104 protein-coding genes, 3 tRNA genes, 2 rRNA genes, 3 pseudogenes and 1 riboswitch (2 of these 113 only partly in view) are annotated in these 111423 nt (G+C 64.9%); of the genes and pseudogenes, 62 read left to right on the top strand and 50 right to left on the bottom strand.

The features are described 5' to 3' along the window. The 3 genes in view from ispH to rnhA are tightly spaced (at most 6 nt apart) and all read left to right on the top strand, a layout consistent with a single transcriptional unit that may run on beyond the window. Positions 1–686: the 3' portion of a 4-hydroxy-3-methylbut-2-enyl diphosphate reductase gene (gene ispH / locus ACVJ5M_RS00565; RefSeq protein WP_063985850.1), read on the top strand. 283 nt of this gene lie to the left of the window's left edge; the window shows 686 of its 969 coding nt (coding positions 284–969); its start codon lies off the left edge, out of view; it ends in the stop codon at positions 684–686. A gap of 6 nt (positions 687–692) precedes the next feature. Next, positions 693–1676 (top strand): homoserine kinase, encoded by a 984-nt coding sequence (locus tag ACVJ5M_RS00560; protein WP_063985849.1) that lies wholly within the window; start codon positions 693–695, stop codon positions 1674–1676. Continuing rightward, positions 1673–2137 carry a ribonuclease HI gene (gene rnhA, locus ACVJ5M_RS00555; protein ID WP_063985848.1) on the top strand — a complete coding sequence of 155 codons (465 nt, stop codon included), beginning with the start codon at positions 1673–1675 and terminating at the stop codon, positions 2135–2137. Before ACVJ5M_RS00560 ends, rnhA begins: the two co-directional genes overlap by 4 nt. Positions 2138–2317: 180 nt before the next feature. Here rnhA and ACVJ5M_RS00550 read toward each other — a convergent pair whose 3' ends face one another. The 6 genes from ACVJ5M_RS00550 to ACVJ5M_RS00525 all read right to left on the bottom strand — a co-directional run bounded on the left by ACVJ5M_RS00550 (position 2318) and on the right by ACVJ5M_RS00525 (position 9945). Beyond that, entirely contained in the window at positions 2318–2803 is a 486-nt protein-coding gene (locus ACVJ5M_RS00550) for a peroxiredoxin (RefSeq protein WP_007597501.1), read from the bottom strand. Positions 2804–2899: 96 nt separating this feature from the next. Then, positions 2900–3454 (bottom strand): DUF924 family protein, encoded by a 555-nt coding sequence (locus ACVJ5M_RS00545; RefSeq protein WP_063985847.1) that lies wholly within the window; start codon positions 3452–3454, stop codon positions 2900–2902. A 30-nt stretch (positions 3455–3484) separates the two neighbouring features. Then, complete coding sequence (locus ACVJ5M_RS00540) at positions 3485–5170, bottom strand: long-chain fatty acid--CoA ligase (RefSeq protein ID WP_063985846.1); 1686 nt, start codon at positions 5168–5170, stop codon at positions 3485–3487. A 191-nt stretch (positions 5171–5361) separates the two neighbouring features. After that, complete coding sequence (locus tag ACVJ5M_RS00535) at positions 5362–6831, bottom strand: D-alanyl-D-alanine carboxypeptidase family protein (protein WP_063985845.1); 1470 nt, start codon at positions 6829–6831, stop codon at positions 5362–5364. 176 nt (positions 6832–7007) lie between these two features. Next, positions 7008–8804 (bottom strand): glucan ABC transporter ATP-binding protein/ permease, encoded by a 1797-nt coding sequence (locus tag ACVJ5M_RS00530; protein ID WP_063985844.1) that lies wholly within the window; start codon positions 8802–8804, stop codon positions 7008–7010. Positions 8805–8895: 91 nt separating this feature from the next. Next, positions 8896–9945 carry an ABC transporter substrate-binding protein gene (locus ACVJ5M_RS00525; protein WP_063985843.1) on the bottom strand — a complete coding sequence of 350 codons (1050 nt, stop codon included), beginning with the start codon at positions 9943–9945 and terminating at the stop codon, positions 8896–8898. Positions 9946–10172: 227 nt separating this feature from the next. Here ACVJ5M_RS00525 and ACVJ5M_RS00520 point away from each other — a divergent pair, with 227 nt between their 5' ends. The 7 genes from ACVJ5M_RS00520 to ACVJ5M_RS00490 all read left to right on the top strand — a co-directional run bounded on the left by ACVJ5M_RS00520 (position 10173) and on the right by ACVJ5M_RS00490 (position 15977). Beyond that, the gene (locus ACVJ5M_RS00520) at positions 10173–10550 is read left to right on the top strand and encodes a hypothetical protein (protein ID WP_063985842.1); all 378 of its coding nucleotides are present in this window, start codon (positions 10173–10175) and stop codon (positions 10548–10550) included. A gap of 148 nt (positions 10551–10698) precedes the next feature. Then, positions 10699–11103, top strand: coding sequence for a phosphoribosyl-ATP diphosphatase (gene hisE, locus ACVJ5M_RS00515; protein ID WP_028147364.1), 405 nt, complete (start codon positions 10699–10701; stop codon positions 11101–11103). Between the two features lie 134 nt (positions 11104–11237). Beyond that, positions 11238–11840, top strand: a complete 603-nt coding sequence (locus ACVJ5M_RS00510) for a YqaA family protein (RefSeq protein ID WP_081369120.1) — start codon at positions 11238–11240, stop codon at positions 11838–11840. A gap of 122 nt (positions 11841–11962) precedes the next feature. After that, positions 11963–12502 (top strand): hypothetical protein, encoded by a 540-nt coding sequence (locus tag ACVJ5M_RS00505; protein ID WP_063985840.1) that lies wholly within the window; start codon positions 11963–11965, stop codon positions 12500–12502. Positions 12503–12529: 27 nt separating this feature from the next. Next, positions 12530–13930, top strand: coding sequence for an aspartate ammonia-lyase (locus tag ACVJ5M_RS00500; protein ID WP_014491544.1), 1401 nt, complete (start codon positions 12530–12532; stop codon positions 13928–13930). A 155-nt stretch (positions 13931–14085) separates the two neighbouring features. After that, complete coding sequence (locus ACVJ5M_RS00495) at positions 14086–15054, top strand: NAD(P)H-dependent flavin oxidoreductase (RefSeq protein ID WP_014491545.1); 969 nt, start codon at positions 14086–14088, stop codon at positions 15052–15054. Positions 15055–15203: 149 nt separating this feature from the next. Beyond that, entirely contained in the window at positions 15204–15977 is a 774-nt protein-coding gene (locus ACVJ5M_RS00490; protein ID WP_063985839.1) for a thioesterase family protein, read from the top strand. A 421-nt stretch (positions 15978–16398) separates the two neighbouring features. Here the strand turns inward: ACVJ5M_RS00490 and ACVJ5M_RS00485 are convergent, their stop codons facing one another. Then, positions 16399–17961 (bottom strand): AMP-binding protein, encoded by a 1563-nt coding sequence (locus ACVJ5M_RS00485; RefSeq protein WP_231143672.1) that lies wholly within the window; start codon positions 17959–17961, stop codon positions 16399–16401. Positions 17962–18069: 108 nt separating this feature from the next. On the opposite strand from ACVJ5M_RS00485, the gene ACVJ5M_RS00480 reads away from it, so the two are divergent. From ACVJ5M_RS00480 to ACVJ5M_RS00450, 7 genes are all read left to right on the top strand, one after another. Beyond that, positions 18070–19035 (top strand): NAD(P)H-dependent flavin oxidoreductase, encoded by a 966-nt coding sequence (locus tag ACVJ5M_RS00480; protein WP_063985837.1) that lies wholly within the window; start codon positions 18070–18072, stop codon positions 19033–19035. Positions 19036–19203: 168 nt separating this feature from the next. Further along, entirely contained in the window at positions 19204–19452 is a 249-nt protein-coding gene (locus ACVJ5M_RS00475; protein ID WP_028147356.1) for a hypothetical protein, read from the top strand. A gap of 130 nt (positions 19453–19582) precedes the next feature. Next, on the top strand, positions 19583–20290 hold the full coding sequence (locus ACVJ5M_RS00470; RefSeq protein WP_063986734.1) for a hypothetical protein: 708 nt from the start codon (positions 19583–19585) through the stop codon (positions 20288–20290). Positions 20291–20377: 87 nt separating this feature from the next. Further along, entirely contained in the window at positions 20378–21061 is a 684-nt protein-coding gene (locus ACVJ5M_RS00465; protein ID WP_231143671.1) for a hypothetical protein, read from the top strand. A gap of 130 nt (positions 21062–21191) precedes the next feature. Further along, complete coding sequence (locus tag ACVJ5M_RS00460) at positions 21192–21413, top strand: hypothetical protein (RefSeq protein WP_063985836.1); 222 nt, start codon at positions 21192–21194, stop codon at positions 21411–21413. An 8-nt stretch (positions 21414–21421) separates the two neighbouring features. After that, positions 21422–21889 carry a hypothetical protein gene (locus ACVJ5M_RS00455; protein WP_063985835.1) on the top strand — a complete coding sequence of 156 codons (468 nt, stop codon included), beginning with the start codon at positions 21422–21424 and terminating at the stop codon, positions 21887–21889. 2 nt (positions 21890–21891) lie between these two features. Continuing rightward, positions 21892–23781, top strand: coding sequence for a PQQ-binding-like beta-propeller repeat protein (locus ACVJ5M_RS00450; RefSeq protein ID WP_063985834.1), 1890 nt, complete (start codon positions 21892–21894; stop codon positions 23779–23781). A 128-nt stretch (positions 23782–23909) separates the two neighbouring features. Here the strand turns inward: ACVJ5M_RS00450 and ACVJ5M_RS00445 are convergent, their stop codons facing one another. Further along, positions 23910–24134 carry a cysteine rich repeat-containing protein gene (locus ACVJ5M_RS00445; protein ID WP_063985833.1) on the bottom strand — a complete coding sequence of 75 codons (225 nt, stop codon included), beginning with the start codon at positions 24132–24134 and terminating at the stop codon, positions 23910–23912. Between the two features lie 225 nt (positions 24135–24359). Between ACVJ5M_RS00445 and ACVJ5M_RS00440 the strand changes: the two genes are divergently transcribed. Further along, positions 24360–24641, top strand: coding sequence for a hypothetical protein (locus tag ACVJ5M_RS00440; protein WP_014491556.1), 282 nt, complete (start codon positions 24360–24362; stop codon positions 24639–24641). A 137-nt stretch (positions 24642–24778) separates the two neighbouring features. Here ACVJ5M_RS00440 and ACVJ5M_RS00435 read toward each other — a convergent pair whose 3' ends face one another. The 5 genes from ACVJ5M_RS00435 to ACVJ5M_RS00415 form a co-directional block, all read right to left on the bottom strand. Further along, complete coding sequence (locus ACVJ5M_RS00435; RefSeq protein WP_063985832.1) at positions 24779–26716, bottom strand: sensor histidine kinase; 1938 nt, start codon at positions 26714–26716, stop codon at positions 24779–24781. Then, positions 26713–27396, bottom strand: a complete 684-nt coding sequence (locus tag ACVJ5M_RS00430; protein WP_063986733.1) for a response regulator — start codon at positions 27394–27396, stop codon at positions 26713–26715. The genes ACVJ5M_RS00435 and ACVJ5M_RS00430 overlap by 4 nt, the downstream gene beginning before the upstream one ends. Before the next feature lie 121 nt (positions 27397–27517). Further along, complete coding sequence (locus tag ACVJ5M_RS00425) at positions 27518–30265, bottom strand: DUF2235 domain-containing protein (protein WP_283017753.1); 2748 nt, start codon at positions 30263–30265, stop codon at positions 27518–27520. Positions 30266–30537: 272 nt separating this feature from the next. Next, on the bottom strand, positions 30538–30789 hold the full coding sequence (locus ACVJ5M_RS00420; protein ID WP_063985830.1) for a GCG_CRPN prefix-to-repeats domain-containing protein: 252 nt from the start codon (positions 30787–30789) through the stop codon (positions 30538–30540). Positions 30790–30813: 24 nt separating this feature from the next. Continuing rightward, positions 30814–31056 carry a hypothetical protein gene (locus ACVJ5M_RS00415; RefSeq protein WP_063985829.1) on the bottom strand — a complete coding sequence of 81 codons (243 nt, stop codon included), beginning with the start codon at positions 31054–31056 and terminating at the stop codon, positions 30814–30816. 302 nt (positions 31057–31358) lie between these two features. On the opposite strand from ACVJ5M_RS00415, the gene ACVJ5M_RS00410 reads away from it, so the two are divergent. Next, entirely contained in the window at positions 31359–32318 is a 960-nt protein-coding gene (locus tag ACVJ5M_RS00410; protein ID WP_063985828.1) for an AraC family transcriptional regulator, read from the top strand. 7 nt (positions 32319–32325) lie between these two features. On the opposite strand, the gene ACVJ5M_RS00405 is transcribed toward ACVJ5M_RS00410, so the two are convergent. After that, positions 32326–32556: a hypothetical protein gene (locus ACVJ5M_RS00405; protein WP_063985827.1), complete on the bottom strand. Its 231-nt coding sequence runs from the start codon at positions 32554–32556 to the stop codon at positions 32326–32328. A 136-nt stretch (positions 32557–32692) separates the two neighbouring features. On the opposite strand from ACVJ5M_RS00405, the gene ACVJ5M_RS00400 reads away from it, so the two are divergent. Beyond that, a complete protein-coding gene (locus ACVJ5M_RS00400) occupies positions 32693–33142 on the top strand; it encodes a DUF6314 family protein (RefSeq protein WP_231143670.1) in 450 nt (149 codons plus the stop codon). A gap of 35 nt (positions 33143–33177) precedes the next feature. Here ACVJ5M_RS00400 and ACVJ5M_RS00395 read toward each other — a convergent pair whose 3' ends face one another. Together ACVJ5M_RS00395 and ACVJ5M_RS00390 are read right to left on the bottom strand one after the other, a co-directional pair. After that, the gene (locus ACVJ5M_RS00395; RefSeq protein ID WP_028147344.1) at positions 33178–33480 is read right to left on the bottom strand and encodes a hypothetical protein; all 303 of its coding nucleotides are present in this window, start codon (positions 33478–33480) and stop codon (positions 33178–33180) included. A 192-nt stretch (positions 33481–33672) separates the two neighbouring features. Beyond that, a tRNA-Leu gene (locus ACVJ5M_RS00390) sits at positions 33673–33757 on the bottom strand. A 156-nt stretch (positions 33758–33913) separates the two neighbouring features. On the opposite strand from ACVJ5M_RS00390, the gene ACVJ5M_RS00385 reads away from it, so the two are divergent. Beyond that, positions 33914–34495, top strand: a complete 582-nt coding sequence (locus tag ACVJ5M_RS00385; RefSeq protein ID WP_456679230.1) for a disulfide bond formation protein B — start codon at positions 33914–33916, stop codon at positions 34493–34495. Between the two features lie 127 nt (positions 34496–34622). Here the strand turns inward: ACVJ5M_RS00385 and ACVJ5M_RS00380 are convergent, their stop codons facing one another. Continuing rightward, positions 34623–35708, bottom strand: a complete 1086-nt coding sequence (locus ACVJ5M_RS00380) for an AbrB family transcriptional regulator (RefSeq protein ID WP_063985824.1) — start codon at positions 35706–35708, stop codon at positions 34623–34625. A 101-nt stretch (positions 35709–35809) separates the two neighbouring features. Continuing rightward, positions 35810–36106: a PsiF family protein gene (locus ACVJ5M_RS00375; protein WP_354098059.1), complete on the bottom strand. Its 297-nt coding sequence runs from the start codon at positions 36104–36106 to the stop codon at positions 35810–35812. A 198-nt stretch (positions 36107–36304) separates the two neighbouring features. Between ACVJ5M_RS00375 and ACVJ5M_RS00370 the strand changes: the two genes are divergently transcribed. Next, positions 36305–36796, top strand: coding sequence for a hypothetical protein (locus ACVJ5M_RS00370; RefSeq protein ID WP_063985822.1), 492 nt, complete (start codon positions 36305–36307; stop codon positions 36794–36796). Between the two features lie 45 nt (positions 36797–36841). Here ACVJ5M_RS00370 and ACVJ5M_RS00365 read toward each other — a convergent pair whose 3' ends face one another. Continuing rightward, positions 36842–37390: a TetR/AcrR family transcriptional regulator gene (locus tag ACVJ5M_RS00365; protein WP_028159202.1), complete on the bottom strand. Its 549-nt coding sequence runs from the start codon at positions 37388–37390 to the stop codon at positions 36842–36844. Positions 37391–37501: 111 nt separating this feature from the next. Here ACVJ5M_RS00365 and ACVJ5M_RS00360 point away from each other — a divergent pair, with 111 nt between their 5' ends. From ACVJ5M_RS00360 to ACVJ5M_RS00350, 3 genes are all read left to right on the top strand, one after another. After that, a complete protein-coding gene (locus tag ACVJ5M_RS00360; protein WP_014491606.1) occupies positions 37502–37927 on the top strand; it encodes an acyl-CoA thioesterase in 426 nt (141 codons plus the stop codon). A 3-nt stretch (positions 37928–37930) separates the two neighbouring features. Then, positions 37931–38407: a PaaI family thioesterase gene (locus tag ACVJ5M_RS00355; protein WP_063985821.1), complete on the top strand. Its 477-nt coding sequence runs from the start codon at positions 37931–37933 to the stop codon at positions 38405–38407. A 98-nt stretch (positions 38408–38505) separates the two neighbouring features. After that, a complete protein-coding gene (locus tag ACVJ5M_RS00350; protein WP_063985820.1) occupies positions 38506–39165 on the top strand; it encodes a DsbA family protein in 660 nt (219 codons plus the stop codon). A gap of 78 nt (positions 39166–39243) precedes the next feature. Here the strand turns inward: ACVJ5M_RS00350 and ACVJ5M_RS00345 are convergent, their stop codons facing one another. The 3 genes from ACVJ5M_RS00345 to ACVJ5M_RS00335 all read right to left on the bottom strand — a co-directional run bounded on the left by ACVJ5M_RS00345 (position 39244) and on the right by ACVJ5M_RS00335 (position 41609). Beyond that, complete coding sequence (locus tag ACVJ5M_RS00345; protein ID WP_028159206.1) at positions 39244–39450, bottom strand: hypothetical protein; 207 nt, start codon at positions 39448–39450, stop codon at positions 39244–39246. A gap of 82 nt (positions 39451–39532) precedes the next feature. After that, the gene (locus ACVJ5M_RS00340) at positions 39533–40603 is read right to left on the bottom strand and encodes a carboxylesterase family protein (protein ID WP_063985819.1); all 1071 of its coding nucleotides are present in this window, start codon (positions 40601–40603) and stop codon (positions 39533–39535) included. Between the two features lie 34 nt (positions 40604–40637). Continuing rightward, complete coding sequence (locus tag ACVJ5M_RS00335; protein WP_063985818.1) at positions 40638–41609, bottom strand: S1C family serine protease; 972 nt, start codon at positions 41607–41609, stop codon at positions 40638–40640. Between the two features lie 284 nt (positions 41610–41893). On the opposite strand from ACVJ5M_RS00335, the gene ACVJ5M_RS00330 reads away from it, so the two are divergent. From ACVJ5M_RS00330 to ACVJ5M_RS00305, 6 genes are all read left to right on the top strand, one after another. Then, positions 41894–43312, top strand: coding sequence for a M20 family metallopeptidase (locus ACVJ5M_RS00330; protein WP_063986732.1), 1419 nt, complete (start codon positions 41894–41896; stop codon positions 43310–43312). Positions 43313–43572: 260 nt separating this feature from the next. Then, positions 43573–45363: a peptide ABC transporter substrate-binding protein gene (locus ACVJ5M_RS00325; protein WP_063985817.1), complete on the top strand. Its 1791-nt coding sequence runs from the start codon at positions 43573–43575 to the stop codon at positions 45361–45363. A gap of 29 nt (positions 45364–45392) precedes the next feature. Further along, on the top strand, positions 45393–46352 hold the full coding sequence (locus ACVJ5M_RS00320; protein ID WP_063985816.1) for an ABC transporter permease: 960 nt from the start codon (positions 45393–45395) through the stop codon (positions 46350–46352). Then, positions 46318–47235, top strand: coding sequence for an ABC transporter permease (locus tag ACVJ5M_RS00315; RefSeq protein ID WP_014491615.1), 918 nt, complete (start codon positions 46318–46320; stop codon positions 47233–47235). The genes ACVJ5M_RS00320 and ACVJ5M_RS00315 overlap by 35 nt, the downstream gene beginning before the upstream one ends. Next, complete coding sequence (locus ACVJ5M_RS00310) at positions 47235–48230, top strand: ABC transporter ATP-binding protein (RefSeq protein WP_014491616.1); 996 nt, start codon at positions 47235–47237, stop codon at positions 48228–48230. Before ACVJ5M_RS00315 ends, ACVJ5M_RS00310 begins: the two co-directional genes overlap by 1 nt. Next, on the top strand, positions 48227–49195 hold the full coding sequence (locus tag ACVJ5M_RS00305; RefSeq protein WP_063985815.1) for an ABC transporter ATP-binding protein: 969 nt from the start codon (positions 48227–48229) through the stop codon (positions 49193–49195). The genes ACVJ5M_RS00310 and ACVJ5M_RS00305 overlap by 4 nt, the downstream gene beginning before the upstream one ends. A 24-nt stretch (positions 49196–49219) precedes the next feature. Here the strand turns inward: ACVJ5M_RS00305 and ACVJ5M_RS00300 are convergent. The 4 genes and pseudogenes from ACVJ5M_RS00300 to ACVJ5M_RS00285 all read right to left on the bottom strand — a co-directional run bounded on the left by ACVJ5M_RS00300 (position 49220) and on the right by ACVJ5M_RS00285 (position 53534). Beyond that, positions 49220–49872: pseudogene (locus ACVJ5M_RS00300) on the bottom strand (HAD family hydrolase). 101 nt (positions 49873–49973) lie between these two features. Further along, a complete protein-coding gene (locus ACVJ5M_RS00295; RefSeq protein ID WP_063985813.1) occupies positions 49974–50999 on the bottom strand; it encodes a helix-turn-helix domain-containing protein in 1026 nt (341 codons plus the stop codon). 229 nt (positions 51000–51228) lie between these two features. After that, complete coding sequence (locus ACVJ5M_RS00290; protein ID WP_354096121.1) at positions 51229–53133, bottom strand: sensor domain-containing diguanylate cyclase; 1905 nt, start codon at positions 53131–53133, stop codon at positions 51229–51231. A gap of 179 nt (positions 53134–53312) precedes the next feature. Further along, complete coding sequence (locus ACVJ5M_RS00285; RefSeq protein WP_063985811.1) at positions 53313–53534, bottom strand: dodecin; 222 nt, start codon at positions 53532–53534, stop codon at positions 53313–53315. 146 nt (positions 53535–53680) lie between these two features. Here ACVJ5M_RS00285 and ACVJ5M_RS00280 point away from each other — a divergent pair, with 146 nt between their 5' ends. Continuing rightward, complete coding sequence (locus ACVJ5M_RS00280) at positions 53681–54562, top strand: DMT family transporter (protein WP_063985810.1); 882 nt, start codon at positions 53681–53683, stop codon at positions 54560–54562. A gap of 5 nt (positions 54563–54567) precedes the next feature. On the opposite strand, the gene ACVJ5M_RS00275 is transcribed toward ACVJ5M_RS00280, so the two are convergent. Then, positions 54568–55815, bottom strand: coding sequence for a glycosyltransferase family 87 protein (locus ACVJ5M_RS00275; RefSeq protein WP_063985809.1), 1248 nt, complete (start codon positions 55813–55815; stop codon positions 54568–54570). A 334-nt stretch (positions 55816–56149) separates the two neighbouring features. On the opposite strand from ACVJ5M_RS00275, the gene ACVJ5M_RS00270 reads away from it, so the two are divergent. The 3 genes and pseudogenes from ACVJ5M_RS00270 (at position 56150) to ACVJ5M_RS00260 (ending at position 60179) form a co-directional block, all read left to right on the top strand. Next, positions 56150–57151 (top strand): glycoside hydrolase family 16 protein, encoded by a 1002-nt coding sequence (locus tag ACVJ5M_RS00270; RefSeq protein ID WP_063985808.1) that lies wholly within the window; start codon positions 56150–56152, stop codon positions 57149–57151. Positions 57152–57153: 2 nt separating this feature from the next. Continuing rightward, positions 57154–58648, top strand: a pseudogene (locus tag ACVJ5M_RS00265) (GH1 family beta-glucosidase). Positions 58649–58835: 187 nt separating this feature from the next. Then, complete coding sequence (locus tag ACVJ5M_RS00260) at positions 58836–60179, top strand: FAD-dependent oxidoreductase (protein WP_084795311.1); 1344 nt, start codon at positions 58836–58838, stop codon at positions 60177–60179. A gap of 90 nt (positions 60180–60269) precedes the next feature. Here ACVJ5M_RS00260 and ACVJ5M_RS00255 read toward each other — a convergent pair whose 3' ends face one another. The 7 genes from ACVJ5M_RS00255 to ACVJ5M_RS00225 all read right to left on the bottom strand — a co-directional run bounded on the left by ACVJ5M_RS00255 (position 60270) and on the right by ACVJ5M_RS00225 (position 68931). Next, complete coding sequence (locus ACVJ5M_RS00255; RefSeq protein ID WP_063985805.1) at positions 60270–60827, bottom strand: HNH endonuclease; 558 nt, start codon at positions 60825–60827, stop codon at positions 60270–60272. 221 nt (positions 60828–61048) lie between these two features. After that, entirely contained in the window at positions 61049–62026 is a 978-nt protein-coding gene (locus ACVJ5M_RS00250) for a peptidyl-alpha-hydroxyglycine alpha-amidating lyase family protein (protein WP_354099409.1), read from the bottom strand. A 129-nt stretch (positions 62027–62155) separates the two neighbouring features. Beyond that, positions 62156–63931 (bottom strand): flavin-containing monooxygenase, encoded by a 1776-nt coding sequence (locus ACVJ5M_RS00245; RefSeq protein WP_063985803.1) that lies wholly within the window; start codon positions 63929–63931, stop codon positions 62156–62158. Positions 63932–64008: 77 nt separating this feature from the next. Then, positions 64009–65094 (bottom strand): DUF2855 family protein, encoded by a 1086-nt coding sequence (locus ACVJ5M_RS00240; protein ID WP_231143668.1) that lies wholly within the window; start codon positions 65092–65094, stop codon positions 64009–64011. A 98-nt stretch (positions 65095–65192) separates the two neighbouring features. Next, complete coding sequence (locus ACVJ5M_RS00235) at positions 65193–66719, bottom strand: acyl-CoA synthetase (protein ID WP_063985801.1); 1527 nt, start codon at positions 66717–66719, stop codon at positions 65193–65195. A 10-nt stretch (positions 66720–66729) separates the two neighbouring features. Continuing rightward, the gene (locus ACVJ5M_RS00230; RefSeq protein ID WP_231143667.1) at positions 66730–67905 is read right to left on the bottom strand and encodes an ABC transporter substrate-binding protein; all 1176 of its coding nucleotides are present in this window, start codon (positions 67903–67905) and stop codon (positions 66730–66732) included. Positions 67906–67956: 51 nt separating this feature from the next. Continuing rightward, the gene (locus ACVJ5M_RS00225; protein WP_063985799.1) at positions 67957–68931 is read right to left on the bottom strand and encodes an NAD(P)H-dependent flavin oxidoreductase; all 975 of its coding nucleotides are present in this window, start codon (positions 68929–68931) and stop codon (positions 67957–67959) included. A gap of 178 nt (positions 68932–69109) precedes the next feature. Here ACVJ5M_RS00225 and ACVJ5M_RS00220 point away from each other — a divergent pair, with 178 nt between their 5' ends. Next, positions 69110–69997: a LysR family transcriptional regulator gene (locus ACVJ5M_RS00220; protein WP_063985798.1), complete on the top strand. Its 888-nt coding sequence runs from the start codon at positions 69110–69112 to the stop codon at positions 69995–69997. Here ACVJ5M_RS00220 and ACVJ5M_RS00215 read toward each other — a convergent pair. After that, entirely contained in the window at positions 69994–70647 is a 654-nt protein-coding gene (locus tag ACVJ5M_RS00215) for a DNA-3-methyladenine glycosylase family protein (RefSeq protein WP_063985797.1), read from the bottom strand. The genes ACVJ5M_RS00220 and ACVJ5M_RS00215 overlap by 4 nt on opposite strands. 224 nt (positions 70648–70871) lie before the next feature. On the opposite strand from ACVJ5M_RS00215, the gene gluQRS reads away from it, so the two are divergent. Together gluQRS and ACVJ5M_RS00205 are read left to right on the top strand one after the other, a co-directional pair. After that, positions 70872–71744 (top strand): tRNA glutamyl-Q(34) synthetase GluQRS, encoded by an 873-nt coding sequence (gene gluQRS, locus ACVJ5M_RS00210; RefSeq protein WP_063986731.1) that lies wholly within the window; start codon positions 70872–70874, stop codon positions 71742–71744. 103 nt (positions 71745–71847) lie between these two features. Next, entirely contained in the window at positions 71848–73122 is a 1275-nt protein-coding gene (locus ACVJ5M_RS00205; RefSeq protein WP_063985796.1) for an ATP-binding protein, read from the top strand. On the opposite strand, the gene ACVJ5M_RS00200 is transcribed toward ACVJ5M_RS00205, so the two are convergent. Further along, complete coding sequence (locus tag ACVJ5M_RS00200; protein ID WP_063985795.1) at positions 73049–73942, bottom strand: YihY/virulence factor BrkB family protein; 894 nt, start codon at positions 73940–73942, stop codon at positions 73049–73051. The genes ACVJ5M_RS00205 and ACVJ5M_RS00200 overlap by 74 nt on opposite strands. Positions 73943–74183: 241 nt before the next feature. Here ACVJ5M_RS00200 and ACVJ5M_RS00195 point away from each other — a divergent pair, with 241 nt between their 5' ends. The 6 genes from ACVJ5M_RS00195 (at position 74184) to ACVJ5M_RS00170 (ending at position 78296) form a co-directional block, all read left to right on the top strand. After that, positions 74184–74378, top strand: coding sequence for a twin transmembrane helix small protein (locus ACVJ5M_RS00195; protein ID WP_028147306.1), 195 nt, complete (start codon positions 74184–74186; stop codon positions 74376–74378). A 2-nt stretch (positions 74379–74380) separates the two neighbouring features. Beyond that, on the top strand, positions 74381–74953 hold the full coding sequence (locus tag ACVJ5M_RS00190) for a cob(I)yrinic acid a,c-diamide adenosyltransferase (RefSeq protein ID WP_063985794.1): 573 nt from the start codon (positions 74381–74383) through the stop codon (positions 74951–74953). Between the two features lie 125 nt (positions 74954–75078). After that, the gene (locus ACVJ5M_RS00185) at positions 75079–75828 is read left to right on the top strand and encodes an electron transfer flavoprotein subunit beta/FixA family protein (RefSeq protein ID WP_038942669.1); all 750 of its coding nucleotides are present in this window, start codon (positions 75079–75081) and stop codon (positions 75826–75828) included. Further along, the gene (locus ACVJ5M_RS00180) at positions 75828–76772 is read left to right on the top strand and encodes an electron transfer flavoprotein subunit alpha/FixB family protein (protein ID WP_063985793.1); all 945 of its coding nucleotides are present in this window, start codon (positions 75828–75830) and stop codon (positions 76770–76772) included. The genes ACVJ5M_RS00185 and ACVJ5M_RS00180 overlap by 1 nt, the downstream gene beginning before the upstream one ends. A 210-nt stretch (positions 76773–76982) precedes the next feature. Further along, entirely contained in the window at positions 76983–77864 is an 882-nt protein-coding gene (locus ACVJ5M_RS00175; RefSeq protein ID WP_063985792.1) for a 3-hydroxybutyryl-CoA dehydrogenase, read from the top strand. A 237-nt stretch (positions 77865–78101) separates the two neighbouring features. Then, positions 78102–78296, top strand: coding sequence for a hypothetical protein (locus ACVJ5M_RS00170; protein WP_015688853.1), 195 nt, complete (start codon positions 78102–78104; stop codon positions 78294–78296). A 10-nt stretch (positions 78297–78306) separates the two neighbouring features. On the opposite strand, the gene tlpA is transcribed toward ACVJ5M_RS00170, so the two are convergent. After that, positions 78307–78972 (bottom strand): thiol:disulfide interchange protein TlpA, encoded by a 666-nt coding sequence (tlpA, locus tag ACVJ5M_RS00165; RefSeq protein ID WP_283017751.1) that lies wholly within the window; start codon positions 78970–78972, stop codon positions 78307–78309. Positions 78973–79081: 109 nt separating this feature from the next. Here tlpA and argH point away from each other — a divergent pair, with 109 nt between their 5' ends. From argH to lysA, 3 genes are all read left to right on the top strand, one after another. Continuing rightward, positions 79082–80479: an argininosuccinate lyase gene (gene argH, locus ACVJ5M_RS00160; RefSeq protein WP_063985790.1), complete on the top strand. Its 1398-nt coding sequence runs from the start codon at positions 79082–79084 to the stop codon at positions 80477–80479. A 93-nt stretch (positions 80480–80572) separates the two neighbouring features. Beyond that, the gene (lptM, locus tag ACVJ5M_RS00155; protein ID WP_063985789.1) at positions 80573–80866 is read left to right on the top strand and encodes an LPS translocon maturation chaperone LptM; all 294 of its coding nucleotides are present in this window, start codon (positions 80573–80575) and stop codon (positions 80864–80866) included. 23 nt (positions 80867–80889) lie between these two features. Further along, on the top strand, positions 80890–82155 hold the full coding sequence (gene lysA / locus ACVJ5M_RS00150; RefSeq protein WP_063985788.1) for a diaminopimelate decarboxylase: 1266 nt from the start codon (positions 80890–80892) through the stop codon (positions 82153–82155). Positions 82156–82362: 207 nt separating this feature from the next. On the opposite strand, the gene ACVJ5M_RS00145 is transcribed toward lysA, so the two are convergent. Beyond that, positions 82363–83271: an NAD(P)-dependent oxidoreductase gene (locus ACVJ5M_RS00145; protein WP_354099408.1), complete on the bottom strand. Its 909-nt coding sequence runs from the start codon at positions 83269–83271 to the stop codon at positions 82363–82365. Positions 83272–83331: 60 nt separating this feature from the next. After that, entirely contained in the window at positions 83332–83715 is a 384-nt protein-coding gene (locus tag ACVJ5M_RS00140; protein ID WP_063985786.1) for a carboxymuconolactone decarboxylase family protein, read from the bottom strand. A 176-nt stretch (positions 83716–83891) separates the two neighbouring features. On the opposite strand from ACVJ5M_RS00140, the gene ACVJ5M_RS00135 reads away from it, so the two are divergent. Beyond that, positions 83892–86009, top strand: coding sequence for a TIGR02302 family protein (locus tag ACVJ5M_RS00135; protein WP_063985785.1), 2118 nt, complete (start codon positions 83892–83894; stop codon positions 86007–86009). 3 nt (positions 86010–86012) lie between these two features. Continuing rightward, positions 86013–86918, top strand: coding sequence for a DUF4175 family protein (locus tag ACVJ5M_RS00130; RefSeq protein ID WP_063985784.1), 906 nt, complete (start codon positions 86013–86015; stop codon positions 86916–86918). A 135-nt stretch (positions 86919–87053) separates the two neighbouring features. Here ACVJ5M_RS00130 and ACVJ5M_RS00125 read toward each other — a convergent pair whose 3' ends face one another. Both ACVJ5M_RS00125 and ACVJ5M_RS00120 read right to left on the bottom strand, forming a co-directional pair. After that, complete coding sequence (locus ACVJ5M_RS00125) at positions 87054–87428, bottom strand: response regulator (RefSeq protein ID WP_028147294.1); 375 nt, start codon at positions 87426–87428, stop codon at positions 87054–87056. Between the two features lie 47 nt (positions 87429–87475). Beyond that, on the bottom strand, positions 87476–88354 hold the full coding sequence (locus ACVJ5M_RS00120) for an MJ0042-type zinc finger domain-containing protein (RefSeq protein ID WP_456679229.1): 879 nt from the start codon (positions 88352–88354) through the stop codon (positions 87476–87478). Positions 88355–88535: 181 nt separating this feature from the next. On the opposite strand from ACVJ5M_RS00120, the gene ftsE reads away from it, so the two are divergent. The 4 genes from ftsE to ACVJ5M_RS00100 all read left to right on the top strand — a co-directional run bounded on the left by ftsE (position 88536) and on the right by ACVJ5M_RS00100 (position 91718). Then, positions 88536–89195, top strand: a complete 660-nt coding sequence (gene ftsE, locus ACVJ5M_RS00115; protein WP_014491659.1) for a cell division ATP-binding protein FtsE — start codon at positions 88536–88538, stop codon at positions 89193–89195. Then, on the top strand, positions 89188–90156 hold the full coding sequence (locus ACVJ5M_RS00110; RefSeq protein ID WP_063985782.1) for a cell division protein FtsX: 969 nt from the start codon (positions 89188–89190) through the stop codon (positions 90154–90156). The genes ftsE and ACVJ5M_RS00110 overlap by 8 nt, the downstream gene beginning before the upstream one ends. Positions 90157–90228: 72 nt before the next feature. Beyond that, positions 90229–90933, top strand: coding sequence for a YdcF family protein (locus ACVJ5M_RS00105; RefSeq protein WP_063985781.1), 705 nt, complete (start codon positions 90229–90231; stop codon positions 90931–90933). Between the two features lie 11 nt (positions 90934–90944). Beyond that, the gene (locus ACVJ5M_RS00100; RefSeq protein WP_063985780.1) at positions 90945–91718 is read left to right on the top strand and encodes a lysophospholipid acyltransferase family protein; all 774 of its coding nucleotides are present in this window, start codon (positions 90945–90947) and stop codon (positions 91716–91718) included. Here ACVJ5M_RS00100 and ACVJ5M_RS00095 read toward each other — a convergent pair. Further along, on the bottom strand, positions 91715–92326 hold the full coding sequence (locus ACVJ5M_RS00095; RefSeq protein WP_063985779.1) for a gamma-glutamylcyclotransferase: 612 nt from the start codon (positions 92324–92326) through the stop codon (positions 91715–91717). The genes ACVJ5M_RS00100 and ACVJ5M_RS00095 overlap by 4 nt on opposite strands. A 110-nt stretch (positions 92327–92436) precedes the next feature. Between ACVJ5M_RS00095 and ACVJ5M_RS00090 the strand changes: the two genes are divergently transcribed. Continuing rightward, positions 92437–93621, top strand: a complete 1185-nt coding sequence (locus ACVJ5M_RS00090; protein WP_063985778.1) for a DUF2125 domain-containing protein — start codon at positions 92437–92439, stop codon at positions 93619–93621. A gap of 105 nt (positions 93622–93726) precedes the next feature. Here the strand turns inward: ACVJ5M_RS00090 and ACVJ5M_RS00085 are convergent, their stop codons facing one another. The 3 genes from ACVJ5M_RS00085 to ACVJ5M_RS00075 are packed head-to-tail and all read right to left on the bottom strand — an operon-like array spanning position 93727 to position 96641. Next, on the bottom strand, positions 93727–94665 hold the full coding sequence (locus ACVJ5M_RS00085) for a prephenate/arogenate dehydrogenase family protein (RefSeq protein WP_354099407.1): 939 nt from the start codon (positions 94663–94665) through the stop codon (positions 93727–93729). Further along, positions 94662–95756 (bottom strand): pyridoxal phosphate-dependent aminotransferase, encoded by a 1095-nt coding sequence (locus ACVJ5M_RS00080; protein ID WP_063986730.1) that lies wholly within the window; start codon positions 95754–95756, stop codon positions 94662–94664. Before ACVJ5M_RS00080 ends, ACVJ5M_RS00085 begins: the two co-directional genes overlap by 4 nt. 36 nt (positions 95757–95792) lie before the next feature. Further along, the gene (locus ACVJ5M_RS00075; RefSeq protein ID WP_063985777.1) at positions 95793–96641 is read right to left on the bottom strand and encodes a chorismate mutase; all 849 of its coding nucleotides are present in this window, start codon (positions 96639–96641) and stop codon (positions 95793–95795) included. Between the two features lie 217 nt (positions 96642–96858). Beyond that, positions 96859–96938: riboswitch (SAM riboswitch) on the top strand. Positions 96939–97023: 85 nt separating this feature from the next. Between ACVJ5M_RS00075 and metX the strand changes: the two genes are divergently transcribed. After that, entirely contained in the window at positions 97024–98226 is a 1203-nt protein-coding gene (metX, locus tag ACVJ5M_RS00070; protein ID WP_063986729.1) for a homoserine O-acetyltransferase MetX, read from the top strand. Positions 98227–98241: 15 nt separating this feature from the next. Next, on the top strand, positions 98242–98904 hold the full coding sequence (metW, locus tag ACVJ5M_RS00065) for a methionine biosynthesis protein MetW (RefSeq protein ID WP_063985776.1): 663 nt from the start codon (positions 98242–98244) through the stop codon (positions 98902–98904). Positions 98905–98963: 59 nt separating this feature from the next. Here metW and ACVJ5M_RS00060 read toward each other — a convergent pair whose 3' ends face one another. After that, complete coding sequence (locus ACVJ5M_RS00060) at positions 98964–99827, bottom strand: alpha/beta fold hydrolase (protein WP_063985775.1); 864 nt, start codon at positions 99825–99827, stop codon at positions 98964–98966. 215 nt (positions 99828–100042) lie between these two features. Between ACVJ5M_RS00060 and ACVJ5M_RS00055 the strand changes: the two genes are divergently transcribed. Next, positions 100043–100729 (top strand): NlpC/P60 family protein, encoded by a 687-nt coding sequence (locus ACVJ5M_RS00055; protein WP_063985774.1) that lies wholly within the window; start codon positions 100043–100045, stop codon positions 100727–100729. Between the two features lie 125 nt (positions 100730–100854). Here the strand turns inward: ACVJ5M_RS00055 and ACVJ5M_RS00050 are convergent, their stop codons facing one another. Then, positions 100855–101643, bottom strand: a complete 789-nt coding sequence (locus ACVJ5M_RS00050) for an MOSC domain-containing protein (protein ID WP_063985773.1) — start codon at positions 101641–101643, stop codon at positions 100855–100857. Positions 101644–101884: 241 nt separating this feature from the next. Here ACVJ5M_RS00050 and clpB point away from each other — a divergent pair, with 241 nt between their 5' ends. Beyond that, positions 101885–104524, top strand: a complete 2640-nt coding sequence (gene clpB, locus ACVJ5M_RS00045) for an ATP-dependent chaperone ClpB (RefSeq protein ID WP_063985772.1) — start codon at positions 101885–101887, stop codon at positions 104522–104524. Positions 104525–104603: 79 nt separating this feature from the next. Here the strand turns inward: clpB and ACVJ5M_RS00040 are convergent, their stop codons facing one another. From ACVJ5M_RS00040 to ACVJ5M_RS00030, 3 genes and pseudogenes are all read right to left on the bottom strand, one after another. After that, complete coding sequence (locus ACVJ5M_RS00040; RefSeq protein WP_063985771.1) at positions 104604–104870, bottom strand: hypothetical protein; 267 nt, start codon at positions 104868–104870, stop codon at positions 104604–104606. 83 nt (positions 104871–104953) lie between these two features. After that, positions 104954–105208, bottom strand: a pseudogene (locus ACVJ5M_RS00035) (hypothetical protein); the annotation flags it as partial. Between the two features lie 110 nt (positions 105209–105318). After that, positions 105319–107382, bottom strand: coding sequence for a M23 family metallopeptidase (locus tag ACVJ5M_RS00030; RefSeq protein ID WP_354098063.1), 2064 nt, complete (start codon positions 107380–107382; stop codon positions 105319–105321). Between the two features lie 1077 nt (positions 107383–108459). Between ACVJ5M_RS00030 and ACVJ5M_RS00025 the strand changes: the two genes are divergently transcribed. From ACVJ5M_RS00025 to ACVJ5M_RS00010, 4 genes are all read left to right on the top strand, one after another. Further along, positions 108460–109948 (top strand): 16S ribosomal RNA (locus ACVJ5M_RS00025). A gap of 188 nt (positions 109949–110136) precedes the next feature. After that, positions 110137–110213, top strand: a tRNA-Ile gene (locus ACVJ5M_RS00020). 33 nt (positions 110214–110246) lie between these two features. Further along, a tRNA-Ala gene (locus ACVJ5M_RS00015) sits at positions 110247–110322 on the top strand. 411 nt (positions 110323–110733) lie between these two features. Then, positions 110734–111423, top strand: a 23S ribosomal RNA gene (locus ACVJ5M_RS00010) (it continues 2184 nt past the right edge of the window). The 16S and 23S rRNA genes sit together here with 2 tRNA genes alongside, the layout of an rRNA operon.

Raw genomic sequence — 111423 nt, 5'->3', positions numbered from 1 at the left:
GCAATCTGTTCTCGCTGGATGCGACCTGCCCGCTGGTGACCAAGGTGCACCGCGAGGCCGCGATCCACTTCAAGCGCGGCCGCGAGATCTTCCTGATCGGCCACTCCCACCACCCCGAAGTGGTCGGCACGCTCGGCCAGCTTCCGGTCGGCGCCGTAACCCTGATCGAGACCGCCGAGGACGCCAAGACCATCGTCCCGAAGAACCCCGACAACATCGCCTTCGTGACGCAGACCACGCTGTCGATCGATGACACCGCGGAGATCGTGGCGCTGCTCAAGGAGCGTTTCCCGAACATCAACGGCCCGCACAAGGAAGACATCTGCTACGCCACCACCAACCGCCAGCTCGCGGTGAAGAAGGTGGCGCCGGTCGTCGACGCCCTGATCGTGGTCGGTGCGCCGAACTCGTCGAATTCGCAGCGCCTGCGTGAGGTCGCTGAGCGCGAAGGCTGCGGGATCGCGGTGCTGGCGCAGCGCGCCACCGACATCGACTGGACCAGGTTCGGCAACATCAAGAGCCTCGGCATCACCGCGGGCGCGTCCGCGCCGGAAGTGATCGTCGAGGAGATCATGGATGCCTTCGCCGAGCGCTACACGCTGCATGTGGAGACGGTCTCGGCCGCGGAAGAGAACGAGTTCTTCCCGTTGCCGCGCCAGGTGCGTCCCGAAGCCGCCGCCGAGTAGACTTTTATGGCGGTCTACACCGACGTTGCCGCCGACGAGCTTGCGGATTTCCTGAAGCCATACGATCTCGGCGAATTGCTCTCCTACAAGGGCATCGCCGAGGGCGTCGAAAACACCAACTTCCTGCTGCACACGAGCAAAGGCTCGTTCATCCTCACGCTCTATGAGAAGCGCGTGGCGAAGAACGACCTGCCGTTCTTCCTCGCGCTGATGACGCATCTCGCCGAGCACGGCGTCACCTGCCCGCTGCCGGTGAAGGCCGGGGACGGCGAGGCGCTGCGCGAGCTGTCGGGCCGGCCGGCCGCGATCATCACCTTTCTCGAAGGCGTCTGGCCGCGCAAGCCGAATGTGGCCCATTGCGCCGGCGTCGGCGAGGGGCTGGCCAGGATGCATCTGGCCGGCGCCAATTTTGCGATCAAGCGTGGCAATGCGCTGTCGGTCTCCGGCTGGCGGCCGCTGTTCGACGCGGCGGCAAGCCGCGCCGATGAGGTCCAGCCGGGCCTGCATGCGTTTCTCGCGGCCGAGCTCGACTATCTCTCGAGCGGGGTCTGGCCGAGCAATCTGCCGGGGGGCGTGATCCACGCCGATCTCTTCAACGACAACGTCTTCTTCCTCGGCGACAAGCTCTCCGGCATCATCGACTTCACCTTCGCCTGCAACGACATGCTGGCCTATGACGTCGCGATCTGCCTGAATGCCTGGTGTTTCGAGCCGGACCATTCGTTCAACGTCACCAAGGCGCGCGCCTTCCTCAATGCCTATGGCCGGGTGCGAAAACTCTCCGAGGCGGAAGAAGCCGCGCTGCCGCTGCTCGCGCGCGGCGCCGCGATCCGCTTCCTGCTGACGCGGCTGGTCGACTGGCTCAACGTGCCTCCAGGAGCGCTGGTCAAGCCCAAGGATCCGCTGGAATATTTTCGCAAGCTGCGCTTCCACCAGAGCGTTTCCAGCGTGCGCGACTACGGGCTGATGCCGTCAGGACTGGTCGCGTGAGCGAGCTTCCCATTGTCACGATCTATACCGACGGCGCCTGCTCGGGAAATCCCGGGCCGGGCGGCTGGGGCGCGATCCTGAAGTTCGGCGACAAGGAAAAAGAGCTGAACGGTGGCGAGCGCCACACCACCAACAACCAGATGGAATTGATGGCCGCGATCTCCGCGCTCGAAGCGCTGAAGAAGCCGTGCAGCGTCGATCTCTATACCGACAGCCAGTATGTGCGGCAGGGCATCACCGGCTGGATCCACGGCTGGAAGCGCAACGGCTGGCGCACTGCCGACAAGAAGCCGGTGAAGAATGTCGAGCTATGGCAGCGCCTCGATGCGGCGCTGAAGCAGCACGAGGTCCGCTGGCACTGGGTCAAGGGTCACGCCGGGCATCCCGAGAACGAGCGCGCGGACCAGCTGGCGCGGGACGGGATTGTGAAGGCGCGGTTGCAGCAGCGGGTGGCGGAGTAGAGCGCGGCCGCGGCCACTCTACCGTCATTGCCGCCTCATTCTCAGCTGTCATCGCCCGGCTTGACCGGGCGATCCAGTACTCCGAGACGGTTGTGATTGAGCCGAGAAGCCTCGGCGTACTGGATGCCCCGCCTTCGCGGGGCATGACAGTGTCATTTGTGGTTGAGAGCGTTGGCCGCCTTACAGCTGCCCCAGCAGCGTATCGCCGCCGGAAACCTCGACTTTGCCGGGCATCGCTTCGAGGTTCAGCTTCTTCACCACGCCGTCCTCGACCAGCATCGAATAGCGCTTGGAGCGGATGCCGAGGCCGTTGCCGGAGGCGTCCAGCTCCATGCCGATCGCCTTGGCGAAGTCGGCGTTGCCGTCGGCGAGGAAGATGGCCTCGTCGCGCTGGTCGGTATCGCGCTTCCAGGCGTTCATGACGAAAGCGTCGTTGACGGAGACGATGGCGATGGTGTCGACGCCCTTGTCCTTCATGGCATAGGCGTTGAGGAAGATGCTCGGCAGATGCATCTTGTGGCAGGTGCCGGTGTAGGCGCCGGGCACCGCGAACAGCGCCACTTTCTTGCCCTTGAAGATGTCGTCGGTGGTCTTCACCTGCGGACCTTCGGCCGTCATCACGCGGAATTTCGCCTCGGGCAGCTTGTCGCCAGTCTGGATCGCCATCGTCAGTCTCCCTGAAAATCGATCCCGCTTTTTAGACCGTGCGGCGGCGCTGCACAACATTGGCGGCGAGGGTCGCGGTCCTTCACCGTTCTGTCATCAGCCGGCAAAGCCGCCGCCGTCGAGGAAGGCCTGTTCTTCCTCGGTGGTGGCGCGGTCGAGGAGGCGGTTGCGGTGGGGAAAACGGCCGAACCGCTGGATGATGTCGGCGTGCTCCCGCGCGTATTTCAGGTTCTCGGCATTGTCGGTGTTCTGAAACAGCGCGACGCAATGTAACTGGTCGGGCAGGTGCTCGGAATGCATGAAGGGCAAATAGAGGAATTCGAGCAGGATGGGGTCGATCCTGCCGTCGACGCCCCGATCGATTGCGCGGCGGGCGACGTCGCGCGCCAGCGCGTCGCTGGCAAAGGCTTCCGGCGTGCCGCGAAACATGTTGCGGGGAAACTGGTCGAGCGCGATGACGAGCGCGAGCGCGCCGTCGTCGCTTTCTTCCCAGGAGGCCAGCTCGCCGGCGGTCGCCCGCTTCCATAGCGGAAGAAAGCGACGCCCGACCTCCGCGTCGAAAGCGTCGCTGCGCTTGTACCAGCGCTCGCGGCCGGCCTCGCGCCAGAAGGCGAGAATGCCTGATGGCGTGATGTCGCCGACGTCAGTCATGAACCCAAGAGTCATGAACCAAGGCGCGGCCTACGCCGCCTCCGCCTTCTTCTCGTCGCGGAGCTGCCGGCGCAGGATCTTGCCGACATTGGTCTTCGGCAGGTCGGTGCGGAATTCGATGTGCTTGGGCACCTTGTAGCCGGTGAGCTGGCCCTGGCAGAACTTGATCACGGCTTCCGCGGTGAGGTTGGGATCCTTCTTCACCACGAACGCCTTCACCGCCTCGCCCGACTTGGAATCGGGGATGCCGATCACGGCGCATTCGAGCACGCCCGGATTGCTCGCGATCACTTCCTCGATCTCGTTCGGATAGACGTTGAAGCCCGAGACCAGGATCATGTCCTTCTTGCGGTCGACGATCTTGGTGTAGCCCTTCTCGTCCATCACGCCGATGTCGCCGGTGCGGAAATAGCCGTCGGCGGTCATCACCTTGTCGGTCTCTTCCGGCCTGTTCCAGTAGCCCGACATCACCTGCGGGCCCTTGGCGCAGATCTCGCCGGGCTGGCCGAGCGGGACTTCGTTGCCGTCGTCGTCGCGGATCGAGATCCAGGTCGAAGGCACGGGGATGCCGATCGATCCCGAGAACTCGGTCGTGGTCGCGGGATTGCAGGTCAGCGTCGGCGAGGTCTCCGACAGGCCGTAGCCTTCGGCGATGAAGCAGCCGGTCACCGCCTTCCACTGCTCGGCGACGGGGCGCTGCACCGCCATGCCGCCGCCGTTCGAGATCTTCAGCTTGGAGAAGTCGAGCTTCTTGAAGTCGGGATGGTGCATCAAGCCGTTGTAGAGCGTGTTCACGGCCGGGAAGCTGTTGACCTGGTACTTCGCCAGCTCCTTGACGAAGCCCGCGATGTCGCGCGGATTGGGGATCAGCAGATTGCAGCCGCCGGCACGCACCGCGAGCAGGTAGCAGGCCGTCAGCGCGAAGATGTGATAGAGCGGCAGCGCGCAGACGATCATGAGCTGATCGACATGCGGAGGTGCAGCGAGCGCCGGCTGGAGCCAGGCGTCGTTCTGCAGCACGTTGGCGACGATGTTGCGGTGGAGCAGGGTGGCACCCTTGGAGACGCCGGTGGTGCCGCCGGTATATTGCAGGAAGGCGACGTCGCCCGGCGACAGCTTCGGCTTGTTGAACGTCAGGCCGCGGCCGGCCGATATCGCGTCGTTGAAGGACACCGCGCCCGGCAGCGACCAGGCCGGCACCATCTTCTTGACGCGGCGGACGACGAGGTTGACGATCACGCCCTTGAAGCCGAGCAGGTCGCCCATGCTGCCGACGATGACATGCTTGACTTGCGTCTTCGCGATCACCTGCTCGACCGTGTGGGCAAAATTCTCCAGCACGATGATGGCTTCGGCGCCGGAATCCTTGAGCTGATGCTCGAGCTCGCGCGGCGTGTAGAGCGGGTTGACGTTGACCACCGCGAAACCGGCGCGCAGCACGGCAGCGGTCGCGACCGGATATTGCAGCACGTTCGGCATCATGATCGCGACGCGGGCGCCACGTTGCAGGCCACGGCCCTGTAAATAGGAGGCGAGCGCCAACGACATCTGGTCGAGGTCGCGATAGCTGATCGCCTTGTCCATGCAAATGAATGCCTTGCGGTCGGCGAACTTGGCGAAGCTCTCCTCCAGAAGGTCGACCAGCGATGCGTATTGGGTCGGCTCGATATCAGCAGGCACGCCGGGCGGATATTGCTTGAGCCAGATGCGCTCCATGGAAAACTCCCCTCAATTTACCAGAGCCCGTTGTGTCTCGGGCTTGCCTCATTGCGGCCAGTATCGAGCCTGCCGGAACGGGTGGCAAGCCGGTCGAGGCTTAGGACAAAGGTCAGGGAGTGGCTACTGGAATTGTCGCAAGCCGCTCTGCCGCAGGTGCGAAGCGCGGGCGCGGCTTGCGGTGGGTGCCGTTAGCTGTTGTTGGCCGGCTTGGCGGCGGGCTTGGTCGCCGCCTTGGGCTTGGCGGGCTTGGCCGCCTGATCGCCGCTTGCCGCAGGCTTCTCGGCGGGTTTCGCCGCCGCACCGTGCTTGGCCGCGGCATGCTTGGTCCCGGCCGGCTTCGCCGCGGACTTGGTATCGCTTTTGGCGTCAGGCTTGGCGGCATCCGGCTTTGCCGCCGCCGTCTTGGCATCCTTCGGCTTGTCGGCTGGCTTGTCGGCCGCATCAGGCTTCCTGGCGACGCGCGACTTCTTGCCACGCGGCTTTGGCGTGGCCTGCTGGTCGGCATCGGCCGCGACCGCCGCGATCAGGGCGCTGCCGGTGCGGGTCGGGCCGGTATAGACCAGCACGGGCTCGGCCGCAGCGGGGGCGGAGGCCATCAGCTCGGAGGCCTTCATCAGGGGCGGCTGAAGGCCCGCGGTGAAGAAGGTGACCTGGGCTTCGCCGCCGGTGGCGGAGGCCGATCCGGACGTGCCGCCATTGGCGGCGATCAGTGCGTCGTCATCATCGCTGGCCGGCCGCTTGCGATGACCGCCGCACATGTCCTCGCGCAGGTTCGGCGGCGAAGCGTCGACCGGCACGAGCTTGTCGACGGTGCCGAGCGAGGGGCGGAGCCAGGTGAGATTGTCCTGGCTGAAGCCGCGTTCGAGCAGCTGCGCGGCCTTCACCGCACGCGCAGTGCCGGAGTTGGCGCCGAGCACGACGGCGATCAGCCGTCGGCCGTTGCGCGTGGCCGACGCCACGAGATTGTAGCCGGAGGCGCAGATGAAGCCGGTCTTGAAACCGTCGGCCCCGGGGTAGCGGCCGATCAGCTTGTTGAAATTGCCGGTGACGCGCTTGCCGAAGCGGATTGCCGGGATGTGCACGAAATATTCGTATTCCGGCAGGTCGCGCAGGAACGAGCGCGCGAGAATGCCGAGGTCGCGCGCGGACGTGATCTGGCCGTCGGCGGGCAGGCCGTTCGGATTGACGTAGCTCGTCTGCGTCATGCCGAGCTTCTGCGCGGTGTCGTTCATCATCGCCGAGAAGCCGTCGATTGAGCCGCCGACGCCTTCGGCAAGCACCACGGCCATGTCGTTCGCTGACTTCACCATCATCATCTTCAGCGCGTTGTCGACGGTGAGCTGCGTTCCCGGACGGAACCCCATCTTCGACGGCGATTGCGAAGCCGCCGTCGGCGACACCGTGATCAGCGTGTCGAGCGTGAGCCTGCCGTCCTTCACCGCCTTCAGCGTCACGTAGGCCGTCATGATTTTGGTGACGGAGGCCGGATACCACGGGATGGTCGCGTTCTCGGCCTGCAGCACCTTGCCGCTGTCGGCTTCGATCAGCAGCAGTGCTTCGGCGCTGGCCGTGCGCGGCGCAAGCAGCACCGCGGATGCGAGGGCCGCAGCGAACAGGTTGAACAGGGACTTGCGAAGCAGCGGGCGAAGGGCGTGCACTATCCGATTCCGGTCCTTGGAGACCCGCCGGTTCCGGTCGGCTCTCGTGATCTGATGTTCGGTTCTGAAATCCGGCGCCGCCGCTTGCGGCGTCGCAAACCTATACCGGCTCGTGCGTCGAGAATAGGGGTTTCGGCCGGGTATTCCGTGATGAAATAGGCCGAATTTCGACGATGCTATGGGGACTTGACCGCAGTCGCCGCAGCCTCAGCGGCCGTCACGCTGGCCCGTGCATTTTCCTGAACCATGAATTGGGCCCTGGCGAGTTCGGCAAAATGGCCGCCTTTGGCCACGAGTTCATCGAAAGTTCCGCTTTCGATCACGCGGCCGTTCTCGAACACCAGGATCCGCGTGGCATTGCGGATGGTGGAGAGACGGTGGGCGATCACGAACGTGGTGCGTCCCTTCATCACTTCGTCGAGAGCGGCGTTCACCTTGGCCTCGGTGACGGCGTCGAGCGCGGAGGTCGCCTCGTCCAGGATCAGGATCGGCGGATCCTTCAGCAGCGCGCGGGCGATCGACAGCCGCTGGCGCTCGCCGCCGGAGAGCATGCGGCCGCGCTCGCCGGCATTGGTCTCGAAGCCGCCGCTGCGCTCGATGAATTCGAGCGCCTGCGCGCGCTCCGCTGCCTTGCGCATCTCGGCTTCGGTCGCATCCGGCTTGCCGACGTGCAAATTCTCCGCGATCGAGCGGTTGAACAGCAGCGCCTCCTGGAACACCACGCCGATGTTCCGGCGCAGCGAGGTCAGCGTCACGCCGCGGACGTCCATGCCGTCGATCCTGATGAAGCCCGACTGCGGATCGAAGGCGCGATGCAGAAGCGCGATCGCAGTCGACTTGCCGGCGCCGGTCGCGCCGACCAGCGCGATGGTCTGGCCCGGCAGCGCGGTGAAGGAGAGGTCCTCGACCGCCGGCCGCTTGCCATCATAGGAGAAGGTGACGTCGTTGAATTCGACGAGGCCGGAGAGCCGCCCGGCATCGATCGCGTCGGGCCGGTCGTGCACCGTGGGCACGGCGTCGAGCACGTTGAAGAACTCGCGCAGCCGCGGGGCTTCCATGAACACGTTGTTGATGAAGCTCACGACCTGCTCGAGCTTCTGGATCAGCAGCGTCGCGAAGCTCACGAACATCACGATCTCGCCGACGGAGGTGAGCCCCTGGTCGTGTAGCGCGATGCCGAGCGCGAAGATCGCGAGCACCGTGATCGTCGTGGAGGCGCGCGTGATGACGGTGACGAGCGCCCACCACGACAGCACCGGCATCTGCGCGGCCAGCAGCTCGTCGGCGACGGAGCGCAGTCCCTTCACCTCGGATTCGACGCGCACGAAGCTCTGCACCAGCGCGACGTTGCCGAGCGCGTCGGAGGCGCGCGCGGAGAGCTCGCTATATTGCTCCTCGACCGCCATCTGCATGCCGAAGGTCTTGCGCACGACGAAGGTGGTCAGCACGGTGAAGACGATGCAGAGCACGAACAGCAGGATCGCGAGCCGCCAGTTCAGGTAGAGCGACAGCGGCAGCAGCACCACGACCGACAGGATCGCGGCAAAGTGCTCGCGAAAGAAGCCGAGCCACAATCGCCACAGCGCATCGGTGCCGTTGAGCATCACCTTCATCAGCCGGCCCGAATGGGTGCCTGAGTGGAAGGTCAGCGGCAGTTGCAAAATGTGCTCGAAATAGTCGGTCAGCACCGCCTGGCGCTGGCGGTGCGAGAGCCGGTCGGCCTGCAGCGCCACGATCGCGCTGCAGCCGATGGTGAACAGCCCGAACGCCACCCAGGCCAGCAGGAACGGCCAAGCCGAGTTTGATCCGGCGACCGCCTTGCCGGAGAGCACGTCGACGATCCGGCCGAACAGCACGGGTTCCGCGAACTGCGAGGCGGCGAGCAGCAGATTGGCGAACGCCAGCAGCCAGCCCAGCCGCGCCTCCTTGCCGAGCAGCTCGAGAACGCGGGTGTAGAGGCTGAAAATGGACATGCGGGCGAGGAACTCAGGCGGATCGAACGAGGTGAGCCCATATTCTAATCAGGGATCGCCCGCGAGATACAGCGGAAGCTGCTGGTTTTGCTCAGTTGATCAGCCGTCCCGCGACCGGCGGCAGGAACCGGTCGTCGAAGATATCGCCGGCCGCCGGCCGTTTGCGGAATTTGAAATCCTGCGCGATCTGGTCGATCGAGCGGTCCAGGCGCGCCGGGTCGATGCCGCCGAGGCCGTTGCGCTTGACCTCGTCGGTCAGGATGTTGTCGATGAGCACGCTGCGAAGGCGTTCCCGCTCGAGGTCGCGGTCGCCGTCGTCGATCCGGCTCGTGGCTTCGTCCGCCGCACGGGCCGGCTCTTTGATGGTCGCGTTGACGCCGGCGATCAATGCGCGGACGAATCCCTTCACGGCGTCGGGCTTCGCGGCGGCGAAAGCGGGGTTGGCCACCACGGCGAAGCCGTAGGCCTCGCAGCCATAGTCGGCATAGCGGAGTACCACGAGATCGCCACCGGGCACGCCGCGGTCGCGCAGGTTCACCGCCGAGAGATAGCTGAAGCCGGCGACGGCATCGACCTGGCCCGCGGAGAGGAGCGGCTCGCGGACCGCGGCGCTGATCTTGTGGAATTTCACTTGCGACGCGTTGATGCCGTTCTGCTGCGCCAGCGCCGGCCACAGCCGCATCGACAGATCGCCGTCGGCGACGCCGACGGTCTTGCCGTCGAGGTCGGGTAGCAAGTGAATGCCGCGGCTCCTGCGCGCGACGATCGCGTAAGGCGCGCGATTGAACAACACGAACACGGCTTTGATCGGCGCGGCATCGTCCTTGTCGCGAAAGCGGATCAGCTCGTTGATGTCGACGAGCGCGAGCTCGCTGTCGCCCTTGGCGACGCGCGCGAGCGCCTCCGGCGATCCGGCTGAGCTCTTGAAGGACACGTTGAGACGCTCGGTGCCGAAATTGCCGTCCTTCGCGGCGAGGAAGAACGGCGCCATGCTCGCATCGACGGGACGATCGAATGTGAAGTGGATCGCAGTGGACGGCGCAGCAGTCTCGGCCGCGCTGACGTCGCGCGCAGCCAGCGCGGCAAGCGAGATTGCAATGGCCAGCAGGCCGCGAAGGGCGATCGTCTTGAATGCAAACATCAGGCGCGCCGGTCCCGCATTGTTGTGGTTTCGTGACGCTCGCAGCGCCGGCCAGTGACGAGCCTGCGCGCGCCAACATGAACGGCGGATGAGCGGGGGTTGCGTGATCATGACGCAACCCCGTTCAGCTTCTGTTGGGGTTCGGGAACCCAACATGGGCTGCGGGTGTTTGAAGGACATGAGCCTGTCGTCAGGCACCATTCGAGGTCCCAAGGAGGGTCCAGGACATGTTTGACCGATTTTCGAGATTTGCCGGCCGCAAGGCCGTCTTTGCCACCGCCGCGGTGCTGGCGCTGACCGCGGTCGCCCCGACCGCCTCATACGCAGGCGGCCGCCACTGGCATGGCGGTGGTGGCGGCGTAGCGGCTGCTGCGGCCATCGCCGGCATCGTCGGCACCGGCCTTGCGATCGCTGCGACCCGTGACGCCTACGCTTATGATTACGGTCCGGGTCCGGGTTATGGCTATTACGGCGGCCCTGCCTATTACAGTGGCCCCGCCTACGGTCCCTACTACGGCCCGGGCCCGAACTACCAATATCAGCGCTATGGCGGCACGGCTCCGTCGGAGCTCTGTGGCCAGGGCTACATGCAGAACTGCTACTAGCCTTGGCTACCAAGTCCTTGGCTACCAAGTCCCTGGCTACCAAGTCTTGACCACAACGGGCCGTCGCGCTTGCCGCGGCGGCCTGTTTTTCGCTTTTAACCCTGCGCGTTAACGCGCTCGCCATTGGTTTAGGGTAGTTTTGAGTACCATGAGTGATTCGCTTGAGCGGCTATATCTGGCTGTGCTCGCGGCCAAGGATCTTGATCCGGCAACATCGCGTACCGCCCGGCTGTTTCAGCGTGGGCCATCCAAAATGGCGAAGAAACTGGCCGAAGAAGCCATTGAGGTCGTCATCGACGCGGTCAATGGCGATAGCGAGGCCGTGATCCGGGAAAGCGCCGACCTGCTCTACAATCTCACGGTGCTCTGGGCCTCGGCCGGCGTGCGCCCGGAGGATGTTTGGCGCGAGATGGCGCGGCGGGAAGACATGCTCGGCATTGCCGAGAAGCTGCCGAAGTCGCCGATGAAGCTGCCCAAAGTCGCGTCACCGCGCGTTGCCGCCAGGCGGCCAATTGTCGCGCTGGAAGGGCGCGTCTCGCGCAAGCGCCACTAAAGGCGCGGTGAAACCGGCGCCAAGCGTCATCGCGCTTTAGGTTGTTGTTTGGGCGCGATCTTTCGGAAAACCGCGACACACTGTTCCAGATCACGCCAAATCGTCACAAAACTCGCGATGGACAAATCCGTCCCATGGTGCTTCATCGCGGCGCCATGCTGAAACGTATCTACGACTGGTGCATCGACGCCGCCCACAAGCCCTACGCGCTCTGGATCATGGGAGCCGTGGCTTTCGCAGAAAGCTCCTTCTTTCCGGTCCCGCCGGATGTGATGCTGATCCCGATGTCGCTGGCGCGCCCGCAGCGCGCCTGGCTCTATGCCGCGGTCTGCACCGCGACCTCGGTGGTGGGCGGTCTTCTGGGCTACGCCATCGGTGCGCTGCTGTTTGACTCGGTCGGCCATTGGCTGATCCAGGTCTATGGCCTCGGCGATAAGGTCGATGCCTTCCGCGCCTCCTATGCGGAGTGGGGCGCGGTGATCATCCTGCTCAAGGGCCTGACGCCGATCCCCTACAAGCTCGTCACCATCACCTCGGGCTTTGCCGGTTACAATATCGGCCTGTTCATCCTGTGCTCGATCGTCGCGCGCGGCGGCCGTTTCTTCATCGTCGCGATCCTGCTCAACCGCTATGGCGACTGGATCCGCGTCAGGATCGAGAAGCATCTCGGTCTCTGGGTGGCGCTCGGCGCCGCCGTGCTGGTGCTCGGCTTCGTCGTTGCGGTCAAGCTGATCTAGGGAATGATCCGGACCCGAAGGGCCGCCTCAGCGCAACGTGTGAAGCCGTTCTCCGCAAAGATCATGTTCGCTCAATAACCCCGCGCTTTGCCGCCTCGCCGGGTTCGGCTACGGTTGCCGTCATGATGGTTCGATCCGGCAATCCGGTCCTCCGACCGGGGACGCTGATATTTGCAGTGCTTTCGCTCCTGCTCGGTGCCGGCGGCACCGGCTGGCCGCAATCCGCGCCGCCGGCGCTCGGCTTGCAGGAGCAGGGACCGCAGACCGCGCCGCCGCCCTCGACATCAGCTCCTTCGTCGCCGCCGGCGCGCGAGGAAAATCCCGGGCTGATCAACGAAATGGGCAAGCTGTTCGACAAGCTGCCCTCGATCCTGCCGCCGATCAAAAGCCCGAGCGAGACCATGAACGACCTGTCGCGGCTGGCGACGCCGTCGGCCATGGTGTCGGGGCGCATGGCCTGCCCCGCCTCGTCGAATGGCGCGCCCGACTGCAAGCAGGCCGCCGACCAGCTCTGCCAGAGCAAGGGCTACAAGGAAGGCAAGAGCCTGAACGCCGATTCCGCGGAAAAATGCTCGGCCAAGGTTCTGATCCCGGGCCGGCAACGCAAACCGGATGACTGCCGCACCGATACCTTCGTCACCAGCGCGCTGTGCCAGAACTGAGGACGTAGCGCCAGCAAAGGAGCGCCCATGAGCCGCACGGAGCAGGACTTCCTCGGACAGCGCGAGATCGCCGACGACATCTACTACGGCGTCCAGACCATCCGCGGGAAGGAGAACTTCCACATCACCGGCATTCCGATGAACCAGGAGCCTTACTTCGTGAAGGCGCTCGGTTACGTCAAGAAGGCTGCCGCGATGGCCAACCGCGACCTCGGTGCGGTCGACGCGAAAGTTGCGGACGCGATCATCCAGGGCTGCGACCGCGTCATCGCCGGCGACATGATGGATCAATTCGTTACCGATTTCATCCAGGGCGGCGCCGGCACCTCCACCAACATGAACGCCAACGAGGTGATCGCCAATCTCGCGCTGGAATCGCTCGGCTTCAGCAAGGGCGACTACCAGCACGTCAGCCCGAACGACCATGTCAATTACGGCCAGTCGACCAACGACACCTATCCGACCGCGTTCCGGCTGGCACTGATCCTGCGGCTCGAGAGCTACATGACGGCGCTGCGCCAGCTCCAGGAGGCCTTCTTCACCAAGGGCCGCGAGTTCGAGCGCGTGCTGAAGATGGGGCGCACGCATCTTCAGGACGCCGTGCCGATGTCGCTCGGCGCCGAATTCCGCGGTTGGGGCACCACGATCGGCGAGGAGGTCGACCGCATCTCCGAGGCGCGCGCGCTGCTGCGCGAGATCAATCTCGGCGCCACCGCGATCGGCACCTCCGTCACCGCGGCTGTCGGCTATCCAAAACTTGCGGTCCGGCATTTGAGTGCGCTGACCGGCGTCGACTTCATCCTTGCCGGCGATCTCGTCGAGGCGACCTCGGACACCGGCGCCTATGTGCAGCTCTCCGGCGTGCTCAAGCGCACGGCGAGCAAGCTGACGAAAATCTGCAACGACATCCGCCTGCTGGCCTCGGGCCCGCGCGCCGGCTTCAACGAGATCAACCTGCCGCAGCTCCAGCCGGGCTCCTCGATCATGCCGGGCAAGGTCAACCCTGTCATCCCCGAGGTGGTCAACCAGACCAGCTTCCTCGTCATCGGCCTCGATACCACGGTGACGCTCGCCGCTTCCGCCGGCCAGCTTCAGCTCAACGTGATGGAGCCGGTGATCTCGTTCGCGCTGTTCTTCTCGATCCGCACCATGGAGCGCGCGGTCAACAGCCTGCGCGAGAATTGCGTTGTCGGCATCACCGCCAACGAAGAGCACACCCGCAACATGGTGCTGAACTCGTTGGGTATCGTTACGGTGCTGAAACCGCTGCTCGGCTACAAGCAATGCGCGGAGATCGCGCGCGAGGGCTACAAGAGCGGCAAGTCGCTGCACCAGATCGTGGTGGTCGAGCGCAAGCTGCTGACGCAGGAGAAATGGGACGAGATGTTCTCGTTCGAGCGGCTGATCAATCCGGATCTGATTGGGTGATGCCGCCCGCATTTGCGTAGCGAATTCCGCATGTTGGAATTGCGGTAACGGCATCCGCCACGGCGTCAAAGCGCAATACTTGACAGTGGAAAGATTGCCTTGTTGGTATGGCCTCCAGCTTTCGATTTGCTCGCCACCAAAGGATCGTTTCGCCTATGTCCATGCCTGCCTTGTTCAAGGGGCGCCTGTCGATCCCCGTGATCGGTTCGCCGCTCTTCATCATCTCGGTGCCCGATCTCGTAATCGCGCAGTGCAAGGCCGGCGTGGTCGGCTCGTTTCCGTCGCTGAACGCGCGGCCGCCGGAGCTGCTCGACGAATGGCTGGCGCGGATCACCGAAGAGCTCGCGGCCTATGACCGTGCCCATCCCGACAAGCCGTCGGCGCCGTTTGCGGTGAACCAGATCGTGCACAAGTCGAACAACCGGCTCGATCACGACATGCAGCTCTGCGCCAAGTACAAGGTGCCGATGATCATCTCGTCGCTCGGCGCGCGCGAGGAGCTCAATCAAGCGGTGCACGGCTGGGGCGGCATCGTCTTCCACGACGTGATCAACCAGAAGTTCGCCCACAAGGCGATCGAGAAGGGCGCCGATGGCCTGATCCTGGTTGCGGCCGGCGCCGGCGGCCACGCCGGCACCATCTCGCCGCTGGCCTTCGTTGCAGAAACGCGAAAATGGTTCGACGGCCCGATCGCACTGTCGGGTGCCATCGGCAACGGCAAGGCGATCCGCGCCGCGCGCATCCTCGGCGCAGACTTCGCCTATATCGGCTCGGCCTTCATTGCGACCAAGGAAGCCAACGCGGTCGAGAAATACAAGGAGATGATCGCGGGTTCGACGGCCGACGACATCGTCTACTCCAACCTCTTCACCGGCGTGCACGGCAACTATCTGAAACCGTCGATCCTCGCGGCCGGCATGGATCCGGAAAACCTGCCGACGTCCGATCCGTCCAAGATGAACTTCGGCACGGATGCCTCCGGCGAGCGTGCCAAGCCGAAAGCCTGGAAGGAGATCTGGGGTTCGGGCCAAGGCATCGGCAGCGTCGACGGCATCATCCCCGCCGCCGATCTGATTGCGCGCTTCAAGAAGGAATATGACGAGGCGATCGACCCGCCGCTCTAACCGCTCTCGTGTCCCGGACGCGCTGCAGCGTGCAACGCTGCTGCGCGGAGCCGGGACCCATCGCTGCAGCAGATGGACCCCGGCTCTGCAGCGCGCCGCTTACGCGCTGCACTGCGTCCGGGGAACGCCAGCCGAGATATCGTGCAAACATGACCGCCATTTACCGCGTCGACGGCAACAACGTCGTCACCAGCCCCAATGCTGCCGGTCCGTGGGACCGGCGCATGCAGCACGGCTCGGCGCCGTCTGCGCTGGTGACGTGGGCGGCGGAACGCATTCCGACGCCGGTGCCGATGAATGTTGCGCGCGTCACCATCGACTTGATGCGCCCGGTGCCGGTGGCGCCGCTCACGATCGAGAGCGAGGTTTTGCGCGAGGGGCGCAAGATCCAGCTCTGCGAGATCAAGTTGTTCGCCGACGGTGTTCAGGTCGTCGGTGCCACCGTGCTCAAGATCAAGCGGCAATCACAGCCGTTGCCGGACGACGTCAAGGAGTTGCCGGTCACGCTGCCGTCGCCCGAGGACTCGCTGGTCGAGGACGGCCATGGCGCGACCAGTCCGTTCGCAGGCATGGTCTCGATGCGCGCCGCGCGCGGCCGCTTCGGCCAGGCCGGGGCCGGCGCGATCTGGTTTCGCCTCGACCACCCGCTGGTCGAAGGCCAAGCGGTCTCGCAGGCGATGCGCGCCGTGGTCGCCGCCGACTTTTCCAACGGCACCGCCTCGACGCTCGACTTCCGTGCCTGGACCTACATCAATGCCGACCTCACCGTGAACCTATCGCGCCAGCCGGTCGGCGAGTGGATCTTGCTCGACGGCGAATCCTGGATCGGTCCCGACGGCGCCGGCCTCGCGATGTCGCGGCTCGCGGATCGTCACGGCTATTTCGGCCGGGCGGTGCAGAGTCTGGTGATCGAAAAGCGGTAAGCGTGTCGGCAAGCGCCGTGATCGCTCCTTGCGCCGATGGAACGGCAGACTTCCGCCGCCGCGGAAGGGATGCCCTGGTCGCGAACCTCTTCTTGTCCGGAGGTCTCTGTTCGACGCCAGCGTCCTGCCAGTTCAGCTGCCGTAGACGATCTTGATCTCCCACAGCAGGACGATGATAGCCGTGATCAACGTGATCGCGGCCAACGCACTTTCCAAGGAAGCGACTCTCATTTGATACTCCGCTTCCCAGCCCCGTCAGCGGTCTAGTTGATTCGTTGATTCGCCCGCAATTGCGCGGACGGCGTGCCTGAAAAGTCCCTTCCGAGCTGTTGTTCGCGGGTCACAGCGACCCGTAGAACCCCGGGGTCCGGCCGCGGGAATACGTGCGGTGCTGCCTGCTACAAGTTGCAGATCGGGATGACTACCCCACCAACCGGTCCCGTCCGCTCCAGAAGCCTGCGCGCAGCACCTTCTTGTCGACCTTGCCGACGCCGGTCATCGGCAGCTGCTTGACGAACTGGATCTGCTTCGGTGCATGTGCCGAGCCTTTTCGCGTCCTCACCAGATTGATCAGCTCGTCCGGATCGGGCTGTGCCCCCTCACGCGGCACGACGATGGCGGTGACGGCTTCGCCCCATTTCTCGTCGGGAATGCCGACGACCGCGACCATCGCGACATCCGCATGCTGCGACAGCACGTCCTCGACCTCGCGCGGGAAAATGTTGAAGCCGCCGGAGACGATCATGTCCTTCTTGCGGTCGAGGATGAACATGTAGCCGCGCTCGTCCTTGCGCGCGACGTCGCCGGTGTGGACCCAGCCATTCTTCAGCGTCTCGGCTGTGATGTCGGGCCGCTTCCAGTATTCGGCCATGGCATGCGGCGCGCGCACGCAGATCTCGCCGGCTTCGCCCGTCTTCACTTCCTGGTCGTTGTCGTCCAGGATCCTGACCTCGCAGGCCGAGATCGGGAAACCGCAGGACAGGAACAACTCCGGCGTTTTTGGATCATGATCCGCCTTGCGCAGCACCGAAATCGGATAGCATTCGGTCTGCCCGTAAAGCTGCGAGAACACCGGCCCGATGCGTTCGATGCCCTCGACCAGCCGGCTCGGCGACATCGCGGATGCGCCATAGAGCACGAGCTCCAGTGAGGACAGATCGGTCTTGCTTAAGGCGGGATGATCGAGCAGCACATAGATCATGGTCGGCACGAACAGCGTAAAATTGATGCGCTCGCGCGCGATCGTTGCCAGCACCGCCTCGGGATCGAAGCCTTTCAGCATGTGCACGGTGCCCCCGCGCATCAGCGTCGGCACGACTTTCGTGCCGGCGACATGGCTGATCGGGGCAACCGCGAGATAGTGCGGGGTGTCCGGGATCTCGAAGTCGGCGAGGATCGCGGCAGCACCCCCGGCGTTCTCGCGGTGATAGCGCAGTGCGCCCTTGGATTTTCCGGTCGTGCCACCGGTGTAATTCAGCGTTGAGAGATCGTCGGGGCCGGCGAAGCAATGCGCGCTGGCATGGCCTTCGATCTCGATCGCCTGCAGGAGGTCGACGCCATAGTCGGCCGGTCCCGTGGTGAAGACTGCCTTCAGCCGGCTCGCACTCGCGGCAAGCTCGCCGCCGCGATCGCGGAAGGTGGCGGCATCGACCACCAGCATCTCGGCCTCGGAATCCTCGAGCTGGAAGAGCTGGTCTGCCCTCGATCCCAGCGGATGCAGCCAGGTGACGCAGAGCCTGGATAATTGCGCGGCGACACCGGCGCACCAGGTGTCGGCACGGTTCGCGGTGAGGAACGCGACGCGCGCGCCGGGCTGCAAGCCCAGCCGCATGAACACGGCCTGGATGCGTCCGATCAGGTCGATGGTGCCCTGATAGCTCAGCGATCCACCGGGCCAGGCGAAAGCGGTGCGGCCGGGATAGCGCGACAGTGCCCGCAGCGTCTGCGCGCAAGTCGGGGACGATGCGTGGAGCGGATCGGACATATGTTTCCCCGTTGTTTTGTCATCGGCTTTTGACGTGCCAATGTTTGTGCGCAACGCTAGCACAGAGAATGCGGGATGGAACGACAAAGCCCGTGCAAGGAGGCGTGAGTGACATCCGATCGACTGCAACACTTCCGTGATCGTCTCGCTCTGCCTCTGATCGCGGCGCCGATGTTTCTGGTGTCGGGCGTCGAACTCATGGTCGCGGCCTGTCGCAATGGCGTGATCGGCAGCTTCCCCACCGTGAATTGCCGCGGCACGGAACAGCTCGAGGCGTGGCTCACCGAGATCGAAACGCGACTGCGGCAACACGAAGATCACACAGGTCGCAAGGCCGCGCCGCTTTGCCCGAACCTGATCGTGCATCGCTCCAACGCGCGGCTTGAGCAGGATCTCGCGGTGCTGCTGCGACACAAGCCGGAGATCGTCATCACCTCTGTTGGGTCGCCCGCGCCGGTGTTGAAGCCGCTGCACGATGCCGGCGCGCTGGTGCTGGCGGACGTGGCCTCGATCCGCCACGCCCAGCGCGCGGCGGAAGCCGGCGCCGACGGGCTGGTGCTGCTCACCGCGGGCGCCGGCGGGCAGACCGGCTGGCTCAATCCGTTCGCGTTCGTCCGCGCGGTGCGCGCATTCTTTGACGGCATCATCGTGCTCGCCGGAGGCATCAGCGACGGCCGCGCGCTGCATGCGGCTGGAGTCCTCGGCTGCGATCTCGGCTACATGGGCACGAAATTCATCGCGACGCGCGAGAGCATGGCGGACGAGCGCCACAAGGAGATGCTGGTCGACAGCAGCGCCGACGACATCTTGCTGACCACCGCGTTCACGGGGTTGCAGACCAGCATGCTGAAGCCGTCGATCGTGGCTGCGGGCCTCGATCCCGACGATCTGCCGGCGCGTGGCGCGATCGACATCGGCAAGGACATTGACGTCGACGCGCGCGAAAACCGCCCGAAACGCTGGCGCGATATCTGGAGCGGGGGGCACGCGACATCGGGCGTGACCGGCGTGATGGCGGTCGACGATCTCGTGGCGCGGACCCTCGCCGAATATCGCGATGCGGGCGGGCGGTAGGCGGCGTCCTTCCCCTCGCCCCGCTTGCGGGGGAGGGAGAGGAGGGGCCGTCGGCCCCGATCACAGTTAATCGAGCGCTCCCCCGCGGCCCCGTACTTAACGGCAGATTAACCAACGCCCGCCAAGAATCCCCTCACGGCCGCCAATCAGGACCGAGAGGGACAGGCGATGGACTTCGATTTTCTCAATAGCAAGACAGCCGCGACGCTGGACGAAATCCGGGTCCGCGTGGCCCATGCTCTGGCCCGTCATCCGCTGTGCCGCAACGTGCGCTTCGACATCCTCAGCGTCCCCCGCACCCGCCGGGGCGGCAACTGGACGGTGACGCTGCAATCGGTCGAGCCGCGCGCGGTCTGGGAGGCCTCCGAGATCGTCGCCGACATCCAGGATGCCTACGACCTGGCGCTAGCTGCCTGATTTTCTTGAGATTTCGGGCATGTCGCCGCAGTCCGCGCGATTGCCGTTACGATGGCACGGTTAAGCCTTATTTACCGCCCAGTTTCCGGGCACCCATCACGTGGACTTGAAGCTGGGCCTGGAGAGACGTTTGTCCAAAGCCATCACCATCGTCGTGCTGACCTGTTTCCTCGTCCTCGGCGCCGCCACCACCGCCATCCTTGGCCGTGACAGCGTGCCCAGCGTCAGCGCAGAGATGATCACGCAGGCTCCGCCGCCCAAGCAGCTTTCGACAAATCGCGCCGCCAAGGCCGACCGCCTGGTCCCGACGCTGGCATTGGCCTCGGCCGCGATCGATCCGGTCCAGGTCCCCGCCGACAAGCTTTCGCAGGCGCCGGTGCTGACCGAGCCGCTGCGCCAGGCGTTTGCCGCCGCAACGCCCGCCGATTTCCCGATGCCCAAGGCGAGTGTGCATGAAGCGCCTGCTGCCGCAGAGGCTCCGGTCGAAGCTCCGGCCAAGCCGAAGGTCGCCGCCAAGCCGCAGCCGCAGAAAAGCTATTCGCTGCTGTCCGACGTACAGATCGCGGGCATCAGGGATCGCCTGAAACTGTCGTCGTCGCAGGAATATTACTGGCCCTCGGTCGAGACCGCGCTGCGCAATGTCGTCCGCAAGATCTCTGCGAACAAGCTCTCCAATCCGAACGCGCCGGGCGTGCCGATCGATCCGAACTGCGACGAGGTCCAGCAGTTGAAGTCGGCCGCAATGCCGCTGCTGTTCCAGTTGCGCGAGGATCAGAAGGAAGAAGTGCGCAAGCTCGCCCGCATCATCGGGCTTGAAAAAGTCGCGCAGCAGATCTGACGCGCAAGTTCCTCCGGGAACTGCGCCCCGCATCGGGAACATCCGGCAATCGGCAAGCGTTGCCCGCTCCAAAGAGGGAGTGGATCAATGCGCGCCTCGACAGCTTATTTCGTCGGTGCCGGAACGATCGTTGCCGCCATCGCCATTGGTCTCGGTGGCGGCATCGTCGCCGGCAATATCATGAATCCGGTCGCGCCCAAGCAGGGGCCGGACACGAGCAAGATGTCGCAGCGCGCTGAAGCCGCCAAACCAGCGACGACGGACGCTCCGTCCGAGCGCTTGCAATATCTCACCGGCTCGCAAGCCTTCGGCGCCATGATCGCCGCGCCGGCACAGGCCGAAGCCAAATCCGAACCCGCAAAGCCCGACAGGCAGGCAAGTCAAGCGAACGCCGAGCCGCCAGCGCCGCAGCCTTCCCAGGCGGCCGCGGCCGAGCCGCCCAAGCCGGCACCGGCATCGCCTCCGCAAGTCGCAAAGCCTGCCGAGCAGCAGGCATCGACAGAGCAGCCATCCTCACCCGACAACGCCTATGCCAAGGCCAGGGATTCCGATGTGAAGCGCGCCGCGTCCGAACGGCGCCGCACGGAGCGCCGCGAGCGCTGGGCCGAGCGCCGGCACTACGATCCCCGCGAGCCGCGCGGCATGCGCGACCGCACCGATTGGGATGACGTCGCGCGCAACATCCGCGAAGATTCCGACGCGCGCGATGTCGCGAGCCGGCCGCGCGGCGGCTTGCCGCAGATCAGGCTGTTCGGGTCTGACGACGATTAGCGCCCATCCTCGCCGTCGTGCACGCGATCGTGAGCGACGGTTCGTTCTGCGGACGTGCTTGTCTCGAATTTCAACTTCCAGACGATCTCCGTTCAATGCATGATTGGCGTCGCTAGCCAAAGGCCGCGTCATGGGCGTAGCGCTGTTAGCTTGGGGTCGCTTCTTCGCGCCGTACCGCGAAGGCGTCACCGTGCCGACGCCGGTTGATAGAGCCGGCATTGCCTGGCTGCTCCACTTTCTCGCGCGACACGCGCGGAATCGCGGCTTCACCGCGCTGCAATGGCCCTCGAAGGCGGACGACGGGGCGGCCTTCTCGACTGACCTCACTTATTTCGCATTGCAAACCTTTTAGAGGTTTCCATGTCGATACATCTGTTGTGGACGTCCGCGGACAGTCTCATCGTGGCCTTTGCGCTCGCACTCATCGTTCCGCAACCGCATGTGCTGCCGCTCATTCTGATGTTCGGCGCTTGCGATGCGCTGGGTTCCGCGCTCGGCGTCACGATGCCGGTCGCGGGCGGGCTCGCAGCGATCCTGTTGATCGCGTGCGGCGCATCGCTGGTCGTGCGCCACCCCATCGCGCAACGTCTTTTGAATGCGCCGGGCTGGTTCTATGTGCTGCCACCGCTGCTGGCGATCGACAATCTCGTGTCGCGCACGCCTGATGCGCCGGCCGTTGCCGCACTGTCGAGCGCGATCATGGCCGGGCTCGGCTTTGCCTGCGGAGCCGCCGTGTCGAGCGGGTGGCGCGCAGGCTTGCGCGACGTACGACCGCTTGCGGCGGCTTGCCTGATTGCGGCCGGAAGCCTCCTCGCCTACGGAGCCTGACCATGGTCGCCTCCGTCACGACCCGCAGCTACGACCGTGCCCGTACCGGTGCGAACAATTCCGAGACGGTGCTGACGGCGACCGCCGTCCGCAGCAGGGGCATCGTCAAACTCTTCAGCCTTCCGATTCCCGACGATCCCAGGCTCGAGGCGCAGCCGCTGGCGGTCGGCGGCGTGCACACGGCCGACGGCAAGACCCGCGACCTGATCTTGCAGGCCAGCATGGGCAATTGGGTTTATGCATTCGACGCTGTGACCGGTGAGAAGATCTGGGCGACCAACTTGGGGCGTCCCATCGTCGGAACGAGGGTGATCGACGGCCACATGACCAACGTCCATTGGGGCATTCTCTCGACCCCGGTGATCGACGAGGGGGCGAGCATTCTCTATGCCTGCGCCTGGATCAGCGACGACGGCAGCGTCGCCAAGGGGCAGCATTTCCTCGCGGCGCTGCGGATCCGCGACGGCTCGAAGGTGCACGGGCTGCTGAACCTGGAGGGCGCGGTCTACACGCCGCCGAACGGCCTGCCGGTGCAGAAATTCGTCTCGGCCCAGCGCAAGCAGCGCAGCGCCCTGACGCTGACGCGGAACCACGTGCTGATTCCCTTCGGCACGATCGCCGAGACGTCGAAGACGGCGCGCGGCTGGCTGCTCGCGGTCGACGTCCATGCCTGGCGGCTCGCTGCGTCGTGGTGCTCCACCGTCACCGGCTCCGGCGGCGGGCTGTGGCAGAGCGGGGCCGGCCCGGCCCTCGCTCCCGACGGTTCAATCTACGTCATCACCGGCAACGGAGCGTTCTCGCCGCAGCATGGCGATTTCGGCGAGAGCATCGTGCGGCTCGCCTTGCACACCGGAAGCCATGCGCATTTCGAGGTCATGTCGTGGTGGGCGCCATGGACCGACGCCAACCGGGTCGGCGCGGCCGCGGACGCAGCAGCCGCCGACGACGACAATGACGAACTGGCGTTGCCGTCGAATGTTTCCCTGCCCTCTGTGATCGCGCATGCAAGGCGCATGGGAATGACGCTGAAGCCTCGGTATGCGCGCGAGATGCCGCATGTCGCGGTCACCTCGGGTCGCAGTGCAACCGATGCGCAGATCGCGCCGGTCGTGGCGCATCACATGGAGGCGATGAACGAGTCGATGTGGGGCGACCAGGATTTCGGTTCCGGCGGTCCGGTCTACGTCGCCTCCGCCCATGCCATTCTGGCCGCGGGCAAGGACGGCATCCTCTACACCGGCAATGCCAATGCGCTCGGCAAGACGCAGCCGGGCGAACTTGCGGCCGGCCATTTCGCGGCGAACTACAACAGGCTTCTCATGCCACCGATCCTGTACACGTATTTCGATCCCGCCGTGCCGCCGGCACCGGCGTCACCGATGGAGCTGAACGTGTTTCCCGGCGGCGCGACGCGGCATCTGCATGGCACGCCGCTGCTGTTCCAGTCCGCCACCCACGGCACCATGCATTTCGTCGGCGGCGAGAACAGCGCCTTGCGGGCCTGGTCGATTGCGGCCGACGGGAGAACGACCTATCTCGCCGGGGGCAACGAGATCGCCTCGCCGCAATCGCCGCGTCCGCCGGGCGGCATGCCTGGCTGGAGCATCACGCTTGCCGCCAACAACGGCACCGATGGCATCATCGTGGCGATGGTGCCCTATCAGGACAGCAACATGATTCTCAGTCCGGGCCGCTTCCTGGTCTACGACGCGCAGAATTTCGCCACCAATCCGGATGGCTCCAAACGGCTCCAGGTGATCTGGGACAGCGAGGACTGGGGCCCGGAGCACGCCTTCATGCATCCCAAGTTCAACCGTCCGATCGTCTGGAAAGGCCGCATCTATCGCCCGACCTATGACGGCCGCATCGACGTCTATGGCCTGACGAATTAGCTGCTGTCCCCCTCCCTTCTTCGCGGGAGAGGGTGGCTCGCGGTAGAGAGTCTCTGCTCTGGGTGCGTCGAGGCAGCTCTCATCCGCCTTGCCATTGGCAAGGCACCTTCTCCACAGGGGGAAGAAGATCACCCGCCGTGCGACTCCACCACCTTGCGGCAGGCGTCCGAGAGCTTTGTCTTGTTCTCGCGCAGGCAGGCATTCATCTGCGGCGGCTTGCCGACATGTTCGGCGCAGAATTTGCCGGCGTCGCCGCGGCAGGCCATCTGCTCCTGCGGCGTCGGACCGGATTGCGCAGCGGCGGGCAGGATGGCGGCAGCGAGCAGCAGCGCGGCAAGAACTGAAGTCTTCATGAAACACCTCTTTGGGATTGTGACGGGTCCCGCTGGGATCGGGTGAGCCGGACCATCTCGCGGAGGGCGTTGCCGGTCCATGCCATGTTCATGGCATCGGCTCGCCCGCCACACCCCCATCTTCATGGCATGTATCCGCGCGCCGTCTTTTGCCATTCAGGCTGCACGTCGGCTGCGAAACCCGGTGATTGCATCGGGGCGCCGAACGGGAAGCAGGAGAGCAAGATGTCGAAAAACGTGGGAGCGCTGAGCGCCGGCCTGACGGTCATGATGCTCGCGGGTGCGGCGATGGTGTCGCTGGGCACGAGCCCGGCGCAGGCGGTGGTCTATTGCAAGACGGTCGGCGTGCCCAAGGGCTGCGTGGTGCGGCCGACCGGGGCGGTGGTGGTTGCGCCGGCCGCCGCGGTCGCGGTGGCGACGCCCGGGGTCGGCGCGCCCGGCGTCGGCGTTCGTGCGGGAACGCCGATGAATCGCGGAGGCCCGGTCAATCGCGTCGGCGTGCGCTGACGATCTCGTTTGATTGAGTTGATTGCATCGCTTCGGGCGAAAGGATGACTTGCGGACGAACCCCCCGTCCTCCGCATGACGATAATCCGGCCCGTTCCCTCTCTCCGTGCGTCCCACACGTTCGGGGAGGGGGCTTTTCAGCCCGTGGCGGCGGCGTCGCTATCGGGAAAGATTTTCGGTAGTTGCAGCCGTACGCGCGTCCCCGAGGAATCCGAGGCCAGATCCAGCACCGCGCCGCAGCGCGCGGCGCGGCTTCGCATGTTGCGCAGACCCCGCGCGGTCTGGCCTGCACTCCCGGCTTCGCCGTTGCCGGACAGGGCAAAGCCCATGCCGTCGTCCGCAACGCTGATCACGCCACACGGCCGGTCACCATCTCCTTGGCCATCGTCGCGCGTCTCGATGGTAACAACGATATGGCGCGCCTGCGCGTGCTTGACCGCGTTGGTCACGGCCTCGTCGAGAATGCGCACGATCTGGATGACGTGCCATGGCCGCAGTTCGGGATGGAGCGGCAGGCCCTGCGGCGTCGCCACGTGCCATTCGAGTGCGACGTCGTGTGGCCGCAATTGTGCCGCCGCACGCTCGCGCCAGGAGCCGAGCGCAAGCATCAGGTCGCCGCCGATGTCGTCCATGGAATCGATGACCAGGCGCAGATCCTTCAGCGCGGCGCGCGCAGCGTCCGTGATGGTCGCGCCCTCGTGTCCACGCTCGGAGAGCGCGACGATGCTGACGAGCTGGCCGCCGAGGCCGTCATGCAGGTCGCGCATCAGCCGCGTGCGCTCGTTGGCGAGTGCGGCGGCCCGCGCCCGCTCTTCTTCGCGGGCGAAGCTTGCCTTCAGCCGCTCCTCGGCCTCGCGCACGCGTGCGATGAGCTGGCCGGCGAAGCTGTCGACCTCGTTGAGCGCGCGGGCGAAGCGCCAGGTCAGTCCGGCGCCTATCGCCACCAGCATCGCGGAATAGGACAGCCGCGTGACGAAGGTGCGATCGTCCGGCACGAATTCGAACGCCGAGAGCATGTCGTGAAACCAGCAGGTCAGCACGATGGTCACGGCGCAGCCGAAGGTAAAGCTCGCCGCGTCCTGCCGCCTGATCACCGCCCACGTCAGGATGACGACCAGCAGCATCAGGCACAGGCCCACGGTCGGCACGCCGAGGAACAGGAAGGTGATGCGCGGGATCGGCTGGCCCGCAAAGAGCCCGACCAGCAGGATGACGAGCCCCGGCGCGAACAACAGCAGCCCGTAGCGCGGCCAGCGCCAGCCGAAGAACAGCACCGCGAACGTCACGACCAGCGCGCTCTCGATCGGCGCGGACGCCAGCAGGATGGCGGCCAGCCGCGGATAAGGCGCGGGCGGCAGCGGCGCCGGCGCGAAGGCCTGCATCGCGCCGACGAGCATTCCTGCCGCCAGCACGCCATAGACCGGCTCGCGGCGTCGCATCAGCCACATGATGGCGAGGATCACCGCCAGCAACGATTGCCAGGCCGAGAACACCACGGGCAGCGTCACGAACAGCAGCGTGCGCGTCTCGTAGGCTCCCCGCAGGCTTTCGTCCGGCCCGACATAGACGGTGTCGAGGAAGCCTCGCAGCGGACCCCACACCAACAGCCGCACGGTGATCTCGTTGCTGCCGTCGCGCAGCAGCGACGACGGGATCAGTGCGATCTCCGGCGTGTTGCGGTCGGGCCGGTTGGCGGTGGGATCGCGCCGGGAGTCCAGGATCGCGACGCCGTTGACCGCGACCTCCACGCCGTTGCTGAAGCGCGGCAGAAAGACCGACCAGGCCGTGTTTGCCGCATCGGGCTTGAAGACGAACGTGCCCGAATAGAGCGGCGGGTCCTGGAGCGCGTAGCGCGACGACGTGAAATGCGGCAACGTCACCGCCCGGGTCGTGCCGTCCTCCCGCAGCGAAAATTCGCTCACGGCATAATCGTCGGGGTCGCTGGGCTGGAGCAGCCGCAGCCCCTGGATGGTGACGATCACGATCAGCGCCTGTAGCAGCAGATAGGGCACGAGGCGCGCCGCGATCAGCCGGCGCCGCGGTCGCGCAGGTGCTTTCACCGCGATCTCGCTCACAGCTTGATCAGGCCCTGCTGCACCGCCTCGAACACGGCTTCACTGCGCGTGTGCACTTCGAGCTTGCGATAGATGTTCTTGATGTGGCCGGGCACGGTCTGCCTGGAGAGGCCGAGATGGCTCGCGATCTCGGCGTAGCTGAAACCCTTTGCGATGCCCCAGAGGATATCGATCTCGCGCGGGGTGAGTCGTGCGGTGTTGAGTACGGGACCCCGCGGCGGCTCGACCGAACTCGGCGCGACGCCTTGCGTTCTGCGCACGATGAAACGGGCGATCGAGGCCGAGATCGGCGAATGGCCGGCGACCAGATCGCGCACGGTGGTGGCGATATCGGTCGGGAAGGCGTCCTTCAGGAGATAGCCGGTGGCGCCGACGGTGATCGCCGAGATCACGCTCTCCTCGTCGCCGAGCGCCGAGATCACCATGATCTCGGTGTCGGGAAAGCGCTGCCGGGTCTCGCGGATTAGCTCGATGCCATGGCCGTCGGGCAGCCGCAGATCGGTCAGCAGCACGCGCGGCGCGCCGCCGTTCAGGGCCTGGCGCGCCTCGCCGAGCGTGCCTGCGCTGCGCACCTTGTAGCCGGCCTTGACCAGCGCATCCTGGAGCCGCCAGCAGGTCGGCGCGTCGTCCTCGACGAGGAGGATGGTGATGGCCTCACCCGTCTCGCCCTGTTCGCTCATGTTCATCGTCCCGCACCGCGTGTCCCCCGCGGCGCGAGGCCAAGTTTAGCCGCGGCGCGGACGCCGCGACACCCATAATCATGGGGGCGTTGTCACTCTTCCGCTCCGTTGTGGCCGGCGCCTACTGCTTTGCCGCAGCCGATGGCGTCGGCGGCGCGGGCAGACGCTGTACCGTGATCCGCGCCGTGCCGCTGTTGTTCTTGTAGTATTGTTCGTCCGGCCCGAAATAGTCGGCGTATTTTGCCGGAGCCAGCCATCGCAGGAAGCCCGGGACGATCTGCACGGCGTCGTTGACGTAGAAGAACAGCTCGCCGGAATCAGGTGCGGTGAATTCGGCCACCATCCGGTCTGCAAGTTTCTGCGTGTCCCAGACCTTGCGTGCCGACTCGTCTGGCGGAAGCGCATCGAATGTGCCCATCTTCGCGATATCGGCCTTGAGTTTCGTCAGCTTCGCCGCATCGTCCGTGCTCGATTCCTCAGCGCTTTCGATGCGGACGGGATATCTGTTTTTTGGCTCATCCTGAGCATTTTCCTCGGGAAGGGTCGGGTCAATGCGGCGCGGCAGTTCATCTGCCGACATCACGTTCATGGCCTGCAGCGGCCGATCGTTCAGGCCCTTCTCGCCGACGCGTACGACCGGCTGGAACCAGTCCGCGCCGAACAGTCGCCGGGTCGGGAGAGCGAGGTAATGGTGGTTTTCGTAGGTCTGGAATCCGTTGACGCCGGTCATGATCGTACGGTCAAACCAGCGTTGGTCGATATCGATCCAGACCCGGTATTTGCGGCCCTTCTCCACGGCGAGCCTGCTTGCCCAGCAGAACTGGTTGACGTTGAAAAGCTCGGTCGCAGGAAGCGCGTTGTCGCCCACCGGCTTGGCTGGCGGAATGTCTATCGCGACGTTCGCTCCCTTTTTCTGCGCCTCTGCGGCTTTTGTTTCCGGGGCTTCACAAACCTGTCCGGTCGCGACGCGCCAGGTGAAGAAGCTGCTCGAGGCGATCAGCAAGGCCGCGGCGTAGATGACGACGATGGAGACGACGGGAAAGATGATCTTGGTGAACGGAAAGCTCATCCACCGCGCATTTCGCTGCATCAAACCGCCAAACCTGAACAACCAACTCATCCGGCTGAGGTTTTTTGCGCTCGCCTTCCGTTCCGGCCGGTACCAGGCGAGCCGCGCCCGCTCCTGGATGCCATCACGCAGCGAGGCGTTGATGCTCCAGACCCACCACGTGACCAGCACGACGAGTGAGGTCGCGACAGGATAATAGAGTGCGATATTGAGCCATGGCCCCGCATAGGAGGGCAACACGTTCTTGAGCAGGTTCGCGACGGAGCCGAGTATGGCGCTGAAACCCCAGTCGATGTTGCTGACAAAATCGCGCAGGCTCTTGCCGGATGTATCTATGATCTTGTGGGCGATCCACGGCCAGGCGGCAATGATGCCCGTCATGATCAGGAGCGCGAAATAGGCCACGCGTCGCCACCACACGGCGCCGCGCGCCAGATTCGCCATGTCCGCGTCTGGCGCTTTCATTCCAGTGAAGGCGTCGGATTCCTCCTTGCTTATCGGACGCCTCGCTTTCTTCGCGTAGGCGTCATGCATGGCCTGGTGCGCGCCGTCGTTGGTGAGCTCCTTGATGCTTCCGTCGGGCATCAGCACCCGCGCGTTCGCCGGCAGCATGATCGGCGCATAATCGTCGCATCCGAACAGCATTCGTTCGACCACGGCGAAGTGAACGACCGGTTTGCCGCCGTTCACATCGCCTTCGAGGATCGGCCGCGGACCGTAGCGGTAAAGCACGGCGGCGCCGCTGCGTGAATCGTGCTTTGGCCCGATCGCCGATTGATACTCGCGGAAACGCTCGATCGTGCCGTTCTGAAAGCGCAATTGGCCACCGAGCTGCTCGGTCATCCAGACCAGCGGAACGAAGGAGAGGGTGGATTCCGGGTAACCGCCGCCAATGTCGGAATGGACGCCCGCGAACCACACCTCCTTGACAGTCTGGTCATTCGCTAGACGGCTCTGGTCGATCCGCAGCGGATGAAAGGTGGTGCGCTCGTCGTCGAGCGCGAGCGCGTGACAGATGTGCTTCGCCTTGCGCGAGGGCCGGTGATTGCGGAACGAAATCGGCCAAATTGCCCAGTCGATCGCGACGCGCAGCTCCTCGATCGGTACGCCGAAAGCCTCGACCGTGTCGAACAGCCCAAGGAATTCGATCTTGACGTTCTTGCGGCCGGCCATGGCCTTGCGGACCGTGCAATAGGAGCGGTGCCCGCAGACGAAATGGTAGATGATGAGCAGCAGGTCGCGAATCCAGCGCGTAATCCAGATCGTCGGCAGGCTGCGATAGCCCACCGATTCCTTGCGGTATTCCCGCCATGCGGACATGGCGTTGCGCTCCATCTCGGCATGCGAGACCGGCTCGCCCTTGATTTCCGCCGGCACCAACCCTTGGCTCGCGATCAGCGCCGCCAGCGTGCGCGCGGTGAAGGCGCCGCGGCTGAAGCCGAAGATGTAGATCTCGTCGCCCTCGCGCCAGTTCCAGCACAGGAAGCGGTAGAGCTTGCGGACGTTGGAGGGAACGCCGATGCCGGTGGCGCCGTCGATGGCTGCGAGCGGCGCCCAGCCGGCGGTGCCGACACCCTTGATGTAGTGGGCGATCTGGTCCGGCTGGGTGTGGTCGAGCGCTTCATAGAGCCGCCAGACGCTGGATTCCTGGGCGGTGAACGCGTTGCCCGTGCCGTCGGCGAACAGCACCAGCTTGCGCTTCGACAGGGTGGTGGCGGTCGGCCCGCCGGCGCTTGCATCGTCATGCGTGTGCTTGGGTCTGGCAGAATCGCCATTCTGCGCGCCATCATGGTGGGTCATGGGGCCCCTCTGGCAATCGACGGTGAAGCACTTCAGGCCGGAGCCGTTCAGTACTCCACGATTTCAATCAATGGTTGCGTTATGAAAACAGGTGCATTCTGTGCATAGTCCCGTTGAGGTAGCAAGCGGGATCGCGCCGCCGCCCTGCCGCGGTCGGACGCCGCGGCATGACGGTTACGAAAACGTTTGGTCTTGCTGGTGCCGGTGGCGAGAGGCGCGATGTCGGCGGACGCCTCTCCCCTGCGAGCGGGGAGAGGCGGAATGTTCAGCTCCTACCTGCCATTGCCGCGGCAAGCGCCGCCGGGGCCGATATGGTAGCCGCGCGGGCAGGCATGCGCGGCGGGGTTGGCGTAGTTCCTGAGGCAGCCGCCATAGGGGCCGCGGTGCCAGCCGGGGCCGCAGCCGCCGGCGACCGCGATGACGTCGCCGTTCGCGGCTGCGTTGAGCAGGGTGAGCGGCATGGCCTGGGCAACGCCCGTGATCGCGCCGAGCGTGAGAGCCGTGGCAAACAGGGTGCGTATCATGTCTTCCTCCCGAATGCCGTTGCTTCAATGGCCGGCGGCGAACGCGATGCCGGCGCGTACTTCGGCGATCGCCTGGTCGATCATCCCGATCGCCTTCTCGCGATGACCGCCCTTGTTCGGCTCTGCCTTGCCGAGCTCGGCGCGGGCCGATTGCAGGATCGCGATGGCTTCGTCCATGTGCGGCTGCGCGCCAAGCGCGTAACCGATGCAGAGGCTGGTCGCGATGGCGCCGCCGAGCACGAGGCTGCGGGGTAGAGAGGTTCGCATGTCGTTGTCTCCTCCAGCGGGCGTCAGGCTGGGGCCGCCCGTTTGCCCGGATGCAGTCCCGTCTGTGCCGGGATGCCGCATCCGCGGCCTGAATAGGGCCCGCCTGTGCGGGGCGTCTTGGACTGACCGGCGCCAGCGCCGTCGCAGCTTGGACTGACCGGCGCAGCTTGATTCACGTTGGCGTGCTGATAGCTTGCGGTATGCTGGTCTTCTGCGGGCGTCCGTTTGGCGTGCGAGGTTCAGCGAGCGCCAAGTCTTTTTTTGAAGAACTTAGAAAAGCCATTCTCGAAAAGTCGTTCTCGATGTCCGTCATCAGGAAGTCGCTCTCGACCGAGATGCTGCCGCAGGACTTGTCCGACCGGCAGCGCTTCATCCGCTTCGCGGAGCTGTTCGAGCATTTCTCCAACACCGGCGAGCTCGATCCGGCGTCCGACGTGCCGTTTCGCGCCACGATGAACTCGATCCATATCGGCACCACCATGCTCGGCCGTTGCGACGGCAGCTTCGTCACGGTCCGGCGCGAGAAGCGCCAGGTGATCGAGACCGGCGACGACCGCTTTTGCCTCGCGCGCAACACCGGAGATCTTCCGTCTCAGGTGATCCATCGTGGCCGCGAATTCACCATGCGGCCGGGAGCGATGGTGCTGCTCAAGCTGGACGAGCCGTTCTTCGCGGCCGACGGCGCGAGCCAAAAGCGTTTCACCAACGTGCATCTGCCGGTCGATACGCTGCGCGCGATGGTCGCCGACATCGACGATCTCGTCGGCTGCGAGCTCGAGCCCGGCGGCGCGCTGTCGCTGGCGATGGATTACAGCGATCTCCTCCTCCGCAATCCCACGGCCGCCGACGAGGCCGGCATGGCGATCGCCGGCCATCTGCTCGACCTTGCCGCGATCGGTCTCGGTGCCCGCAGCGATATCGCCACTGCCGCGCGACGCGGGGGCCTGCGCGTCGTGCGGCTCAAGGCCGTGCTGTCGATTCTTGAGGCGCGCTTCCACGAGCCGGGTTTTTCCGCCCAGAAGCTTGCCGCCGCCGCCGGCCTTTCCGAGCGCTACGTCAACGAACTGCTGTTCGAGGCCGGCGCCAGCTTCACCACCCGCCTCACTGAGCTGCGTCTGCGCAAGGCCGCCGACCTCCTGGCGCACCGCGAGGGCCGCATCAGCGACATCGCCTTTGCCTGCGGCTTCAACGATCTCTCTTATTTTAACCGCTGCTTCCGCAGGCGGTTTGGGTTGACGCCGACCGCGGCGAGGGGGAAGTGAGAGAGCGCTAGGTCTCCACCCGCGGCGGCGGATAGCGGCGCGCCAGCGCCGACAGCGGCAGGTGCCGTTCGCCTTCCGGCAGCTCCAGAAAGGCCAGCACTTGCGGCCGCTTCCAGTCACCGATGCCGAAATCCATCGCCATCCATTTCTGCGGCTCGGGGCCCTCGAGGCCCCGGACCCAGACGAAATAGCGGGGGAGGTCGTCGGCGTCCGCTTCCGTCGTGCGTCTCCTGGCCATCAAAGCTGCTCACTGCATCACCATTTCGTTGCGGTAGGATATAGGTATCGGCTCGCCGAAGTCGAACTCCCGGCTGCGGGTCCTGTGAGGCTGGACCGGTTGGTTGATGTGCAGGTCTGAAGATATGAACGAAGTCATGATCGATTTTTGGGGTGACGCCTCGGACGTCACGAAAAAGCTGATCGGCTCGTGGTCCTTCGACCGTGTCATCGAAGGCCAGGCTACGATGCAGGGTATCGCGATCTTCACGCCACTGGACGGGGGGCGGTTGGCCTATCGTGAGCAGGGACATCTGAAGCTCGCGAACGGCACCATTGTGCAGGCCGAACGCGAATACGTCTTCAGCAACAGCGACGGAGGATTCAAGGTCTTCTTCAGGGAAGATCCGCCGCGGCTGTTTCACGAGATTTCACTGTCCGCATCTTCCGGGGGAGTGCTGAGCGGACGTGCGAGCCATCTTTGCAAGCACGACGACTATCAGTCGGCCTACATGTTTCGGCCGGATGGAACGTTCGTCGTCCGTCATGTCGTATCGGGTCCACGCAAGGACTACACGATGAACACGACCTACACGCGTCTCTCGTGATCAAGCCGGGGCGATGGCGACGGCCGTGCCGCCTCTCACCGCCAGAGCTCACTCTCCGCCACGCGGTTGATGTCGGCGAGCCGGCGGTCGGCGTCGCCGTGAAGATCGATGCTCTCGACCAGCGTTAGCAGACGCTGATATGCGCCATCGGCGATTTCGACCGGCAGCGGCTCCTCGTCAAAGGCCTCGACATAGCTGCCGACGAGGCCGCTCAACAGGCGGCAAAGACCGCGCTGGGCGGGATCGTCCCGGCCGAGCGTCTCGAGCTTTTGCTGAAATGTCCGGAAGGTGCGCAGGCCGTGGTGCTGTTGCGAAAGCCACGTATGCAGGTCGTTCATGTGAGCTCCTTCGAGTTACAGAAGAAGCTACCGGTTTATACAGGCGGGATGTGACGATTGGAAGGGGAGGGAAATACCGGATTCGTTGATCTAGTCCGCCTTCGCCAAGGCTTCGGCGGGACAGCCTTCCCTGCTTCGCATGGATAGACTGGAGCCTGGCTCGCCCAGCCGTAGCTGCGAAGCAGCGAAGGCTGGTGCCCCTGGCCGGAATCGAACCAGCACTCCTTGCGGAACTCGATTTTGAGTCGAGCGCGTCTACCAATTCCGCCACAGGGGCTCCCGGTCGGCCCTGGAAAGGGCCTCGCAAAGCGGGCGGACTATAGCCATGGACAGGGCAGGGTCAACCCGCGCCAAAGTGATCCCGGCCGTTCTCGACAGCCGCCTGGGCCGGGGTTAGAGCCTTAAGAAAGCGACCCCATCGGAAGAGGCTGCCGTGACGACCCAGAGTGCCGCAATACCTGCATTCAGGCCGGCTGGGACCGGTCCCGCGCTGACTGCCTCGGTGCTCGTCACGCTGATTGCCGCCGCGACCATCGCCGGCGCCTGGTTCTTCCAGCTCGTGCTGGAGATCCTGCCCTGTCCGCTGTGCCTGGAGCAGCGCTACGCCTATTATTTCGCGATCCCGGTCGGTGTGCTCACGGCGCTTGCGGCGCGGAGCGGGGCGCCGCGGCCGCTGCTGCTCGCGGGCCTTGCGATCCTCGCGCTGGCGACACTCGCCAATGCCGGCCTCGGCACCTACCATTCCGGCGTCGAATGGGGGTTCTGGAAGGGCCCGACCGATTGCTCCGGTCCCGTCATCAATCTCGGCAATGCCGCCGACCTGCTGTCCAAGCTCGATACCGTCAAGGTGGTGCGCTGCGACGAGGTGCAGTGGCGTTTCCTCGGTCTCTCGCTCGCCGGCTACAATGTGCTGATCTCGCTGTTGATGGCCGCGATCGCGGCGGTGGGGATTTTTGCGGACGGCGAAGCGCTAGGCAAGCGCCGTAGGGTGGGCAAAGCGACTTGTCCGCCGTAGCTCGAAGAGCGATGGCGGAAGCGTGCCCACCATTTTTAGCGATAGTGCGGGAGCATGGTGGGCACGGCGCTAGCGCGCCTTTGCCCATCCTACGAGACCGGAGCTCCGCTACGACTGCGGCGCTTCGCTAATCATCCACATCGTCCTGCGTGCGGCCGAACAGGTGCACGATGCCCGGGGTCGCGATCGTCACGAACACGAAGCGCGACAAATGATGGGCGCCGACGAAGATCGGGTCGATGTGCAGCGTGAGCGCGAGCGCCAGCATCGCATCCATCGCGCCCGGCGCGAAGGCGACGACGACATCCGATAATTTCACCTGCGCGGTGAGCGCGATGATGCCGACGAAGATGGCGGAGACGGCGATGGCCACGGCAAACGAGCCCAGCGCCGCATGGATGTGGCCGGCGAGCGTCTTGATCCGCATCCGCGCGAAACGGCTGCCGATCAATGCGCCGATGCCGATCAACGCCACGCCGCGCACCCAGTTCGGCAGGCCGCCCTCGACCCAGTCTGCGCCATGCAGCACGCTGGAGGCGATCATCGCGCCGAACATCCAGCTCGCCGGAAACCTGATCAGCCGCAGCAGGAGCGCCGCGGCCAGCGAGGCCGCGACCAGCTCCACGAGCTCGAGCGGTGAGGCGATCGTCGTCGTCAGCGACGGTGCGACGGAGGGCGCCACGCCCGCGAACGCGAGCACCATCGGTAGCGCCGCGGTGAGGATGATGACGCGCATGGTCTGCACCACCGCGATGCCGGGCAGGTCGGCGCCGCGCTCGACCGCCAGGATCGTGATCTGCGACAGCGCCCCGGGGCTGCCGGCGAGGAAGGCCGAGGTGCGGTCCCAGCCATGAATGCGCTGGAGGTAATAGCTCGAGCCGAAGGTCGAGCAGAAGGTCGCGAGCGCAAGCAGGCCGATGGTGAGGGGATAGGCGCTGACCTGTTGCAGCAGGTGGCGCGAGACGACCGAGCCCAGTGAAATGCCGAGCAGCACCAGCACGGTCTGGGTCAGGATCGGCGGCAGCGCCAGCTGGCGGCCGGCGATCGCGGCGATCCCGACCGCGATCATCGAGCCCGAGATCAGTCCCCCGGGAAGTCCGGCGACCAGAAACACGAGGCCGCCGACGGTGCCGATGACGAGCGTCTCCACCGTGCTCAAGATCTTGGCACGGCTTGGCCATTCGAACGGCAGGGAGGCGGTGATTTGCTTCACGCCACCTTATCGCAAATCAGCGAGAGGCACACAATTGCAGCTTCGTCATGCCGCAATGCGCGCGCCTCTCACGGATGCTCGCGAGCCGTAGTGTGACGGATTTACTTCTTGTCGGCGGCGGGGGCGGCGGGGGCGGCGGTGCCGGCCTTCGCTTCCTTCATGCACTCACGGCGAAATTTTTTGCGCTCCTTGCCCTTCAGCGCCTTGGCGTCCGCTTGCTTGGAGCATTCGAGCGACTCCGCCGAGCGCTCCTTCGACGCCTTCTTGTCGGCGGGGGCGGCGGCAGTTGTGGTCTTGGCGTCGGTCTTGGCAGCCGGCGTGGCGGTCTGCGCGAAGGCGGTGCCGGTGGCGAGCAGGGAGGTCAGGGCGACGATGGCGAGGCGAGACGTGAAGGTCATGGTGGTGCACTCTTGCGAGATTGCGGAGGGTTGGGAACGTCGGCTCGCCTTGCTGAACGCGACATGAATAATCCGAGCCGGGGGATCACTATATTTTGGCGGCAGGAGCCATCGCTTCCTTGTCGCGGCCGGGCGGCACGCTAGGATAGCAATCCTCGTTTCGCTTCCGTCGGGGAAGACCAAGGAGGAGGACCAAGGATGACCATTCAATCAAAATTGCTGTGTGCGGTTGCATTGACGGGCTTTGCCGCGCTGGTCGCGAGCGCGCCGGCGCAGGCGCTGACCTCGCAGGAGTGCAGCGCGAAATACCAGGCCGCCAAGAAGGACGGCTCGCTTGGCACAACGAAGTGGAATGACTTCCGCAAGGCCCAGTGCGGAGCGGATGCGACGCCTGCCGCCGCGCCGGCCGCCGCTGCTCCGGCTGCGCCCGCCGCTCCTGCCGAGCCGAAGCAGGCGAAGAAGGAGGCGGCCCCCGCTGCCGCGCCAACCCTGCCGGCCGGACCCGCAATCTATCCGAATGCGGTCGACCCGAAATACGCCAAGGAGACCGCCGGCAAGGCCCGCCTCCACACCTGCGTCGACCAGTACAACGCCAACAAGACCACCAACGGCAATGGCGGCATGAAGTGGATCGAGAAGGGCGGCGGCTATTACAGCGAGTGCAACAAGAAGCTGAAGGGCGCCGCCTGAGCTTCGACATGATGCGATGGCCGGAGCAAAGCTCCGGCCATTTCGCTAGTCGAGCAGCTTCTCGGCCGACTTCGCCACGAGCTGCGAGCGTTTGCGTGGACCGCGCTCGACGAACAGCAAGCTCTGGCCGAAGATGAAGCAATAGAACAGGAAGGCCTGCGCCTCGGCCGCCTCGGCCTCGAGGCCGGTCGCGCGATAAAGCTCGGCGACGTGCTTGAGCCGCGCCGCGTCCACGCTCGCGACCGCCGCGGCGGCGTTTTCGTCCGAGCGGGCCCATTGCCGGATCGCGAGCTCGATCGCCATGCCCTCCGGATTGAGCCGCTCGGAATAGAGCTGGATCACCGCCTTCAGCCGCTCGCGGGGCTCTTGCCCATCGAGGCTTGTCTGCTGCGCGATTGACGCCGCACGTCCCTCGCGCCAGCGTTCCAGCATGGCATCGAGCAGCGCGGCACGGTCGGCGAAGCGGCGGTAGAAGCCGCCCTTGGTGACGCCGAGGTTCTTGGCGAGCACCTCGACCCTGACACCCTCGACCCCCGAGCGGGCGAGCTCGGTAAACCCTGCCTCGACCCAGACATCGCCCTTGCCGTCGTTCATGAAGGAAGCCTCACCGGTTCTTGATACGGTACCGTATTGCTAACGCGCGGAGGCGTTGATACGCTACCGTATCAATGATCAGAGGGCGGAAAAACGGCAGGAGGAATTGCGATGCAGGAGGCGACCTATCGCGGCACGGTCTATCCGTGGCAGTGCGATCATGTCGGCCACATGAACATCATGTGGTATGTCGGAAAATTCGACGAGGCCAACTGGAATCTGTTCGCCCGCCTCGGGCTGACGCCGAGCTATCTGCGCTCTTCCGGCCGCGGCATGGCCGCCGTCCAGCAGAACATCACCTACAGGCGGGAGCTGCTCGCCGGCGACATCGTCGAGATCCGCAGCCATTTGCTGGAGGTCCGCGACAAGTCGATCCGCTTCCGGCACGACATGACCAATGCCGAGACTGGCGAGATCGCCGCGTTCTGCGACATCACCGGCGTGCATATGGACCGCAGCCAGCGGAAGTCGGCGCCGTTCACGGATGCGATCCGCGCGGTCGCTCTGCAACATCTTGCCGAGCCGGCCGAGGCCTGAGCCATGGCCGCGTTCGAGCCGAAAAATCCGGGCTATCGCGCTGCCGCCATTGCCATGTTCGACGGCCAGCCGGCGATGCGCACGCTCGGCATCGTGATCGTCCGCCTCGCGCCGGGCGAGGTCGAATTGGCAATGCTGCATTCGGCGGCCTTCACGCAGCAGAACGGTTTTATCCATGCCGGCATCATCACGGCAGGCCTCGATAATGCCTGCGGTGTCGCCGCCTTCACCCTGATGCCGCGCGAGGCCGACATCCTGACCGTCGAGTTCAAGACCACGCTGCTGGCACCCGCCCGCGGCACTCGCTTCGTCTTCAAGGCCGAGGTGGTCAAGCCCGGCCGGACGCTGACCTTCTGCGAGGCGAGGGCCTTTGCCGAGCACGAGGGCAACACCACGCTGATCGCCACCATGACCGGGACGCTGATGGCGATGCTGCCCCGCGCGGCGGCTTCGCCAGCGCCGGCGGCGATCCGCGCATAGCATGGCGATGACATCGCGCCCGCAACGCTCTATATGACGCGTAACAGTTCCCGGTCGCGAACCGTATTTGCAGCGATGGGACCGAAACGGGACGAGATATGGCTGGATTCAGGAACAAGGGCCTCGTGGCGACGCGGCGTGCGGCGCTGACGCTGATCGGGGCGGGTGCCCTTGCGGCAGGTCGGATCACCTCTGCGCGCGCGGCCGCCGCCGATGACGAGGTGCTGACCGAAGCCAAGGTGCTGCGCGACCCCGATGTTCCCGTCGCCGGTAATCCCGACGGCAACATCAGCATCATCGAATGGTCCGACTACAACTGTCCCTATTGCCGCAAGCTCGAGCCGGAGCTGCGCCAGGTGGTCCAGGACGATGGCAAGGTCAGGCTGGTGATGAAGGATTGGCCGATCCTCGGGCCGGTCTCGGTCACCGCGGCGCGGATCGCGCTCGCGGCAAAATTCCAAGACAAGTACCATCAGGCGCATGACGCCATGATGGGTGTCAGCTCGCGCCTGACAGAGCCGCGCATCAACGAGCTGCTCGCGGCCGCCGACGTCGACATGGACCGCCTGAAGCGCGATCTCACCGACCGCGCCAATGACATCGACGCCGTCCTCAAGCGCAACAACGAGCAGGCCGAAGCCTTCGGCTTCAGCGGTACCCCCTCCTTCATCGTCGGCAAGTATCGCGTGCCGGGCGTGCTCAGCATGACCGAGTTCGAGCAGGTCATCGCCGATGCCCGCAAGGCCAAGATGAACTGACGCGACCGGATCGATCGCCGTCAACACAAAGGCGCCGCCGCGGACCCGCGACGGCGCCTTGTTCGTGATACGGCGTCGTTACTTCGACGAGATGCGGACCCAGTCCTTGTGCGCGCGATCGCGCAGCGCATCCCAGTCGGCCTTGGCGACGTCCCAGTTCACGATGGTGCGATTGGTCGTCGCGACCTCGCCATTGGCGACCGACGACGTCTGCATGGAGTCATAGACGTATACGCCGCAACCGAGCAGTAGCGCGCCCAAAATCATTCCGAAAAACGTCTGCATCTGCGAACCTCCGGTGACGGGCGATAACGTCGGCCCGGAGTGATGGTTCCGCGGCAGTACGGCGCAGATAAGGACGACCCGTTCATCCGCGGTTCAGCCACTCCAGCAGCTCTGCGTTGATCTCGCGCGGATAGGTGTGGCTGAGGTCGTCGATCTCGCGATAGGTGACATCGGCGCCGGCGGCGGAGAGGGCCGCCTGCGTCTGGCGCGCGGTCTGTACCGGAAACATCCAGTCGAGCTTGCCGTGGGTGATGAAGATTGGCAGTCCCTGCAGGCGCACGGCGTCCGCCATCTCCGCCATCAGCGGATGGAAGGTCGCCGACACCGGCGCGAGATGCGTGAAGGGCGAGGCGCCGTCGAGCCCGGTGACGTAGCAGAAGGTGCCGCCGTCACTCATGCCGGTCAGCAGCAGGCGCGAGCCGTCGATGGTCCAGCGGCTGCGCACCGTATCGAGAATGCGCATGAGGTTCGGCGTGTCGCTATCGTCGCCCATCAGCGCCCATGTCGGGCCGGTCGCGGTTGGCGCCACCAGGATCGCGCCAAGGCAGCGAGCATCGCGCAGCCAGCTCCAGAGAAAGCCGCGGCCGTTGCCGCTGCCGCCATGCAGCGCCATCACCAGCGGCATGGCGCGCTCCGGCGAGTAATATTCTGGCACATAGACCGAGAAGCCGCCGCGGCTGCCGGGCTCGTTGTGGTCGTGGAAGATGCCGGCGTGTTCGCCCGCGCCGGCTTCCAGCCGCGCCAGCAGATCGTCATTCTCGCGATTGGCGGCGTTGAGGAAGAAGCTGCTCACCGGCGGGAACTGGGTCGACAGCGGATACAGCGCCTCCTGTGCACGAGGCAGATGGCGCAGCGCGCGGAAGACCGCGACGAGATCGCCATTGCCGCGCTCGACCTCGCGTATGGCGGCAAAGGCGGCGATCGTCTCGTTGCAGGCGCGGTCGAGCCGCTCGCGCAGCCCCGTGAACTGCTCGGGCCAGGCACCAATCGCAGCGTGCGCCGCCTGCAGCGCCGCGTCGGGCGCGCCGATCGCATTCATCACCGAGGCAAAGGCCGGCGGATGCAGATTCCGGGTGAAGAAGCCGAGTGCTTCCAGCGCGTTGAGCAACGGCGGCAGCACGGTCACGATGTCGTCAACGACGGCCTCGGTCATCGCCGCTTCCTTGCCTGATGTCGGTTCGATCTCGTCAGTGGAGCTTCGGCGCCTTCAAGAGCTTGAAGCGGTCGGTCGACGTCACCGTGACGTCGAAGGTGACACCTTCATGATGCACGGTGAGCGGCACGTCGACGCCGGCGGCGCCGAGCGCCCACATCTTTTTGTAGAAGGCGGTCTGGCTCGTCACCTCCTCGCCGTCCACTGCAAGGATGACATCGCCGGTCTTCAGCTCCGCGCGCGCGGCCGGGCCGTTGGTGGAGATCCCGATCACCACCAGGCGGTTGTCGATTTCGGTCGAATAGAGCCCGAGCCAGGGGCGCGACGGCTTATTGACGCGGCCGAATTTGCGCAGATCGTCGAGCACCGGCTTCAACAGGTCGATCGGCACGATCATGTTGACGTGCTCGGCCTTGCCTTCGCGTTCGCGCTCGAGCTGCAGCGAGCCGATGCCGATCAGCTCCCCGCGCTCGTTGAGCAGCGCCGTGCCGCCCCAGTTCGGATGCGCGGGATAGGTGAACACGGCCTCGTCCAGCAGATATTCCCAGTAGCCGGCGAATTCCTGCTTGGCCACGATCTGGCTCGCGACCGAGCGCGTGCGCCCGCCGGCGCCGCCGACCACGACGCGGTCGCCGACCCTTGTTTTCGCCGAGTTGCCGAGCGGCAAGGGTTCGACGTCGAGCTGACCGAGCGCCTGCACGAGGCCGAAGCCGGTGACGGAATCGAAACCGAGCGCATGCCCCTCGACGACGCGCCCGTCGGCGAGATGCAGCCACACCGATTCCGCCTCGGTAATGAGATAGCCGATGGTCAGCACCAGCCCGTTGTCGATCACGACGCCGTTGCCGGCGCGTTCGGTGCCCAGCGTTTCGGCACTGAAGGCATCGGGCGGGATGATGGCGTGCAGGCCGACGACGGACGCGAGCGAACGGTCCAGATCGAAACCGTAATCGCTCGCGCGCGGCTGATTGGCCGGCGGCACTCTCCATTCGGTCAGGGCGGGCATGGAGTTCTCCTGGCTGAGAGCATTGCTCCGCCTTGGCCGGCGGAACGACGCGCGAAGCACTCATAATTTAGGCTGGAGGAGGCCGTCTTGAAAGCCTCGTTCCCAACTATTCCGGAGATCGCCGCGTGAAATCTTCGACAGGCACAGGACGCCCGCACAGGTGGCAAGCGGCCGCGCGATCCAGCACCGGCCGCATGGCTGCTGTCCCGCGACGTGCTAGGCGGGGTGCAATGAAGCTGCTAACCATTGCCGCTTCGTTTGACCAAGAGATCACGGACCGAAGCATGGATAATCGCAGCGACATCTGGCGTGGCGTCGACACGATCAAGGCGCGTTTCATCGACCTCAGCGACAGGGTCTGGGGCATGCCCGAGGTGTGCTACACCGAGGCGCGGTCCGCCGCCGAGCATCTCGCCGAGCTGCGCCACCAGGGTTTCCGTATCACCGAGAACGTCGCGGGCATCCCGACCGCGGTAATGGGCGAGTGGGGTGAGGGCGGTCCGGTCATTGCCTTCATGGGTGAATATGACGCGTTGCCGGGCCTCAGCCAGGAGGCCGGCGTCGCCGAGCACCGTCCGGTCGAGACCGGCGGCCACGGCCACGGTTGCGGCCACAATCTGCTTGGTTCCGCGGCGCTGCTCGCCGCGACCGCGATGAAGGACTGGCTCGCCGAGAACAAGGTGCCCGGCCGCGTGCGCTATTACGGCTGCCCGGCGGAAGAGGGCGGCGCAGCCAAGGCCTTCATGGTGCGCTCGGGCGCGTTTGAAGACGCCGACATCGCCATCACCTGGCATCCGCACAGCTTCTGGGAAGTCGCGGTGACGCCGTCGCTTGCCAACACGCGCGCGGATTTCATCTTCACCGGCCGCACCTCGCATGCGGCGGCCTCGCCGCATCTCGGCCGCTCTGCGCTCGACGCAGTAGAGCTGATGAATGTCGGCGTGAACTACATGCGCGAGCACATGCCGAGCGACGCGCGCGTGCATTACGCCCTGCTCGACACCGGCGGCATCGCCCCCAACGTGGTGCAGGCGCATGCGCGCGTGCGCTATTCGATCCGCGCCCGCGATCTGCCCGGCATGAACGAGCTGGTCGGACGCGTCAGCAAGATCGCGGAAGGCGCGGCATTGATGACCGAGACCAAGGTCGAGATGAAGATCATCTCCGCGGTCTCCAACATCCTGCCGAACACGCCGCTGGAGCAGGCGCTGCACCGGGTGATGGAAGAGCTGGGGCCGCCGCATTTCGACGACGCCGACAAGGGCTTTGCCAGCCAGATCCGCGCCACGCTGACCGACAAGGACATCGCGTCGGTCTATTACGCGATCGGCATGGAGCCGACTGATCGGCCGCTGGCCGACTTCCTGGTGCCGCTCGATGCCAAGCGCAACCCGCTGGTCGGCTCGACCGACGTCGGCGACGTGAGCTGGGTGGTGCCGACCGTGCAGGTTCACGCACCCACGGTTGCAATCGGCACGCCGTTCCACACCTGGCAGGTGGTGGCGCAGGGCAAGAGCGGACACGCTCATAAGGCAATGGTGCAGGCGGCGAAGGCGATGGCCGGGATCGGCATCAAGGCGTTGACGGATCCGGAGCTGATTAAGGCCGCGAAAGCGGACTTGCAGAAGCGGACCGCCAAGACACCTTATGTCTGCCCGCTGCCGGACCACGTCGCGCCGCCGCTGACCATGTCCGTGGCGTAGAATTTCGCCTCGATACTTCGTCTGATGCCGCGAACAAATTTTCCGCAGTGCAACGTGGATTCCGGCGCGATTTAGCGCCGGATTGCCGAACGCTTGGGCTGCGGAACAGAGTTTTGCCCAACAGACAGCCAGAACACCGTTTGCATACACATGGTCGCAGTTGACGCGCGGCCTATTCGGTGTGCCATCTACCGCCAGCAAAACCCGGCGGCCGCGGTGCGGCTGCCTGCATCCATACGGGAACCAGACGGGGGACAACCATGCTGGATAAAGAACTGCGTTCGATGATCGGTGACGTGAAGGACGGCCGGATGGACCGCCGTGCCTTCATCATGCGTATGGCCGCGGTCGGCCTCACCGCACCCCTCGCCAACCAGATCCTCGCGCTCGGCGGCGTCGCCATGGCGGAAGGTGCCCAGACCTACAAGCCGACCAAGCGCGGCGGCGGCGGTGCGCTGAAGCTGCTGTGGTGGCAGGGGCCGACCCTGCTCAATCCGCATTTCGCCACCGGCACCAAGGACCAGGACGGCGCGCGCCTGTTCTACGAGCCCCTCGCTTGTTGGGATCCCGACGGCAACATGAAGCTGGTTCTGGCGGCCGAAATTCCCTCGATCGAGAACGGCGGCCTCGCCGCCGACGGCAAGTCGGTGACCTGGAAGCTCAAACCAGGCGTCAAATGGCATGACGGCAAGCCGTTCACCGCCGATGACGTCGTGTTCAACTGGGAATACGCCAGGGATCCCGCGACCTCCGCCCTGACCATCGCGACGCTCCGCGACATCACGGTCGAGAAGGTGAATGACCTCACGGTTCGCATCCTCTTTAACAAGCCGACGCCGTTCTGGGCCGACGCCTTTGTCGGGGCTCCCAACACCATCATCCCCAAACATTTGTTCGCCGACTACAAGGGGTCCAAATCGCGGGAAGCGCCCACCAACCTCTCGCCGGTCGGCACTGGCCCCTACAAGTTCGTCGAGTTCAAGCCGGGCGATCTCGTCCGCGGCCAGCTCAATCCCGATTACCACATGCCGAACCGGCCTTATTTCGACACGGTCGAGATGAAGGGCGGCGGCGACGCCGTCTCTGCGGCGCGCGCGGTGATCCAGACCGGCGAATATGATTTCGGATGGAACATCCAGGTCGAGGACGACGTGCTGCTGCGCCTCGAAAAGGGCGGCAAGGGCAAGACCGTTTATGCCGTGGGCGGGGACACCGAATTCATCGCGCTCAACTTCACCGATCCGAACACCGAGGTCGATGGCGAGCGCTCCTCGATGAAGACCAAGCATCCGCTGTTCTCCGATCCGGCGGTACGCAAGGCGCTGTCGATGCTGGTCGACCGCGAGTCCATCAAGAAGGCGATCTACGGCCGCGCCGGCCGCACCACCGCCAACTTCCTCAACGGTCCCGAGAAGTTCGTCTCCAAGAACACGACCTGGGAATTCAGCATCGAGAAGGCCTCGAAGCTGCTCGACGACGCCGGCTGGAAGCCCGGCGCGGATGGCATCCGCGAGAAGGACGGCAAGAAGCTGAAGCTTCTGTACCAGACCTCGATCAACGGACCGCGTCAGAAGACCCAGGCGATCGTCAAGCAGGCCTGTCAGAAGGCCGGCATCGACGTCGAGCTGAAGTCGGTGGTGGCGTCCGTGTTCTTCTCCTCCGATGTCGCCAACCCCGACACCTACGCGCATTTCTACGCCGATCTCCAGATGTTCCAGATCCCGCTGAGCCAGCCGGATCCGTCTCAGCATATGCGCCGCTATCTGTCGACCAACGTCGCCACGAAGGAGAACAAGTGGCAGGGCACGAACTTCCCGCGCTGGGTCAACAAGGACTATGACGCAGCGATCGAAGCAGCCGAAGGCGAAATGGATCCGGTCAAGCGCGCGGCGCATTATATCAAGGCCAACGATCTCATGTTCCAGGACACCGTGTTCATCCCGGCGCAGCATCGCCTAAAGGTGGAAGCGGCGGCCAACAATCTGCGTCCTATCATCAGCGGCTGGGCCAACGAAACCGACAATCTGCACGATTGGTATCGCGAGGAATGATCCCCCAGCTCTAGACGGGGTCTTTCCCTATGAGTCAGTACGTCCTGCGTCGCCTCCTGATCGCGATTCCGAGTCTTCTCGGAATCTCGGTCGTGCTGTTCGTCGTGCTGGCGCTTGCGCCAGGCGATCCGTTCTCGGAACTGGCGACGAACCCGAACGTCCCGCCCGAGGTGCAGGCCGCACTTCGGGCCAAGTTCGGCCTCGACGATCCGATCCACCTCCGTTACCTGCACTGGCTCAACGCCATGCTGCACGGTGACTGGGGTTTCTCCTTCGTCAGCCGGATGAACGTCGACACGCTGATCCTCCAGCGTTTGCCGGCGACGCTCTACGTGATCGGTTCGGCGCAGATCCTGGCGCTCCTGATCGCGATCCCGGTCGGGGTCTATGCGGCGACAAAGCCCTATTCGCTGTTCGACCAGATCGCCAATACGCTCGCCTTCGTCGGCTTCTCGCTGCCGACCTTCTTCACCGGCATCCTGTTCATCCTTATCTTCTCGGTCACGCTGGACTGGCTGCCTTTCGTCTATACGACCGACATCAAGGGCACCGGCATCCATTGGGTGCTGGAGATGATCCGGCAGGCGATCATGCCGGTGGCGGTGCTCGGTCTGTTTCAGGCGGCGTCGATGACGCGTTTCGTTCGCTCGGCGATGCTCGACGTGATCCGGCTCGACTATGTCACCACGGCGCGCGCCAAGGGGCTTGGGCAGGCCACGGTCATCGTCAAGCACGTCATGCGCAACGCCATGATCCCGGTCGTCACCCTGATTGCGTTGCAGATGCCGGCCGTGTTCGGCGGCGCCATCGTCACCGAGCAGATCTTCCGCATCCCCGGCATCGGCTCGCTGCTGATCTCCTCCATCCTTTCCAACGACACGCCGGTGGTGATGGCCGTTACCTTCGTCTTCGCGTGCCTCGTCGTGCTGTTCAATCTCATCGCGGACGTCCTTTATGGCTGGCTTGACCCTCGCATCTCCCTCCGCTGAGCGGCGCGTCTACTCGCCCTGGCGCGAGATGTGGCGGCGCTACAGCCGCCACAAGCTCGCCGTGGTCAGTGCGTTTCTGCTCCTCATTCTGATCCTGGCGGTGGTGGCCGGCCCCTTCGTCTGGCGGGTCAAGATCGACGACATCGATATCGTGGCGGGCATGCAGGGGCCGTCGCTTGCCCATCCGTTCGGCACCGACGATCTCGGGCAGGACATCCTGGCCCGCATGATCTATGGCGGCCGCATCTCGCTCGCGGTCGGCCTTGCCGCGATGCTGGTGTCCGTCTTTATCGGTGTCCTGATCGGCGCGCTCGCCGGCATGTCGCGCGGCGCGCTCGGTCACGGCCTGATGTGGCTCACCGATCTCTTCCTGTCCCTGCCGCAACTGCCGCTGCTGCTGCTGCTGATCTATCTCTTCCGCGACGGGCTGAAGCAGATGTTTGGTCCCGAGGGCGGCATCTTCATCCTGATCGTGCTCGTGATCGGCGGCTTGCGCTGGATGCCGGTCGCGCGGCTGGTGCGCGCGCAGTTCCTGTCGATCCGCGAGAAGGAGTTCGTCGAGGCCGCCCGTGCGCTCGGCGCAAGTCCGGTGCGCCAGGTGGTGCGGCACATCCTGCCCAATGCGCTCGGTCCCGTGATCATTGCCGGCACCATCGACGTGGCTGCCGCCATCATCGCGGAATCGACGCTGTCCTTCCTCGGCCTCGGCTTTCCGCCGGATACGCCAACCTGGGGCCGGCTCTTGTACGACGCCAAGGATTTCCTCGACATCGGCCCGCACTGGGCGCTGTTTCCGGGCGGCGCGATCTTCATCGCGGTGGTCGCCATCAACTTCATCGGCGACGGCCTGCGTGACGCGCTCGATGCGCGACGGGTGATCTGATGGCGCCGCTGCTGGAAATCAAAGGGCTGAAAACCCACTTCTCGACCGACGACGGCATCCTGCAGGCCGTCGACGGTGTCGACATCTCCATCAACAAGGGCGAGACGCTCTGTGTCGTCGGCGAATCCGGCTGCGGCAAGACCGTGACCGCGATGTCGATCCTGAAGCTGATCGCCATGCCGCCGGGCCGCATCGCGGCGGGCCAGATCATCTTCGAGGGCCGCGATCTCGTGCCGCTGACGAGCCGTCAACTCGACGAGATCAGGGCCAAGGAGATCGGCTTCATCTTCCAGGAGCCGATGACCTCGCTCAATCCGGTGCTAACCATCGGCGAGCAGATCGCCGAGAGCCTGCGCCGCCATGAAGCGGTGACGAAGAAGCAGGCGCTCGAGCGCACCATCGAGATGCTGAAGCTGGTGCAGATCCCCAACGCCGAGGGACGCGTGCACAATTATCCGCACCAGTTCTCAGGCGGCATGCGCCAGCGCGTGATGATCGCGATGGCGCTTGCCTGCAGGCCGAAGCTGATCATCGCCGACGAGCCCACCACCGCGCTCGACGTCACCATCCAGGCGCAGATCCTCGACCTCTTGCAGGACATGAAGGAGCGCTTCGGCATGGCGGTGATGCTGATCACCCACGCCATGGGCGTCGTCGCCGAGACCGCGCAGCGCGTCGTCGTGATGTATGCCGGCAAGGTGGTGGAGGAAGCGCTCGTCGACGACCTCTTCGGCAATCCCGGCCATCCCTACACCCAGGGGCTGATCCGCTCGATCCCGCGCATCGATCTCGACAGCGAGCACAAGACAAGGCTCGAAGCGATCGGCGGCTCGGTGCCGATCCTGATCAATCCGCCGGTCGGTTGCCGCTTCGCCCCGCGCTGCAAGTTTGCCATGAACGTCTGCACCGAGAAGGAGCCGCTGCTGCGCGAGATCGCGCCCGGCCATCGCATGGCCTGTCACCTCGGAGATACGCAGTTGGGAGGCACGGCATGACCGAGCCCTTGCTCCGCGTCAGCGGCCTGAAGAAATATTTCCCCGTGCACGGCGGCCTGTTGTCGCGCCAGGTCGGCAGCGTCTATGCGGTCGACGGGGTCTCGTTCTCGGTCAACCGCGGCGAGACGCTCGGCCTCGTCGGCGAATCCGGCTGCGGCAAGTCCACCACCGGCCGCTGCGTGCTGCGCCTGATCGAGCCGACCGACGGCGAGGTCGTGTTCGACGGCCAGGACGTGCGCCAGCTCAGCGGCAATGATTTGCGCGCGATGCGGCGGAACATGCAGCTGGTGTTCCAGGATCCGTTCGCCTCGCTCAATCCGCGCATGACGGTCGGCGCCATCCTCGGTGAGGCCCTGATCATCCATAAGCTCGGGTCGTCGGCCAAGGAGCGCGAGGAGCGCGTCGCCAGCCTGCTCGTGAAGGTCGGCCTCAAGGCCGAGCACATGCGCCGCTACCCGCACGAATTCTCGGGCGGCCAACGCCAGCGCATCGTGATCGCGCGGGCGCTCGCGGTCGAGCCGAAGCTGATCGTCTGCGACGAGCCGGTGTCCGCGCTCGACGTCTCGATCCAGGCGCAGGTGATCAATCTGCTGGAGGATCTCCAGGCCGAGCTGAACCTCACCTATCTGTTCGTCGCGCACGACCTGTCGGTGGTCGAGCACATCTCCGACCGCGTCGCCGTGATGTATCTCGGCCGGATCGTCGAGCTGGCGAAAGCGAGCGATCTCTACCGCAATCCGCAGCATCCCTACACCAGGGCGCTGTTGTCGGCGGTGCCGGTGCCCGATCCCAAGCTCAAGCGTGAACGCATTCGCCTCAAGGGCGACGTGCCAAGCCCGATGAAGCCGCCATCCGGCTGCCACTTCCACACCCGCTGCCCGATCGCCCAGCCGCGCTGCGCGGAAAGCGCGCCCGTACTGAGGGAAGGGGCGGGCGGCCATTTTGTGGCGTGCCATCTCGCCTGACGTCGCGCGAGGCGGTGCGCCCGTTCATCCGTCCCTGAGCAGGCCGTGGGCCGAAAGGGCCTGCCGGAAAGCCTCCACCGACGTGTGATGATGCGCGAAGAGGCCCGCTTCCCGCGCGCCGGCGACATTTGCCGCGAGGTCGTCGACGAACAGAACGGTCTGCGGCGTCGTCTGTAGCTCCGACAGGCAGAGGCGATAGCAGCGCGGGTCCGGCTTGGCGGCCTTGAAACCGGGCCGACGTGTAGATGCGGGAGCCGAACAGCGGACGCAATTCCGGCAGCAGCGCGTCGATATGGTCGGCGACCAGCGTGGTATTGTTGGTCAGGACGGCAACATCGATGGTCTCATGCAGGCGGCGCGCAATCTCCAGCATCGCGCGATCGGCCTTCATCGAACGGCGGCGCGCCTCCACCCACTCATCGAGCGAGAGGGGATAGCCGATGCGCTCGCCAAATCCCCGCAAATAGTCGGCGGCATCGAGCGTGCCGGAGTCGCCGAGAAGCTCGAATCCGCTCTCCCAGATCGCCTTGTAGACGAACTCACTGGTGGTCCCCGCAAGCTCCGCCAGAAACGCGACGCGCCTTCCTCTGTCGTATTCGCAGAGGACATTGTCCATATCAAAGAGGACAAGCTTGATCTCGTCAGGCACGGGAACGCTCCCGGCCGGACCGAAACATCCGGCCGTGCTCAAAGTCATATCCCACTGGAGCGCGGGCGACAAATCCGGGCGCCAAGGCCGAACGTTGCGATACTGGTGTCGAGCGTCGCAGCTTCATGGCTACGAGGTGCGGCGGCGGGCCAGTTGATGCAGCACCGTGTCGATGGTCGGGACCGCACCAGTCTCGCGGAGCCAATTGTCGGCCAGCTCCCTCAGTTCGCCCGGCGTCAAGCCGAACTTGCGGCGGAATGCGCGAATGAAGGTGGAATCGCTGCTGAAGCGCATGCCGACGGCGAGGTCGATCAGCCGCGTGTCCTCCGCGGACGGCGATATCAGCTGGCGGAAAGCGAGATTGAGCCGCTGCTCCCTCACATAGTGCGAGAGCCCGCCATCCGCCTCAAACAGCCGATAGAGGGTCGCGCGCGAGATCTGGAAGTGGCGGCACAACTCGTCTGCGGTGAGCGCGTCGGTCTCGAGATTGTCCGCGATGCGGCGCTTGATCATCGCAAGATAAAGATGCCGCTCGGCGCGTTCGACTCCGGCTGCAATGTCGGCGGTCCCGCCGGCGGCCGCGGCAACGATGTCGGCGATCGCTTCGATCGTGGCCTCGGCGCTGCCGGCCTCAGGCTCGGGTGGCAGCGTAAGCGCCGCGTAATGGCTGGCAAGCAGGCGCGTATGAGGATGGTTTGACGGCAGCAAGGTTGCCGTGGCCGAATCCGGATGAGCAAGCCGTGGTGCCAGCATGGCGCGTTGCAGGATGATCGCCATCAGACGGGTACGACTGCCGCCGCCGCGCAACACCGTCCGGTTCGGCTGCGCCATGTCGATCAGGCAGATGGCGCCAGGCCCCATCGTCACCTCGCGCCGGCCGGAGCTGAACCGCATCTCGCCTTCGACACACAAGGTGATCTGAAAGTGATCCATCGCACCGCGGGCGACGTGTGCAGGCGTCCGGTCGTATTCCTGATCGGTCGCGCGCGTATCGACCAGCAACGCATTGCGGGTCATCATCGTCACGGTGGTGACATGGAAGTTGTCCTCCGTGGTGAGCGGAACGACATCGCAGATGTCGGCCGTCATGGCGCGCAACTGTCTCAGCGCGTCCACCCCGCGCCCCGGGATGTCCGCCGGCATGGTCTCGTTCACGGCCGTCTCGTCTGCATTGCCCCACGATGAGGCCGTACCGCATGGACCCGATCGAAGAAGTCCGGCGGCCCCCCAACATCGCCTCGGGATGTAGCCATTCAGAAATCGGTGCGCAAGCGATGGTGGGCAGGAATTGGCGCGCGCCGATGTGCCGCATGTGCACGCCGCGCTACCCTCGCTTGCCTGCTACGCAGGAAAGGGCGGCGTTCGCTACGCCTGGCAGAATTCGTCACGCGCTCTTCGCGGGCCAGGGCACGACCTGTCCCGACATCACCATACGGTCACGGCCGCTGTCCTTGGCGGCGTAGAGCGCGCGGTCGGCGCCGGCGACCAGCGTGTTGCAGTCCAGCGCGGTCTGAGATGGAAGGCTTGTCGCAGCGCCGATGCTTGCCGTAACCAGCCGGGAGGGCGGATTCTGCGCATGCAGCATGGCGAGGTCGTGCAGTGCCTCGCGAATCCCTTCGCCGACTTCGGCGCAACCATCCGGGCCGGTGTTCGGCAACAGAACGGCGAATTCCTCGCCGCCGTAGCGCGCCGCGAGGTCAGCCGGGCGCCTGGCCTGAGCGGACAGGATCCGGCCGAGTGCGCGCAGGCATCCGTCGCCCGCCTGATGTCCGTAATGATCGTTGAATTTCTTGAACTGATCGACGTCGATCAACAGGAGCGAGATCTGCGTGCCGTCGCGCCGGGCGCGTGCCCATTCCTCCGCGAGGCGTTCGTCGAACGCGCGGCGGTTGGCAAGGCCGGTCAGGCCATCGGTGGTCGCGAGCGATGCCAGTTTGTCCTGCAAGTCCTTCTGCTCGGTCATGTCGCGCACGACCGCGACGACACCGTCGACTTCGCCGCTGTCGGAGGCTCGGGTCACGTGCAAGGCCGCCTCGGCCCAGATATCGCCCTTGTCGCGATGGCGCTGGCGATAGACGAACCGCGCTTCCTCGGCCTCGCCGTTCTTCAGCGCTGCGATGGCCTGCTCGACCCGCTCCATGTCGTCCGCGTGGATACCGGCCACCGCTGACGTGCCGAGCAGCTCCTCGGGAGACCAGCCGATGATGCGCACGCACGAGGGCGAGACGTAGAGCAGCCGGTTATCCAGCCCGATCCGGGATACCATGTCGCTGGATTGCTCGGCGAGCAGGCGGAAATGGGCTTCATTCGCGACCAGGGCCTGCGCCATTCGCTGCCGCTGCCAGAGCTGGCGGACCAGGTAGAAGCCGATCACCGCGATCAGCGCGACGAGGCCGAGCACGAAGACCGTGCGTACGGCTGCCGCGCGCCGCCAGGGCGCCAGCACGTCGTCCTGCGACTTGCTCGCCAGCACCATCAGCGGATAGCGGTTGCTGCGCTGATAGTAGCTCAGCCGCTGCACGCCATCGAGCGGCGACTTGAAATAGTAGACCGCAGCCGCCGGGCGACTTTTCCATTCCCTGAACAGCGGCGCATTGGAGAGGTCGCGCCCGATGAAGGCGCCGCTCTCGTCGTGGCTGCGCGCCAGCATGATACCGGCGTCGTTGAGCAGCGATGCCGAGCCGTTCGACCCGACGTCGAAGCGCTCGTAGAATTTCGCGAAATAGGCGACGTCGATCGTTAGCAGCGCGACGCCGGCAAAGCTGCCGTCGGGGTGGTTGATCCGGCGTGACGCGGTGATGATCCACTGGCCGCCGGCGCGGCTCTTGATGGGCCGGCCGATCAGCGTGTCCTTCGCCCGGGAATCACGGTGCTGCCGGAAATATTCGCGATCGCTGTTGTTGAGCTTGGCGAAGTCGAGATGCTCGGTCGTAGCAAGCCATCGGCCGGTCTCGTCATAGACGAAGATGCCGCGGATGCGGTCCGATGATTTGCGGGTCGGCAGGTAAGTCTGGAGCTTCGCGATCGTGTCCGGGCCGGTTCCGTCGAGTTCGAGGCGATGGACCAGTCCGACCAGGATCGTATCGGCAAGCTCGAACGTGTCGTCCGCGTGCTGGACCAGGGAATGCGCGAGGTTGGCGACGTCGATCTCGGCGTTCCTGAGATCGGCGTTGTGCGTTTCCCATTCGCGCCAGACGCTCAAGCCGAGGATCGCCACGCAGATCAGCACGACGAATCCCGCCGCCCAGAGCGGAAGGCGCGTCTTGCCGAGCTCGCGGGCCGTGACCATCGGCTTGCTCCAAATCGGAGCAAACCTCTCACTTTGGTCTTAACGGCCTGTTGCAACTTCCGCGATGATTTTGCGCGTCCGTAGTCAGCCAGAGGAGATCGTCGATATTTTGATCGACTCTCATCGTCGGATGTTAACCACGCCGCCGCGGCAGGATGTTTCGCGCGGCGTCTGTCGCGTCAGTCCATCAGCGTGAAGCCGACGCGCAGCGTCACCTGGTAGTGGCGGACGGCGCCATTCTCGATGTGACCGCGTGTCTGCACCACCTCGAACCATTTCATTTCGCGAACGGTCTTGGCGGCGCGGCTGATCGCATTCTTGATCGCATCCTCGATGGAGGTTTCGGATGATCCGACCAGCTCCAGGATCTTGTAGACGTGATCCGTCTCGGCTGTGGGCATGGTACGTCTCCCTCGTTTGCGCTGCGGCACCACCGCCACCCGCTCCCATTTGAACGGGTACCGGCGTTCCCGGTTCCATCGTCCGCCATGGCCCGCATGCGCCAGCCGAGGTGGAGTGCGCCGCACCCGCCTGCTAAGCGCTGTCCATGGATTCGGCGCGGCGCGACAGGACGATCGGCTCTCTCTGCCTCGGTGTGACCGCGTTCGGCTGGGCGCTGAACTGGCCATTGATGAAGCTGCTGCTCCAGCAATGGCCGCCGCTGTTCGCGCGCGGGCTGGCCGGCGTCTGCGCCTCGCTCATTCTCGGTGTGCTGGTACTGAGCCGGAAGGAATCCTTCGCCGTTCCGCGCGAGGCGATTCCGCGGCTGTTGTTTGCGACCCTCACCAACGTCCTTGCCTGGATGGGGCTCGGCACGGTCGCGATGAAATATGTGACCGTGAGCGAGGGGGCTCTGCTCGCCTATACGATGCCGATCTGGGCCATGCTGTTCGCCTGGCCGGTGCTGGGTACGCGGCCGACCATGCGGGATATTTTGGGTCTCGTCCTCGGCGTCGCCGGCGTCGCGCTGCTCCTCGGCGGCCATGGCTTTGCGTTCGGCGCCGACAAGCTGCTCGGCATCGCGCTCGCACTGCTCTGCGCCATCCTGTTCGCGCTCGGCAATGTCCTCAACCGGAAACCGCTGCCGATGCCGCCGCTCGTGGTCGTCGCCTGGCAGGTTGGGCTCGGCTGCGCCACGATGCTGATCCTCGGCATCCTGTTCGAGCATCCCGACATCACCGCGATCACCCCGCTGGGACTCGGCTGCTTCGTCTATATGACGCTGGTGCCGATGGGCGTCTGTTACGTCACCTGGTTCGAGACGCTGCGCCGCCTGCCGCCGACCTCGGCTTCGACCGGCATGCTGATCGTTCCCGTGATCGGCGTCGTCTCCGCCGCGATCATCCTGGGCGAGCCGCTGGGCCTGCGCGAATGGGCGGCGATGGCGCTCACGCTCGGCGGCGTGACGCTGGCATTGCAGCGGACGTAGAGGCTTTATTCCGCGGCCTGCGACAGGATGGGCGCCGGCTGCGTCCCGCGCCACAGCAGCCGCAGCAGCAGGACCAGGAGCGCCATCAGGGCGAAGCCACCCAGAGCGGGCGCGAAATGTTGGTCGGGATCGGCCTTCTGCCCGAATTGCACCGCGAGCCGCCCCGACTGCAACAGCCCATAGGCTCCGGCGAACAGGATCAGCCCGTATATGACGCTCCGCTCGCGCGGGCTTGCCATCCTGGCGAGATCGGGCAGCATCAGGGCCAGACCGATCCCGACCATCGGCAGATCGTAATCATACGCATAGGGGCTGATCATCACGGATACCATCACGGCGGCACCGAGCGTGAAGGCCGGTGAAGCGCCCCGCGCCGCACCGAGAAGGACGGCGAACAAGGCCAGCCCGGCAACTGCCGTCTGTCCCCAGAAGGCGGCGCTTGCGGGAAGGCCGGCCTTGTACAGCGCCGCATAGGTCGAGATCATGCGGAAGAGTGGGTAGAAGCCCTGCTCGAGATAGCCCGCCGATTCCCTGATCGCTCCGAGCCACGCGAGCCAGATCTGCCACCCGAAGAGGAGCGTGCAGAGCAGTGAGCTCGCCAATACGACGGCCGCGGCCGTTCCGAGCGCAATCCAGCGCCGCGTCACCAGCAGATAGACGCCGGCGGCAATCGCCAGGTGCGGCTTGATTACCATGGCGCCGAGCGCGAGGCCGGCCAACAGCTGCCGCCGCTCCACGTTGAGGCAGACCAGCCCGATCAGCGCCCCCGTCAGAAAGCCGTTCTGCCCGCAGCCGATGGTGATCGCCATCGCCGGAAACAGGATCACCAGCACCTGCGCGAAATTCCGGCCGGCGATCGCCCGGAGCGTCACGAGATAGAGTGCAAGCGTCGCGGCGGTGAAGAGGAGATAGCCGACGCCGACCGGCAGGAATGCGAACGGCGCGAGCAAGAGGTCGTATTGCGGCGGATAGGTCCAGGGCATGAAGCCGGTGGCGCCGCCGGCTGCCTCCATCTGCATCTTCAGCAGGGCATCGAAATGATAGACCTGGTCGAGATCGCCGCGCCAGACATGCTGCGCTACGATGTGGAAGGCATCGAAGTCGGAGAGCTCGCGATCCGTCCAGCCGCCGAAGCGTGCGAACCAGAAGGCCTTGAAGACGGCGATCGACGCTAGCGCCGCCAGCACGAAGCGGACATAGGTAGTCCGCTTCGATGGCGAGGACTGAACCGCTTCCAGCGTCTCGGCAAACATGAGCGACGACCTTGGACCTGATGGATCGGCGGTTGGACGGGCAGGGCCGCGGATCCCGGCCAAACTGCCATCGGAGGCTTAAGGGACGGTAACGAATGCGGAAGGATTTGGCGCCGGCGCCTCTCTGGCGGAGCCGGGGCGCGCGGAACTGGCCCGGTTAACCGCCGATCTTGCGCCCGGGATGACGCGATTTCCGGGCGAACCTGGATGCGATGTCGAGATGACCTTTTCGAAATCGCCCGCCCGCACAGATGGCCGTGCTTGCCCGCTCGAAGACAGGCGAGCTAACCTGCGCATATCCTGCCAAATTTTCTGCCAAGTTCGATGTGCGGTGATGATCGACAGTTGGACGAAGGGCGCTCTGGTTGCGATCGGCCTGTCTGCCGTGCCCGCGCCGGGCGTCGCGCAGGACGATCTCGATGCTGCGCCCGGCACGATGACGCTGCAAGTGACCACCGATCCCTCCATGATCGAGTGCCGCAAGCTTGAGACGGCCAATCCCGCCTTGCGCGCCTTCCTGCCGCTGCGCCGGACTTTCAACGATGACTTTGACGAGCATCCGCTTGCGACCGGTCGCTGGGTGCCGCATTACGCCGGCGGTGCGGCGTGGCCGGAAGCGCGCTATTGGGGCGGTGACGGCTCCGACTTCAAGCGCAAGACCAGCGCCAATGGCGAGCAGCAGATCTATGTCGATCCGCGCTATTCGGGGCGTGCGGGGACGCCGCTTGGGTTAGATCCGTTCAAGGTGAAGGACGGCGTGCTCTCGATCGTCGCCAGCCGCACGCCGCCGGAACTGAAGTCCGTTCTGTTCAACAACGAGTACATCTCGGGAATCCTGACCACGCAGGGCACGTTCGCGCAGAAGCACGGCTATTTCGAAATCCGCGCCAAGGTGCCGGTCGGCCATGCGGTCTGGCCGGCGTTCTGGATGCTGGCGGACGACGGCGGCTGGCCGCCGGAGGTCGACGTGCTGGAAGGCCGCGGCGAGCGGCCCGGCGATCTCGTGATGACGACGCATTGGCGGATTCCGTCGACCCAGAAGATCCAGTCCTGCGGCTTCGACTATGCGGTCGGCGATGCCTCCAGCATGTTCCACAATTACGGTGTGCTGTGGGAGGAGGATCGCCTGGTCTATTTCATCGACCGCAAGCCGGTCTCCGACATCAAGGTGCCGATCGGCTTCGATGATCCCATGTACATGATCGTCAATCTTGCGATCGGATCGAAATTCTTTCTCGGCGTCGGTCCGGTTGATGCGGAATCGCCGCCCACGGTCGCATTCGAGATCGACCGGATCTCCGCCTATCAGATCGACATGGAGCAAGCTCGGAGATAGCGATGTCAGCTGATGTCTCGCGGCGCGATCTTGCGAAGCTCGCGGGGCTCGCCGCGCTTGGTGCAGCGGCGGGTGCCAGGGCTGCGGATAACAAGGTTGCAGATAACAAGGCTGCAGATAATGAGGCGCCCGCATCGGCCGATCGCCACGCGCCCTTTCCCAAGGATTTTTTGTGGGGCACGGCGACCTCGTCCTACCAGATCGAGGGCGCCGTCGACGAGGACGGCCGCGGCCAATCGATCTGGGACATTTTCAGCCACACGCCCGGCAAGATCGAGGACGGCTCGACCGGCGACCGCGCCAACGAGCACTATCACCGCTACAAGGACGACGTCGCGCTGATTAAGGCGCTCGGCGTCAAGGCCTACCGCTTCTCGATTGCGTGGCCGCGGGTGTTTCCGGATGGATCGGGCCAGCCCAATCCGAAGGGGCTCGATTTCTACAACCGGCTCGTCGACGAGCTGCTCGCGAACGGCATCGAGCCCTATGCGACGCTCTATCATTGGGACCTGCCGCAGGCGCTCCAGGATCGCGTCGGCGGCTGGCAGTCGAGCGACACGTCGAAGGCTTTTGCAGATTACATCCGCCTATGTCGCCGCGCGCCTGACCGATCGGGTCAAAACCATCTTCACCGTGAACGAGGTCGGGCGCTTCGTGAACTTCGGCTATGGCTGGGGCATCGACGCGCCCGGCCTCAAGCTGCCGACCGCGCAGCTCAACCAGGCGCGCCATCACGTCGCGCTGGCGCATGGGCTTGCCGTGCAGGCGATCCGCGCGTCGGGCCGCGCCGGCACCCGCGTCGGTGCCGCCGAAAACATCGCGGCCTGCGTGCCGGCCATCGCGACGCCGGAAAATATCCGCGCTGCCGAGATCGCAACGCGTGAGCTCAACGCCGGCTTTCTTGGCGTGGTGCTGGAGGGCAAGTACACCGACGGCTTCCTCGCCTATGCCGGGGCGGATGCGCCGAAATTCACCCCTGACGAGTTGAAGATCATCGGCACGCCGAACGATTTCGTCGGGCTCAACATCTACGCGCCGCAATACTACGTCACGGCCTCCGAGCGCGCGTCGGGCTTCCGCGTGCTGCCGTTCCCAGCCTCGTTCCCGCACATGAACTCGGAATGGCTGCGGGTCGGCCCTGAGGTGATCTACTGGGCCCCGCGTCTCGCCGCAAAAATCTGGAACATCGAGACCATCTATATCAGCGAGAACGGCACCTCGTCCGAGGACAAGATCGCTACTGACGGCCAGGTCTACGATCTCGACCGCATCATGTTCCTGCGCAATTACCTGACCCAGATGCAGCGTGCGATCGCCGAGGGCGTGCCGATTCGCGGCTATTTCCTGTGGAGCCTGATGGACAATTTCGAGTGGATCTACGGCTACGGCAAGCGCTTCGGCCTCTACCGGGTCGACTTCGAGACCCAAGCGCGCCTGCCGAAGCTGAGCGCGGCGTTCTATCGGGACGTGGTGATGCGGAATGCGATCGGGGTGTGAGCTGGACGCCTAGCCCCCGCTACTCTCCTGGCCCACAATAGACCCGCGCCACGGCGCCGTTCGTTTCTCCTTGAAGCGCGCATCGCGGCCGCTCCGTTGCAATCGAAACAAAGATCTCGCGATTGGAAACATTCCCGTAGTGCGGTCCACGCACAGAAAGGTGGTGAATCGAACCAAAGGAATAAGTATGAGCCGTCATTTTGGGCAACGCGCGGTTGTCATCGGAGCGGGGATTGGAGGATTGTCTGCCGCCGGTGCGCTTTCTTCCGCCTTCCAGGAAGTCGTCATTCTCGAACGCGATGTCCTGCCGGCTTCGATCATGTCCCGCGCCGGCGTTCCCCAGGATCGGCATCCGCATCTTCTTCTGGCCGGTGGGCTGCAGGCCCTCGACTCCCTTTTCCCGGGTTTCGCGCAGGATCTTGCCGCCGCCGGTGCAGTTCCCGTGAATGTCTTCAAGGACGTCCAGTACGAGCGGCCAGATGTCGGCGCGCTGCCAAGGCGCGACTGCGGGACGTCGCTGCTGTGTGGCTCGCGGCCGCTGATCGAGCATACGCTGCGCCGAAAGGTGACTGCGATCGCCAATGTCAAAGTGCAATCGCAGAGCCGCGTGACGGAGATTGTGCCGGCTGCAACCCGGCCGATGGTGAAGTTCGAGAACGACGCAGGCGTTGGTGCGGCGATCGAGGCGGATCTCGTGGTAGATGCATCCGGCCGCGGTGCGCCGACGCTCGGCCTGTTCGATGCCCTCGGCTGGGAACGGCCGCAGGAGACCGCCGTGGGCGTCGACATCAGCTACACCACCGCGGTTCTCCGTCCGGGGCGCACCTCGTTCGACTGGCTCAATCTGGTCACGTTGCCCGATCCCGCCACGTCGGCGACGGCCGGGTTGATCATCCCTCTCGAAGGCGGGCGCTGGTTTACATCGATCTCCCATCACGGCGCGACGAATCGCCCCGGCACGTGGGAGGACTATCTTGCGGCTGCGCGCCAATTGAAGACGCCGGCGATTTACAACGCAGTCTACAAGCTCTTGCCACCCGGAGGCCTCCGGCATTTCGTGTTTGACGCGAGCCGCTGGCGGCATTTTGAACGGCTCAAGCGGCTGCCGCGCGGGATTCTCCCCGTGGCGGACTCGCTGTGCCGGTTCAATCCGGTCTACGGGCAGGGCATGACGGTCGCCGCGCGAGAGGCAAAGTTGCTGCGCGAGATCCTGGATCGCGTCGCCGGGGAGGCGGACCCGATCGAGGCCCTCCAGGCTGGGTTCATGTCCGAAGTGGGCGCGCTGCTTCAGGCACCCTGGAACATGGGCGTGAACGCTGACTTCGCCTATCCAACCACACGGGGCCAGCGCCCGGAGCGGTACGAGGAAAGCCGGCAGTTCGAGGCGGCTCTATTCCGGGCCGTCGTGGCCGATCCGGTGGTTCAGCGCGCGTTCTCTGATGTCGTGCAACTCGTCGAGCCGTTCGACCTGATCAATTCGCCCGATATCCGCCAACGAATCGAGGCTCATTCGCTGGCGCAGAATGCGTGACGTTCGATGAAACGAACCGAGGACCCGACGGGTCCTCGATCTTTCGATTTCAGCAGGTCGCACGAACGGCCGAGCGCGAACAGCGTCGCCCTACGGATCCAGCTCCGTATCCCAGTAGAGATAGTCCAGCCAGCTATCGTGCAGATAATTCGGCGGGAACAGGCGGCCGTTGCGGTGGAGCTGGTGCACGGTCGGCGCGAACGCGCTCTGGCGCGGAAACATCTTTGCCTGCGCCGGCGTGAGATTGCCCTTGCGCAGATTACAGGGCGAGCATGCCGCGACCACGTTCTCCCAGGTGGTCTGGCCGCCTTTGCTGCGCGGGACGATGTGGTCGAAGGTGAGGTCTTCGGGCGAGCCGCAATATTGGCAGGCAAAACGATCGCGCAGGAAGACGTTGAACCGGGTGAACGCGGGATGCGTGGTCGGCTTGACGAAGGATTTGAGCGAGACGACGCTCGGCAGCTGCATTTGCAGCGTGGGACTGTGGACCGCCTGATCGTAATGCGCGACGATGTTGACGCGGTCGAGGAACACCGCCTTGATCGCGTCCTGCCACGACCAGAGAGACAGCGGGTAGTAACTCAGCGGCCGGAAGTCCGCATTCAGCACCAACACCGGCCAACTGCCTTGCGAGACATGTGCGTTCAAGTAACGCTCCTGGCCTCCAATATACGCTGCGAAGCAGCATGTACTGACATACTACATGCAGCGTGACGGGATTGTGAAGCCCGCTGAGCGACTTATTCAGATGCAAGCAATGCGGCGGCGGGGTGGCAAAGCGCTCAAAACCGCCGTGATTTGGGGGGCGAGGACGACGCCGGGGGGAGGCAGGGTCGACCCGACAGCGCATCGCGGCCTCGCCCGCCCAGCTATTCCCGCACCCGCTCCAGCTTCTGCAAGCATCGCGTGGCGCGCACCACGGCCGGCATCTCCTGGTCCGGAAAACTCGTCTTCCAGTCGGTGACGCCGACCTCGCCGACATAGATGTCGCCCTTCGAATCCAGCGCGATGCCGTGCGGAGCCAGGAATTTTCCGCTGGCGACACCCGGCCCTTCCTCGCCGCCGAGCCGCGCGATGCGTTTGCCTTGCGCGTCCACGATCGACAGCCGCGGGCCGAGATTGGGCACCTTGCGGTTGACGGCGAGGCCCGGGCCGAGCTCGCCGATCACGAATGTCGGGCTCTTGCCGCCACCGCAGCAGCACAGCGCGCAGGGCCGGTGAAGGTTGTTCCACTGCGTCTCGTACTTGCCCTCGCCATCGAACACCTGCACGCGGTGGTTCTCGCGGTCGGCGACATAGACAAAACCGTCGGCGTCGGCGGCGATGTTGTGCACGATGTTGAACTGGCCGGGGTCGGTGCCGGGCTCGCCCCAGCTCTTGAGCAGCTTGCCGTCCGGCGTGAACTTGTGCACGCGCGCATTGCCATAGCCGTCGGAGACGTAGATATCGCCCTTCGGCGACAGCGCGGTGTGGGTGCAGCGATGGAACGGCTCGCCGCTCATGAACGGCGACGGCTTCTCGGGGATGCCGATCGTCAGCAGCACCTTGCCGTCGGTGGTGCATTTGCGCACGGTGTGGTCGCCGTCATCGGTGCAATAAAGATGGTCGTCGGCATCGATGTGCAGGCCGTGCGCGCGGGAGAACAGGCCTTCACCCCAGCTCCGGAGGAAATTGCCCTCGCGATCCAGCACCACCGTCGGATGGGCTCCGCGGTTGAAGACGTAGACGCGGTCCTTGCTGTCGACGGCGACCGAGGCGACGTCGGTCAGTGTCCAGCCGTCGGGCAGCTTTGCGAAATTTTCGACGACGCGGTAGCGGTGCTCGCCGGTGCCGAGAATGGCTGGCATTTGTTTTTCCTCTTCTTCGTTTCAGCGGCGCGATCGTCTCTACACTGTCATTGCGAGCGCAGCGAAGCAGTCCAGACTGTCTTCGCGGAAAGATCCTGGATTGCTTCGCTGCGCTCGCAATGACGAGGCTTAAGCGGCGCCCGCCTCACGCCCCAAAATCCCTTCCTCGACCGCCTTGATCTGGAGCGCGAGATATTTCGAGTTGATCCGGCATTGCGCGAGGCTGCCGGCGATGAACCAGAGGCCGGACTGCCCGGTGCGGGCATACATGTTGCGCAGCTCGAGGCCGTCGCCAAAGCCCCAGACCGGGCCGACGCGGTCGGCGACGCCGTCGCCGAACAGTTTTCGCACCAGATATTCCTGCGGCTTGTAACCGGTGGAGAGCACGATGAGGTCGGCCGCGATCATCGAGCCGTCCTTCATCCGAGCGCCTTCGGCCGTGAAGCTCTCGATGTCCCCAAACTGCCTGAGCCCGATCGCGCCCTCGACGATCAGGTTGGAGCAGCCGACATTGAAATAATAGCCACCGCCGCGGGTGAGGTATTTGAACTGCCAGCCGGTGCCGGCCTCGCCGAAGTCGAGCTTGAATCCGACGTTGCGCAGGCCGTCGAGCAGCTCCTTGTCGAGCTCCTTCGACTGCTCGGTCAGCATCACATGGGTTTTCTTCGCGAGCGGCGTCGGCATCGAGGTCGCGATCAGGTCGTTGTCCTCGAGGGTGCCTTCGTTGTAGGTCGCATAGGCGAGCTGCGCCGACGGCTCGATATTGGTGACGAGCGTCGGCGAGCGCTGCACCAGAATCACCTCGGCGCCGCTGGAGCAGAGATCCTGCGCGATGTCGTGGCCGCTGTTGCCGGTGCCGATCACGATGGCGCGCTTGCCGGTCCAGTTCTCGCCGTCCTCGTAGCGGCTCGAATGCAGCAGCGTGCCTTTGAAATTGGCGAGGGTCGGAATATCAGGCACGTTCGCGATGCCGCTGACGCCGGTTGCCATCACAACATGGCGCGGCTGCATGGTGCGCTTGCTGCCGTCGGTGCGCCGCAGCGTGACGGTCCAGCAGCCCTTCGCGTCGTCGTAGCTACCGCCCTCGAACTCGGTGCCGGTCCAGAAATCCAGCTCCATCGCGTCGACATAGGCTTCGAACCAGTTGGCGAGCTTGTCCTTCGGGATGTAGGTCGGCCAGCTGGGCGGGAACGGCATGTAGGGCATGTGATTGACCTGCACCTGGTTGTGCAGGGTGAGCGCGTGATAGCGCTTGCGCCAATTGTCGCCGATCCGCGTCTCGCGATCGACGATCAGTGTGTCGATCTTCAATTGCTTCAGCCGTGCTGCAATCGCAAGGCCGGCCTGGCCGCCGCCGACCACCAGCACGGCAGGATCGCGATCGGCGTAGTCGCGGGCTGCGTTACGCAAATCGAGCCAGTTCGGCCCGCGGAAATCGCGTGAATAGGCCTGCCCTCGCGGCCGCGACGTGCCGAGCTGTTCCTCGAACCCTTTGAGCTCGTCGAGCGCGGTGAGCAGTGTCCACGCCTTCAGCCGGTCGCCATCGGCGGTATCGGGCACGAGCCGAACGATGCCGCTGCCGCGACCGATCACGGTCTCGAAATTGAAGATGACCTCGATATTGCTGGTGCCGGCGCGCGTGACCCAGCGCGGCGCCGCGCGGTCGGGCGCGATCGTGAAGTTGGTCGGCGCCGCCTGTGGCGCGAGCGCCCTCAGCGCTTGAGCAATCCGGTCGTGGCCCGCGATCGTCTGCAGGTTCCAGCTCAGCGCCAGCACATCGCGCCAAAAACTGTCGGCGAGGAAGAGATGGTCGAGTGCGGCCGGATCGGGCTTGCCGAGCGTGCGCTCGAACTCATCGAGCCAGGCTTGCGCCGAGACGGAAATATCCTTCGTCTTGTCCAGCATGCGCGACCTCGTGGCCGTCTTCGCGGCGTTTCCTCTGAGGTTGACGCTATACCGGTTCGACGGGCCTCGAAAGCGGTTTACCCGAGCAGCGAGAGCATGTGGCCCTGCTCAGGCGGAATACGCCCTTTCAGCGTATCGAGAAACACCTGCCGCACCGCGTCGGGGCCGCGGCTCTCGACCACGGTCAGGCTTCTCTCCAGTAGCGGCACAAAGCCGGACCATGCCGCGCCAAAGCGCTGCTCGATGCCGCCCGGGCCCCATTCCTTGGCGCGCTTGCGGATCTGGTCGGGCGCGAAGAACCAGCGCGGCTTTGCACCGGGCAGCTCGCCTTCGTCGGGCTCGGTGGCGCGATGCGTCAATCCGACGCGTACGGAGCATTTCATCCGGTCGCCGAAGTGCTGATGCAATCCGGCGCGCAGCGCGCTGTTGCCGGCCATGTCAACGAAGGCGACTGGCGCATCCGATGGCAGCGACGCAATGCGGTCATAGGTGACGACCTCGTCATAGCAACCGAGCGACGAGACAAAGCCGCTGTTGCCGGCGGACGTCAGCCCGATCACCTTGCGGCCGCGCACATGCAGCATATGGGCGAGGCCGAACGCGGTCTTGCTCGAGGCGCTGGAGAGCAGCACGGTGCGTGCGCCGAAGTCGTTGTTCTCGGCCAGAAAGTCGTCGACCAGGAACGACAGCATGAACAGCGGCCGCAGCAGCGCCTGGTAGTCGCCCTTCCGGCCGGCGTAAGCGGGATCGCCGCTGACGCGGGCATAGGCGTTGTAGACCGGCGCCACGCCCTGCCGGTGTGCGGCACCGTCGCGAAGGCCGCGCTTGCTGACGTCCGTCGCCTCGATGACGAGATGCGTCGCCATCGGGAAATAGCCGAACAGGCGCTCGCCCACGGCGATGTTCGGATGACTGGACGCGACCACCTCGCCAAAGCCCCATACCGGAATGTTGCCAAAACCGTTCGGCGCGGGAAAGAGCTGCCAGTATTTCAACTCGTCGCCCATCACCGCATAGGTGATGTTGTTGGCGGTGAAGGCGAAGCGGTCGACCTTCACGAGCAGGGCGTCAGGCGGCAGCGCATCCGCGCCGGGAAGCTCGGTCGTGACCACCTTGCACTGGTCGAGGTCATTTTTCGCAACGACGAAGTCGATCGATGTCATGGCTTTGATCCCGGCTTTGTCCGCGCCGGCATTTCATCGTTCACCCATGATCCTTTTGCAACAGCAACATAGTTTAAAACGCCGTTCGCAGCCGTTCGTTACGCGCCGGCGCGCGCGTGGCCCGCCCAATAGGGCTCCCGCAGCTTGCGCTTGAAGATCTTTCCCGTCGCCTCGCGCGGCAGCGCGTCGCGGAATTCGACGTCCTTCGGCACCTTGAAATTGGCGAGCCGCTCGCGCAGGAACGACTGGACCGCGGCGGACGAGAGCGCTGCGCCCGGCTCCGGCTCGACATAGGCGCAGAGCCGCTCGCCAAATTCGGCGTCGGGAATGCCGAACACCGCGCAATCGCGCACGCCGGGCATTCCGATCAGCGCATTCTCGATCTCGGCGGGATAGATGTTGACGCCGCCGGAGATCACCATGTCGCGCTTGCGGTCGCACAGGAACAGATAGCCGTCCTCGTCGAGATAGCCGACGTCGCCGACGCTGACGAGCCCGTCGCGGCCGGCCTCGGCGCGCGCTTCGGCCTTGCCGTGATAGTCGAAATCCGGCACCGAGGCCTGCCGCATGTAGATTTCGCCGGGTTCGTTGACGTCGCACAGGCTGCCGTCGGCGCGGAAGATCTTGACGACGCCGCCCTCGATGGCGCGGCCGACGGTGCCGGGCTTCTTCAGCGCCTCCGCCGCGGAGTGCCACACCGGAATCCCGGTCTCGGTCGAGCCGAAATATTCGTTGATGACGCCTCCCCACCAATCGATCATCGCCTTCTTCACGTCGGGCGGGCAGGGCGCCGCGCCATGAACGACAAAGCGCAGCGAGGACAAGTCGTAACGCCGCTTCATGTCGTCGGGCAGCCGCAGCAGGCGCACGAACATCGTCGGAACCATGTGCATGTGCGTGACGCGATGGCGCTCAATCAGTTGCAGCAGGTCTTCGGGATCGAAGCGCGGTTCCAGCACGATGGTGCAGCCGCTGCGATAGGCCAGCATGCCGTAGGAGTGCGGAGCGGAATGGTACATCGGGCCGTTCATCAGCACGACCTGATCCTCGTTCGGCTTGACGCCATAGGCGATCGCCCCGACGCGCTCGGACGCCGCGATCTGCTCGGGGCGCATCGGCATGCGCCGCACGCCTTTCGGCATGCCGGTGGTGCCCGACGTGTAGAACATCGGCGCGCTGCGACGAGGCGGCTGGGTGAGTTCCGCCTGGCTGTCGCGCCATTTGTCCCAATCGGTCAATCCGTCCGGCACCTTTGTGAGCGCGGCGGGGATGTCGAACGCGCCGGCAATCTCCGGCGGCGTCGGCACGACCATGAGCGCCAGTTCCTCCGGCAGGCCGTCGCGAATCTGCGGCAGCAGGTCGGCATGGCAGATCAAAATGTTGGCGCCGCTGTCGGCCAGGATATAGCGGACTTCGGCGGCCTTCAGGTGCCAGTTGATCGGCACCACCGGTCGGCCGAGCGCGGCGGAAGCCGCGACGACCTCGAACAGGGCGAAGTCATTGCGCAGCATCATGGCGACCGGCGTGCCCTCGCGCCCGCCGAGCGTGCTGATCCCGCCTGCGGCCCGTCTGATCCGCGCATGGAGGTCTGGATAATCGATCCGGCGCTCGCCGCTGATGATCATGGGATGTTCTCTACCGGTCATCGAGAATGCCGCCGAACGGCACCCAGCTCTTGCCGCTGAAGCGGCGGAGCTGAAGCTGCTGGAACGGCAGATAGTCGTCCGGACCAGTCGACACGCTCATTCCGGGCAACAGCAGCGGCAGCTTCACCTCTTTCAGCGACGCGGCCTGCTTCAAGATGTTGTCGCGGCTGACATCGTCCTTGCAGGCGCTCAGCACCGTCATCAGCAGCGTGGCATAGTGATAGCCCGCGGCGTAGTTGGAGTTCGAGAGATCCGCGGTCGGCATGTATTGCTTCATGAAGGCGAAATAGGACTTCACGCCGGGATCGTCGGCCCATTGCGGGTCCATCGTGTCCTTCTGGTTGCTCGACGAGATCAGCCCGACCGCATTGTCCAGCCCCGCCGGCTCCAGGAACGAGATCGAGGAGGCCGAGGTCGGCACGAAGAACAGCTCCGGCTTCCAGCCGATCTCGGCTACGCCCTTGACCATCTGCGAGGTGAACTTGCCGAGCACGACGCCGAACAGCACGTTGGCGCCTGACGCCTTCAGCGTCGAGAGCTGCGAGCTGATCGTCGGCGCGCTGGTCTCGTAGCTCGCCTCCGCGATGATCATGCTTGCGGCCTTGGGCCCGAGCGCGCGCTTGAAGCCCGCGACATAGTCGCGGCCGAAATCGTCGTTCTGGGACAGGATCGCGATCTTCGCGTCGGGCTTGGACTGCAAGATATACTTGGCATAGACGACGCCCTCGGATTCGTAGGCCGCCATGCCCGGCATCGTCCAGGGATTCTTCTGCGGATCGGCCCATTTGGTGGCGCCCGAGAGCACGAACAGCTGCGGCACCTTCTTGGCGTTGAGGTAACGCTGCACGGCGCTGTTGGTGGCGGTGCCGAGCGAGCCGAACATCATCAGCACCTCGTCCTGCTCCACCAGCTTTCTCGTCTGCTCGACCGTCTTCGGCGGCGAGTAGGCGTCGTCCAGCGTGATGAACTTGACCTTGCGGCCGTTGATGCCGCCCTCCGCGTTGACCTTCTCGAAGAACGCCTCCTGCGTCCGTCCGATCGCGCCGAAGCCGGAGGCAGGGCCACTATAGGGCAGGGTCTGCCCGATCCGGATCTCGTCCGCACCGGCGCTGCCGGCGGCAAGCGTCAGCAACGACAGGCCTGTCAGCGCGGCTGTCAGCTTCATGATGTCCTCCCGTTTGTCTTGTCAGTCCAATTTTCCTGTCGGACCAAGCCGTCAGGCGCTGGCGCGCATCAGGAAATCCTGCCGGGCCTGATCGAATTCGCCCTTCATCCGGTCGACCAGCTCGGCGACCGGAGGCGCATCCAGGATCTGGCCGATGCCCTGGCCCGAGCCCCAGATGTCGCGCCACGCCTTGGATTTCATGTTGCCGCCGGAGCCGAAATTCATCTTCGTCTTGTCGGCAACCGGGAGATTGTCCGGATCGAGCCCGGCGGCGGCGATCGAGGGGCCGAGATAGTTGCCGTGCACGCCGGTGAATAGGTTGGTGTAGACGATGTCGTGCGCGGCGTGCTGCGTCAGCGCGGACTTGTAGGCTTCGTCGGCATTGGCTTCCTTCGTCGCGATGAAGCGCGTGCCCATATAGGCGAGGTCGGCGCCCAGCGTCAGCGCGGAGGCGATGCCAAAACCGTCACTGATCGCGCCCGACAGCAGGATCGCGCCGTCGAACCATTGCTTGACCTCGCGCACCAGCGCGAACGGCGACAGCATGCCGGCATGTCCGCCGGCGCCGGCGCACACCAGGATCAGTCCGTCGACGCCTTGCTCCGCGGCCTTGCGCGCATGCTTGACGTTGATGACGTCGTGGAACACCAGCCCGCCATAGGAGTGCGCGGCCTCGACGATCTCGGCGGGCGGCCGCAGTGAGGTGATGATGATGGGCGCCCTGTGCTTCACACAGGTTTCCATGTCCTTCATCAAGCGGTCGTTGGAGGCATGGCAGATCTGGTTGACGGCGTAGGGCGCGACCTTCTTGCCGGGATTGCGCGATTTGTATTCGCCGAGCTCGTCCTCGATGCGGCTCAGCCATTCGTCGAGCTTTTCCACCGGACGGGCGTTGAGCGCCGGAAACGAGCCGACGACACCGGCCTTGCATTGGGCGATCACCAGCTCCGGCCCGGAGACGATGAAGAGGGGCGAGCCGACGACGGGCAGCTCCAGATTGTTCTTGAGCAGAGCGGGCAGTGCCATCCGATCCTCCTGACAAAGCACTTCGCCAGCCTGCCGGCCGGGGTGAGCGCTTCCATGTCGATTGTCGCGTCGGCGGGGTGTCCGCCGCTGGCGTGTTTGACCCCACTATAGGGTTGGACGGCGGGCGGGGATCGTTCAATATTGAACAAGCGGATATTCAGATTTGTACGGAGCCGACGTGGATTGGGATCTCTGCAAGACCTTCGTTGCGGTCGCCGACACCGGCAGCTTCACTGCGGCGGCAAAGCGTCTGCACGCCAGCCATCCGACCGTCAGCCGCAAGATCGCGGCGCTGGAGGCGCAGCTCGGCACCAAGCTGCTGGCGCGCGCCGCTGACGGCTTCGTGCTCACCGCCGACGGCCGTACGCTGCGTGAGCATGCCGAGGCGATGGCCGCTGCCGCGCTCCGCGCCGAAGCCGCCGTTGGCGCCGGCGGTCGCAAGGCGCGTGGCACGGTCAAGCTGTCGATCGGCGCGACGCTGGCCTCGCACTGGCTGATGCCGCGGCTGCGATCGTTTCTCGGCGCACATGATCACATTCGGCTCGAGATCATCACCCATCCGTTTCCGGCCAGCGTGCGGCGGCGGGAGGCCGACGTCGTGCTGCGACCGGTCGACAGCGGCGAGGAAAATCTGGTCGGCCGCAAGATCGGCCGTCTCGGCACCGGCTTCTATGCCTCGCGCGACTATGCCACGGGCCGGTCCTTGCCGGAGCGGAGCGGCGAGTGGAAGGGGCACAGCGTCATCGGCTTCGCCGACCAGGATTCGAACGCACAGCTGGCGCGCTGGAGCGATGCGATCACCCGGCAAGGCACCATGGTGATGCGTTGCTCGTCGCAGGGCGACATGCTGGCGGCGGTGCGTGCTGGAATCGGAATCTCCGCGCTGTCCTGCTTCGTCGCGGAGAGCTATCCAGACTTGGTGCGCGTCGCGCCGCAAAAACTGGTCAGCGTCGCCGATCTCTGGCTGCTCGCCCATCCCGATCTGGTCGAGTTGTCTGCGGTGCGCGCCGTCGTCGACTTCGTGGCCGAATGCGCCCGTGCCGATCGCGAACGGCTGCGAGGCTAGGGCTGGTTGCTGATGACACCTTCGCGCTTCTTGATCACGCGATAATAGCTCCACCACAGATGCGCGGCTGCTCCGCGCAGGGGACGCCAGGGTTCGGCAAGCGGCGCCATCTGCTTCTCCGTCGGCCGCGCCTGAAGGCCCAGGCCAACTTTGATCCCCTCCTGCACGGCGATGTCGCCGGCCGGCCAGGCATCGCCGTGCCCGAGGCAGAACAGCAGATAGACGTCGGCCGTCCATGGCCCGATGCCGGGCAGCGCGATCAGCGTATGGTGCGCGGCCTCGGCGTCTTCCTCGGCAAGCACATCGAGGTTCAGCCGCTGCGCATTGATCTCGCGCGCGAGATGTTTCAGCGTCTTGATCTTGGCGGCGGACAGGCCGAGCCGTCCCAGCCGGTCGGTGCGGGCGCGGCTCACGGCCTCATGGTCGAACGGATCGAACGCGGCCGACAGCCGCCCCCAGATCGCTGCGGCGCTCGCGGTCGAAAGCTGCTGCCCGCAAACGATGTGGGCGAGCCCCGTAAAACCCGGCTCACGCCGCCGCAAGGCGGGCATGCCGGCGATCTCGAGCACGGGCTTGAGGCGCGGGTCGCGCTTGATCAGCGCGTGGACGGCGTCTTCGAGATCGGACTGGGTTTCGAGGTGGATGGTCATTTGGGTCGGCAAACTCTCTCCGGCGTCATGGCCGGGTTTGACCCGGCCATCCACGTCTCTCTAACCACACGACATGTCTAGCATGGGTGACAGTGTTCGTATCTGTCCACGACTTGACACGATCGCTGTATCGCACCGAAGAACGTGGATGGCCGGGACATAGGCGAGCGGAAGCGACGCCGTCCCTTCGGACGGCTATGCCCGGCCATGACGAGTTTCACCGCATGGCGCCACCCGTTTTCCGTTTTGCCCCCAGTCCGAATGGCCTCTTGCATCTCGGCCACGCCTATTCGGCGCTGCTCAATTTCGACCGCGCGCGCGAGACCGGCGGGCGGCTGTTGCTGCGGATCGAGGACATCGACGCGACGCGCTGCCGGCCGGAATATGAGACGGCGATCTACGACGACCTCGCCTGGCTCGGCATCGCCTGGGAAACGCCGGTGCGGCGGCAGTCGGAGCATCTCGCGGTTTATCGCGCCGCGCTCGAAAAACTCTCTGCACTTGGTCTCGTCTATCCCGCGTTCGAAAGCCGCGCGGAGATCGCCAGGCTCGTGACCGCGCGCGAGGCCGCCGGGCCATGGCCGCGCGATCCCGATGGCGCGCCGCTTTATCCGGGTGACGCCAGATCGCTGTCGGCCGGCGAGCGCGACCGGCTCATTGCATCTGGCGTGCCTTACGCGCTCCGGCTCGACATGGCGGCCGCCTGCCGACGCGTTGCCGGCCTGAGGTGGACTGAGCTGGGCGTGGGCCCCGACGGCGAGCATGGTACCGTCCCCGCGCGGCCCGAGGCCTGGGGCGACGTCATCCTGGCCCGCAAGGAGACGCCGACCAGCTACCATTTGTCCGTCGTCGTCGACGACGCGCTTCAGGGCATCAGCGAGGTCGTGCGGGGGCAGGACCTGTTTCACGCCACCTCGGTTCACCGCCTGCTCCAGGTCCTGCTCGATCTGCCGGAACCCGCCTATCGCCACCACGCCCTGATTCTGGACGAGGCGGGCCGGAAGTTGTCGAAATCGGACCGCTCGACCGGCCTGCGCGAGCTGCGCGCTGACGGCGCCACGCCCGCCGGCATCCGCCGGTTGGTGGGATTAGGTTAAGTTTCTCTGGGGGTTAGCAAAACGCCGCCGTGACTCCAGGGGTTCCGCCGTGCGATGCTTGCTTGAGAGCCTGGGGATCGAAGGGGACCCTTCGAAGGGATTCATGGCGGCGAAAACGCGCTCAGCGCGCACCACGCGAACGTCCAGGCGACCGCCTCGGAAGCGGTCCGGGGCGACCGGCCGGTTGCGCAAGCGCAGCGCCAAGGCCGTGGCGCCGGACGTGGTCCAGGCCGCGCTCGCCGCCTTCGCCCATGAGGTCCGTACCCCCCTGACCGGGATTCTTGCGATCAGCGACCTGCTCGCCACTTCCGATCTCGGCGAGCGCGAGCGGCGCTGGGCCGACACCATCAAGGCCGGTGCCGAGCATCTGGCGAGCCTTGCCACCCTGTTCGTCGATGCCGCCAGGACCGGCAAGGGGGCGGGCAAGGGTGGAAGTGCCTTGCGGCAGGATTTGTTCGATCTGCGCGCGCTCGCCCGCAGCGCCGGCGATTCGCTCGCCGGACGCGCCGCGGCCAAGGGCCTCCAGGCCCAGGTCGATATCTCCGAGAAGCTGCCGGGGCTGGTGGTCGGCGATTCCGTCCGCCTGCGCGCCGCGCTCGAGAACCTGATCGACAATGCCGTCAAATTTACCGAGCAGGGCGGTGTCGCGCTCGCGGTCGCGCCTTGGCGTCCCGCCAAAGGCAAGGCCAGAGACAAGGCGAAGGGCAAGGTCGGCGTCGCCTTCGCGGTGTCCGACAGCGGCATCGGCCTGACCATGGCCGAGATCAAGCGGCTGTTCCGCCCCTTCACCCAGGCAAATGTCACCATCGCCTCGCGCTTCGGCGGCGCCGGCTTGGGCCTTTCCTCGGTCAAGCAACTGGCGCGCGCGATGGGCGGCGACATCACGGTCGCCCCGCGGCGCGGCGGCGGCGCCACCTTCACGTTGACGATGTCGCTCGACGCGACGGAATCGCGCAAGTCCCGCAAGTCGAAGGGCGAAGCCGAGGCGGATGCGATGGCCGCGCTGCGCGTGCTCAGCGTCGAGGACAATCCGTTCGGCCGCGTCGTGCTCAACACCATCCTGACCGAGCTCGGCCACCATGCCGAGTTCATCGGGCGCGGCGAGGATGCGGTGAACCGGCTCGCGCAGGGCGCGTTCGATGCGGTGCTGATGGACATGGTGCTGCCTGGCATCGACGGCGTCGAGGCCATCAGGCGGATCCGGACCATGCCGGCGCCGCTGGCTCAGATACCCATCATCGGCGTGTCCGGCCGTGGCGAGGACGAGGCGGCCTCGCGCGAGGCCGGCGCCGACGCCTTCCTGGTCAAGCCTGTTTCTCCGCGCGCTTTAGCGACTGCGCTGCTTGAAGCGAAACGCCGTGAGGAAGCCGCGACTTGATGATCGCGGCGTTGAGCTCGCCGCCGTAGACGAAGATCGCGGCGATGAAATACAGGAACACCAGCGCGATGATCACCGAGGCGAGCCCCGCATACATCGTCACGTAGTTGTTGGCGAAGCGCGCCAGATATTGGCCGAACACGATGCCCGAGATCAGCGACGCCACGATGGTGAAGACGATGCCGGGCAGGATCTGGAGGAAGGCGCGCCGTCCCGCCGGCAGCCAGGCATGCAGGATGATCAGCGCCACCACCAGCGCACCCACGGTGATGCCGTAGCGCAGCCAGGTGAGGATGCTCTCGTTGGACTCGACGAACAGCGGGATATGGCGCCGCGCCGCCTCGATGAAGAGCGGCCCGAGCACGATCAGGAACGCCATCGCGAGCGCGGTGAAGGCCGCGACCAGCGTGTAGCCGATCGATTCAAGGCGCAGCCAGTACCAGCGCCGCATCTCCACCACCGCATAGGCGCGGTTCAGCGCGACGCGGAGCGCCTCGACGCCGTTGGAGGCGAAATACACCGACAGCGCTGCGCCGATCGTCAGCACGCCGGTGCGGGTCGTGGTCAAAACGTCGTGGACTTCTCCCGAGATCGAATCGGCGACCTGCTTGGGCCAGACCTGAAGCATCAGGCTTGCGGCCTGATCGGCAAGTTCCTTGGAGCCGAAGAAGCCGGCGAGCGAGGTCAGCACGATCAGGAACGGGAACAGTGCCATCAGCGTCGACAGCGCGATATGGCTCGCGATCGCCCAGCCGTCGTCGGCGAGGAAGGTGTAGAAGGCATCTTCCACGACGACGTAGATGGTGCGGATTGCCCTCACGCGCCCACCTACACGACAGATGCCGCTCGCTCGCCCCGTGCGCGGGGAGAGGCGAAAAAGCCGGGCAATTGGCGCAGACCAGAAATCATCGCACTACCATCTGATATTATTGACCTAAAAGCCAGATCGCGAAGCGCCCCCGTCGTCATTCCGGGCTCGATGCTTCGCATCGCCCCGGAATGACGGCGGCGGCTGCCGCGGCACCATGGCGCATCCGCAAGCACGGTGTTATCTACCCCAAATGGCATCTCTCCTGAGTACTTTCATCCTGCCGGTAGCGGCCGGCGCCGTGGCGGTGGTGCTGCTGCTCGGTCTCGTCAACATGATGCGCGGCGGCTCGCCCAACACCTCGCAGAAGCTGATGCGCTGGCGCGTGCTGCTTCAGTTTGTGGCGATCGTGATTGCCATGCTCGCGGTCTGGGCGATGGGGCGTTAAAAATGGTCACGCTGAATCGCATCTATACGAAGACCGGTGACGACGGCACGACGGCGCTCGGAACGGGCGAGCGCCGTCCGAAATACGATCTGCGCATCGAAGCCTATGGCACCGTGGACGAGACCAATGCCGCGATCGGCGTTGTCAGGCTCCACACCCATGACATGTCCGAGTTCGACGCGATGCTCGGCCGCATCCAGAACGATCTGTTCGACCTCGGCGCGGACCTCGCGGTGCCCGAGCGTGAAGGCAAGGCCGAGCGGCTGCGGGTGGTGGCAAGCCAGGTCGAGCGGCTCGAGCGCGACATCGACGCGCTCAACGACAAGCTGGCGCCGCTCACCTCCTTCGTGCTGCCGGGCGGCACGCCGGCCGCCGCCTACCTCCACGTTGCCCGTACGATTTGCCGCAGGGCGGAACGCGTGATGGTGGAACTGGCGGCCCGGCCCGGCGAGCCCGTGGGCGCCGCTGGCATCCAGTATATGAACCGCCTGTCCGACTTCCTGTTCGTCGCCAGCCGTGCCGCCAACCATAACGGCGCCGGCGACGTGCTCTGGGTTCCGGGCCAGAATCGCTGACCCATTGAGGTCGATATTTCTAAGGTCTAAAATTTGGCCCTGTCGCGCGTTGACCGGGCCGGATCAGGCCTTTAGGTTCCGCGCCAGTTGATAACCCCCCTCCCAAATTGAGTGAAAGAGGATCGATGAAGGTCTTGGTGCCGGTAAAGCGGGTGGTTGATTACAACGTCAAGGTCCGCGTCAAGGGCGATGGATCGGGCGTTGAACTCGCCAACGTGAAGATGTCGATGAACCCGTTCGACGAAATCGCGGTCGAGGAAGCGTTGCGCCTGAAGGAAGGCGGCAAGGCCACCGAGGTCGTCGTGGTTTCCATTGGACCGGCGCAGGCCTCGGAGACGATCCGCACCGGTCTCGCCATGGGCGCCGACCGCGGCATCTTGGTGAAGGTCGAGGGCACCGTCGAGCCGCTCGCGGTCGCGAAGATTCTGAAGAAGATCGCCGACGAAGAGCAGCCCGGCCTGATTATCCTCGGCAAGCAGGCGATCGACGACGACAGCAACCAGACCGGTCAGATGCTGGCCGCGCTGCTCGGCTGGTCGCAGGCGACGTTTGCTTCGAAGCTCGAGGTCGAAGGTTCTGACTTCAAGGTCACCCGCGAAGTCGACGGCGGTCTGCAGACCGTCAAGCTGAAGGGACCGGCGATCGTCACCACGGATCTCCGTCTCAACGAGCCGCGCTATGCCTCGCTGCCCAACATCATGAAGGCCAAGAAGAAGCCGATCGCGGAGAAGACCGTCGCCGATTACGGCGTCGACGTCGCCGCGCGTCTCGAGGTTCTCAAGACGACGGAGCCGGCGGGCCGCAAGGCGGGCGTCAAGGTCAAGGACGTCGCCGAGCTGGTGTCGAAACTCAAGAACGAAGCCGGGGTGCTCTGATGACGACGCTTCTGATTGCCGAACACGACAATGCGTCGCTGAAGGACGCGACCAACAAGGCCCTGACCGCGGCTGCCGCACTCGGCGCGGATGTCGACGTGCTGGTGGCCGGCCAGAACGCCAAGGCTGCGGCGGATGCCGCCGCCAAGCTTGCCGGCGTGAAGAAGGTGCTGCTTGCCGAGGGCGAGACCTACGCCCACGATCTCGCCGAGCCGCTGGCCGCGCTGATCGTCTCGCTGGCTTCCGGCTATGACGCGATCGTCGCGCCCGCGACCTCGCGCTTCAAGAACGTGATGCCGCGTGTCGCAGCCCTGCTCGACGTCATGCAGGTCTCCGAGATCACCAAGGTGGTCGCCCCCGACACCTATGAGCGCCCGATCTATGCCGGCAACGCCATCCAGACGGTGAAGTCGAAGGACGCCAAGAAGGTCATCACGGTGCGCACCTCGACCTTTGCGGCGGCGGGTGAAGGCGGCAGCGCCGCGGTCGAGAACGTCGCTGCGGCGGCCGATCCGGGCCTGTCGTCCTTCGTCGGCGAGGAAGTCGCCAAGAGCGACCGCCCCGAGCTGACCTCGGCCAAGATCATCGTCTCCGGTGGCCGTGCCATGCAGAGCCGCGAGAACTTCGCCAAGTACATCGAACCGCTCGCCGACAAGCTCGGTGCCGGCGTCGGTGCCTCGCGCGCGGCGGTGGATGCCGGCTATGCGCCGAACGACTGGCAGGTCGGCCAGACCGGCAAGGTGGTGGCCCCCGAGCTCTATGTCGCGGTGGGCATTTCCGGCGCGATCCAGCATCTGGCCGGCATGAAGGACTCCAAGGTGATCGTCGCGATCAACAAGGACGAGGACGCGCCGATCTTCCAGGTCGCCGATTACGGCCTGGTCGCCGACCTCTACCAGGCGGTTCCTGAGCTCACCGAAGCGCTCGCCAAGCTCGGCAAGTAAAAACGCGCTAAAAACACCGGCCGGAGTGGTACACTCCGGCCGGTTTTTCTTTTTCAAGGCGTTTTCTTTGGCGTGGGGCACGCCGGGGAAGCGATCCAATCTAGGTTTCGAGCCAGGATTCTGATCTAATCGAGTTTCTGATTAAATCGGACCTCCCGGCTCGGGGGATGAGGCAGGCGCGATCTGCGCGCCGTTCCGGTGGATGACATTATGGCGGCAGTGATCAAGAAGGTCGGCGTGATCGGCGCGGGTCAGATGGGCAATGGCATCGCGCATGTCGCGGCGCTGGCCGGTTTCGACGTGGTGCTCAACGACGTCTCGGCCGACCGGCTCAAGTCGGGCATGGCCACCATCAATGGCAATCTGGCGCGCCAGGTCTCCAAGAAGGCCGTCAGCGAGGACGACAAGACCAAGGCGATGGCGCGCATCAAGCTCGCCGAGAAGCTCGACGACCTCGCCGATTGCGACCTCGTGATCGAGACCGCGGTCGAGAAGGAAGAGGTCAAGCGCAAGATCTTCCACGAGCTCTGCGCGGTGCTGAAGCCGGAGGCGATCGTCGCCTCCGATACCTCCTCGATCTCGATCACGCGGCTAGCCGCCGCCACCGACCGGCCCGAGCGCTTCATCGGCATTCACTTCATGAATCCGGTACCGCTGATGGAGCTGGTCGAGCTGATCCGCGGCATCGCCACCGACGACCAGACCTTCGAGGCGTCCAAGGAATTCGTCTCCAAGCTCGGCAAGCAGGTCGCGGTCTCCGAGGATTTCCCGGCCTTCATCGTCAATCGTATCCTGCTGCCGATGATCAACGAGGCGATCTACACGCTGTATGAAGGCGTCGGCAATGTCGAGGCCATCGACGCGGCGATGAAGCTTGGCGCGCATCATCCGATGGGCCCGCTCGAGCTCGCCGATTTCATCGGCCTCGATACCTGCCTGTCGATCATGCAGGTGCTGCACGAGGGCCTCGCCGACTCCAAATATCGCCCGTGCCCGCTGCTGGTGAAATACGTCGAGGCCGGCTGGCTCGGCCGCAAGACCCAGCGTGGCTTCTACGACTACCGGGGCGCCAAGCCGGTTCCGACGCGCTGATCCAATTTCCGGTGCCGTAGGGTGGGCAAAGGCGCAAGGCGCCGTGCCCACCATCTCTCCAATGATGCGGTGGAAATTGGTGGGCACGCTTCCGCCTTCGCTCTTCGAGCTACGGCGGACAAGCCGCTTTGCCCACCCTACGGCGCTATCGCCCTCCGGCCGTGCATCCGCACCGTGACAATTCATGTCGCATTAACCCATCGCCCCTAGGCTGCGCCCGGTAAGAGGGTTTGCGTAATGGACATGATGGCGATGGTCAGCACCATGCTGGCCGCTCAGCAAGGCGCGCTACAGTCGAATATCTCGGCGACGCTGATGAAGCAGAACGCGGATATGGAGAAATCCACCGTCCTGACGCTGCTCGGCGCCGGTCAGCCTTCGCTCGCCAATGTCGGCGCCGGCGTCGGCGGCAACCTAAACGTCACGGCTTAGTACACACCGCCTAGAGCGACGCGGCGGCCTTGCCCGTCGCAGCCCGGATCAGCTTGAGCGCGTCCTCGCTCGCCCATTCCGCCGGCCCCGCGATCGTCGCGATCTCGCAGCCCTGTGGGTCGACCAGCACCGAGGTCGGCATGCCCAGGGCCCGGCCTATGGCTTTAAGGTCCTGGAAAACCTTGGCTTTCTGATCGCTAAAATAGCCGAGCCGGGTCAGGTTGGCCTCTTTCAGGAACGTCTTGGGCTTCTCGGCGTCGCGGGTGTCGATGTTGATCGCCACCACCTCGAAATTCGGGCCCGAAAGCTTGCCCTGGAGCTCGTCCAGCGCCGGCATTTCCTTGCGGCAGGGCACGCACCAGGTGGCCCAGAGGTTGACCAGCAGCGTCTTGCCGCGGAAATCGGACAGCTTCTTCGGCTTGCCGTCAGCGTCCTCGAAGACCAGGTCGGGCAGTATTAGCGGCGCGCTCGCCACGGTCAGGGCGGCCAGTTCGCCATGGGCGAGGGGAGCGATTTTTTGCGCCGTTGCCACCGCGGCCCGGCAGGCCGGATCGCCTGAGGGCGCCCGGTTCAGGCCCAGCCCGTACAGCGCGGCGAAGCCGGCCAGCCCCCCGATCGCCACAGTGGCGATGACGAGGGGGATCCGGCGCGTGGCGGAGGGCGTCTTGTCGAGCATATCGTTTGTCATCCGGTCGCAGATATGGCTATCAGGGGCCTCTTAATACGGCTGGCTCCGGCCAGCAAACGTGCGGCAGCAGCGGCAAGCAAGGCGTGAGCAGGGGATCATGAGCAACAAGATGTGGGGCGGCCGGTTCTCGGAGCGCCCCGATGAGATCATGGAAGAGATCAACGTCTCCATCGACGTCGATCGTCACCTCTTTGCCCAGGACATTGCCGCATCCAAGGCGCACGCCGCGATGCTTGCCGCGCAGGGCATCATCACGGGCTCTGATGCGAAAAATATCGGCAAGGGTCTAGACACGATTTTGTCAGAGATCGGCAAGGGCGGCTTCACATTCAAGCGTGCCCTCGAAGATATCCATATGAACGTCGAGAGCCGCCTGTCCGAGCTGATCGGCCCCGCCGCCGGCCGGCTGCACACCGCGCGCTCGCGCAACGACCAGGTTGCGACCGATTTCCGTCTCTATGTCCGCGACGTTCTCGACGAGACCGATGCGGCGCTCGCCGCGTTCCAGGCCGCGCTCGTCAATCGCGCGCTCGAACATGCCGCGACTGTGATGCCCGGCTTCACGCATCTGCAGACCGCGCAGCCCGTGACCTTCGGCCATCATCTGCTCGCCTATGTCGAGATGGCGGCGCGTGACCGCGGCCGTTTCCAGGACGCCCGCAAGCGGCTCAATGAATCGCCGCTCGGCGCCGCCGCGCTCGCCGGCACCTCGTTCCCGATCGACCGCCACGCCACCGCGAAAGCGCTCGGTTTCGACCGCCCGATGGCGAACTCGCTCGATGCGGTCTCCGATCGCGACTTCGTGCTGGAGACGCTGTCGGCGGCCTCGATCTGCGCCGTGCACATGTCGCGCTTTGCCGAGGAGATCGTGATCTGGACCTCGCCGCTGGTCGGTCTCATCCGCCTCAGCGACAAGTTCACCACGGGATCCTCGATCATGCCGCAGAAGCGCAATCCGGATGCCGCCGAGCTCGTGCGCGCCAAGACCGGCCGCGTCATCGGCGCGCTCAACGGCCTCCTGATCGTGATGAAGGGCCTGCCGCTCGCCTATCAAAAGGATATGCAGGAGGACAAGCAGGGCGCGATGGAGGGCTTTGCCGCCCTGTCGCTCGCGATCCGCGCCATGACCGGCATGGTCCGCGATCTCATGCCCGACGAAGCGAAGATGAAGGCGGCGGCGGGCGAGGGCTATGCCACCGCGACCGACCTTGCCGACTGGCTGGTGCGGACGCTGAAGATGCCATTCCGCGACGCCCACCACGTCACCGGCCGTATCGTGGCGAAAGCCGCCGAGGGCGGGGTGGCGCTGCACGAGCTGCCGCTGAAGGAGATGCAGGCGATCGAGCCCAAGATTACCAAGGACGTGCTCGGCGTGCTCTCGGTCGAATCGTCGGTGAAGAGCCGGACCAGCTTCGGCGGCACCGCGCCGAAGAACGTGGCGTCGCAGGCCAAGGCCTGGGCGAAGCGGCTGGAAAAAGAGCGAAAATTGGGCTGAGGGCAAAATTTCGCTTATGTTTCATGGTCATCCGGCTCTCGCCAGAGCGTGCCAATCTCTGTATGGTGCGGCCCGCGTAGTGGGGATTTCGTCGTGACGTCAAAGTTTCGCCCGGCCGGCTCGGGGTGGGCCATCATTGTCTTGAGCCTGACGGCGCTCGCGCTTGCCGGCTGCGGCCGCAAGGGCCCGCTGGATCTGCCGCCGACCGCCTCCAGTGCATCCACGGCCAATGTCGCAGCTCCAACCGACACCGAGACGGAAGCCCAGAGGACGCCGAGCGTGTTCAATCCCGGGTACGGTGCGGACGCGGCGCCTGCCGCCGCCAAGGGCAAGAAGAAATCGTTTATCCTCGACCCGCTCCTGGACGAACCTCCCGGCAAAAAATGAGCCGGGATAGCTGAGCTGACGCCATGAACCATTTCGACTATCGCAACGGCGTGCTGCACGCCGAGGCCGTGAACCTGTCCGAGCTGGCCGCAACCGTCGGTACGCCGTTCTATTGCTATTCGACCGCGACGCTCGAGCGGCACTACCGCGTCTTCGCCGACGCCTTCGCCGGCGAGAAGGTGCTGGTCTGCTACGCCATGAAGGCGAATTCCAACCAGTCGGTGCTGCGCACGCTGGCCAAGCTCGGGGCCGGCGCCGACGTCGTCTCCGGCGGCGAATTGAAGCGTGCGCTGGCCGCCGGCATTCCCGCCAGCAAGATCCTGTTCTCCGGCGTCGGCAAGACCGAAACCGAATTACGTGCCGCGCTGGCCGCCGACATCCTCTGCCTCAACGTCGAATCCGAGCCCGAGCTCGAGCTGTTGTCGCGGCTTGCGACCGAGATGGGCAAGACCGCGCGCATCTCCGTGCGCGTCAATCCGGACGTCGATGCTGGCACGCACGCCAAGATCTCGACCGGCAAGTCCGAGAACAAGTTCGGCATTCCGATCGCCTATGCCCGCGAGGTCTATGCGCGCGCCGCAAAGCTGCCGGGTATCCAGGTCACCGGCACCGACGTGCATATCGGCAGCCAGATCACCGATCTCTCCAAGATGGAGACTGCGTTCCGCATCCTCTCCGAATTCGTGCAGACGCTGCGCAGCGACGGTCACAACATCAGCCACGTCGATTTCGGCGGCGGCCTCGGCATTCCCTATTACATGGACCGCGAGGCGCCGCCGGCGCCCGACGCCTATGCCGCCATGGTCAAGCGCGTCAGCCACAATCTCGGCTGCACGCTGATGTTCGAGCCGGGCCGCATGATCGTCGGCAATGCCGGCATCCTGGTCGCCAGGGTGATCTACGTGAAGCACGGCGACGGCAAGAATTTCGTCATCATCGACGCCGCCATGAACGATTTGATCCGCCCGACGCTGTACGAGGCGCATCACGACATTCTGCCGGTGACGCAGCCGGCCGCGGGCGCCGCCACGATCATGGCCGACGTCGTCGGCCCGGTCTGCGAGACCGGCGACTATCTCGCACTGGATCGCACGCTGCCGACGCCGAAGCCTGGCGATCTCATCGCCATCATGACCGCGGGCGCCTATGGCGCGGTGCAGGCCGGCACCTACAACACGCGGCCGCTGGTTCCGGAAGTGCTGGTAAAGGGCGATCAATACGCCGTCGTGCGCCCGCGCATCGAGGTCGAGCAGCTGATCGCGATGGACACGCCGGCGCCGTGGCTGTGAGGGATTGAGGGGCGGTAAGGCCGCGCCTCATCCTCGCTGTCGTCCCCGCCTAGTGCGCAATTGCGCACGAGGGGCGGGGACCCATAACCACAAGAAGTGGTTGTTTGGCTGAGCTGTAACTCCGAGTCCCCGTAACCACATCCGCCTGTGGTTATGGGTCCCGGGCTCGCGCCTCGCACGCCCCGGGACGACGAGCGTGCGGGGCGGCTACTTCCCCGCCAATCCACCCTTCGTTCCGCCGACCACAACTCCCGCCTTCTTTTCGATCGGCTTGATCGCCGCGGTGAAGTCGGACTCGGCGCCTTCCGCGCTGATCACGGTCTCCCATAGCCGTCCGACCGCGTCGGCGACCTCCATCGACAGGCCGAGCTGCTTCATCTCCCCCAGCGCCAGCCGCACGTCCTTCACCATCAGCCCCGTGGCGAAGCCGAAGTCGAACGTCCGCGGCAGCACCGAGCGCGGAAACTTGTCGCGGCTCGCGGTGTTCATGCCGGAGCCGGCATTGATGACGTCGATCATCACCGCGGGATCGAGCCCCGCCTTGACGCCCATCACCACCGCTTCCGAGGTCGCCACGATCGCGGTCGCCGACAGGAAATTGTTGGCGAGCTTCATGGTCTGCGCCGCGCCCGGCTTCTCGCCGATGAAGAACACTTTTCCGATCACGTCGAGCGCGGGCTTGAGCAGCTCGAACTCGGCTTTGGGCCCTGAGACCATCACCGCCAGGGTGCCCTTCTCGGCGCCGCCGACGCCGCCGGAGACGGGGCAGTCGATCTGCACGATGTCGCGTTTTGCCAGCAGGCCGTGGATCTTCGCCGCCATCGTCGAGCCGACGGTGGAGAGATCGATGAAGCGCTTGGCGCGGCTCCCTTCGATCACGCCGTTCGCACCCGTCGCGACCTCGAGCGACGCCTGCAGCGAGGGCAGGCTCGCCATGACCGTCTCGACCTGATCGGCGACGTCCTTCGGCGAGGTTGCAGCGGTGGCGCCGCGCGCCACGAGCTTGTCGACGGCCTCCTTGCGGGTGTCGAACACGACGAGCTTGTGCCCGGCCTCGATCAGCCGCCGCGCCATCGGGAGACCCATGTTTCCGAGGCCGATGAATCCGATGTGCATGGTGTTTCCTTCTTTCTTCTTCGTTGTTCGTTGGATGTGAGGCGGCGAACAGAGGCGGCCTCACGCCTTGCCGTCGATCTCCGCGAACACCTCGCGCGCGATGCGAAAGCTGTCGACTGCGGCCGGCATGCCGCCATAGATCGCGACCAGCATCAGGATCTCGCGGATCTCGTCGCGGGAGACGCCATTGGTCAGCGCGCCCTTCAGATGCGCGCGAAACTCGTGCTGGCGGTTGAGGATCGCGATCATGGCGATGTTGAGCATGCTGCGGGTCTTGCGCGGCAGTTCCTCGCGGCCCCACACGGTGCCCCAGCAATATTCGTTGAGCATCTCCTGGAACGGACGGTTGAAATCGTCGACGTTCTTCAGGGCATTGTTGACATAGGCCTCGCCCAGCACCGCTTTGCGGACTTCCAGGCCCTTGTCGTGCATCTTCTTGTCCATGGCGTTCCCTCTATTTCCTTGCGTTTTCCTCGGAATGGCGCGTGGAAATTACGGTGTTGCGCCCGGCCAGTCACGTCCTCGTGTTATGCGGGAAAAGGGGTCTCTCCCGTACCGGAACGGATGCCTCAGTGCTGCCGTTGTGATACGCTTCTCTACCGGGCAACCTGGAGAATTGATTGAACGGCGTCACCCCCGACCCGTCAGACCCGATCCGCGATGGCGACGCTCTGTCGCGGCTGAAGCTGGCGCAGGCCCTCGATCGGGCCATTTATGCCATCGCGTGGGAACGTGCCTGGCCACATCTGGCGCGGGTGCTGACTGTCGTCGGCCTGTTCCTGGTGGTGTCGTGGGCCGGCCTCTGGCTGGTGCTGCCGTCCGTCGTCCGTGCCATCGGTCTCGTGGCTTTTGCCGGCATCGCAATCGCCGCTCTGGTCCCCCTGATTCGTTTCCGCTGGCCGGGCCGCGACGAGGCTCTGAGCCGGCTCGACCGTGGCTCCGGTATCCGTCACCGCCCGGCGACGACGCTGACGGACACGCTGAGCTCGAAAGACCCGGTCGCGCTGGCGTTGTGGCAGGCGCAGCGCGAGCGCACGCTGGCTTCGCTCAAGCGCATCCGTGCCGGCTTGCCACATCCGCGCCTCGCCCTGCACGATCCCTGGGCGCTGCGCGCGCTGGTCATGGTGATGCTGGTCGCGACCTTCTTCGCCGCCGGCGACGAGCGCGCGATGCGGTTAGGTGCCGCGTTCGACTGGAACGGCGTGCTGGCGCCGACCAACGTCCGCGTCGATGCCTGGATCACGCCGCCGCTCTACACCGGCAAGCCGCCGGTCATCCTGTCGGCCGCCAACAAGGAGGCCGCGGCGCTGCCTGCCAGCGGCCCGCTCGCAGTTCCGGCCGGCTCGACCCTGATCGTGCGCTCCTCCGGCAGCAGCCTCGATGTCGTCATCTCCGGTGGCCTCAAGGAGGTCGCGCCCACCGAGGCCGCGCCGAAGGGCACCAACGAGAAGCATTTTACCATCACCGGCGACGGCACCGCGCATGTCCGCGCGCCCTCCGGCCAGCCGCAATGGGCGTTCGCGGCGACGCCCGACCGCCCGCCGACGATCGCGCTCGCCAAGGATCCCGAGCGTCAGGCCTACGGCGCGTTGCAGCTCTCCTACAAGATCGAGGACGATTACGGCGTCACGGGCGCCGCCGCGCAATTCGTTCCGCGCGCAACCGAAGACAAGGACGGAACCAAGGACGCGGACGGCAAGGCCGCGCGGCCGCTGTTCCAGCCGCCGCAATTCGCGCTGACCCTGCCCAATGCGCGGACCCGCAACGGCGTCGGCCAAACGGTGAAGGACCTCAGCGAGGATCCCTATTCCGGCGCGGACGTGACGCTGACGCTCACTGCCAAGGACGAGGCCGGCAACGAGGCGAAGAGCGAGCCCTTCAACATGCGCTTGCCGGGCCGGCTGTTCACCAAGCCGCTCGCCCGCGCGCTGATCGAGCAGCGCCGCATCCTCGCGCTCGACGCCAACAAGAATTCCGACGTCTACGCCGCGCTCGATGCGCTGATGATCGCGCCCGAGATGTTCACGCCGGAAGCCGGGCAGTATCTCGGCCTGCATAGCGTCGCACGCCAGCTCGAGGCGGCGCGCACCGACGATTCCCTGCGTGAGGTCGTGGCGAGCCTGTGGGCGCTTGCGGTGACGATCGAGGACGGCAACATCAGCGACGTCGCCAAGGCGTTGCGCGCGGCGCAGGACGCGCTCAAGCAGGCGCTTCAGCGCGGCGCCAGCGACGAAGAGCTCAAGAAGCTCATGGACAATCTGCGGACCGCGCTGGACAATTATATGCGCCAGTACGCGCAGCAGATGCGCAGCAATCCGCTGGCGCGGCCGGCCATCGGCCTCGACGACCAGATGAAGCGCATCGAGCGGCTGATCCAGCGCGGCAACCGCGAAGCGGCGGCGCGCGAGCTGGACCGCCTGGCCCGCGCGCTGGAAAATCCTCCGGGGCCGCCCAGCGCCGAGCAAAAAGAGATGGACGAGATTGCGCGCGAGCTGAACGATCTGCTCCGGGAGCAGAACGCGCTTCGCGACGAAACCGACCGGCAGAGCAAGGACTCCAAACGCGGCCAACGCACCAAGCCTCTGCCGCCCAAGGTCGCGGAGATCCTGCGTAAATCGAGAGAGCTGCGGCAGAAGACGCGCGGCGCGACCAGCGATCAGCTGGAGGACCTGGCAAGGCAGCAGGATGCCTTGCGCGAAGAGCTCAGGACCTGGCGTGAATCCCAGGGAGCGAGATAGCTCATGAAACACACCTCAATCTGGCAGAATGGCAAGGTCACGCGCGGAAGGCTCGCCACGGCTTGTCTCGTGCTTATGCTGTCCTGTTCCACGGCTTCGATTGGTCTCGCCCAGTCGTCGCGCGCCGACCAAAAGAGTCTGGATGCACTGCTCGACAGCGCCGAGCGGTCGATGAAGCAATCCGCCGACAACCTGAAGGACAAGAACTCGGACGAGAGCATTGGCCAGCAGTCCCGGGCGATCCGGGACATGGAGAAATATCTCTATCCCGATCCGAACGATCCCTCGGCGTCGCGCGAAGGGTCGCAGGATACGCAGGGCCGGCAGGAGCAATTGAAGAAGCGGCTGGAGGCCCTCAAGAAGAAACTCGCCGAGATGGGCTTGCAGCAGGATGGCCAGAAGGGCCAGCGCGGGCAGAAGCAGCCGGGGCAGCAGGGCCAACAAGGTCAGCAGGGCCAAGGTCAGGGTCAGGACGGCGACCAGGATGGCGATGACGGCTTCGACGCCGCCGAGAACGCCATGGGAGACGCCGGCAATCAGATCGGCGAGGGCGATGCCGACGGTGCGACGACATCGCAGGGCAAGGCCATCGACGCCCTGCGCAAGGGCATGCAGGATCTCGCCGACGCGCTCGGCGGGCAGCAGAACGGCGAAGGCCAGGATCCGGGCGACGGTGACGGCCCCGGTCAGGCTGTCGGCCGCCAGCAGAGCGGCGGCGAACGGACCGACCCGCTGGGCCGGCCGCTGCGCGGCAAGGAATACAGCGACGACTACACGGTCAAGATTCCCGGCGAGATCGATGCCCAGCGCGCGCGCCGCATCCTCGAAGAGCTCCGCCGCCGCCTGAGCGATCCCGCGCGTCCGCAGATCGAGCTCGATTACCTCGAGCGTCTGCTGAAGGATTTTTGACGTCACACTCGGTGTCATCGCCCGCGCAGGCGGGCGATCCAGTATTCCAGAGACGGTTGTGATTGAACCGAGAGGCCGCGGCGTACTGGGTGCCCCGGTCAAGGCCGGGGCCTGACAGCGGAATACGCCGCGCCCCTACGCTTTCTTCGCTGCCAGCGCGTCCGCGACCGCCGTACGGATGTCGGCCACCGAGAACGGCTTGGTCACGACGTCATGCACCAGCGCATTCAAATTCGAGGCGCGCTCGCGCTGGTCGGCAAAGCCGGTCATCAGCAAAATGGTCAGGTCGGGGAAATCGCGCGCGGCGGAGAGCGCCAGCGCGATGCCGTCCATCACCGGCATCTGGATGTCGGTGAGCAGGAGATCGAACGCGCCGTTCTCGCGGGTCAGGATTTCCAGCGCCTCGGCGCCGTCCTGTGCAGTGACGGTCTCGTGGCCGTCCATGGCGATGGCGCGCGCCACCAATTGGCGCATCGAGTCCTCGTCGTCGGCGATCAGGATTTTCGGCATGAGACCAACCTTGAGACCAGCCTCCCGTGCGGGATATGCAAAATCGATTATACGCTGCCGCCGGCAATGTCGCGCCGGTTGAAGAAGCGGACGTCGATATTGCGGCCCTCCGGCGGCGGCGAGGCCAGGCGCGAGCGGAAGAAGGCGCGCTCACCCGGCTGCAGCACGGTCTGCTCCAGCACGGTGTTCCAGGCGTAGATTTCCGCTCCCTGCGCGTCGCGCACCGCAAAGCGCAGCCGCGGGATATCGAGCGGCTTCTTGCTTTGACCGACGATCACGCCCTCGATCACCAGCACCTGCTTACCGTCCACGGTCTCGCTGGAGAGCTTGACGTCCTTGAACGCCAGCCCGCGCAAATTAACTTCGAGTCCGACCATCTTGTAGAACGCCGCCGTCTGCGGCAGCAGCCGGACCATGTCGCCGCGCCAGATGACCAGCGCCAGCACCAGCGCGCCCATGGCGGCGCAGGCGGTCGGCAGACCGAAATGGGATTTTCGCGGAGCCTCGGTGGGGGCCTGGCGCCTCACCCGCGCCCCGCGGCGGCTGAACAGGCTGCGGAACCAAGACTGGTGCTGCGCGCCGACGACGTCATCCTCGGCGGCACGGGCCGCCGCTGACCATTCGTCCTCGGTCGCCTGGGTGTCCTCGGCCGGCCAGTCGCTGGCGATCGAGGGGCTGTCGACGACAGGCGTGTCAGCGGCGCCGACGTCCCTGGCGTAGGAGTTCCACTGCTCGGCGAGGTCGGACTGGTCGTCGGCCTGGCTGGCGGCCGCCATGGCCGGGACGGACGCCTCCTCGATGGCATCCTCGGCATAGGCGACCCAGGTCTCCTTGCAGCGGGAGCAGCGGACCGTTCGTCCGTTCGCCCCCAGGCTCGCGGGCTTGATGGCGTAGGATGTCGTACAATGGGGGCAGACGATATGCATGGACACGAGCCTTGATGCACGGACTGGTCTTGACGATGCTTCGGTCGCGGAGAACCGGGCATCCCAGATGCTACAGAGCGACCGTTAACGAACCGGAAACCATAACGGTCGCAAAACCCGTTGATCGCGTGTGGCGGAGCGCAGCAGCGCGGCCCGCGCCCCCTCTCGAACGGAGCTGAGCTTGGTTCGGTTCGAAAATGTCGGATTGCGTTACGGACTGGGGCCGGAGATTCTGCGCGACCTCAGTTTCGAGATTCCGGCGCATTCCTTCCAGTTTCTCACCGGCCCGTCCGGCGCCGGCAAGACCTCGCTGCTGCGTCTGTTGTTCCTGTCGCACCGGCCGACGCGCGGCCTCGTCAACCTGTTCGGCCACGACATCTCGCAGCTCGGCAAGGACGAGATCGCGGATCTGCGCAAGCGCATCGGCATCGTGCTCCAGGACTTCCGCCTGCTCGACCACATGACGACCTATGAGAACGTCGCCTTGCCATTCCGCGTCATGGGCCGCAGCGAGTCGAGCTATCGCAAGGAGGTGATCGACCTGTTGCGCTGGGTCGGCCTTGGTGACCGCATGGACGCGCTGCCGCCGATCCTGTCCGGCGGCGAGAAGCAGCGCGCGGCGATCGCGCGCGCCGTGATCTCGCGGCCGCAGCTCCTGCTCGCCGACGAGCCGACCGGCAGCGTCGATCCGACGCTTGGCCGCCGGCTGCTGCGGCTGTTCATCGAGCTCAACAAATCGGGCACCGCCGTCATCATCGCCACCCACGACATCGGCCTGATGGACCAGTACGAGGCGCGACGCTTCGTGCTGCACCAGGGGCGGCTGCACGTCTATGAGTAGGCCCGACGACCGCGGCGTGCTGGTAGATCTCGGACAGGAGCGTCCGCAGCTTCCGCCCAAGGCGCGCAACATGTCGCCGATCGTGCCGCGCGCCTCGATCCACGGCCGCGCGCTGGTTGCTGTCGTCGCCATCATGACCTTCCTCGCCTCGATGACCACGGGCACGGTGCTGCTCGTCAGTGCCTCCGCCGCGGAATGGCAGTCGGACGTTGCAAGCGAAATCACCATCCAGGTCCGCCCGCAGACCGGCCGCGATCTCGATCGCGACACCGCGGCAGTGACAGAGGCCATCCGCGCGCAGGCCGGCATCATCGAGGTCAAGCCGTTCACCAAGGACGAGAGCGGCAAGCTGCTCGAGCCCTGGCTCGGCACCGGCCTGTCGATGGATGATTTGCCGGTGCCGCGCATGATCATCGCGCGCGTGCAGCCCGGCACGCCGCTCGATCTCGGCGCCTTGCGCGCGCGCGTGACCCAGGCCGCACCAAGCGCCAGCGTCGACGATCACCGCGCCTGGATCGAGCGGATGCGCTCGATGACCAACGCCACCGTCCTCGCCGGCATCGGCATCCTCGCCCTCGTCATCATCGCGACCATCATCTCGGTCTCGTTCGCGACCCGCGGCGCCATGGCGGCGAACCAACCGATCGTCGAGGTCCTGCATTTCGTCGGTGCCGGCGACCGGTACATCGCCAACCGCTTTCTGCGTCACTTCCTCAGGCTGGGCCTGGAGGGCGGCGTGATCGGCGGCGGCGCCGCCATGCTGGTGTTCGGCTTCTCCGAGTCGATCGCCGGCTGGTTTTCCGGGACCCCCGTCGGCGACCAGTTCGCAGCCCTGCTCGGCACCTTCTCGCTGCGGCCGTCGGGCTACATCGTGCTCGCCGTGCAGGCGGTGCTGATCGGCGCCATCACCGCGGTTGCCTCGCGCCAGACGCTGTTCGCGACGCTGAATGATGTCGATTGAGCCCGATAAACCGGACTCCACTTCGCCTCAAAACGTCCTAAAATCATCCGGGGAAGGGATCACCGACATCATATGACCTCGCCGACCGACGATCGATCGCCGAAATTGCCGCGCGGCTGGCTGCGCGCGGCATTGGTATCGACGATCGCGTTCGTCTTCGTCGGCGCGGCGGCGGGCTTCATCGCCTTCCTGGCGCAATTGCGCGGCGCTGAGATCGCGCCGGACCGCAAGGCGGACGGCATCGTGGTCCTGACCGGCGGCTCCTCGCGGGTGTCGGATGCGATGGAGCTCCTGGCGGCCGGCTACGGCAAGCGGCTCCTGATCTCTGGCGTGCACCCGACCTCGACGGCGAGCGACATCTCCCGGACGCTGCCGGAGAACCAGTCCTTCATGCATTGCTGTGTCGATCTCGACCGCACCGCGGTCTCGACCCGCGGCAACGCGGCGGAAGCGCGGCGCTGGGCCGAGGGGCGCGGCTTCAGATCGCTGATCGTCGTCACCTCGAACTATCACATGCCGCGCGCGCTGGTGGAGTTCTCGCATGCGATGCCGGAAACCACACTGATCCCGTTCGCAGTGGTCGGCGAAAAATGGCGTGAGGAGCCGTGGTGGACCTCGGCCTCCACCTTGCGGCTGCTCCTGTCCGAATACGTCAAATACATCGCCGCCGAGCTGAGGGTGCGGCTGGAGGATTTCGGGATTGACCTTTCGCCCGAGATGTCGGAGCAGCCTGCTGGCGTGGCGCCGAAGCGGCCCGCCACGGCACAGGCCAATTGATCGGACCATCGATGTTTTTGATTTTCCTGCGCTCGCTCCTCTTCAACGTGCTGTTCTATGCTGTGCTCGTATGCCTCGCGATCGTGGCGCTGCCGACCTTCGCATTGCCGCCGCGCGCCATGCTGACGGTCGCGCAATGGTGGGCGAAGGCGACGCTGTTCCTGATGCGCGTGATCTGCAACATCAAGGTCGAATTCCGCGGGCAGGAGAAGATCCCGGCAGGGCCGCTGGTGATCGCGGCGAAGCATCAGTCGTTCTGGGAGACCTTCGTGCTGCCGGGCTTCTTCAACCGTCCGATCTTCATTCTCAAGCGTCAGCTCATGCAGATCCCGGTGTTCGGCCAGTTCCTGGTCAAGACCGGAATGATCGCGATCGACCGCAAGGCCGGCGTGAAGGCGCTGCTGGACATGACGCGGCGGGCGCGCGACGCGGTGCGCGCAGGCGGGCAGCTCGTGATCTTTCCGGAAGGCACACGCCGGGCGCCCGGCGCCGCGCCCGATTACAAGACCGGCTTTGCGCAGATCTATTCGTCCTGCGGCGTGCGGTGCCTGCCGATCGCGCTCAATTCCGGCCTGTTCTGGCCGCGCCGCACCTTCATGCGCTATCCCGGCACGCTGGTGGTCGAGTTCCTCGATCCGCTGCCATCAGGCCTGCCGAAAGACGAGTTTCTCTCGCGCGTGCAAACCGCCATCGAAGACGCGACCGCTCGCCTCGTCGAAGCGGGCCGGAAAGAGCAGGAGCAGTTGATCGGCTCGTCGCCGAGCTACGCTCCGTCGCAGAGCTAGCGGTTCTCTCGATCTTCGGCGGGAGCCGGCGCGTGCAGGGAATGCGCATCACCATGCAGCATGGTCGCGAGCTTATGCAATTGCGTGTCGCGAAAACCTTCGGCCTCGATCGCCTTCACCGTTGCCGTCACGTAGTCGCGGTTGGCGCCGGACTGGCCATGGCCCTGGACGACATGGCGATGCTGGTCGGCGAACGAGAGTCGGCCGGCATATTGGACGTGGCCGCGGTCGACGACATAGGCGAGCGCGGAGACGCGCTGTCGCGCATCGTTCTCAAGCCACACCGAGCGCATCACCTCGCGATAGACGGACGTGACCTGCTCGCGCGCCCGCAGATAGGCGACGACGTCGGCGCGGTCCTTCTCGGCGACGCGAAAAGCAATGCCGCGGCAGGCGCCGCCGCGGTCGAGCCCGAGCACCAGGCCCGGCTGCTCCGGCGTGCCGCGATGCACGAAGGAGTAGACGCAGAGCGCGCGGTGCTCGCCGACCAGCCGCGCCGGGACGCGTTCCCTGAATTCGAAGCCCGGCCGCCACATCAGCGAGCCATAGCCGAACACCCAGAGGTCGCCCTTGGCTGTGGTGACGGAGGGGAGGGTGATTTCCGACATTTCGGGCACGGCTACCAGAACGACGCCCCCAAGCGAAGTGAATTCTCGGCCTTTCGGCGCGGCCGAACCCCGCTTACATTTGACAAAATCTGGGGTCAAAGGGTCGCCGCATGTCAGATATGACCGTTGCCACAGGCCGCCGCCCCCGCTGGGGCCTTTTCATCGCCCCCATTATCCTCCTGATCCTCGCCGTCGCGTGGAGCTGTTTCTGGTTCTATGCGGCCTCGCAGGCCGAAATCGCCGCAGACGCCTGGCGGGCGCAGGAGGCCAAGTCCGGCCGCATCTACGATTGCGCCAAGCGCTCGATCGCCGGCTTCCCGTTCCGCTTCGAGGTCCAGTGCTCCGGCGCCAGCGTCGCCCTGGTGTCGCAGAACGCCAGCAAGACGCCGTTCACGGCGAAGCTCGACAACATCCTGGTCGTCGCCCAAGTCTACGATCCCAAGCGCGTCATCGCCGAATTCTCCGCGCCGGCGACGCTCACCGACGGCGTCACGCAAAACACCTTCGTGGTGAATTGGAGCAAGGGCCGCAGCAGCGTGTTCGGCCTGCCGGCGGTGCCGGATCGCGCCTCCATCGTGTTCGACGATCCCGTCATCAATCGTCTCGACGGCAGCGTGCAGGTGCCGCTCGCGCGCGCCAAGCAGGTCGAGCTGCACGGTCGCCTCGCAGACGGGTCGCGGTCGGATCATCCTGTGATCGAGACCGTGCTGCACGTCGCGCAGGGCAGCATCCAGGGCGTTCATCCCTTGCTCGCCGAGCCGTTCGAGGCGGACACGCGTGCGAAGATCACGGGCCTCTCCGACCTCACCCCAAAGCCGTGGCCGCAACGCTTCCGCGAGATCCAGGCCGCCGGCGGTCACATCGAGATCGTGCAGTCGCGCGTCCAGCAGGGCGAGATGATCGCGGTTGCGGCCGGCACGCTCGGCCTCTCGGCCAATGGCCGACTCGACGGCGAATTGCAGATGACCGTGACCGGCCTCGAGCGCGTGATCCCGGCGCTCGGCATCGACAAGATGCTGGAGGAGGGGGTGCCGCAGGCAACCCTCGACCGCGTTGCGCCGGGCGTGAAGTCGCAGGACCTCAACAATCTGTTCGGCGCCCTCGACCGCGCCGTTCCCGGCCTCGGCAAGGTCATCAAGCAGAACGCCAATGCCGGCGTTGCGGCCGGCATCAATTCGATCGGCACCGAGAGCACGCTCGAAGGCAAGAAGGCCCGCAGCTTCCCGCTGAAGTTCGTCGACGGCGCCGTGCTGCTCGGCCCGGTCAAGGTCGGGCAGATTCCACCGCTTTATTAGGTGTCTCCCGTAGCCCGGATGGAGCGAAGCGCAATCCGGGGCAGGTCGCGCCGCGCTGAAAGAGATCCCGGATTACGCTTGCGCTCCATCCGGGCTACTTGAACGTTACGGCTTCTTGCCGAGCTGCGCATGCGGCCGGCCGAAATCCGGCGCTGCCGAATCCTGGCCGATCTCGACGATGCCGCGGCGGATGGCGCGGGTGCGGGTGAAGTGGTCGAACAGCGCCTCGCCGTCGCCGCGGCGGATCGCGCGGGTAAGCTTGGCGAGATCCTCGGTGAAGGTGCCGAGCATCTCCAGCACGGCCTCCTTGTTGGCGAGGAAGACGTCGCGCCACATCGTCGGGTCGGACGCGGCGATGCGGGTGAAATCGCGGAAGCCGCCGGCCGAGAACTTAATCACCTCGGACTCCGTCACCTGCGCCAGCTCGTCGGCGGTGCCGACGATGGTGTAGGCGATCAGATGCGGCAGATGGCTGGTGATCGCGAGCACGAGATCATGATGATCCGGCGTCATGATCTCGACCTTGGCGCCCATCGCCGCCCAGAACGCGCGCAGACGATCGGTGGCCGCCGCATCGACGCCTTCCGGCGGCGTCAGGATGCACCAGCGGTTGATGAAGAGCTCGGCGAAACCGGAATCGGGACCCGAATGCTCGGTGCCCGCGACGGGATGCGCCGGCACGAAATGAATGGTCTTCGGCAGATGCGGCGCCATGTCCCTGACGATCGCGCCCTTGACCGAGCCGACGTCGGAGACGATCGCGCCCGGCTCGAGATGCGCCGCGATCTCCTGCGCCACCGGCCCGCAGGCACCGACGGGAATGCAGAGGATGACGAGATCGGCATCCTTCACCGCTTCCGCATTGGTCGCCACGACCTGGTCGACGATGCCGAGCTCCAGCACCCGCGCGCGCGTCTTCTCCGAGCGCGCGGTGGTGACGATCTCGGAGGCCAAGCCCTGGAGCTTCGCAGCGCGCGCGATCGAGCCGCCGATCAGGCCGAAGCCGATCAGCGCAACGCGCTGGAAGTGCGGTGTGGTGCTCATTTGCCGGCCATGAAGTCGCGCAGGCCCTCGACGACGAGGCGGTTGGCCTCCTCGGTGCCGATGGTCATGCGCAGCGAATGCGGCAGGCGGTAGTTCTTCAGCGCGCGCAACACCAGCCCGCGCTTGGTAAGATATGCGTCGGCCTCGTCCGCGGTCTTGCCATTTTCCGGGAAGTGGATCAGTACGAAATTGGCGACGCCCGGCGTCACCTTCAGTCCGAGCTTGCCGATCTCCTCGGAGAGCCAGTTGCGCCAGGTCTCGGTGAACTGCTTCGACATCGCCTGGTGCGCAGTGTCCTCGATCGCCGCGACCGCGGCATACATCGCCGGCGTCGACACGTTGAAGGGACCGCGGATGCGGTTGACCGCGTCGATGATGTGCTCCGGACCGAACATCCAGCCGACGCGCAGCGCGGCGAGGCCGTGGATCTTGGAGAAGGTGTGCGTCACCACGGTGTTCTCGGTGGTGGCGACGAGCTCGATCCCCATCTCGTAGTCGTTGCGCGAGACGTAATCGGAATAGGCGGCATCGAGCACCAGCAGCACGTGCGACGGCAGGCCGGCGCGCAGCCGCTTGACCTCGTCGAACGGCACATAGGTGCCGGTCGGATTGTTGGGATTGGCGAGCCAGACCAGCTTTGTCTTCGGCGTCACCGCCTTGAGGATGGCGTCGACATTGCAGGTGAGGTTGGTCTCCTGCGCGACCACGTTCTTGGCGCCGACCGCCATAGTCGCGATCGGGTAGACCAGGAAGCCGTGCGTGGTCGAGATCGCCTCGTCGCCGTGGCTGAGATAGGTGTGGGCGAGCAGATTGAGGATCTCGTCCGAGCCGGCGCCGCAGATGATGCGGTTGGGGTCGAGCCCGAAAGAGCGCCCGATCGCTTCGCGCAGCACGCGCGAGGTTCCTTCCGGATAGTCTTCCAGATGCGCCGCCACGTTCCTGAACGCCTCGATCGCCTTGGGCGAGGGCCCGAACGGCGTCTCGTTGGCCGAGAGCTTGAACACCTTGCGGCCCGGCTCAGCCACCGGGCTCTTGCCGGGCGTGTAGGGCGCAATATCGAGAATGCCGGGATTCGGCACGGGGCGGGACATCTTCAACTCCGGAAGTAGCTTTAGGCGGTTCGCGATCTACGATTTCGACCCGGTCGAGGGCACCGTATAGCGCGTTGCGTGGCTGCCGACGAGGGCCGTGGAGCGCACCGAGGCCCCCGCTTCGATCAGGGCAGCCTTGATCTTGTCGATGCTGGTCGCGCTCGTGACCGAGACCAGCAGCGCTGCGCCGTCGAAGGCGGTATCGGGCACTGCCACGATCTCGGCGAGCGGCGACAGGGCGCGCGCGACCTCGGCGTTCCACCCGGACACGCGCACGCTGAAGGTCTCGACCTCCGTCACCACGGCGCTGTCGGCGACGCGGGAGATCGCGAACACCGGCAGCGCGGCCGGATGGTCGGCGCGCTCGACGAAGGGCATCCGCGCGATAATCTTCGGCGCGCCGTCTGCTTCCAGCTCCAGCCACCATGGCGTGCGGCTCGAGGTCGCCGAGACCAGCGCCAGGTCGCCTTTGGACTTCGCCACCGCTTCGACCGCGGCCTGCGCGCTGAAATGCGCGACGTAAGGTACCGTGAAGCCGAAATGGAAGCGCACGGAATCGCGCATCGCCGGCTCGCTCACCGAGATGTCGGCATGCACGGAGAACGGCGCTTGGACGTAAGTGAACGTCGAGATGATGACGCGCCAGATGCTCTCGACCGTGTCGAGCGGCAGGATGCCGCGATGACGCTGGACGATGTCACGCATCATGGCGGCCTCGCGCGCCGGGCGGAACGCCGAGCCGACCTCCTGGGTCTGCTTCACCTGGATCAGGCGGTCGATGATGTCGCCGCGCTGCATCAGGAGACGATGCATGCCCTCGTCGATCGCGTCGATCTCCTTGCGCAATTCCTGGAGCGATGGTGGCGCGGGCGGACGTTGGGACATATCTGCGAGATGCTGGTGAGAGGCGTTCCAATGCGGGTCGGCCAAGGCCCATCGGCAAGGCCGGATCCGCTGCGATCGACGTCCTGATTAGGCAGTCGGCGCGGCGAAAGCAAAGAGAAATGCAAAGGGAAACCGGGCCTTTTCGGCCGGCCTTTCAGGGATGAATTTGGCTAATCCGGACCGTGACTTGACGAAAACCGCCCAAGACAGTAGCTTTTGCCCGTTCCGTGGTCATTTGAGCCGGCCGGCTTGCAGCCACGTTAAAAAACTCGCTAAACAGGCCGGGGACGCTTCCGATCCCGGCCGAACCTATCGTTCAGGCCGGGTTTTTCATGGCCTGATTCCAGCGGCAGCCTGACGGGTGCCGCAAACGAGGTCGATGATGGTTGGCGTGAAGCCCGTGCCGAGTCCCGCGATCAGTGCCGACGACCGGTCGCATGAGGCGGATCATCCGAATTCGCAGGTCGCGCAGTTCGGCGCCGAGCAACCGCTGCGGCTCGATTGCGGCATCGATCTCACCCCGTTCCAGATCGCCTACCAGACCTATGGCGAGCTCAACGCCGATCGCTCCAACGCGGTGCTGATCTGCCATGCGCTGACGGGAGATCAGCATGTCGCCAACGTGCATCCCGTCACCGGCAAGTCGGGCTGGTGGGAGACGCTGGTCGGTCCCGGCCGACCTCTTGATCCTCAGCACTACTTCATCATTTGCGCCAACGTGATCGGCGGCTGCATGGGCTCGACCGGGCCGGCCTCGATCAATCCCGCCACCGGCAAGGTGTGGGGCCTGGATTTCCCTGTCATCACCATTCCCGACATGGTGCGCGCGCAGGCGATGCTGATCGACCGGCTCGGCATCGACACGTTGTTCGCGGTGGTCGGCGGCTCGATGGGCGGCATGCAGGTGCTGCAATGGACCGCGGCCTATCCCAAGCGCGTGTACTCCGCGCTGGCGATTGCCTGCGCGACGCGGCACTCGGCGCAGAACATCGCTTTCCACGAGCTCGGTCGCCAGGCGGTGATGGCCGATCCCGACTGGCACAACGGCCGCTACACGGATCAGGGCATCCATCCGCATCGCGGACTTGCGGTGGCACGGATGGCCGCGCACATCACCTATCTCTCCGACGCCGCGCTGCATCGCAAGTTCGGCCGCCGCATGCAGGACCGCGAGCTGCCGACCTTCTCGTTCGACGCCGATTTCCAGGTCGAGAGCTATCTGCGCTACCAGGGCTCGTCCTTCGTCGAGCGGTTCGACGCCAACTCCTATCTCTATCTGACCCGTGCGATGGATTATTTCGACATCGCCGGCGACCACGGCGGCGTGCTGGCGAAAGCGTTCGCGGGCATCGAGACGCGCTTCTGCGTGGTCTCCTTCACCAGCGACTGGCTGTTCCCGACTTCGGAATCGCGCGCGCTGGTGCATGCACTGAACGCGTCGAGCGCGCGGGTGTCGTTCGCCGAGATCGAGACCGATCGCGGCCATGACGCCTTCCTGCTCGACGTGCCCGAATTCTTCGATATCGCCCGTGCCTTTCTGCAATCGGCAGGGAAGGCGCGCGGGCTCACCGCCAGGATTGACTGACAAGGACGGCTAGCGATGTCTGTGCAGGAAGTGCTGCCGCTGGGCGGCGTTGCGACGGAGCAGTCCGGCCAGTTTCGCGCCGATCATCTGCTGGTCGCCGAGATGGTCAAGCCCGGCTCGAAAGTGCTCGACGTCGGCTGCGGCGAGGGCGATTTGCTCCAGCTTCTGGAGACCCGCGGCATCGACGGGCGCGGCATCGAGCTGTCGCGCGAGGGCGTCAATCGCTGCGTCGCCAAGGGCCTCGCGGTGGTGCAGGGCGATGCCGACACCGATCTCGTCAACTATCCCGACGACGCCTTCGATTACGTCATCCTGTCGCAGACGCTGCAGGCGACGCGGCAGCCGCGGGTCGTGCTGGAGAATCTGCTGCGCATCGGCCGCCGCGCCATCGTGTCGTTCCCGAATTTCGGCTTCTGGAAGATGCGACTCCAGCTCCTGGTCGGCGGCCACATGCCGCGCACCGAGAATCTGCCGGCGACCTGGTACGACACCGCCAACATCCATTTCTGCACCATCAAGGATTTCGTCGAGCTCTGCGACGCGATCCACGTCAAGATGGAGCGCGCCGAGGCGCTGGATCTCTACGGCCGTCCGTTGCGGCTGCGATTGCCGTGGTGGGTGTGGAACATGTTCGGCGAGCAGGGCGTGTTCTTGCTCACGCGCGGGCAGGGGAAGTAGTTTCCGTCATTCCGGGCCTGTGCCTGTCGGCGCATCCCGGAATGACAGCGACTGGCAGTCTAATGCGCCGCCAGCGACCGCGGATCGCGCACCGGCCAGCGCCCGGCTTCCACCAGCGTCACGAACCGCTCCACGCTCTCGTTGAACAGCGCGGGTTCTTCGAGATTGAGCACGTGGCCTGATTTCGGAAACATCGCGAGGCCCGCCGCGGGCAGGTGCTTCTTCAAGAACAGGCTTGCCTCGACGCAGGGATCGTCTTCGTCGCCGCAGATGATCAGCGCGGGCGTTGCCACACCTCGAATGGCATCCGGCATCGTGTAAATCGATGGCCTGCCGCCCTGGAAGCCGCGCATCGTGTTCGCGGAGCCCTTGGCATCGTGGCGCGCCAGCGCGGCGTAGAAATCGGCGTGGCCGCGCGGGTCCTTCACCAGGAACGGAATCCGGCTCGGCGCCTCGCGCGTGACCTTTGCGACCTCGGCGGAGCCGAGCGTCTCGAACTGCTCGGCATTGGCGCGGCACTGCTTGCGCCAGTTGTCGAGATTCTCGATCTCCGATCCTGAGCCCACGCCGGCCAGCGTCATCGACAGCGCGCGCTGCGGCGAGTTCAACCCGATCTGGAGTGACGAATAGGCGCCCATCGACAGGCCGACGAGATGCGCGCGCTCGATCTTGAGATGATCGAGCACCGCGAGCGCGTCGGTGTAGAAATGCTTGTAGGTGTAGACCTCGCCATCAGGTACGTCCGACGGCGTGTAGCCGCGCGCGGAATAGGTGATGCAGCGATGGCCGCGCGAGAAGTAGCGCATCTGCGGCTCCCAATTGGTGTAGTCGGCCGCGAACTCATGCAGAAAAATAATCGGCGTTCCCTGACCCGCTTCTTCGAAATAGATGCGGACGTCGTCCCTGGTCGTGGCGTGGGGCATTAACTGTTTCCCTCTCTTCAAGCCGCCTTTGGAGAATTGCAGTTAACGTTGTTGTCCGCAATGCGGCAGCCTCAAGCCAGCACCGGCACAAAATCATCGCAGCTATTCGCGGGCGTGGCGTCTTTTTCTCGCCACATCCGGCGGCTTAACGGCCAGACGGATGCCGGCCATCGCACGGGCCGATTGGGGAAGTGGGGTGTCAAGAAGGATGAAGTATGTTGGAGTTGTTTGCGTCTCGCCTGTCGCGTTGTGTTGTCGCGCTGGCGATTTTCTTCGCGGCGGTTGCCGCGTTCGTTTCTCCGGCCTCAGCGCGGCCGCATCATCGTCATAGCGCAGAGCGGCACGCTTACGTGCACCACGCCAGACATCATCATTACCGTCATTATCGCCACCATGCCCGCAGCTCGCGCTTCGAGCGCGGCGCGGCGCAGTTGCAGGCGAGCGGCTTCGCCGACACCCAGGCGAGCTACAATCCGAACGCCAATGTCGGCGGCATGGCCAACAACGGAATGACCAATCCTGGAATGGCCAATAGCGGTGGCGGCTTCGGCGGCGGATCGGGCCTCGTGTCCGAGGCGCGCCGTTATATCGGCGGCAATCCGACCGGGCGCGGCAGCCTGTGGTGCGCGCGCTTCATGAACATGGTGCTGCAGCATACCGGCCATCAGGGCACCGGCTCCGACATGGCGAGCTCGTTCGCGCGCTACGGCACGCGCGTCTCCGGTCCGCAGGTCGGCGCCATCGCGGTCATGTCGCGCGGTCGCCGGGGCGGCCATGTCGGCATCATCACCGGCGTGGACGCGCAGGGCAATCCGATCATGATCTCCGGCAACAACGGCAATCGTGTTCGCGAGGCGCCGGTCTCTCGCGGCCGGATCTATGCGTATGTGATGCCGAACTGACGACGGAGCCGTAGGGTGGGCAAAGGCGCGCAAGCGCCGTGCCCACCGGCGGTGCAGCGGAGTTCGATGGACCGGAGTGGTGGGCACGCTTTCGCTTTGCCCACCCTACGGCAGCGTCGGACGGCTCACACCAGCTTCGGCGCTTCCACCGCGATCGCGTCACCGACGCCGATCTCGCCGTCGGCGATGACCTCGGCATAGATGCCGCAATCCATGTGGCCGAGATTGCGCGAGAGCGTCGGCGGTATCTCGAGATCGCGCTGCGCGGTCTTGGGATCGACGTTGACCGCCGGGCAGCGGACGATGCGCTTGACCACCTTGAGCCGGGCCTCGCCGATCGCCAGTGTCTCGCCGACGAGGTCGAGCTCGGACCAGGCCGGCCAGCCCTTCACGTAGAGATTGGCGCGGAAGCGCAGTGGATTGACTGCGGCGCCGCCGAGCATGGTCTCGATCGCCCGGACGCTGTCGAGATTGATGATCGATACGACCTTGCGGGCGACGTCGGAAAAGCTGTGGTCGCGGCCGGACAGAACTTTTGGCGGGCCCTTCAGCTCCGGCTGAAAATTCTCCGTGAAATAATCCTCGATGGCGGCGCGCCCGGCAGTGGTCTCGATGTCCCCGCTGGCGACGATCTGGCCGTCCTTGCGGATGGTCAGGCGGTTGGTCGCGTCCTCGAACCGGCTGTCGAGGGACGCCAGCCGCTCATTACGCGCCAGCATCAGGAACTGGATTTTCGGCTTCCAGGCCGGCGCCTCCGGATCGAAGCCGCTGGGTCCGTTCTCGATGGCGTAGCGGCGGTCGGCGGGCAGGGTCTGGCCGATCCGCAAGGGGACCCGGGGCAGGGATTCCGGCGTCAGGCCCTTGATCGGGTAACGGTAAAGGCCTGTGATTTCGGCAGTCTGGCTGGCTGTCATGTCGCTACTTAAGGGATTCGACCTGCTGGCGCCAAGCAGGCGGACCCGTGCACGAAATTGTGAACGCGCCTCTTCCGATCCGAGGCCAAGCTTCCCACATCTGGGTCAGGCCGGCGCCAGCGCCGGCTGCTAACGACCGCTGCCGGTTGAGGAACGTCAACGCGTCCAGCGGAAACCCAATGAAGATGCCGTTTGGAGTGCCTTAGAGGGCTCCAGGGGCAGGCCGAGGGAAAGAAAAGACATGAACATCGACAAATATACCGAACGCTCCAGGGGCTTCGTTCAGTCCGCGCAATCGCTTGCGGTGCGCGAGGGGCATCAGCAGTTTTCGACGCTGCACGTCCTGAAAGTTCTGCTGGACGACAATGAGGGCCTCGCTGCTGGTCTGATCGACCGCGCCGGCGGCAATTCCCGCGCCATCCTGAAGGCGACCGAGGATGCCCTCAACAAGGTGCCGAAGGTCTCCGGCGGCGGCGCCGGCCAGATCTATCTGGCGCCCGAGCTCGCCCGCACTTTCGACGCCGCCGAAAAGGCCGGCGAGAAGGCTGGCGACAGTTTTGTCACCGTCGAGCGGCTGCTGCTCGGCCTCGCGCTGGAAAAGACCAGCGAGGCCGGCGCGATCCTGGCCAAGGGCGGCGTCACCCCGCAAAACCTCAATGCCGCGATCGAGGCGCTGCGCAAGGGCCGCACGGCGGACTCCGCGACCGCCGAGAATGCCTATGACGCGTTGAAGAAATATGCCCGCGACCTGACCCAGGCTGCGCGCGACGGCAAGCTCGATCCGGTCATCGGCCGCGATGAGGAGATCCGCCGCACCATCCAGGTGCTCTCGCGCCGGACCAAGAACAATCCCGTCCTGATCGGTGAGCCCGGCGTCGGCAAGACCGCCATCGCCGAGGGCCTCGCGCTGCGCATCGTCAACGGCGACGTGCCCGAGACCCTCCAGGACAAGAAGCTGCTCTCGCTTGATCTCGGCGCGCTGATTGCGGGTGCGAAATATCGCGGCGAGTTCGAGGAGCGGCTGAAGGCCGTGCTCCAGGAAGTCACCGCGAGCGAGGGCAATTTCATCCTGTTCATCGACGAGATGCATACGCTGATCGGCGCCGGCAAGGGCGACGGCGCGATGGACGCGTCCAACCTGCTCAAGCCCGCGCTCGCGCGCGGCGAGCTGCACTGCATCGGCGCCACCACGCTCGACGAGTACCGGAAGCACGTCGAGAAAGATGCGGCACTGGCGCGGCGCTTCCAGCCCATCTTCGTGAGCGAGCCCTCCGTCGAGGACACGATCTCGATCCTCCGTGGGTTGAAAGACAAGTACGAGCAGCATCACGGCGTGCGGATCACCGATTCCGCGCTCGTGGCGGCGACGACGCTGTCCAACCGCTACATCACCGACCGCTTCCTGCCGGACAAGGCGATCGATCTCATGGACGAGGCCGCTGCGCGGCTGAAGATGCAGGTCGATTCCAAGCCGGAAGAGCTGGATTCGCTCGACCGCGAGATCATCCGGCTCAAGATCGAGCAGGAAGCTCTCAAGAAGGAGAGCGATCTCGGCTCCAAGACCCGTCTCGAGGGGCTTCAGAAGGAGCTCATCGAACTCGAAGAGAAATCCGCGGCCCTGACGTCGCGCTGGAGCGCAGAGAAGAACAAGCTCTCCAACGCCCAGAAGCTGAAGTCAGAGCTGGACGCGCTGCGCGTCGATCTCGCCGACGCACAGCGGCGCGGCGAATTCCAGAAAGCCGGCGAGCTGGCCTATGGCCGGATCCCGCAGCTTGAGAAGCAGCTCGCCGATATCGAGGCGCGTGAAGGCTCTGGCGATATGATGGAGGAGGCGGTCACCGCCAACCACATCGCGCAGGTGGTCTCGCGCTGGACCGGCGTGCCCGTCGACAAGATGCTGGAAGGCGAGAAGGAGAAGCTCCTGAAGATGGAGGAGCAGCTCGGACAGCGCGTCGTCGGCCAGGCCGAGGCCGTGCGTGCGGTCGCAACCGCCGTGCGCCGTTCGCGCGCAGGCCTGCAGGATCCGAACCGGCCGACCGGCTCGTTCATGTTCCTGGGGCCCACCGGCGTCGGCAAGACCGAGCTGACCAAGGCGCTGGCGGAGTACCTGTTCAACGACGAGACCGCGATGGTCCGCCTCGATATGTCCGAGTACATGGAGAAGCACTCGGTCTCGCGGCTGATCGGTGCGCCTCCCGGCTATGTCGGCTATGACGAGGGCGGCGCGCTCACCGAAGCGGTGCGGCGCCGGCCCTATCAGGTGGTGCTGTTCGACGAGATCGAGAAGGCGCATCCTGACGTCTTCAACGTCCTGTTGCAGGTGCTCGACGACGGCCGCCTGACCGATGGCCAGGGTCGCACCGTCGATTTCCGCAACACGCTGATCATCATGACCTCGAACCTCGGTTCGGAGTATTTGGTGAATCAACCGGAGGGCGAAGACACCTCAGCGGTGCGTGAACAGGTGATGGGAATGGTGCGTGGGCATTTCCGGCCCGAGTTCCTGAACCGTGTCGACGAGATCATCCTGTTCCACCGCCTGCAGAGGAGCGAGATGGGCCGGATCGTCGAGATCCAGTTCGCCCGGCTGCAGAAGCTGTTGACCGATCGCAAGATCGTGCTGACGCTCGATGCCGCGGGCCGCGACTGGCTTGCTGCGAAAGGCTGGGATCCCGCCTACGGCGCAAGGCCGCTGAAGCGCGTGGTCCAGCGCTACCTCCAGGATCCGCTTGCCGAGATGATCCTGGCTGGAGACGTCAAGGACGGGGACAACGTTGCGATCTCGTCCGAAGGCAACGTCCTGACCTTCAACGGCAAGGCGCCGCAGACCGCGGAAATCACCCAGTTCGACGCGCCGGTGTCGAAGCGGAAGCTGAACTGATCGTCGCGCTCACTGCAAAACGAAAAATCGCCCCGGAGAGGCCAACTCTCCGGGGCGAATTGCTTTGACGAGGTTCGCTCTAGCTGACTGCGGATGTTGAGCCGGGTTCGGCTGGACCTTGCTCGTCGCTGTCCTCTTCGAGCTCCGACAGGATGTCGACAAGCTCGCGCACGCGTCCGTGCGCCAGCGGGCGCAAATCATTGATCATCGGCTCGTCATTGGCGAGCCAGGCCTGGGCTTCGGCGAGTTCCTCGACCGTCGCGCCGGTTCCGATGATCTGGGCGATGGTGAATTCGTCGGCCCGATCCACTGTCTTGACGACATCGTCGCGTGAGAGGCGCCGCATGGGGATCCTCCTGTTGGTCGGCTTCCGTCAGCATTTAACCGGCAAACTCGCGTGCCGGTTCCACCGGGCTGGTTTCCTCCGCGCTACTTCCTGGTGACCTTGTAGATCGCGTTCTCGATATCAGAGGAGAAGTAGATGACGCCGGAGGCGCCGATGGCGACGCCGGTCGGGATGTTGCTGGGCAGGCTCCCGGGTGCGCCCATCAGCCCGATCGGAAGATTGCCAGCGATCTCGGTGACCTTGCCGCCGTCCGGCGCGATCTCGATCAGTCGCCTGGCGCCCACTTCCGCCACGATCAGTCTGCCGTCGCTCCCGCGCGCGATGCCTTGATGCCGCTTTGGCAAACAAAACTTGACGTTGTGGCGCAGTGAAACGACGTCGCTTGACGACGTCGCCTCCTGATCATGTTTTCCAGAGATGTCCGGTCGATTTCGGCCGGTCTAAAGGATCAGCGGTTGGTGACCTGCAACGGGCCGCCGGTTGCGTCCGAAATGCGGGCGATGGCGCCGTTGCGGCCGCTCATCATGGCGTCGAGCCGGTCGCGTTCCTTCTCGAAGCCCGCCAGCACCGTGCCTTCCAGCGAACGGCCGCGCGGCAATTTTACGCGCAGCGGATCGACGAAGCGGCCGTTGACCAGGATTTCGTAGTGGACGTGAGGGCCGGTCGACTGGCCGGTTGAACCGACGAAGCCGATCACCTGGCCCTGCCGCACCTTCTTGCCGATCTCCATGCCCTTGGCGAAAGCCGACATATGGCCGTAGGCGGTCTCGTAGCCGTTGGAGTGCTTGATGCGGATATATTTGCCGTAGCCGCCTTCGGGGCCGACCTTCTCGAGCACGCCGTTGCCGGAAGCAAAGATCGGAGTGCCGTAGGAGGTGGCCCAGTCGACGCCGGTGTGCATCTTCACATAGCCCAGGATCGGGTGGCGGCGGCCGCCGAAGCCGGAGCGCATGATCGCGTTGTTGACGGGCTTCCTGACCAGGAATTTTTTCGCGCTCTTGCCGGTCTCGTCATAGTAGTCGACGACGCCGTCGTCGGGGCTCTGGTAGCGGTAGTATTTCTTGGTCTCGCCGCCGACCGTGAGGGAGGCGAACAGCACGTCGTTCTTTTCGTTCGACGTCGTGCCCTCTTCTTCGCCGGCGTAGAACACGTCGAATGAATCGCCCGGCGCGACCTTGCGCTGGAAATCGACGTCGTAGGAGTAGATCTTGATCATGTCCTCGATGACCGGCATCGGGACTTTGTTGCGCATCGCGGTCTCGTAGATGCTCTGGTAGAGCCGCACGCCGATGCCGTCATCGTCGTCATCGTCGTCGCTGTTGGCGTTGGCCGCGGCATCGGCGACGGTGTTCATGCTGGAGACGTCGACCGCGACGTATTTGCCGAGATCGGACAGCGCCGCGATCGCCTCGACCATGGTGTCGTTTGCAACCACGACGCGATAGGGTTGGAGGCGGGCGCCGGGGCTTGCGGGCGCCATCAGGATGCGGAGCTTTTCGCCTTCCTTCAGGCCGCCGTCGCGGCCGCGCGGGCCGAGCGTCGCGGTGATCGCCTTGATCTCCTCGGCCGTCGCGCCGAGATCGCGCAGGACGGAGCCGACGCTGTCGCCCTTCTTGACCACGTGGACGCGCTCGCCATTGGGATTGCCGCCGGTGATCTGCTCCTTGGTCTTCGGCAGCAGCGTGACGTTTTCCGGCACCACGCGCGTCTCGAAGCCGGCATAGGGATCGGACGCCGACGCTTCGGTGGCGTAGGCCATCTTCATGTCGGAGGGGCCGGTCGCGCCGGAGACGTCGGCGGTGGCATTGGCGAGCGAGGCGTAGCGCACCCCGCCATTGCCGCGCCAGTTGGCGGCGTCGCGCACCCGCATCAGGATGTCGTCGAGCGCCACCACGGCGGAAATCTTGGCCTTCGGCAGCACCGGCGACAGGTCCTTGGTGACGAAGGAGACTTCGGCATCGGGCTCGACGGCTTCGGGATTGTTCGGATCTTCCGCCGCGGTCTTCGGATCGGAGCCGACATCGGTGAGCAGGCGCTGGGCGTTGAACGGCGGGATTTTCGCCGACAGATCGCTCGTCGTCATCGACAGATTGCCGGCGATCCGGACGAACGGGCGCACCCGCATCACGTCGCGGTTGCCGACGCGGGCGACGGTGGAGACGCGGACGATGTTGCGCGAGGCCGTGGATTCGTTCGGCGGCGGCAGGCGGTCGCTCTTGTGCAGCGTGGCGGCGCGATCGGCCGCGCCGAATGCGCCGCGCAGCGCGCCTTCGACGCGCTCAGGCACCTTGGCGAAGGTCATCTCACCGTCGAGAGAAGCGAAAACGGCGCCGCCGATCAGGGCTGCGCCGCAGAGTCCGGTCAGAATTGTCCCGCTGAACCATTGCACGGAAACGCGTCGGCGATCGATGACGGCGGCCTCGGAACCATCGACGGACAGCGGCGGTTCGTGGCCGAGATCGATGATCCCGGTCTCACGCCCGTAAGCGCCGCGCGACGTCCTGTGGTTCAAACCAAGTCCCCCAATCAACGACCCAAGATGCCTGATTTCGAACCTCTCCTGGCCGCCCTCTTGAAGGGGGATCGCCGGAAAAGGCAAGCCGCACAGGCGCCCGCGCTCAGAAAGCCCTCGATGGGGCCGGCCGAAATTACGAACAGCTGGACGGGTAAAGGTCTCTCGATGTCTCTCGAATGTCGGAGGAAGGCTGCGTCATCTGCAAGATCGCCTTCCTCTGACCCAATGAAAATCGCCGGCAGCCCCCACTGGCATCCCGCGATTCAAGCTTGTCTGTACCAGAACGCCGCGGGATTGTGGCTCTAGTACGGCGCCTAATATGGAAAAGTTTCCTGAACGGCCGGGCGCAAGAAGCCCGTCTGGCAGGCGCCGGGGGACCAGGTCTGGCCTTGGCTGGAGCTCGGTCCGGCCTTGGATGGGGCTCGTCTGCCGTGAACGAGGGCTCGGTCCGGCCTGGATGGGCCTCCGCCTGCCAGGGCTTCCGGAGCCCGCCGGCGGGCAAATTTTTTTTGAGATCTTTTGCGGTGCAAATTCGATCCGGCCGTTAGCGGCCTTTCTAATTGGCTGGAATCGCTGGATTTTTTTCGATGATCCACCGTGCGACGATTTGTTGACAATGGGCGTTGACAATCCCGGGCGGGGGGGCCTATAACCCGACCACTGAGCGCGGCGCCGCCGGGTCACTGACCAAGGCGAGCGAACGCGCCACTGATGCTCCTCACCTTGTTGAGTGACACAACAGTCGACGTAAGTCGATTGGAGTTCATTCATCGTCGGTGAGGGTGTCGGGAACCCTTCCACTCTGGAAGGTAGGGGCCACCTGGTCCCGGGCTGTTTGACAAGTGAAGATGAAGAAAGAGAAACGTGGACGGCGGAGTCCTTGCGCCTCTCGGACACTGAAGAGCTTCGGCTTTTGAGTTCTGAGAGGGGACGAAAGACTTCGGCGGTACACGTTTTAAAGGAAACACCATCGCTGCCAGCGATGTGAATCGCGGGCAGCTCGACGACTTCGGTTGTCGAAATAATGGTGGGACCTCGTCAAACGTTGTGATCAGCCGGTTCAAAGTTCAAGTCCAACTTGAGAGTTTGATCCTGGCTCAGAGCGAACGCTGGCGGCAGGCTTAACACATGCAAGTCGAGCGGGCGTAGCAATACGTCAGCGGCAGACGGGTGAGTAACGCGTGGGAACGTACCTTTTGGTTCGGAACAACACAGGGAAACTTGTGCTAATACCGGATAAGCCCTTACGGGGAAAGATTTATCGCCGAAAGATCGGCCCGCGTCTGATTAGCTAGTTGGTGAGGTAATGGCTCACCAAGGCGACGATCAGTAGCTGGTCTGAGAGGATGATCAGCCACATTGGGACTGAGACACGGCCCAAACTCCTACGGGAGGCAGCAGTGGGGAATATTGGACAATGGGGGCAACCCTGATCCAGCCATGCCGCGTGAGTGATGAAGGCCCTAGGGTTGTAAAGCTCTTTTGTGCGGGAAGATAATGACGGTACCGCAAGAATAAGCCCCGGCTAACTTCGTGCCAGCAGCCGCGGTAATACGAAGGGGGCTAGCGTTGCTCGGAATCACTGGGCGTAAAGGGTGCGTAGGCGGGTCTTTAAGTCAGGGGTGAAATCCTGGAGCTCAACTCCAGAACTGCCTTTGATACTGAAGATCTTGAGTTCGGGAGAGGTGAGTGGAACTGCGAGTGTAGAGGTGAAATTCGTAGATATTCGCAAGAACACCAGTGGCGAAGGCGGCTCACTGGCCCGATACTGACGCTGAGGCACGAAAGCGTGGGGAGCAAACAGGATTAGATACCCTGGTAGTCCACGCCGTAAACGATGAATGCCAGCCGTTAGTGGGTTTACTCACTAGTGGCGCAGCTAACGCTTTAAGCATTCCGCCTGGGGAGTACGGTCGCAAGATTAAAACTCAAAGGAATTGACGGGGGCCCGCACAAGCGGTGGAGCATGTGGTTTAATTCGACGCAACGCGCAGAACCTTACCAGCCCTTGACATGTCCAGGACCGGTCGCAGAGATGTGACCTTCTCTTCGGAGCCTGGAACACAGGTGCTGCATGGCTGTCGTCAGCTCGTGTCGTGAGATGTTGGGTTAAGTCCCGCAACGAGCGCAACCCCCGTCCTTAGTTGCTACCATTTAGTTGAGCACTCTAAGGAGACTGCCGGTGATAAGCCGCGAGGAAGGTGGGGATGACGTCAAGTCCTCATGGCCCTTACGGGCTGGGCTACACACGTGCTACAATGGCGGTGACAATGGGACGCTAAGGGGCAACCCTTCGCAAATCTCAAAAAGCCGTCTCAGTTCGGATTGGGCTCTGCAACTCGAGCCCATGAAGTTGGAATCGCTAGTAATCGTGGATCAGCACGCCACGGTGAATACGTTCCCGGGCCTTGTACACACCGCCCGTCACACCATGGGAGTTGGTTTTACCTGAAGACGGTGCGCTAACCCGCAAGGGAGGCAGCCGGCCACGGTAGGGTCAGCGACTGGGGTGAAGTCGTAACAAGGTAGCCGTAGGGGAACCTGCGGCTGGATCACCTCCTTTCTAAGGATGGTTCTTCAGAAGCTTGCTTCTATCGAACCGTTTTAGAAACATCAGTGGCCAACGATCGTCAGGATTGTTGAGCTGCATTGGCGGGATTTCGCCGTCTTCGTTTCTCTTTCTTCGCGGACGAACACGCGCTGGGGCTGCAAGCTTGCAGAATCCCTGGTCCTTGACTGGATATGCGTTAGGGGCTTGTAGCTCAGTTGGTTAGAGCGCGCGCTTGATAAGCGTGAGGTCGGAAGTTCAAGTCTTCCCAGGCCCACCACACTCATCGAGTGAGCATTCGTCTTCTGGTTACGGGGCCATAGCTCAGCTGGGAGAGCGCGTGCTTTGCAAGCATGAGGTCGTCGGTTCGATCCCGTCTGGCTCCACCAGATGGTTTGATCATCGACTGATCGTGCACCTAAATCGTCCGCGAAACATCACTTCGCACTTACTAGTCCGGATGGACAGTAAGCTGCGTGATTTCTGACATCGTAAAGAGGAGATCGATCCGAGTTGGATCGGGCAACAAGCAATTGTTGCGCGATACTTCATTATCTCCGGATCATTTCGGCGCTCGTGCGCCTTTCAATGTAGCTCACAAGGCTGCGTCTGAGAGGAATGCGAGTTGTAAATGATCCTTTTAGCGAAGCTTGACCGCCTCGCTATCGGAACGATCTTACGAAGCAAGCTGGTCTTTCTAATCATTGTCCGGCTGCAGATAGCGTTCATCGAGGGCGCGTGCCGCAAGGTAATTCTGCAGACAACATTCTGCCGAGTGTGTGGACATTGATAATGAGAGCAATCAAGTGCCTTAAGGGTGTTCGGTGGATGCCTTGGCGCTGAGAGGCGATGAAGGACGTGCTACGCTGCGATAAGCCGTGGGGAGCTGCGAAGAAGCTTTGATCCATGGATTTCCGAATGGGGAAACCCACCTTCGATAGCCGGAACTCCAAGACCTTTGTCGAAAGACCATTGGTGTGGGGTTCGATCAGAAATGAGAGATGCCTAGGCCTTTAGATTTCGATCGAAGAGGTTTTGGATTTCCGGTTATCAAGAGAAGGTATGAGACTTCTGAATACATAGGAGGTTTCAAGCAAACCCAGGGAACTGAAACATCTAAGTACCTGGAGGAAAGGACATCAACAGAGACTCCGTTAGTAGTGGCGAGCGAACGCGGACCAGGCCAGTGATACATCAAAGACAATCGGAACCGGTCAGGAAAGCCGGGCCTTAGAGGGTGATAGCCCCGTACGAGTAATGCGATGATGTATCCACGAGTAAGGCGGGACACGTGAAATCCTGTCTGAACGCGGGGGGACCACCCTCCAAGCCTAAGTACTCCTCAGCGACCGATAGTGAACCAGTACCGTGAGGGAAAGGTGAAAAGCACCCCGACGAGGGGAGTGAAATAGACCTGAAACCGGACACCTACAAACAGATGGAGCCCAAGATACGTTCTGGGTGACATCGTACCTTTTGTATTATGGGCC

Source organism: Bradyrhizobium sp. S3.7.6 (assembly GCF_054061875.1).
Note: the sequence above shows the minus strand (reverse complement) of the source record. Positions and strands in the feature narration are given on the sequence as shown.

Excerpts from the sequence above, each read along its gene's own strand:
- ACVJ5M_RS00540 (WP_063985846.1), bottom strand. The coding sequence starts at position 5,170 with ATGGAGCGCATCTGGCTCAAGCAATATCCGCCCGGCGTGCCTGCTGAT.
- ACVJ5M_RS00175 (WP_063985792.1), top strand. The coding sequence starts at position 76,983 with ATGGCGGCAGTGATCAAGAAGGTCGGCGTGATCGGCGCGGGTCAGATG.
- ACVJ5M_RS00495 (WP_014491545.1), top strand. The coding sequence starts at position 14,086 with ATGTCCATGCCTGCCTTGTTCAAGGGGCGCCTGTCGATCCCCGTGATC.
- ACVJ5M_RS00465 (WP_231143671.1), top strand. The coding sequence starts at position 20,378 with ATGCGCGCCTCGACAGCTTATTTCGTCGGTGCCGGAACGATCGTTGCC.
- ACVJ5M_RS00530 (WP_063985844.1), bottom strand. The coding sequence starts at position 8,804 with ATGTCCATTTTCAGCCTCTACACCCGCGTTCTCGAGCTGCTCGGCAAG.
- ACVJ5M_RS00310 (WP_014491616.1), top strand. The coding sequence starts at position 47,235 with ATGGCGCCGCTGCTGGAAATCAAAGGGCTGAAAACCCACTTCTCGACC.
- ACVJ5M_RS00205 (WP_063985796.1), top strand. The coding sequence starts at position 71,848 with ATGGCGGCGAAAACGCGCTCAGCGCGCACCACGCGAACGTCCAGGCGA.
- ACVJ5M_RS00440 (WP_014491556.1), top strand. The coding sequence starts at position 24,360 with ATGTCGAAAAACGTGGGAGCGCTGAGCGCCGGCCTGACGGTCATGATG.
- tlpA (WP_283017751.1), bottom strand. The coding sequence starts at position 78,972 with ATGCTCGACAAGACGCCCTCCGCCACGCGCCGGATCCCCCTCGTCATC.
- ACVJ5M_RS00375 (WP_354098059.1), bottom strand. The coding sequence starts at position 36,106 with ATGACCTTCACGTCTCGCCTCGCCATCGTCGCCCTGACCTCCCTGCTC.
- metW (WP_063985776.1), top strand. The coding sequence starts at position 98,242 with ATGTCTGTGCAGGAAGTGCTGCCGCTGGGCGGCGTTGCGACGGAGCAG.
- ACVJ5M_RS00055 (WP_063985774.1), top strand. The coding sequence starts at position 100,043 with ATGTTGGAGTTGTTTGCGTCTCGCCTGTCGCGTTGTGTTGTCGCGCTG.
- ACVJ5M_RS00545 (WP_063985847.1), bottom strand. The coding sequence starts at position 3,454 with ATGACTGACGTCGGCGACATCACGCCATCAGGCATTCTCGCCTTCTGG.
- ACVJ5M_RS00075 (WP_063985777.1), bottom strand. The coding sequence starts at position 96,641 with ATGTCCCAACGTCCGCCCGCGCCACCATCGCTCCAGGAATTGCGCAAG.
- ACVJ5M_RS00445 (WP_063985833.1), bottom strand. The coding sequence starts at position 24,134 with ATGAAGACTTCAGTTCTTGCCGCGCTGCTGCTCGCTGCCGCCATCCTG.
- ACVJ5M_RS00525 (WP_063985843.1), bottom strand. The coding sequence starts at position 9,945 with ATGTTTGCATTCAAGACGATCGCCCTTCGCGGCCTGCTGGCCATTGCA.
- ACVJ5M_RS00110 (WP_063985782.1), top strand. The coding sequence starts at position 89,188 with ATGAGTAGGCCCGACGACCGCGGCGTGCTGGTAGATCTCGGACAGGAG.
- ACVJ5M_RS00085 (WP_354099407.1), bottom strand. The coding sequence starts at position 94,665 with ATGAGCACCACACCGCACTTCCAGCGCGTTGCGCTGATCGGCTTCGGC.
- ACVJ5M_RS00350 (WP_063985820.1), top strand. The coding sequence starts at position 38,506 with ATGGCTGGATTCAGGAACAAGGGCCTCGTGGCGACGCGGCGTGCGGCG.
- ACVJ5M_RS00275 (WP_063985809.1), bottom strand. The coding sequence starts at position 55,815 with ATGTTTGCCGAGACGCTGGAAGCGGTTCAGTCCTCGCCATCGAAGCGG.
- ACVJ5M_RS00360 (WP_014491606.1), top strand. The coding sequence starts at position 37,502 with ATGCAGGAGGCGACCTATCGCGGCACGGTCTATCCGTGGCAGTGCGAT.
- gluQRS (WP_063986731.1), top strand. The coding sequence starts at position 70,872 with ATGGCGCCACCCGTTTTCCGTTTTGCCCCCAGTCCGAATGGCCTCTTG.
- ACVJ5M_RS00240 (WP_231143668.1), bottom strand. The coding sequence starts at position 65,094 with ATGACATCGATCGACTTCGTCGTTGCGAAAAATGACCTCGACCAGTGC.
- ACVJ5M_RS00095 (WP_063985779.1), bottom strand. The coding sequence starts at position 92,326 with ATGTCGGAAATCACCCTCCCCTCCGTCACCACAGCCAAGGGCGACCTC.
- ACVJ5M_RS00250 (WP_354099409.1), bottom strand. The coding sequence starts at position 62,026 with ATGCCAGCCATTCTCGGCACCGGCGAGCACCGCTACCGCGTCGTCGAA.
- ACVJ5M_RS00315 (WP_014491615.1), top strand. The coding sequence starts at position 46,318 with ATGGCTGGCTTGACCCTCGCATCTCCCTCCGCTGAGCGGCGCGTCTAC.
- ACVJ5M_RS00505 (WP_063985840.1), top strand. The coding sequence starts at position 11,963 with ATGATGGTTCGATCCGGCAATCCGGTCCTCCGACCGGGGACGCTGATA.
- ACVJ5M_RS00060 (WP_063985775.1), bottom strand. The coding sequence starts at position 99,827 with ATGCCCCACGCCACGACCAGGGACGACGTCCGCATCTATTTCGAAGAA.
- ACVJ5M_RS00400 (WP_231143670.1), top strand. The coding sequence starts at position 32,693 with ATGATCGATTTTTGGGGTGACGCCTCGGACGTCACGAAAAAGCTGATC.
- ACVJ5M_RS00230 (WP_231143667.1), bottom strand. The coding sequence starts at position 67,905 with ATGAAGCTGACAGCCGCGCTGACAGGCCTGTCGTTGCTGACGCTTGCC.
- ACVJ5M_RS00355 (WP_063985821.1), top strand. The coding sequence starts at position 37,931 with ATGGCCGCGTTCGAGCCGAAAAATCCGGGCTATCGCGCTGCCGCCATT.
- ACVJ5M_RS00260 (WP_084795311.1), top strand. The coding sequence starts at position 58,836 with ATGAGCCGTCATTTTGGGCAACGCGCGGTTGTCATCGGAGCGGGGATT.
- ACVJ5M_RS00395 (WP_028147344.1), bottom strand. The coding sequence starts at position 33,480 with ATGAACGACCTGCATACGTGGCTTTCGCAACAGCACCACGGCCTGCGC.
- ACVJ5M_RS00425 (WP_283017753.1), bottom strand. The coding sequence starts at position 30,265 with ATGACCCACCATGATGGCGCGCAGAATGGCGATTCTGCCAGACCCAAG.
- ACVJ5M_RS00120 (WP_456679229.1), bottom strand. The coding sequence starts at position 88,354 with ATGCATATCGTCTGCCCCCATTGTACGACATCCTACGCCATCAAGCCC.
- ACVJ5M_RS00130 (WP_063985784.1), top strand. The coding sequence starts at position 86,013 with ATGAAACACACCTCAATCTGGCAGAATGGCAAGGTCACGCGCGGAAGG.
- ACVJ5M_RS00405 (WP_063985827.1), bottom strand. The coding sequence starts at position 32,556 with ATGGCCAGGAGACGCACGACGGAAGCGGACGCCGACGACCTCCCCCGC.
- ACVJ5M_RS00040 (WP_063985771.1), bottom strand. The coding sequence starts at position 104,870 with ATGCGGCGCCTCTCACGCGACGATGTCGTCAAGACAGTGGATCGGGCC.
- ACVJ5M_RS00125 (WP_028147294.1), bottom strand. The coding sequence starts at position 87,428 with ATGCCGAAAATCCTGATCGCCGACGACGAGGACTCGATGCGCCAATTG.
- ACVJ5M_RS00080 (WP_063986730.1), bottom strand. The coding sequence starts at position 95,756 with ATGTCCCGCCCCGTGCCGAATCCCGGCATTCTCGATATTGCGCCCTAC.
- ACVJ5M_RS00460 (WP_063985836.1), top strand. The coding sequence starts at position 21,192 with ATGGGCGTAGCGCTGTTAGCTTGGGGTCGCTTCTTCGCGCCGTACCGC.
- ACVJ5M_RS00140 (WP_063985786.1), bottom strand. The coding sequence starts at position 83,715 with ATGGACAAGAAGATGCACGACAAGGGCCTGGAAGTCCGCAAAGCGGTG.
- ACVJ5M_RS00550 (WP_007597501.1), bottom strand. The coding sequence starts at position 2,803 with ATGGCGATCCAGACTGGCGACAAGCTGCCCGAGGCGAAATTCCGCGTG.
- ACVJ5M_RS00305 (WP_063985815.1), top strand. The coding sequence starts at position 48,227 with ATGACCGAGCCCTTGCTCCGCGTCAGCGGCCTGAAGAAATATTTCCCC.
- ACVJ5M_RS00475 (WP_028147356.1), top strand. The coding sequence starts at position 19,204 with ATGGACTTCGATTTTCTCAATAGCAAGACAGCCGCGACGCTGGACGAA.
- hisE (WP_028147364.1), top strand. The coding sequence starts at position 10,699 with ATGAGTGATTCGCTTGAGCGGCTATATCTGGCTGTGCTCGCGGCCAAG.
- ACVJ5M_RS00560 (WP_063985849.1), top strand. The coding sequence starts at position 693 with ATGGCGGTCTACACCGACGTTGCCGCCGACGAGCTTGCGGATTTCCTG.
- ACVJ5M_RS00215 (WP_063985797.1), bottom strand. The coding sequence starts at position 70,647 with ATGACCATCCACCTCGAAACCCAGTCCGATCTCGAAGACGCCGTCCAC.
- ACVJ5M_RS00090 (WP_063985778.1), top strand. The coding sequence starts at position 92,437 with ATGTCAGATATGACCGTTGCCACAGGCCGCCGCCCCCGCTGGGGCCTT.
- ACVJ5M_RS00050 (WP_063985773.1), bottom strand. The coding sequence starts at position 101,643 with ATGACAGCCAGCCAGACTGCCGAAATCACAGGCCTTTACCGTTACCCG.
- ACVJ5M_RS00270 (WP_063985808.1), top strand. The coding sequence starts at position 56,150 with ATGATCGACAGTTGGACGAAGGGCGCTCTGGTTGCGATCGGCCTGTCT.
- ACVJ5M_RS00195 (WP_028147306.1), top strand. The coding sequence starts at position 74,184 with ATGGCATCTCTCCTGAGTACTTTCATCCTGCCGGTAGCGGCCGGCGCC.
- ACVJ5M_RS00450 (WP_063985834.1), top strand. The coding sequence starts at position 21,892 with ATGGTCGCCTCCGTCACGACCCGCAGCTACGACCGTGCCCGTACCGGT.
- ACVJ5M_RS00370 (WP_063985822.1), top strand. The coding sequence starts at position 36,305 with ATGACCATTCAATCAAAATTGCTGTGTGCGGTTGCATTGACGGGCTTT.
- ACVJ5M_RS00410 (WP_063985828.1), top strand. The coding sequence starts at position 31,359 with ATGTCCGTCATCAGGAAGTCGCTCTCGACCGAGATGCTGCCGCAGGAC.
- lysA (WP_063985788.1), top strand. The coding sequence starts at position 80,890 with ATGAACCATTTCGACTATCGCAACGGCGTGCTGCACGCCGAGGCCGTG.
- ACVJ5M_RS00490 (WP_063985839.1), top strand. The coding sequence starts at position 15,204 with ATGACCGCCATTTACCGCGTCGACGGCAACAACGTCGTCACCAGCCCC.
- ACVJ5M_RS00145 (WP_354099408.1), bottom strand. The coding sequence starts at position 83,271 with ATGCACATCGGATTCATCGGCCTCGGAAACATGGGTCTCCCGATGGCG.
- ACVJ5M_RS00520 (WP_063985842.1), top strand. The coding sequence starts at position 10,173 with ATGTTTGACCGATTTTCGAGATTTGCCGGCCGCAAGGCCGTCTTTGCC.
- ACVJ5M_RS00285 (WP_063985811.1), bottom strand. The coding sequence starts at position 53,534 with ATGCCCACAGCCGAGACGGATCACGTCTACAAGATCCTGGAGCTGGTC.
- clpB (WP_063985772.1), top strand. The coding sequence starts at position 101,885 with ATGAACATCGACAAATATACCGAACGCTCCAGGGGCTTCGTTCAGTCC.
- metX (WP_063986729.1), top strand. The coding sequence starts at position 97,024 with ATGGTTGGCGTGAAGCCCGTGCCGAGTCCCGCGATCAGTGCCGACGAC.
- ACVJ5M_RS00340 (WP_063985819.1), bottom strand. The coding sequence starts at position 40,603 with ATGACCGAGGCCGTCGTTGACGACATCGTGACCGTGCTGCCGCCGTTG.
- ACVJ5M_RS00290 (WP_354096121.1), bottom strand. The coding sequence starts at position 53,133 with ATGGTCACGGCCCGCGAGCTCGGCAAGACGCGCCTTCCGCTCTGGGCG.
- ACVJ5M_RS00430 (WP_063986733.1), bottom strand. The coding sequence starts at position 27,396 with ATGAGCGAACAGGGCGAGACGGGTGAGGCCATCACCATCCTCCTCGTC.
- ACVJ5M_RS00320 (WP_063985816.1), top strand. The coding sequence starts at position 45,393 with ATGAGTCAGTACGTCCTGCGTCGCCTCCTGATCGCGATTCCGAGTCTT.
- ACVJ5M_RS00280 (WP_063985810.1), top strand. The coding sequence starts at position 53,681 with ATGGATTCGGCGCGGCGCGACAGGACGATCGGCTCTCTCTGCCTCGGT.
- ACVJ5M_RS00500 (WP_014491544.1), top strand. The coding sequence starts at position 12,530 with ATGAGCCGCACGGAGCAGGACTTCCTCGGACAGCGCGAGATCGCCGAC.
- ACVJ5M_RS00415 (WP_063985829.1), bottom strand. The coding sequence starts at position 31,056 with ATGCGAACCTCTCTACCCCGCAGCCTCGTGCTCGGCGGCGCCATCGCG.
- ACVJ5M_RS00170 (WP_015688853.1), top strand. The coding sequence starts at position 78,102 with ATGGACATGATGGCGATGGTCAGCACCATGCTGGCCGCTCAGCAAGGC.
- ACVJ5M_RS00345 (WP_028159206.1), bottom strand. The coding sequence starts at position 39,450 with ATGCAGACGTTTTTCGGAATGATTTTGGGCGCGCTACTGCTCGGTTGC.
- ACVJ5M_RS00235 (WP_063985801.1), bottom strand. The coding sequence starts at position 66,719 with ATGATCATCAGCGGCGAGCGCCGGATCGATTATCCAGACCTCCATGCG.
- ACVJ5M_RS00420 (WP_063985830.1), bottom strand. The coding sequence starts at position 30,789 with ATGATACGCACCCTGTTTGCCACGGCTCTCACGCTCGGCGCGATCACG.
- ACVJ5M_RS00245 (WP_063985803.1), bottom strand. The coding sequence starts at position 63,931 with ATGCTGGACAAGACGAAGGATATTTCCGTCTCGGCGCAAGCCTGGCTC.
- ACVJ5M_RS00325 (WP_063985817.1), top strand. The coding sequence starts at position 43,573 with ATGCTGGATAAAGAACTGCGTTCGATGATCGGTGACGTGAAGGACGGC.
- ACVJ5M_RS00455 (WP_063985835.1), top strand. The coding sequence starts at position 21,422 with ATGTCGATACATCTGTTGTGGACGTCCGCGGACAGTCTCATCGTGGCC.
- ACVJ5M_RS00485 (WP_231143672.1), bottom strand. The coding sequence starts at position 17,961 with ATGTCCGATCCGCTCCACGCATCGTCCCCGACTTGCGCGCAGACGCTG.
- ACVJ5M_RS00510 (WP_081369120.1), top strand. The coding sequence starts at position 11,238 with ATGGTGCTTCATCGCGGCGCCATGCTGAAACGTATCTACGACTGGTGC.
- ACVJ5M_RS00335 (WP_063985818.1), bottom strand. The coding sequence starts at position 41,609 with ATGCCCGCCCTGACCGAATGGAGAGTGCCGCCGGCCAATCAGCCGCGC.
- ACVJ5M_RS00100 (WP_063985780.1), top strand. The coding sequence starts at position 90,945 with ATGTTTTTGATTTTCCTGCGCTCGCTCCTCTTCAACGTGCTGTTCTAT.
- ACVJ5M_RS00190 (WP_063985794.1), top strand. The coding sequence starts at position 74,381 with ATGGTCACGCTGAATCGCATCTATACGAAGACCGGTGACGACGGCACG.
- ACVJ5M_RS00185 (WP_038942669.1), top strand. The coding sequence starts at position 75,079 with ATGAAGGTCTTGGTGCCGGTAAAGCGGGTGGTTGATTACAACGTCAAG.
- ACVJ5M_RS00180 (WP_063985793.1), top strand. The coding sequence starts at position 75,828 with ATGACGACGCTTCTGATTGCCGAACACGACAATGCGTCGCTGAAGGAC.
- argH (WP_063985790.1), top strand. The coding sequence starts at position 79,082 with ATGAGCAACAAGATGTGGGGCGGCCGGTTCTCGGAGCGCCCCGATGAG.
- ACVJ5M_RS00365 (WP_028159202.1), bottom strand. The coding sequence starts at position 37,390 with ATGAACGACGGCAAGGGCGATGTCTGGGTCGAGGCAGGGTTTACCGAG.
- ACVJ5M_RS00330 (WP_063986732.1), top strand. The coding sequence starts at position 41,894 with ATGGATAATCGCAGCGACATCTGGCGTGGCGTCGACACGATCAAGGCG.
- ACVJ5M_RS00105 (WP_063985781.1), top strand. The coding sequence starts at position 90,229 with ATGACCTCGCCGACCGACGATCGATCGCCGAAATTGCCGCGCGGCTGG.
- ACVJ5M_RS00225 (WP_063985799.1), bottom strand. The coding sequence starts at position 68,931 with ATGGCACTGCCCGCTCTGCTCAAGAACAATCTGGAGCTGCCCGTCGTC.